Consider the following 115343-nt stretch of genomic DNA (forward strand, 5'->3'; position numbering starts at 1 on the left):
ATCAAGGATTGAGATTTGCAATTCGAGAAGGTGGTAGAACTGTAGGCTCAGGTATTATTACTGAAATTTTGGAGTAGGTATTTTATGGTCACGCAAAAAATATATATTGAGCTTAAAGCCTTTGATAGCTGTTTACTTGATAGATCTGCACGCAGTATTATTTTAACTGCTAAAAGAAGTGGTGCACGTGTTAATGGCCCAATTTTTTTTCCTCGTAAGATCATGAAGTTTATTGTTAACAGGTCTACTCATGTTGATAAGAAATCTAGGGAGCAATTTGAGATTAGAACACATAAGCGTTTGATTAGTTTACCGAGGGCTAATTCTACAATTATTCAAGCATTGATGAGTTTACAATTGCCTGCTGGAGTGGATGTAAAAGTTAAGGTAATTGGGGGCAACAATGGCTAAAAGAATAGGATTATTTCTAGAGAAAGTAGGTCATACTGCAATTTTTGATAATGAAGGAAGAAGAATACCAGTCACTTTGTTGCATTTGAGGGATTCTTTTATTGTATCTACAAAAACTAAAGACATCAATGGGTACAATGCAGTAGTATTAGGGGTAGAATCTTCTATTAATGTAAAAAAACCTCAATTAAAAATTTTGGAGAAAAGTAATGTTACTGCTAAGTGTAGAATATTTGAGTCCAGAGTTGATAGTTTAGATGGTGTAGTAAAAGGCGCTAAAGTTTCTATTACTCATTTTGTTGAGAATCAGTATGTTGATGTTACAGGATATTCTTTAGGAAAGGGTTTTGCTGGTGTTATGAAGCGACATAATTTTAAAGGATTGAAAGCATCTCATGGTGTTTCTATTGCGCATAGGTCTCAAGGTTCAACAGGTCAGTGTCAAGACCCTGGTAGGGTATACAAGGGTAAGAAAATGGCCGGTCATTTAGGAAACAGTAAAGTAACAGTACAAAATCTTAAGGTTATTTTAGTTGATCAAGAAAGATCTTTATTGGTTGTGAAAGGTAATAATATTCCTGGTGCTAAAGGTTCTTATGTTTTTGTGAAGGATGCTGTAAAAAAATCAGTTCCAAAAAATTCTTTTCCTGTGTGTACTGAAGATTTAAAGTTAGATAATATTGTATGAGATCAATATGGAAGTTAATATAATAAATGTAAATAGTGATAAAATTGGAACGATTGATTTGAATCCTTTGATATTTTCTGTAAATTATAGGCCAGACATATTGAAGATGGTGGTTAATTGGCAGTTATCAAAAAGACGTGCTGGAACACATAAAGCGAAAATTATAAGTGATATTTCTGGTACAACTGCTAAGCCTTATAGGCAAAAGCATACTGGTAAGGCAAGGCAAGGTAGTTTGCGTAGTCCACAGTTCAGGGGTGGTGCTGTTATTTTTGGTCCTGTAGTAAGAAATCATACTTATTCATTAAATAAAAAAGTCCGTAAGCTAGGCTTGAAAGTTGCTTTATCATTGAAGAATTCTTGTAATAAATTATTGATTTTAGATAGTATTGATGTTAATTTTGTGAAGACTACGCAAGTATTGCAGTTTATTAGAAATTTTGAGCATAAATCTTTTCTGATTATCGATAAGGATTATAATAAAAATGTAGTCTGCTCTTGTAGGAATTTGCATAATGTAACTTTATTAAAGCAGATTGGAACTAATGTTTTAGATATTTTAAGGCATGATTGCATAATTTTAACTGTTGGAGCTGTAAAGTATTTAGAAGAAAGGTTATTATGATTAATTATTTTAATGTTATACAGTCCTCTATTATTACAGAGAAAGCAGTATTATTGAATGAGAAGTTTAATAAGTATGCTATTTATGTGTCTGTTGATGCTAATAAACAAAAAATTAAAAAGGCTTTGAAATTGGTTTTTGATTTAGATGCCACTCATATTAATATCATAAATCAGAAAGGGAAAAAGAAGCATTTTAAAGGTATAGTTGGTCGTAGGAAAGATAGGAAAAAAGTTTATTTTTCTTTGCCAAAGGATCAAAATTTTAAATATATGGGAATGAAATAGAATAGAAATGGGTATTAAAAATTTAAATTCAGTAACAGCGTCTTTGCGTGGTACTGTATTGTTGGACAAATCAATGTTGTGGAAAGGTAAGCCAGAGAAGTCTTTAATTAGTTATAAAATTTCTTGTGGTGGTAGGAATTCTCGTGGTGTGATTACTGTACGCCATCGTGGTAGAGGTCATAAACGATTGTATAGAATTATTGATTTTAAAAGAAATAAGATTGGTGTTTCTGCTACTGTTGAAAGATTAGAATATGATCCAAATAGAACAGCATTTATTGCATTATTATCTTATGATGATGGCGAAAAGTCTTATATCATTGCGCCTAATGGGTTAAAAAAAGGGGATATTGTTATATCTGGTGAAGGGTCTGATATATTACCTGGAAATTGCCTTATGTTAAAATCTATTCCTGTTGGAACATTTGTGCATAATGTTGAGTTAAGACCCGGTAATGGTGGTGTGATAGCAAGATCTGCTGGAACTTATGCTCAGTTAATGAGTAAGGATGGTATGTACGTTTTATTGAGACTAAGTTCTGGTGAAATAAGGAAAGTATTGTCAGATTGTCGTGCTACTGTAGGTATAGTATCTAATTTGGATAATCAAAATGTAAAGTTAGGTAAGGCTGGTAGAAATAGATGGCTAGGTATTAGGCCTACTGTGCGTGGTGTGGCTATGAACCCTATAGATCATCCTCATGGTGGAGGTGAAGGTAAAACTTCTGGTGGTAGAAACCCTGTTACTCCGTGGGGTATATCAACAAAAGGTAAAAAGACTAGAAAGAGAAATAAGTCTAGTAATAAGTATATTAAACGTGTATCTGATAAAGGGTAGAATATGTCTAGATCTATTAAAAAGCCTCCTTTTTGTGCGCCACATGTTTTACGTCTAGTAAATAAAGCTGTAGCTCAGAATAAATTGAATTCTATTATCAATATTCACTCTAGATCTTCTGTTATCTTAAATAAGTTTATAGGTTTAACTTTTGGGGTTTATAATGGTAAAATTTATGTTCCTGTAAAAGTAAATGATAATATGGTTGGACGTAAGTTTGGTGAATTTTCTCCAACTCGTCGTTATACTGGGCATGTTGGTGATAAAAAGGTATCTAGGAAATAGGTTGGGTTAGGTTATGGGTAAAGTATTGGTAACAGCTAAAGGTATTGGATTAAGATCTACTCCTTCTAAATTAAATTTGGTTGCTGATTTGATTAGAGGGAAGGATGTATCTGTTGCTATGATGTATTTAAAATTTTGTAAAAAGAAATCTGCTAGCTATATCAGTAATGTTTTAAAATCGGCCATTGCTAATGCGCAAGCTAATTATAATGTTGATCTTGATAATCTTTATGTAAAAGAAGTTTTAGTTGGTAAATCTTTTTCTCTGCGTAGGGTTCATGCACGTGCACGAGGTAAAGCATGTAGAGTGCATAAGCATTATGGTAACGTTATCATAAAATTATTTGAGAGGATATAATTTATGGGTCAAAAGTGTAATCCTATTGGATTAAGGTTAAAAATAATTAATACTTGGGATTCTTTGTGGTATGCCAATAAGGATTATACTACAAAGCTACATGAAGATTTTTTATTACGTAAGTTTATAAAAAAGGCTTTCTATCATGCTGCAATTAGTAAAGTTGTCATAGCAAGGAAAGTAGATTTAATTATGGTTAATGTATATTCTGCTAAGCCTGGTGTAATTATAGGTAAAAAAGGTGCTGATATTGATAAGGTTAAGCAGCAAATTGTTAAAATGATAAATAATAATATTGAATTGAATATTATAGAAGTAAAGAAGCCTGAATTAAAAGCGGTTTTAATAGCGGAAAATATAGCACAACAATTAGAGAAAAGGATATCTTTTAGACGTGCAATGAAAAGAAGTGTACAAAACTGTTTAAAGATAGGTGCAAAGGGAATAAAAGTTAGTTGTGCTGGTAGATTAGGTGGAGCTGAAATTGCTAGAACTGAGTGGTATAAAGAAGGTAGTATCCCATTGCATACGTTTAGAGCTAATATAGATTATGGGTTTTCTGAGGCAAAGACAATTTATGGAATAATAGGTGTTAAAGTTTGGGTCTATCTTGGCGAAACAAAATCGAGTAATGAATAATTGGTGAGTGGAAATTATGTTTATACCTAAAAAAACTAAGTATAAAAAGTGTTTTAAAGGACGTATCAGTGGTAATGCAAAAGGTGGATATACTTTATCTTTTGGGTCTTATGGGTTGAAAGCTTTAGAGCCAGCTAGGTTAACTTCGAAACAAATCGAGTCTGCAAGAAGAAGTATTTCAAGAACTTTAAAACGTGTTGGTAAAGTGTGGATTAGAGCATTTTGTCATACTTCTGTTAGTAAGAAACCCATGGATGTTCGTATGGGGAAAGGTAAAGGAAGTGTTGAGATGTGGGTATGCAAGGTAAAACCTGGAAAGATCTTATTTGAGATAAGTGGTGTATCATTAAATTTAGCAAGGGAGGCATTAAATAAGGCTCAAGCTAAACTTCCAATGAAATGTAAGTTTATTAGTGATGAATTGTAAAGGTATTGAGCTATGGATATTGTTGATATAAGATCTAAGACTAGTGATGAATTGCGTGAATTGTTAGTGAGTTTAAGAAAAGAATTAGTTGATGCTGTATTAAATAAGAAAATAGATAAATCAGGTAACCATTTTTATTGTGTCAATATAAAAAAAGATATAGCTAGAGTATTAACAGTGTTGAATGAAAGGAAACAAGAGGAAAAGCATGTCTAATAAGAAAGTTTTAACAGGGGTTGTAGTTGCTGCAAAATGTGATAAAACTATTAAGGTAATGGTTTTTCGTATGGTAAGACATAAGATATATAACAAGATAGTAAAAAAGCGCAAGAGTTATGTGGTACATGATGAGTATAATAAGTATAAGTGTGGTGATGTTGTGAAGATACAGGAGCATATACCTATATCTGCTACTAAAAGGTGGATTGTAATTTAAAGGATGGGGTTTTATGATACAGAAAAATACTTTATTAGATGTTGCGGATAATTCTGGTGCGCGTAAGGTGTTGTGTATAGGGTTGTTAAATGGTAAGAAATCTGCTTCAGTTGGTGATGTTATTGTTGTTTCTACTAAAGTAATTACTCCACGAGGAAAAGTTAGCAAAGGAAAGGTTTATAAAGCAGTAGTTGTAAGAGTAAAAAAAGCAGTGCGTAGATTAGATGGAAGTATTATAAAATTTTCAAGTAATGCTGTTGTATTAATTAATGATCAAGGTGATCCATTAGGGACTCGTGTATTTGGTCCAATTAAAAAATTACCTTTTGGTCTTTTTTCTAAAGTTATGTCTTTAGCTGTAGAGGTATTGTAAAATGGGTATGAAGATTATTGTTGGTGATGATGTTATAGTAATCAGTGGCAAAGATAAAGGGAAGATGGGAAAAGTAATAAAGGTGTTGAGAAAAAAACACTGTGGTAAGGATGTTTCTTTTGCAGTAGTGTCAGGAGTAAATATATGCAAAAAGAGTGTTAAAGCAACTCAAAAAAATGATGGTGGTATTGTAAGTGTTGAAAAACCTATCAATCTTTCGAATATTGCATTATTTGACTCTACGCTCGGAATTCGAACAAGAGTGGGTTATAAATTTATTAATGAGAAGAAAGTACGTTTTATGAAGTCTTCTGGCAAAGTTATAGAGTAGGTTGTTTTTTATGTTAAAGGATTTATATAAAAGTCATATTGTGCCGTCTTTGAAAACTAAACTTGGATATAGTAATGTTATGCAAGTTCCTAAGATTGTAAAGGTTTGTTTAAATATGGGGCTTGGTGTAAGAGGGTCTGATAGTAAGGTTATGAATTCTTGTGTTCGTGATCTTGCATTGATAGCTGGTCAGAAGCCTGTAGCAACTTATGCAAAAAAGTCTATAGCTGGATTTAAAATACGTAAAGGATTCCCTATTGGATGTAAGGTGACTTTAAGAAATAATAAGATGTATGAATTTTTAGAGCGGCTTATTCATGTTGTTCTTCCTAGAGAACAGGATTTTAAAGGGTTGTCTGTTAGTCAATTTGATGGTTGTGGTAATTTATCGATTGGCATAAAAGAGCATATTTCATTCTTAGAAATAGATTATGATAAAATAGATAAAATATTGGGATTAGATATAAATATTGTAACAAATGCGATTAATAATAATGATGCTAAGTTATTATTGATGGAATTTGGTTTTCCGTTTATTAATTAAAGGGCGTGCATGTCAAGAAAATCTGTAATACAAAGGAATTTAAAACGTATATCTATTTGTAGTAGATTAAAAAGTAAAAGAGATGAACTAAAGGCTATAATTAAAGATCAATCTGTTTCTATGAATGATAGATTTTTAGCTCAAGTCAAGTTATCTAAGCTTCCTAGAGATTCATCTTATATTAGAATTAGAAATAGATGTTTAGTTACTGGAAGGCCTAGAGGCTGTTATAGGAAGTTTAAAGTTTCTCGTATTGTTTTACGTCAATTAGGTTCAATTGGTCAAATACCTGGATTGACTAAGTCTAGTTGGTAATATTGAAAGGAGGGTATTAGTAGTGTCTTTGTCAGATCCTATTGCTAATTTTTTAACAAGTATACGTAATGGACAATTAAGTATGAATAAGGTAATAGTAGTTTCTTATTCTTGTGTTATTCATGCTATACTACAAATTTTACTTTCAGAAGGATATATAGATGGATTTACTGAGCAATCAAAAAGCTCCAGTATAAAATTTTTTAAGGTAAAGCTTAAGTATTATAATGGTGCTCCTGTAATTAGTCAGATAGCTAGAATATCAAAGCCAGGTAAAAGATGTTATTGTTCAGCTAAAGATATGCCTAAATTTTATAATGGGTTAGGTTTATATATAATATCGACATCTAAAGGAATTATGTCAGATTATAATGCTCGTAAGGCTGGTGTTGGTGGAGAAATTTTATGTGGTGTTTTTTAGGAGATTAATTTAATGTCAAGAGTTGGCTCTATGCCTATAACGATTCCTAGTAATGTTCAGGTAGATTTGGTTGATAATCAACTTATCTTAAAGAATAGTGAGAATTCGTTAAAATTAGATTTGAATCATAATGTACTTTGTGATATTACTGATGGGAAGATAGTATTAAGTATTAATGATAAATCTATCAAGTCAAAGGTAATCTGGGGGACTTATAGAAGTATAATTAATAATTATGCTATAGGCTTATCTGAAGGTGTGGTAGTTGAACTTGAAGTTAACGGTGTTGGATATAAAGCTGAAGTTAATGGTGAGTATTTATCTCTATTTTTAGGCTTTAGTCATGGAATAAAATATAAAATACCTAAAGGTATTGTTATTCAATGTGTTAAGCCTACTCAAATATTAGTGAAAGGTTGTGATAAGCAAAAAGTATATATGGTAGCATCTGATATATGTTCAATTAGAAAGTATAATCCATATAAAGGTAAAGGTATCTCTATTAAAGGTAAGTATATTCATAGGAAAGAAGTTAACAAGAAAAAGTAAGTAGGGTGATTATTTATGGTATCTGATTGTATTACTAGATTTGAAAGACGTAAGAAGCGTGTTAGGTTAAAATTAAGAAGGAATTCGTCTTTATTGAGGTTGTCTATTTTTAAGTCAAACAGACATTTTTATGTACAATTAATAGATGATAAATGTGGGAGAACATTTGCTTCAGCATCTACTTTAGAGAGTGAGGTTATTGCGCTAACTAATAGAAAAGTTAATAGTAGTGCTGTAAAAATTATTGCAAAATTGATGTCTGATAGATTGAATAAGTTAGATAATTGCAAAAAATTTGTTTTCGATAGAGGGCCTTATAAGTATATGGGAATAGTTTCTGAATTTGCGGATGAGTTGCGGAATTATGGTTTTGAAATTTAATATGTAGGTTTGATAATATGGATGTTGTAAAGAAATCACGAAATGTTCATGGTGCTAATGATTTTTCTGAGTTAATAGTTTCTGTCAGAAGAGTTGCGAAAGTTGTAAAAGGTGGTAGAAGATTTTCTTTTTCAGTGTTAGTGGTTATAGGTGATGAAAAAGGTAAAGTTGGTTGTGGTATAGGGAAACATCTTGAAGTATCTGAAGCTAAGGTTAAAGCTGTTAATGCTGCTAAAAAAAATATGATAAGAGTACATTTACGTGAGTCAAGAACTTTACATCATGATGTGAAAGCTAAATTTTGTGCAAGTAAAGTGATGTTAAGATCAGCCAAAATGGGTACAGGTATTATAGCTGGTGGTTCTATACGTTTAATTTTTGAGGTTTTAGGAGTGCAAGATGTTGTAGCAAAATCTATAGGCTCTTCAAATCCACATAACGTTGTGTATGCTGTTTTTGCTGCTTTTAAGAAAATGCTGTCGCCAAAGCAGGTAGCTAATAAAAGAAGTAAGAAGATAGGTGATATTATTGAAAATAGGTAATTTATGGATGCTGTTGTAAAATTAAATAATATATTTAGCGGATTACCTAAAAAGAAAAAAACTAAGGTATTAGGTAGAGGTATAGGGTGCGGAAAGGGTAAAACTTCTGGTCGTGGTCATAAGGGGCAAAGAGCAAGATCTGGAGTTTCTATCAATGGTTTTGAAGGTGGACAACAACCTATATTTACTAGACTTCCTAAGAGGGGTTTTAACTCTCTATTTAAGAGTAAGTATTCTATAATCAATTTATCTACGATTCAAAGATTAATTGATAGTAAAAAGATTGAAAATGGTTCTGCTATTACAAAAGAAGTATTGTTTAATTTAGGTGTGATTTTTTCTATTAAAGAGAAAGTAAAAATTCTTGGTGATGGCAAATTGAATACTTCAGTAGCTATTGAATATGATTTTATTTCAAAGTCAGCAGGTTCACAAGTTACTTTATTAAGTAGTGTATCGGAAAATAAAGTGTAATGTTTAGTTTCATAGTTAAGTAATCTTATGTCACAAAAAATGGATTTGCTATCTTGGAATAAGGATAATTTATTGTGTAAGCTTTGGTTTACTTTATTATGTCTTATTGTGTATCGTTTGGGTACTTATATACCTATTCCTGGTGTAAATCCAGATATCATAGATGCAGTTGTTAGTAAGCATTCAGTAGGTGTACTAGGGATTTTTAATGTATTTTCTGGTGGTGCTTTAGGTAGAATGACAGTTTTTGCCTTAAATGTTATGCCATACATAGTATCTTCTATAATTATTCAGCTATTATCAGTTACTGTTCCAAGATTAAATGAACTTAGGCAGAATGGTGAATTAGGTAGAATTAAAATTAATAGTTATATAAGGTATATGACTATTTTTTTCTGTGTGGTGCAAGGTTCTGTTATTTTGCTTGGATTAGAAAAAATGAATACAGAAAATAGTATTGTAGTAATTGATCCTGGTTTGTTATTTCGTGTAGTAGGTATTAGTAGCTTGTTAGGTGGTACAATGTTTTTATTATGGTTAGGTGAAAGAATTAATAAAAACGGTATAGGTAATGGTGTATCTATGATTATATTTACAGGTATCATAGCTGAGTTGCCTGGATCTTTTTCTTCTATGTTTTTGTTAGGAAGAAATGGTAATGTCCCAATATTTGTAATCTTATTGATGGTTTTAATATTTTTTGCGTTATTGTTATTAATTATTTTTGTCGAGAAATCTTACAGAAAGATATTAGTACAGTATCCAAAAAGACAAATTAAGAATAAATTATATGGAAGCAGTTCTAGTTATATTCCATTGAAAATTAACATTTCTGGTGTAATACCACCTATTTTTGCGAATGCTTTATTATTATCTCCTATTACTGTGGCGAATTTTCATCAAGGTGGTTCTCCGTGGTCTGATTTTATATTAATGTACTTTTCTTCTGGTAAATTGCTATACATAGTGTGTTATGCATTGTTAATAGTCTTTTTTGCATTTTTTTATACGGCTTTTGTTTTTGATGCAAAGGAAACATCAGAAATATTAAAAAAAAATGGAGGTTTTGTTCCTGGAAAAAGGCCAGGGAATGGTACATGTGAGTACTTTAATTATGTAATTAAGAGATTAACCGTTTTAGGGTCAATTTATTTAACAATTATTTGTATAATTCCTGAATTAATAAGATATAATTATTCTGTTTCTTTTACTTTAGGTGGTACTAGCTTTTTAATAATAGTGAATGTAATAATTGATACATTTTCTCAGGTGCAAACACATTTATACTCTAGTAGATACAATACTTTAATTAGAAAATCTGAGCTATGGAAAATAAAATAAATATATTAATTTTTGGTCCTCCTGGCTCTGGAAAAGGTACACAGTGCCATATTTTATCAGAAACCTATAGTAATATTTCTATAATTTCAACAGGTGATTTATTAAGGAATGAGGCAAAACTGAATACTGATGATGGTAGAAGAATTAAGAAAATTATAGAATCTGGTGGTTTAGTAGATGATGACTTAGTATGTAAAATGTTTTCTAAATCTATTAGTAAAGTAAAGAATGGATTTTTATTAGATGGTTTTCCAAGAAATTTAAGTCAGGCAGAGTTTTTAACAAAAATTTTGGCAGAATACAGCAGTCAGGTTGATATAGTAATACAGTTGCAGCTAGATTTAGAAGTGATCAAGAGTAGATTATCTAGCCGTATTTTATGTAAGAGTTGTGGACAGGTTTCAAATTTAAGTTTTTTTGATAAAAAAATTGATGAAATTACTTGTAGTTTTTGTAACAGTAATAAATTGGATTATCGCTATGATGATAAACTGGAAGTTATTGTGAGAAGAGTAGATAAATATAATGAAGAAATTAAAAAGTTAGAAAATTATTATTGTGATAAGATTGTGTGCATTGATGCAGGAAAGTCAATAGAAGAAGTTGCTTGTGATATAAAAGAAAAAATAGCACCTTTAATTATTGGTTGACGTTAGTCTGCATATTTGCTATATTACAAAGCATTTATTATCTTGTGGAGGGAAGTTAGTGGCACGTATAGCTGGAGTAAATATTCCTACAAATAAGCGTGTAGTTATTGCTTTAACTTATATATATGGTATTGGTCTTTCTTTAGCTAATAGAATCTGTGAAGGTTGTAATATTGATCATAATGTTCGCGTTGTAAATTTAAGTGATGATGAAATTATTAGAATTAGGAATTTTATTAGAGAAAATTATATAGTAGAAGGTGATTTGAGAAAAGAAGTTAGCATGAATATCAAATTTTTGACTGATATAGGGTGTTATAGAGGGTTAAGGCATAGAAAGGGGTTACCTGTTCGTGGTCAAAGGACTCATACTAATGCTAAAACTCGTAAAGGTAGATCAAAATTACCAGTTGCTGCTAAGAAGAAATAACAAGGTATATTATGAGTATAGTGTATAAAAAGAAAAAGAGAAATGTGGTAGTTGGGGTAGTATACATTCATGCTACCTATAATAATATTATTGTAACAGTTACAGATCAGCAAGGCCATTCGTTAATATGTACTTCTGCTGGCGCATGTGGCTTTAAAGGATCTAAAAAAGCAACTCCTTATGCAGCACAGGAAACAGCGAGTTATGCTGTTAAGACAGTTGTTGAACAAAATGGGATGAAAACAGTGTCTATTAAGGTTTCTGGTCCTGGTGCAGGTAGAGAAGCAGCTATAAGAGCTGTTCAAGCTTGCAATTTAAATGTTACTTCTATTAAAGATACTACAAAGCTTCCGCACAATGGATGTAAACTTCCAGGAAGACGTAGAGTTTAAGTGTATTTATTAGTATGTGAGGTTCTGTTGTGATTTTCGATGAGGATTCTAATTCTGTTACTCAAGATTCGGGTTATATGACAGTAGGGAATGCGTATTCTAACGCAGTGGGTTATATATCGATGAGTGATCATTGGAGTAAGTTAACTAAACCTTCTTCTATTAGAGTAGAGTCTAATGGTGCTTCTCCAAATAAAGCGGATTTAATTATTGAACCTCTTGAAAGTGGTTTTGCTTTAACTTTAGGTAATGCTTTAAGAAGAGTAATGATGTCTTCTTTACGTGGTTTTGCTGTTTATGGTGTTGAAATAGAGAATGTTTTGCATGAATTTACTTCAATTTCTGGAGTGAGGGAAGATGTTACAGATATTCTGTTAAATATTAGTATGATGAGGGTAAAGCTTTCTGGTCTAAATAATAAGGTTTTGTCTCTTATGGTTAAAGGACCATGTGAAGTAAGATCTGGCATGATACCTGATACTGATGATTGTGTAATACTCAACAAAGATTTATTAATTTGTACGTTAGATCAGGATGTAGATTTCAATATAAAAATGTATGTTAATTCTGGGAAAGGTTATGTTTCTGCTGTAAAACGTAAGTCAGTTGGCAAGCTTAGTGATGTGCCAGTAAATTTTATTGCTACTAATGCTCTTTACAGTCCTATTAAAAAGGCATCTTTTAAAGTTGAAAGTAGCCGTATTGGTCAGTTTACAGACTATGATAGGTTAGTATTATCAGTGGAAACTGATGGATCTATTTTACCTGATGAAGCTGTAGCATTAGCTGCAAGGATTTTACAAGATCAATTTCAACCATTTATTAACTTTGATGAAACTGATGAGCCTCATAAGAAAATTGATACTAAAGATTCATTACCATATGATTCTAATTTATTACGTAAAGTTGATGAGTTAGAACTTTCAGTCAGGTCTTATAATTGTTTGAAGAATGATAATATTACTTATATAGGTGATTTAGTTCAAAAAACTGAATCTGATATGTTGAGAACTCCAAATTTTGGTAGAAAGTCGCTTAATGAGATTAATGAGCTGTTAGCAAGTATGAATCTGCATTTAGGTATGAAGATTGCAAATTGGCCTCCTGAATCCATTGAGAGTTTAAGTAAACAATATAGTGAAGAATGAGGTTATATTATGAGGCATCGTGTTGCTCATAGAAAGTTTTCTCGTACTAGTGCTCACAGAATGGCTATGCTTTTAAATTTGTGTATATCTTTAATTAAGCACGAGAGAATATCTACGACTCTACCTAAAGCTAAAGAGGTACGTCCTTATGTAGAGAAATTGATTACTATTGGTAAAGTATATCATAAGAAGAATTTAGTTTATGGGAAAAGATTACTAATTTCTAAAGTTAAGAATTCTGATGCTGCTGATAAATTAATTGATGTATTGTCAGTGCGTTATAAGAGTAGGAATGGTGGGTATACTAGAATTATAAAGAATGGTTTTCGTAAAGGTGATAGTGCACCTATGGCGATAATAGAGCTTGTTGATAGACAAGTAGTAACTGTTGAAAATAATGGTTCTTAGTTCTATATTTCATACTCATGTTTTTTATATAAAGTGATTTTATGAAATTTACATTTTCTTGGTTAAGGAGTTATCTTGATACAGATGTGTCTTTAGATATGATAATCAAGAAGCTTAGTAGTATTGGTATAGAAGTAAATAATGTAGATTATTGTGAACATTTAAAAACTTTTGTAATTGCTGAGGTATTAGAAGTAAGTCCTCATCATTCAGCTAACAAATTGAAGGTTTGTAAAGTATCTGATGGAAAGCAAATTCTCCAAATTGTGTGTGGTGCTTCTAATGTAAGAGCTGGTATGAGATCAGTCTTAGCGTGTGTTGGTAGTGTAATGCCAACAAATCAATCTGTCATTGAAGTAGTAAAATTACGTGGTGTTGAAAGTTATGGTATGTTATGCTCTAAGTATGAACTAGGGATAATCGATCATGATAGTTCTAGTAATGGAATAATTGAATTGCCTGACACTTATAATGTGGGAGATACTTTTTTTCCTTGTGATCCAGTGATAGAAGTTAGCATTACTCCAAATCGTGGTGATTGTTTGGGTGTATATGGTATAGCTCGTGATTTAGCTGCAGCAGGTGTAGGGAAATTAAAAGATGTAGATCAGTTTGTTAATCATTCTAATTGTTCTTCACCAATTGAAATTTCTTTACAAACTGATGGAATAGTTAAGGGTAGATATATTAAAGGTATAAGAAATTGTGCAAGCCCAAGATGGTTAAGAGATTGTCTTTTTGCATGTGGCATCAACTCAATTTCATTTGTTGTAGATATAACAAACTATATAATGTTGTCTTTTAATAGACCACTTCACGTGTATGATGCAAGTAAAATAACAAATAAGTTGACTTTTAAAAATGCTGATAATCAAACAGAATTTTATGCGCTTAATGATAAGAAGTATATTTTAGGTACAGAAAATATTGTTGCTGTTGATTTGGGAAATAATATTCACAGTGTTGCTGGAGTGATAGGCTCAAAGTTAAGCAGCTGCTTATTAGATACAGAAGATATTTTTTTAGAATCTGCATGGTTTGCTCCTATAGATATTGCATTATCTTCGAAAAAAATTAAGTTATCTACTGATTCTAGTTATCGTTTTGAAAGGTTTGTTGATCCTAGATTCTTGCAAACTGGTCTAGATTTGGCTACGAAAATGATATTAGAATATTGTGGTGGAACACCTTTTGATGTTGTGTCTGATGAAGTTCATGTAATTGATGATATTGAATTGTCTTTTTTGCCAGAATCTGTAAGAAGTATAGGGAATGTTGATATTTCAGAAAAAGAAATTTCTAATTTTTTAATTAAACTTGGCTTTGTTGTAGATAGCAGTAATGAATGTGTATGGAATATCACTGTGCCTTCGTGGAGATCTGATATTAAGCACTCTTCAGATATTGTAGAAGAAGTGCTTAGGTTATATGGGTATGATAAGATATGTGAAGAACCTATACCTATTTCTCATGTTGATATTTCTGATGATTATCATGATAGATTAAAGGCAGTGTTGTTATCTGAAGGATTAATGGAAGTGATTACTTGGTCATTTACGAATATGGTGTTTGCTGAAAAGTTAGGTTATAGTTCAGAGTTACTACTGATAGATAATCCTATTAGTGATAAATTGAATTCAATGCGTCCTAGTCTTTTATTAAATTTGATACAGGTTGTATATGAAAATCAGGCATACGGAAGTAGTGAAATAGCTATTTTTGAAATAGGTCAGATTTATGGTGTTGATAATATATGTGGTAGCAACAGTAATGTAGTTTGTGGTGTAAGGTATGGGAATAATTTACCACGTAATCTTTATAAATGTGATAGGCCTGTTGATGTTTTTGATGTTAAATCTGATGTTATTAGTATATTACAAGAATTAAATATTGAATCTCATTCTATAGAATTAAAGAAATCTGATAAGTCGTATCTTCATCCTGTGCGATCTGCAGATGTATACTTTAAAGATATTTGTCTAGGATATTTTGGTGAATTGCATCCTGATATTGTAAATTTATACGAAATAAAGCGTCCTATAGTTTGTTTTGAAGTATTTTTATACAAAATTCCTAAAATAGATGTAGCACATAAAAAATTTAAGGAATCATGTTATCAGTCTGTAAAGCGTGATTTTGCTTTTTTGATTGATAAAAATATAAGTATACAGCATTTGATAGATGTAACTAAGAACAGTAATATTGCGTTGATAGATAATGTTACAGTTTTTGATTTGTATCAAGGAAGTAGTATTGGTGATAATAAATTATCAGTTGGATTATCAGTGACTTTTAACCCTGTTGATCATACATTAAATGATCAAGAAATAAAGGATGCTTCTGATTTAATAATTAATGCTGTAGCTAAAGAACTTGGTGGGATTTTGAGGTCTTTTTAGTTATAGTAGTATTATTGTAGTATATAAGGTTATTATTGATCTTTAAAATTTACTGATAATATATTTACTTACTATAATTTTAAGATCCATAGAATCATGTTTTTAAAATTATTATGCTAAATTTATTAGTGTTTTAATAGATAGAAATCGTGATAGTTTTTGTTCTATAGTGATTGTTTTATTTGTCATATTATTATTGAATCCTGAATTATTGCTAAATCCAAGTTTTCAAGTTTCATTGTTACTGTGCTTGTTTTTATTGCTAGTTATAACGTTTGTTTTAAATTAGTAATGGTAAATAACGTACTGCGGTATTATTTGTTGATAGTTTTTGAAACTATTTTATAAAATGACCTAGTTTTATACAGTTTATGTGTTTTTAAATCACTATTGATTACACATCAAATATTAATAGATAAAATATTAATCTAATAAATTTTTATATGGAAACTTAGCTGGGAAACTTTTGAGTTCCTATATGTATTATTTTTTTAGTGTAGCATGTAATGTTATTGTTAATGTTTGAAATTTACTTATAATAGGTTTACTTATTATAATTTTAAAGCCCGTAACATACTATTTAAAAGATCATTATTGATCAATTAATTATTGTGATAGCAGATTATGGGATGCTAGTATATAGTAATCTTATATGTTATTGTAAAGTATTTTCTGAATATCTTTTTGTCAGTGAGTCAATACGTAGAAAGATTTTACTACAATAGAATTTGTTATGATGAACTATAAAGCTAATTTAAGTTAAAAAATTAATATTTATTTTTTAAAATACAATGTTTCTTGTGGGATATGTAATAAACCTTAGGTGATTTATAAAAAATATAATATTAATATCTTAAATATTATTAATTTATGTACCACTAGTGAGTATCATTATCAACAAGATAACGTCATTGTTATACAAAAGTTTCAATGATAATAAAAATGTTCTGATAATTTGGATACCAGTATTACAAGGAATTGGCATAATATTCTACTTTTCTTTAGATAATGAGCCACAAGGTGGAGTATTAATATGCATTGTTGTCTTATTGTTTGTTAGTTTAATTTTTATTTGTTTAAAAAGATGTAGTTTTTTATTTTTATCTATTTTTTTTATCTTATTAGGTTTTGTTAGTGTGCAAATAAAAGCTCATTATTTTGTTAGCGTGCCATTGCAGTATCAAGTGTATCTAAAGGATGTTGTTGCTACAATTAAGGAAATTAACGCTAAACAGTCGTATAGAAGGTTAATTGTTTGTGATGTAAAAAACAGTAAATATAATATAAAGTGCATTAGGTTGATAGTTCGTACTAAACTAGATAGTAATGTGACAATAGGTGATAGTGTAAAATTTTCTGCTGTGGTTTATCCTCCATCAATGGCTGTATCACAATTTTCTTATGATTTTTCTCTTGTATCATATTTTAAAAATGTAAGTGCAGTAGGTTTTGCAGTTAGTGATGTGTCTTTGTTTGAAAAGAAGAACAGTAGAAAAATTACAGAATATATAGAATTTGTCAGGTTTAATATATATAAGATATTTCTACGAAACTTAACAGAAGATAGTGCTAATATATTGAGTGCATTGTTAATCGGAAAAAAAGAAGGGATTAGTAATGATATAATGGAAGCAATTAGAAATACTGGAATAGCTCATCTTTTTGCTATTTCTGGATTGCATTTATCTTTTATTGCGGGTTTGTTTTTTGTTTTATCAAGAAATTTGTTAGTACTATGTGAAAGGCTTGCTGAAAGTTGTAATATAAAAAAAATTTCTGCTATAATAGCGATCGTAATAAGTCTTATTTACTTATTAATTGCTGGAGTTCCGGTTTCAGCTCAACGCGCTTTTATCATGGTAAGTTGCATATTTGTTGGTGTTTTAATAGATAGAAGTCATGATAGTTTTTGTTCTATAGCAATTGCTTCATTTATTATATTATTATTTAGTCCTGAATCATTACTGAGCCCAAGTTTTCAAATGTCATTTGCTGCTGTGCTTGCTCTTATTGCTAGTCGTAATATTTTTTTTAGATTAGTAGTGATAAATAATATACTACAGTATTTTTTATCAATTATTTTGAGTTCCTTGATTGCAGGTTTAGCTACACTTCCTTATGTGATATACCATTTTAACTATTTTTCTATTGCAGGAGTTTTTGCTAATTTGCTTGCAATACCAGTTACAACATTTTTGATAATGCCATTAGGGTTACTTTATATAATACTAGGTGTTGTTAATTTAGAGTACTGTGTTTCATGGATGGTGGAAAGTGCAGTTGGGTTACTTATGTATATAGTTCAGTACATCTCAGGAATGAAGAAGTTAGTACTGTTGTTTCATGCTTTTTCTTCAATATCCATATTAATTGTTACTTTTGGGTTTTTGTTTTTGTGCTTGTGGAAAGGAAATCTGAGATTTTGTGGATTAATGCTGATTGCGTGTGGGTTTTTTATTGGTCTTAACTATGTGACTCCTGATATTATGATAAATCAGCATAATATTGTGGTTAAGGAGTTGGATGGTAAATTATATGCAACTAATCAAAAGGCTCATTTGACAAATTTTATAAACTTAACATGGGCAAAACAAAATGGTCAAAATGAAATGTTAAGGCATCCTCTTAGAGATAATCAATACTTATCTTGTAAGAAAGATGAGGGATGTATATATAGCAAATTTGGTAAAAAGATTTTGATAGCTTATAATGCTAATTATATATTGCACAATTGTATTGGTGTGGACTTAATTATACAAGGGAAGAAGTTTGTATATCCAAATGAATGTATGATTCAACATATTAATTATAATGATATAAGAAGGTCATATGTTGTTTGGGTGACAAAAGATAATGTAAAAGTTAATGAAATATCTGGTAACAGAATATGGCATGTGTAGTATAAATTCTAGTTAATCTTACATTTGATCATATTAGTATTAGGAAAATTATACGTTATTTTTATATGCAAACAAGTGGTATAAAAATTGTCTGGTGCAGTATATAGAAATGTAGTTTGATGAACTTTAGTTACTTTTACGTTTTAATCATAATAGTATGAGGAAAGTTATATGTTATTTTGGATGCAGCAGTAATATAAAAACTGATAAGATATTTACTGACATGATATGAAATATGTTGTTCGGAAAATTTTTATGATTTTTGCAATATTTTATTAAGTAGTTTTGTTTTAGCTTAGGTGCTGTGTTAGTAAAATATAAATAAAGAGGCCTGTAAAGCCCCTTTTTAGATTGTATTTTAATTGGTACTACATTTAAATATGTTCTTATATTTTGGTAGCAATATTAATATGGCAATTGTGTTGCTGATTAGTATGAGTGATATTGAAATATCAGCTATGTCCCACAGAAATTGCACTTTTCCTAATGCACCTATTGGTATGATTATAGTGTATAAAATTTTCCAAATTTTAATACATAAACTGTCTTTTCCACCTGTGATGCAATATAGAGTGTTTTTAGCACAAATAAACCAAGTGAAGATAGTTGTAAATGAAAAACAAAACATAATAGCTATAATAATATAGTTTATGTATTTAGCATCAAAGGCAGATTTAAATGCAGCAATGCACATGTTTGTACTTTCAAGAGGTCCAAGCCATGTATTGGTAACTAGTATTACAAGAGTTGTAACTAATGTTACAATAACTACTATAAATGGTGAGATTAAAGAAATGAGACTTTGGTTTATATTGAAGTTTTTGCTATTGCTGTTTATAGAAGAATGAACCATGCCCTCTAGTCCTAATCCTATATCTGTTGCGAATATACCTCTAAAAGTTCCAACTTGAATTATATGAAATGTTTCTAATATGAATGCTCCTATCATTCCTGATTTGAAACTTTCAAAGGTTAGGAAATTAGAAAACATTAATTTTATAGAAGGTATAATATTTTCACTGAATTTATACAGTACAAAAGATGATAGTATGATATACGCTATAGCCATTGCTGGAACAAGCCTTGAAATTAATGCTGAAATAATATCTAGTCTTAATGTTGTAACAGCAAAAAACATAAGACACATGAATAACCCTGCTATTACTGGAGGTTTATTAATTAACTCCATTGGTATTGATAGAGAATTAACTTGTACAAAATTACCTATTGCAATTGAAGATATTAGCATGAGTATAGTAAAAACTATTACAGCTTTGTTTGTATTGAATGCATTTTTAAAATATACAGCCGGTCCTCCAATATACTGCTTGTTGACTTTGACACGTGTTGCTATGCTTAAATAACAAGTTGTATATTTTATAATTGCGCATAGTGTTACTATAATTATCAGCCATATAGCAAATCCTGGGCCTCCTGACTTTAATGCAACTGCTGTACCTGAAATATTTCCAACTCCTAAATTTCCTCCTATTATTGTACATAGTGCAGCGATAGAAAAAGACTTATCACGGTATTTCTTCATTGTGATAAGTGAAATTGCACTTGGAAGTTTTGTAATTTGTAAAAATCTGGATTTTATTGATAAATAGATTCCAGTAAATAACAGTAAAAATACTGCTGGGAAAGATAACACTAAATTTAAAAGGTCCATATAACCTCATACAAGTTAAACTGGAAAACTAACAAAAATTGGCAAGTACTTAATTTATAGCAAAGTTTTGTTAAGAGTATAAACGTGCAGTGCTTAGATAACGTACTAACCTCAATGACATTTCTTTAAAACTAACTTTTGGTGTGTACCTATTGCCAATTAATATATAATAATACTCTTTACTAGCATGCTTAGCGAGAACATCCCTTGCTAGGATACGAAAACGCCTTTTAACCTTATTACGTACAACAGCTTTACCAACTTTCTTACTTACTGTAAAACCAACTCTAATAGTACCATCTGCTGGAGCTCCATATGGTTCTTTAACTACTTGTAAAAATAAACCAAAACCTCCTATAAAAGTACCATTATTTCTTGCAAACAAAAAACATTTTCTCTTCTTTAACGTAGTTACACCTTTTAAGCGCATAAAACACGACGACCTTGAGCACGCCTGCGATTTAAAATCCTTCTTCCCATTTTTGTTGCCATCCTTGATCTGAAGCCGTGCCTACGTTTTCGTACAATCCTACTAGGCTGAAAAGTTCCTTTCATTTTAGAATTTCCATTATAGTATTAAATTTACTTCTAGGCTACATGGTGTTGTTTCATTTGTCAAGAAAGATATAGAGCATTTTTATTGTGTAGAAATTATATATTCTTATTGGCTAGTCTAATTCTGAAATATTATGGATTATTGGTATTATAGTTGATATATAAAGGTATGAAGTAAGTGGTTTTAAATGTTGGATGTTATAAACTTAATTTTATTTGTAGAGTAATAGTTGTGGTATATAATACTCGTGTTTTCTGAAAATTTTGTGTATCTGGTTGATGTTGTGGGGATATTATGTTGTGTAAATTGAAGAATATTGTACCTAATTTTGAGAAGTACATTGAGTTGTTAGGGCTACATATGGTAGAAACATTTTTTCTAGCGTTATTTCCTGGTTTAGCTAGCGTAGTTTTAGTATCTCATGATGCATTGAGTGCATGTTGGTACATGTTTTTATGTATTGTAGGAACAAATATTGTGAAACCTGCTGGTTGTATAATAAATTGTATTTGTGATAGAGAAATAGATGCAAAAGTAAAAAGAACAAAAAATAGACCATTAGCGGATAAGAGCTTAACTGTTGTTCAAGCATTAAAAGTACTAGTAGTTCTTTTATTGTGTTCATGTATGTTGCTTTTGTTTACTAATATGTATACTGTTAAACTGAGTATTATAACGATGGTATTGATTGTTTTATATCCATTGTCTAAAAGATTTTTTGCATGGCCACAATTCTTACTTGGGCTAGTCTTTAATTCTGGAGCATTGCTTGTGTGTAGTATGATTACTGGACGTCTAACATTAAGTTGTATATTGCTTTACATAGGGTGTATTTTTTGGACAGTGGGTTATGATACTATATACGCTGCACAAGATAGGGAATGTGATATCAAGTTGGGTTTGAATTCTACTGCATTAAGATTTGGTAATGATATTAGGCTATGGGTTGGCAGGGTGTATACTATTGCCATTATAATGTGGACATCTTCTGGTATAGTTGCTATGTTGCATCCTATTTTTTATATAGCAATTTTGATGATTGCTATTGTTTTTTATTATCAGTATAAAAAATCAGATTTTGATGACTCAGAAAAATGTATGTATATGTTTAACATTAATGCGTATGTAGGGTTGATTTTATTTGTAGGTACTCTGCTTGGTAGAGTAGTAAGGTAATTTAGACAATGCTTTAATTAATATGTAAAATAATTTAAGCTGATAATATTTTTAGTATAATTATATGCTTTAACTTATTAATATTATTTAAAGCTGAACCTTTGTTAAGTATATACATAATATTACAAACCTCATTTTTGAAACCTATATATAATTTGAGGAGTCATGAGTTAATATTATTACCTCTATATTATGCTATATGATGTTGTTTCATTTGTTAGAGTTGAGTGTTTTTTATTGTATAGAAATTTGTGTATTTAATTGTTGTCTAATGTAATTCTAAAATTACAAGAGATGAATATTCTATTTGATATCTGAAAAGTGAAGCAAGTGGTCATTGTATATTGTTATGTTGTAAACTTATTTTATTTATTATGTGTAATAGTGTGAATATAATGCTCCGTTTTCTAAAATTATGTATCTGATTGATGTTTGGGGGATATATGTTATATAAATTGAAAAATCTTATGTCTAATTTCGAGAAATATAGTTCATTATTGAGGTTACATAGTGTAGAAATAATTTTTTTAGCAATGTTTCCTGCTTTAGCTAGTGTAGCTTTAGTATCTAGTAGTGTATGGAGTGCTTGTGGTTACATGATTATATGTATTATAGGTGCATTTATTATGAGACCTGCTGGATGCATAATAAATGATATTTTTGATAGAGAAATAGATTCAAAAGTGAAGCGGACAAAGAATAGACCATTGGCATGTGGTAGTTTGAATGTTGTACAAGCATTAAAAGTATTAGGAGTTCTCTTGGCATGTGCATGCGTATTGCTTACTTTCACTAACATGTATACCGTTAAACTTAGTATTATATCAGTGATATTGATCGTTTTGTATCCATTGTCTAAAAGGTTTTTTACTTGGCCGCAATTGTTACTTGGGTTAGTTTTTAATGCTGGAGTATTACTTGGTTGTACTATGACTGTTGGACATTTAACATTAAGTGCTGTACTGCTTTATGTAGGATGTATTTTTTGGACGGTAGGTTATGATACTGTGTATGCTGCACAAGATAAAGAGGATGATATTAAATTGGGTATGCAATCTACTGCAATAAGGTTTGGTAATGATATTAGATTATGGGTTGGGAGATTATATATAATTGCTGTTACGATGTGGATGTCTGCTGGTATAATTTCTATGTTACATCCTATTTTTTATTTGGCAATTCTAGTAATTGGGGCTATTTTTTACTATCAGTATAGGAAATTAGATTTTGACAACCCAGAAAAATGTATGTATATGTTTAAAATGAATATATGTGTAGGCTTCGTTTTATTTGTAGGCACTGTCCTTGGTAAGGTAATTTAGCAGTTTAAAGTAGTGCTGTAATGTGTGGTAAGTAAATTTGAATAACGTGATGTGTGGTATTGCTAAGACTTATATAAAGTCTTGTTTAAGTGAATTTGTTACTGGTATAACAATTGTTACTACTGTAAGTGAAAGTGGTAGTATGCACGGTATTACAGTTAATTCATTTAATTCTGTTTCTTTAGTGCCACCTATGGTATTGTTTTCAATTGAAAAGTCTGCTTCTAGGTTTAAAATATTTCATTCGTGTTCAAGGTTTATTGTTAATGTATTGAGCGAGAAGCAAAAAGATGTGTCTAAAAGTTTTGCAGAACGTGATGTACAGAATTGGGGAGATTTTAGTAGTAGTATTATAGATGGTGTTCCAGTTATTGATGGTGTAATGTCATATATATATTGCACTAAAAAACATGTATATGATGGTGGAGATCATAAGATTATAGTTGGTGAAGTTATAGATTGTTCAAAGCTAAATAATGATGACGGACCATTGGTATACTATAAAGGTAAATATATGATAGTAGGAGGTATGCTATGACGAAAGTAAATATAGGAATAGTTGGTTGTTTAGGTAAGCAAGGGAAACGCTTGGTTACTGAGATATCAGCAAGTCCTAATGCTCAGGTGAGTGCAGGTCTTGTTCGTTCAGGTAATCCACACGTTGGGCAAGTTTTAGGGGAAATTGTAGGATGTAATTGTTCTGCTAAGGTTACTGATTCTTTAGAACATCTTTTTGAAGTTTCAGATATAGTTGTAGAATTTACTAACGCTGAAACATTGTTAGAATGTATTAAAATGGCTGAAGAGAAGAGAACGCCTTTGTTGAGTGGTACTACTAGTCCAGCTGCTACTGAGATGGTTTTTGAGGATTATATAAAAAATATACCATTTTTATGGACTTCGAATGTGAGTTTTGGTGTTAATGTACTAGTGAAGTTAGTAGAAGAAGCTGCGAGAAAACTATTTGATTATGATATTGAAGTATGTGAGATGCACCATAGGTATAAAAAGGATTCTCCATCTGGTACATCTTTAATTTTAGGAAGAGCTGCAGCTAAGGGAAGAAACGTTCAATTTAAAATGGCACAGTATATACGTGGAACTCCACAAGAAGCTAGACAAGATGTTAACACTATTGGTTACGCTGTATCTAGAGGAGGAGCTGATTTGAGTGAACATAGAATTATATTTGTGAGTGATGAAGAAATGATAGACTTTAATCATAGAACATTAAATAAAAATCTCTATGCAAAAGGAGCATTAAAAGCAGCATTGTGGTTAGTAAAACAACCTCCTGGAGTATATACAATGTCAGATATGATGGCTGCAGAATAATTAGGATGGGGATATATGTCACAACAAATTCATGCTTCAGCAAGGAACTTAAATTTATGGTATGATACTAACCAAATTTTACATGATATAAATTTAAATATATATAAAAGAGAAGTTACAGCTTTTATAGGTCCTTCAGGGTGTGGAAAATCTACTTTCTTAAGATGTTTCAATCGTATGAATGATTTTATATCTAATTGTAAAATCAAAGGTAGCTTAAATGTTGATGACATATGTATTTACTCTGTTAATACAAATGTGGTTCTTCTACGTGCAAAGGTTGGTATGGTTTTTCAAAAGCCTAATCCGTTCCCTAAATCTATATATGATAATGTTGCTTATGGGCCAAAACTACATGGGTTAGCTAAAAATAAAAAAAAGTTAGATGAAATTGTAAAAAGAAGCTTAACAAGTGTTGGTTTATGGGAAGAGTTATGTGATAGATTGAAAGATAATGCTTTTGAATTATCAGGTGGTCAACAACAGCGTTTATGTATAGCACGTGCTATTGCAGTAAGGCCAACAATGTTGCTGATGGATGAACCATGTTCTGCTCTTGATCCTGTTGCTACAAATGTAATTGAGAATTTAATACAAAATTTAAAAAAGCATTTTACTATTATTGTAGTTACTCATTCTATGAAACAGGCGAAAAAAATATCTGATAGGGTAGCAGTGTTTGATTCTGGAAGAGTAGTTGAATACAATACTACTCAAGAGATTTTTGAAAATCCACAATCAAGTAAAACACAGAGGTATATAGTAGATCAGTTGTAACTATTTTTATGTTGTGAATTATTATGACTTACTGGTACTGACTGTAAAAGATATTTGAATGTAGATTTCAGTAAAGTGAAATATTAAAAATATGTAGTAAATTATTGTAGTTGTTTTTCTATTGAGTGTTGATTTAAGCTTATTTGTATTTTATGAAAGCATTTGATAAGTTTATAATACTGTAAACAGTTTTACTTTAATGCCTTAAATAAGCTTTTGAAATTTTTAGTCACATAAAAAGTGTTAGAAAGTGAATCAGTTGTGTTGATAGAGCATTATTTATTAGTTATTTTCTGAGTTATGGAAAAACAAGAGGCATGTTCTATGAAGTGAATTTTGCAAAAATATTTATAACAAAAGTATATGTATGGTATATGGCATTTGTGGTAAATTTTGTAGTGAATTGACTATGTTGTGTATTATAATTTTTGGAAAAATAATTACTCGTCATGCTACTCAATGTATTATATAAAGTAAGCTTATAGATTCTTTATATTGATTTTATATTGAGATACTTTTGTATTCATTACTTTATGAGTTGCTAGGAACATATACTTAAATGAATTTTGCAAAATATTTATAACAGGAGTATAAATGTGGTATATGGTATTTGTAGTAAATTTTTTGGTAGATTAACTATCTTCTGTATATAATTTTTTGAAAAATGATAAGTCATGATGCTACTCAATAAACTGCACAAATCAAGCTTATAAATTCGTTACATTCTTCTATGTTGAAGTGCTTTTATATTCATTATTGCTGTAGAGCGATATAACTTCAGCAGGTATATAAACAACCATAAATGTGTGTGTGTCAGGTTTCTAAATTGTTACTTGTGGTATGCGTATACTATAATCTAAAATGTTGTTGTAGCATAATAATCTAAATATTATTGTTCCTGTATTGTATTAATTTATATTTTTGTGTGCTTTTGGTATTTGATTTTTAGTTTAATGTGTGATTGTCTAAATTTATAGTTTATATATTAAATTCTATAATCTTAATAAGTAATTGGATTATTATGTAGTTTTTTTGGTTCACATAATTTTATTGCAAGTATTCTATATGTAGTATTAGTATTATAGTTTTTATTGTATAACCCACTGATTTTGTTCTTCTTCTAATGTGTTATTAAGTATGGCTTTTCTGATAGATTGCATTAAATTATTCATAAAATATATGTTGTGTATGGTAATTAAACTATAAGCTAATAATTCTTGTGCTTTCAGAAGATGGTGTATGTACCCTCTTGAATGATTACAACATGTAAAACATGAACAATCTGATTCTATTGGATTTGTATCTATTTTGAATCTTTGGTTTCTAAGATTGATATATTCTTTGGTAGGTGCTTCTTCTTTTCTATACTTTGGTTTTACTAGTGCTCCACCATGTCTAGCTATTCTTGTCGGGTATACACAATCAAAAGTGTCAATTCCTGATTTTACTCCTTGAAATATGTCATCAATATTACCTATTCCTAGTAGATGTATAGGGCGGTTTCTATCTAATTTGCTTGTTGTTAATGAAACAATGTCATACATCTGTTGTTTACATGCTCCTAATGATCCACCGATTGCATGTCCAAAAAATGGTATGTCATTTATAAAATTACAGCTGTTAATTCTGAGATCTTCATAAACTCCACCTTGAATTATTCCATATAATGCTTGAGAGTTATCATTGTTTTTTTTAAATTGTTCTATGCACCTAACTGCCCATCTGTGACTCATATTCATTGAATCCTTAGTGTATTTATAACTAATATGAAATGGTGTACATTCATCTAATACAACAATGAGATCTGCTCCTAGTTTTTGTTGAATCTGTATAGATTTTTCTGGTGTTAAATGGTATAAATTACCATTGATATAGGATTTAAAAACAGCACCTTCTTCATTAATAGATACTAGAGTTCTTGATCCGTAACTTCTGCCTGCATTTTTAATTTCATGTGATACTGAACCATGTCCTAAACTAAATATTTGATATCCACCTGAATCTGTCAGCATTGGTTTGTTCCAGCCAGTGATTTTATGTAATCCACCTAATTTTTCAATAGTATCTGCACCAGGTTGTAACATTAAGTGATAAGTATTAGATAATATAATTTGTGTGCCTGATTCTTTGATTTTTGATATATCAACAGATTTAATAGCTCCTTTTGTAGCGCAGAATATAAAAGCTGGTGTATTAATTGTACCATGTGGAGTCAGTATTGTACCTACTCTTGCATTATTGTATTGGTGTGTAATTTTGAAATCGAAGTTTTTGTACATAGGTAATCAAGAAATTCAATATTTAATGGTAATATTTAAATTGTTTTCTAAATTTTTGCTAGGTATTAGTTGAAAAATATTGCTAATTTATATGTTTTCAATGATAATGTAAGCTGGTGTTTTTAATTTTGGAGTTATATTAATGGCTGTACCAAAGAGAAAGAAGTCAAAATCACGTCGTAATATGCACCGTTCTCATTGTAGATTAAAAATTCCTAATATTGGCATTGATAAGACAACAGGAGAATATAAGTTGTCTCACCACATATGTTTAGGTGGATATTACAATGAGAAACAGATATTAGAAGTGGATGCTAGTGGTGCATAATAATGGTATTGTTATTGGGAAGTATTGAGTGAGCATAATATCAATTGCAGTGGATGCTATGGGTGGTGATTTTGCACCTGAAGTAGTAATAAGTGGTTTAGATTTTGCATTAACAAATTTATTAGATAATAAAGATGTTTCTTTTAACATATATGGACAAGAACGCAAAGTGTTGCCTGTGTTAGATAAATATAAGAATGTTAAAGAACATAGTTTATTTATTGATACTCCAGATATAGTATTAGCGAATGATAAGCCATCTTTTGCTTTAAGGAAACGTAAGTCTTCTAGTATGTGGTGTGCAATTGAGAGTATAAAGAATGGTATAACATCTGGTGTTGTGTCTTCTGGTAATACAGGGGCATTAATGGCTATTTCATGTTTTGTATTAGGTACTCTACCTAATATAAAACGTCCTGCTATCTGTTGTGCACTTCCTTCTAAGTGTGACCGTTATTTTGTAATATTAGATTTGGGTGCTAATGTTGATTGTGGTGCCAATTCTTTATTTCAATTTGCAATTATGGGTAATGCTTTTGCAAAAGCTGTGTTAAATATTGCTAATCCTGAAGTAGCATTGTTAAATGTTGGAGAAGAGGAAGTTAAAGGCACAGATGTTATACGTGAAGCATTTTTGTTGTTAAAACAGGCTGAAAACAAGATAAATTTTTGTGGGTATATTGAACCTATTAATATGTTTGGTGGTGAAGTTGATGTTGTTGTTACAGATGGGTTTTGTGGAAATGTTGTATTGAAGGTAGCTGAATCTATTGCATATATTTTTAAGTCAGTCTTTGAAAAATCTGTTTATAGTTCTATAATAACTAAAATTGCAGGACTATTATTAAAGTCTAGTATGAAAAAAAATTTCATGAAATTTAATCCTAAAATTTATAATGGTGCTATGTTAGTAGGATTAAATGGTATTGTAGTAAAAAGTCATGGAAATGCTGATAAAATAGCTTTTGCTCATGCTGTAAAAGTAGCTGTAAATGCTGCACGTAATGATATCAATGCTAAAATTATACATGAATTAGGGTAATGTTGGTTATAGATGAAAGGATCTATCATATTAGGGATTGGCTCATATTTGCCTAAGAAAGTAGTAACAAATGATGAGCTTGCTCTAACTGTTGAAACTAGTGATGAATGGATAGTAAAGAGGACTGGTATAAAACAACGGCATATTGCTGAAGATAATGAAATGACATCTGATATGGCAGCAAGTGCAGCTAAGTTAGCTTTAGATGATGCTAGTATTGATAAAAATGAGATTGATTTAATTGTTGTTGCAACTACTACTCCAGATAGGACTTTCCCTAGTTGTGCTACTATAGTGCAGTCGAAATTAGGATGTAAAAATGCATTTGCTTTTGATATTCAAGCAGTTTGTTCTGGTTTTATATATGCTGTGTCTATTGCTGATAATTTTATTAAATCTGGCCAGGTAAGAACAGTTTTAGTGATAGGAGCTGAGATTATGTCTAGAATTTTAGATTGGCAAGATAGGTCTACTTGTGTATTGTTTGGTGATGGGGCAGGTGCAATAGTTTTAAGTAATAGTACTGAAGGTGATAGTGGTATTATATCAACTAATTTACATTCTGATGGAACTTTTCATGATTTGTTGTACACCAGTGGTGGTACGGCATATAATGGTATTGCTGGTACTATATGCATGAGTGGTACTGTTGTATTTGAACATGCAATTGAAAAATTGAGTGCTTCTATACTTGAAATTTTGAGCCAAAATAATTTAGAAATATGTAATGTTGATTGGTTCATTTTGCATCAGGCTAATATACGTATTATTGAGTTAGTAGCACGTAGATTGAAAATACCTTATGAGAAAATGATTGTGAGCATTGCTCAGCATGCTAATACTTCTGCGGCATCAATTCCTTTGGCGTTATCTTATGCGAGAAATTCTGGAAAATTAAAAAAACATGATGTTGCTGTATTAGCAGCGATAGGTGGTGGTTTGACTTGGGGTGCATGTTTAGTGCGTATTTAGGTTTATACATTGGCTGAATAATAAGTATGATGTTACATGTTGATTCCTTAGTACTGTATTGTAAAAAAAGTCATATAGAACAAAAAACTTGATATTACTGTATTAGCAAGTCGCAGATATTGTTTTATTTCATAGTTTTGATCCTATAGGTATTCTGATGTATATGAGTATAACTACTAAAGCTATACTCTTCAAAATATTGCTTGAGTAAGCGCGATGTTGCTGTATTAGCAGCAATGGGTGGTGGTTTGACTTTGGATGCATGTTTAGTGCATATTTTAGTGTATTCATTATATGACATGAGTATGTTGTTACATCTACAGTATTAGTTTCTTAGTGCTATTATGTGTTAAATAGGTAAATCATCTAAGTATGATGTGAAAAATTATGTTAGGTAAAACAATTTAATATTGCTGAGTAGTAATAAGTGAATATTGTGTCCTTAGGTTACATATTTGTATGTAGAGTTTAGCGTGTATTGTGTGAGTAAGTGTACTAACATGTTTGCAGTATTATTTATTAGTACTATAAGTGAAAAGATCATGTAAAATGTAAGCATAGCAATGTTTATTATTTGACTTGTGTGCATGTTTAAATGTATTTGACAGTTTTATGTGCGATATGTATTTTGATATGAATGATGTATCATCTATTTTAAATTATACAGTGCAAAAAGCTGTGTGAAGTTAGAAAGGTGTTATATTGCTTATCAACAAAATGGATTGTAGTTCTAGTTAATGTACTTTCAGTGTGTTAATTATTTAAATGCTAGTATGTAGTGTGGTGGGTTAGTGTCTTTTATCATGTTACTTCTATTTGGATTTTAGTATGATGTGAAGGATTTGTTAGATTGGTAGTAGGTTTTGTATCTTTATGTAAATTTGGCATTGTATCTTTATCTATGATAATACTGGGTTATGAAAATTATAACTTTTATTTAATATTGTGTAGAGGTTGCTATTTCCTTAGTTTTTTAAAAAAATCTGTTATCAGTTTTATGTTTTCATTTTCTAGTATTCCTCCATATGTTTCTGGTATGTGATGGCAAAACTGAAAGATTCTAGCTCCATTTTCAATAGCTCCGTATTTTTTATTGTAAGCTCCAAAGTATAATCTTCGTATCTTAGCAAATGATATTGCTTGTGCACACATTGCACATGGTTCTAAAGTTACATATATATCGCATTGATCTAATATTTGTGAGGATAGTGTTTTACATGCTTCTCTTATAGTTAAAATTTCTGCATGGGCTGTTGGATCTATATTTTGTATATTTGAGTTGTTGGAAGAAGATATTACTTTATCATTATGTACTATCACTGCTCCTACTGGTACTTCTGATAAATCTTCTTGTGCTTTTGAAATAGCTAATTTCATGTATGTATAGTTAAACACTATTTTATATTTTAGTAAAAATAATATTATATATTATACAAAATATTGTTTTAGTATAGTAAAGATGGAGTTACTATTTTAGTAAAATTGTGATATAATACAATGTGGGGTTTTTAATATATTTTTATGTATTTTGATGTTCTTATTTCTTTAGTCATAGCTTTGGGTGCTTTAGGTATTTGTATAGCACTGTTTAGTTTGTATAAGAATTATATACATGAGAATATTTTAAAGATATTTGTTGATAATGATTGCGAAGAACAGCTAACAGATGAAGAAAAATATAAAAGGTATATAGAGAAGAAGCAAAAAGAGATTATTAAACATCAGATGTTAGTTAGTGATATTACTAGAGATACTACAGAGTATAAAAGTAATATTAAAATTGTTGAGATTATGCAGCCAATAGGGCATTGGACCAGGTTTGTAATGTCAGAGAAGTTGCAGAGGTTTGCTGGGTTGAAATTTGATAAAGAAGAAACAGGGTTTTGGCAGATGTTTGTAAGTATGAGATCTTTATCTCAAGGAAGATATAAGGGAAGATCTAAATAGTTATTGTATTTTGAAATCTATAAATCCTCACATTATATATATAATAGTTGTGCACTGGTAGTCCATGTCTTGCGTAATTTTATTTCTACTACTTTTGAAATTATAAACTTATTTTTTTGAGTGGTATTCATACAGGGATAGTTAAATAAGTATAGTTAATGTAGTGTTTGTGTATAAGTGATTGGTATATAGAAAAACTTTGTTAAGCATCATCATCTAGTGATAGTCAAGAAAGTGTCATTTTTATACCTGTTGCTATGTGTATTTTATTTTGTCTATTGTAGATGGTGAGTGTAGACACATTGAGTGTAGGCACATTAATATAGAAGTTGCTTTTGGTTTTACGTAATGATGTGTAAAAAACTTTGTTGAGTGATACTATCTTTAATGGTAAGTCAAGAAAGTGTCATTTTTTATACCTGATAGATTGATATATAGATTTTAGTTTTGTCTATTAGAAATAGTATATATAACATTAATGTAATGTTTGTTTTTGTATGATCCTACAGTGTAGAAAAATTTTGTCAATGTGTTGCTATTTTTGATAGTAAATTAAAGAGGTAAGAAATTTGATTTTTGACAGTTGTAGATTTGTAATGTCAATTTTTGTATAGGAGATATAGGAGTAGATACTTTCTTTATATGTTTGGTATTGTGGTAGTACAAATATGTTACTGTGAATGTTTTGTTACATTTACTAATTCCAGTTACCAGTCAAATTTAGTTTTTGTTGTATTATGCTGTTCTATCTTCTGTCTATGCAAAACTTCAATCTGTATATAATATTTGTTATTATTTAGTGCAATAATGTGTGAACAATTTTTAGTACATCTTCTTAGCAACAAGCTTAATAGACAATAGTATTTAATTTTTATTATGAAATCTAAGGAGTAATCTCACATTTTTAATACGAGTATTATTGGTGTGTTGTGACTCTAATGATTATGATATCTATGAAGTGTTTGTTAGTAATTTTAGTAAATCTGTGTATGATATATTATAAAGTTGAATTATGTTGTAAAAATGTTAGGTTTCAATATAGTAAAAGTATTTTGTAAGAGAATACATTGTGAAATTATTATTCAATTTGTGGAATAGAGGCAAAATCATGTAAATTTTATTGGTATGAACTAACTGGTGTTTAATAGTGTAAGTATACTTGGTATTTATGACTGTTCTTAAAATAATAGTAATTGAATTTTTTGGTTTGTTAGTAGGTGTAAGATGTTATAAATAGTGTAAGTTTTTATCTAAATATAATGTTATTACTTTTGAGAGGGTATTTTGGAATTGAAATCGAACACTAGTAAGAACTTTGGCCAGCTAATATCTGAACTTCCTTGTAATATTGAAGCTGAACAGATATTATTAGGATCAATGTTGCGTGACAATAGAATTTGTGATGCAGTTGAAGATATAATAACAAGTGATGTATTTTTTGATACTCTACATCGTCGTATTTTTGAGCAAATAGTCAAAATTAACAAGCGTGGGTTGGTTGCTAATGAAGTTAGTTTGAAAATGTTTTTTGACAATGATGAAGATTTGATTGAATCTGGTGGAGTTGAGTATTTAGCAAAAATTGCAGCAAAAGCTAGTATAATTTTTGATATTAAAAATGTGGCGAATATAGTTGTTGATGCTTATTTGAGAAGATGTCTCATTTCATTTGGTCAGGATTTAATTAGTGGAGCATATAATTATGATGTTGATAATTCTGCAATTTATCAAATAGAAAATGCTGCACAAAAATTGTTTTTGCTTGGTAGTCAAGGAAAGTCTGATAAAACTTATCACCAATTTGCGCTTTTAGTTGCAAATATTAAGAAAAAAATAGAGTTTGCGAAAAATAATGAAGGAGTATTACAGGGTATATCTGTTGGATTTCGTGACCTAGATCAACTGTTAAATGGGTTACAGAAGTCTGATTTGCTGATTTTAGCTGCACGTCCTTCTATGGGGAAAACAGCTTTGGCATTGAATATGGCATTAAATGCATGTAAGATTTTAAGTAATAGTAGTCAATATAACGGTCAGCATATTGGATTTTTTTCATTAGAGATGTCAGCTGAGCAATTAGCTTCTAGAGTGATAGCTATTGAATCTGATGTAAGTTCTTATAAAGCACTGTCTGGAAAGATTAGTGGGGAAGAGCTTAAAAAGGTAATTGATGCCAGTACTAAAGTATGTAATTTACCATTAATCATTGATGATTCGTCTAGCATATCTATTAGTAGTTTAAGAACTAGAATTAGAAGAATGCATCAACTATATAATTTGGAAGCTGTGTTTATAGATTATTTACAATTAGTCAAAGGTACGACTAAACGTAGTGGAGAAAATAGAGTTCAGGAAGTATCAGAGGTGACACAAGGACTTAAGGCTATTGCGAAAGAACTCAATATACCAGTTGTTGCTTTATCTCAGTTGTCTAGGTTAGTTGAACAACGTGATGATAAGAAACCTCAATTGTCTGACTTAAGAGATTCTGGTAGCATAGAGCAAGATGCTGATGTTGTAATGTTTTTGTATAGAGAGGAATATTATGAACTTAGGAAGCAACCAGCTGAGGGTACTGCTAAGCATGTGGAATGGCAAGAAAAAATGAATTCAATAAGTAATGTTGCAGATATACTAATTTCAAAGCAGCGTAATGGTCCAATAGGAAATATTAAATTATTTTTTGAAGCGGAAAAGGGTAGATTTAAAGATTATACATCAAGATATAATCCTGCAGATTTTAATTTGTAAAAGTGTTCGAATGAATGTTTATCTATGTAGTTATGATATTAGTGATGCTTATAAAGTGAAAAATGAATGTCTTGTTAGTTATGTTTAAAAAACGTGGTTAAATATCTTGTTGTGAATTAATAATAGTAGTTACACATAATAATGAAAATAGATATATCTGTTTTATTTATGTAGTTATTATATTAGTAATGTTTACAAAATGAAGAATGAATGTCTATTAATTAATGTTTAAAGCAGTGTAATATTAAGGTTTTATATATGTTTAGGTGTTACATAAGTTATTTTTTGAAGCGGAAAAAGGTAGGTTTAAAAATTATACATCAAAGTATAATCCTGCGGATTTTAATTTGTGAAAATATTCGAAGTTTAAGTATATAAATGTGTAAGTTATCTTGATGTGGTGATAATATTAGCAATGCTTCTGAAAAAAAGATTAATTAAAAAATGAGTGTCTTATTAATTAGTATTGGAACAATATAGTGTCAGCTAGTTGTACTAGATGTATTGTATGCTGTGTAATATGAGTTACGTTAATATTAAGTGATGATGTAGATAAGACGAGTATTTGAGTTACAGGTAAATTTTTTGTCATATAATATATAGTTCGTGTAATATATTGTAGTCTAATATATTAATATTTTTTATTTAAATCAGTATAAGAAGACTTATGATTTAAAACAGTAAAAGCTGATGTATGTGATACTTGATAAAGTAATGTAGTTTTTTATGTAATGTTTTAATGTTTGAATAAGTAAGATTGTGAATGTTGAATTGTCATATTATTTTGCTATGAATATGATATTTGTGTTAAAAAATGTTTATTTAAGTAATTGTTTATCATGAATAAAAAAGCAGGAATTGTAGGTGCAGGGTTAGTAGGTAGGTTATTAGCATTAAGGTTGTTACGTGAAGGTTGGCAGGTTACTTTATTTGATAAATTTGGTAAGAATGACAGAAAAAGTTGTGGTGTTATTGCTGCAGGTATGCTTGCTTTATATTCGGAATCAGAAAAAATGGAGCAAACTATTTTTGACTTAGGTGTAAAGTCATTAAATTTATGGCCAGGAATTCTCAACAGTATATTAGGTGATACTTCTTTTAAGATGCTTGGTAGTCTAATAGTAGCTCATAGAAATGACATATCAGATCTTGAAAGAATGATGATGTTTATAAAAAGAAAGTGCAGTCTTAATGATTTACAAATAATAGATGAAAATAAGTTAAAAGTACTTGAACCTAATCTCTTGTTTCCTTATGGATTGTATTTGCCAGGAGAGGGACAAATTGATACTTCACAACTGTTTTATAATACAACTTGTACTTTAGAACATTACAGTGTTGTTTGGTATGAACATGCTGTTGTTAACGAGATTGTTAGTAGAGTTGTTGTTGTAGGAAATAAAAAATTTAAATTTGACTTTGTGTTTGATTGTAGAGGTATAGGTGCAAAAGATGATTTGCCTAATTTAAGAGGAGTTAGAGGTGAAGTATTGTTATTATATGCTCCACAAGTTAGTTTAAATAGACCAATTAGAATGGTACACCCTAGATACAGTATATATATAGTGCCTAGAAGAGATTCTCAGTTTGTTGTTGGAGCTACTGAAATAGAAAGTTCAGATATGTCTGAAGTTTCAGTGCAGTCCGTATTAGAATTATTGTCAGCAGCTTATTCAGTACATAAGGGTTTTGCTGAAGCAAGAATTATAAATATGTCGAGTAATTGCAGGGCGGCATTTGCTGATAATTTACCTAAAATATATGTTCAAGGTAATTTGATAAGAATTAATGGTTTGTATCGACATGGTTATTTGTTAACTCCATCTTTAATAGAAGAGGTGATATTATTGCTTAATGGAAACTTTAGTAATAGTTCTTCGATTGTTGAGATAATTAATTAGTACAAGATATATATGTAAATGTGTGAAATTTTTAGGAGTGTATATACCTTATATAAAAATTTATGTTATTAATTATAGTTTGAAAACTTGTAACAATGAAATTTCTAGGTACCTAAGTTTTATGCTTGTTGTTTCATATATTTAGCATTGTTGGATATAATAAATCTTGGATTAATTATCAGTATAGTTTTATTTAGATTTTACTAATCTATTATCTATAAAACTTCATAGTTTAAATAGTGGTTCATGTTTGGTAGCTATTATATGTATTCATTAAGATTAATAAGTATACTGTGCGGTGTTATTTTGTTGATACTGTGTCATGAAGAAAGTTATGAAGAAAGAAATGTAATATTACTGTGCTGTATGACAGATTAAAATTTATATATAAGCAACTTTCGATAGTAAGGTAAATTTACAACCTTAATCATATTTTCAGACGTGTTTTACATTAATGTATTTTAGAAAGTATCATTCAATAATACTTATATCAATTATTTTAATGTTATTTTCATCAAAATGTTCAGGTTTCTCAAAATTGGTAAAGAGCTTTGGTGAGGCTATGATGGATCGTGTCATATCTGATCTCATGTTGATAAGCCCTAATTCTATTGCAAGAGGAACTTTATTTTTGCCAATGTCTACTTTTAATTCTTGATTTTCTAATATTATTTTTCCATTTGATTCACGTATATTATATCTCACTTTTACACTATCTCCACAGCGTATTTTGTTAACTGTACCTTTGTAATCTTCAATGATATTATTAAAAATCAACATGTCATTGATTTCATCTGGATATGATGAATTAATGTATGTTAGTTTGACGTAGTATTGTTCTTTCAAGTTATTTTGTTCATCTGTTAATATAATAATACGTTGACCTTCTTCTTCCATCCCTTCTATTGTATAATTGAGTTCTTTTATAATACTTTCTCCTAAGTTGAATGTTACTTCTTGTGGAATGTTTGTTAGAGTTTGAGAAATGATATTTTTACTATCTGTGTTGTATGAGAATTTATATACTACTGCAGAAATGTTTTGCCCACAGAGTACTTTTTTACCATTTCCTTCTGCGATATCATGTACTTTGAATAAATCTGGCTTTATGATTTTATGTTTAATATTTTCTAAATAGTCAACCAATCCATTTTTTTTAATGTAATAGTCAATACGTGCTTCAATTATTGGTTTTAATAATTCATATCCTATAATATGTGTCAGAGAGTTATTAGTATTAACTTTATATGCTTTTGTAGGGTTATTAGTATCTTGTTTATTAAGCATTGCTTTTGTGTATAGAATTTGTAATACATTTCCTATAAATGCTAAAGATATTATAATGAGACAGAGATATAATAATCTATAAAGTATTTTTTTCATGTTTTTTATAAATTTCTTATAAGACCTGCTAAACTTTGTAGAATATCTGCCTTATGTGAAAAAATAGTTAAATGTTCAATTGATTTATCTATTAGATTACTAGCATAGTTTTTAGCATCTTTGTTGTTTGTTATGTTAAGGATATTGTTTTTGGATTTGTCTTGATCTGTATCAGCAATATCGTCCTTTATTTGAAAAGCATGTCCAATGTTTAACCCATAATTTGCAAGAGCATTTAATTGGGTATTTGATGCATTACCTAGTATTCCTCCTAATTCACATATTGCAGAAAAAAACTGCGCTGTCTTTAATATATGTATGTTTTGTATTTCATGCATGTCTTTTGCTATAGTTTCTGTATCAAGTATTTGCCCTTGTATCATGCCTTGGTATCCTATAGCACGAGCTAAAGTTTTTATTATGCGGCAGCGTATGAGTGATGATTCATCAATTGTTGATAATATTTCAAATGCTAGAGTTAATAATGCATCACCAGTTAATATTGCAACTGCTTCATTGAATTTTTTATGAGAACTTGCTTGTCCACGACGTATTTCTTCATTATCCATTCCTGGTAGGTCATCATGTATTAATGAGTAGACATGTATAATTTCTACAGCTGCACTAACAGGTAGAGTTCTGTCTACATTAACACCAAACATTTGAGCTGTGGCATTAACAAGAAAAGGACGTATGTGCTTGCCAGTGGAAAGTATAGAGTATCTCATAGATGTCATTAATATATCTTGATTATTTTCTGGTAGAATATCCTCTAGCTTTTTAATGAGTAAGCTACTGTGGTGTTTCATTAACTCTGATATATTACAGGACAAAATTTCCTCTAAGCGTTGTTTCATTCTGAAGATTATAGAGACTATAAAATAATGTGCAATGTAATTTATAGTTGTTAGAAAAAATTTATAAATTATTGTAGTTTAAGCCCTTTACTAGTTAATTTAATATAATCTATACTCTATTTTTTAATAGTTTTGATCATTTATTTTAATAAATACTTTATGTAATAATTATATTTTAATATTTTTATTTACATGATAAATTAAATTACAGAATAATGTTTGACTATGCTGGTGTTCAATTTTATAATCAGCTGATATGACTCCTTCGTCTAGTGGTCCAGGACACCACCCTTTCACGGTGGTAACGCGGGTTCGACTCCCGTGGGAGTCACGTTTATCTTTCATTTTTTTTACACTCTTAAATGAGGGTGTGCTTCCCGAATAAGTGTATTTCTTGTGTTAATCTTATAGTTGTAAATCCATATTATAGAGTTGCATGTAGTATAAAGTTTTTGCAAGATGTTTTGCATTTCTATATATTGTGTTTTATATAGTAAATACATACAATATGTATGTATTTTTATAGTATGTAGTTTTGAATGATGAAAAAATGGTAGAAATTATGAGAAAAATAATTGTTGATTATGAAAGAGATAATAATCTTACATCTTTTGGTAAGGCTGTATTATCTGATAGGTATTTACTTGAAAATGAAGATTATCAGCAGTTATTTGTCAGAATTTCTGAGTATTATTCAGACAATCCAGAGCATGCACAAAGGTTATACGATTATATGAGTCAGTTATGGTTTATGCCTGCTACTCCTATATTAAGTAATGGTGGTACAAATAGGGGATTGCCAGTTTCATGTTTTTTAAATGAGACAGAGGATAGTTTAAGAGGTATTGTTAATTTATGGAATGAAAATGTATGGTTGGCGTCTAAAGGTGGTGGAATAGGAAGTTATTGGGGAAATTTACGTTCTATAGGTGAAAAAGTACGTGGTAGTGGTAAGACTTCTGGTATCATACCATTTATTGTAGTCCAAAATGCTTTAACTTTAGCAATTAGTCAAGGCTCGTTACGTCGTGGTAGCTCTGCTGTATACTTACCTGTGTGGCATCCAGAAATTGAAGAATTTTTAGACTTAAGAAAACCGACAGGTGGTGATCCTAATAGAAAAGCATTAAATATACATCATGGTGTTGTATTGTCAGATAAATTCATGAGATGTGTGGAGAACGATGAACCGTGGGATTTAGTAAGTCCTAAGGATCAATCAGTAATTTTTACTGTGAAAGCACGTGATATATGGATAAAAATTTTGACTACAAGAGTTGAAACAGGAGAACCTTATATATTATTTATTGATCAAGTTGAGCAAAATAAACCTGAAATTTATAAAAAGCTTAATCTAAACATCAAAATGTCCAATTTATGTACTGAAATAACTCTGACTACTGGGTATGATCATTTAAATAAATCTCGTACTGCAATATGTTGTCTTGCGTCATTAAATCTTGAATACTATGAAAAATGGGAAGACAATTCATTGTTTATTGAAGATGTAATGAGATTTCTTGATAATGTATTGACTGATTTTATAAAGAAAGCACCTGATGACATGGAGAGAGCAAGGTATTCTGCAATGCGTGAGCGTAGCATAGGAGTTGGTGTTATGGGGTTTCATTCATTTTTACAGAGTAAAATGATACCGTTTGAATCTGTAACTGCTATGATATGGAATAAAAGGATATTTTCTCATATAAAACGGCATGCTGATATTGCATCTTATAATATTGCTATGGAAAAAGGCTCATGTCCTGATGCGCAAGATGCTGGTATTGTAGAGAGGTTTGTAAATAAATTGTCAATTGCTCCTACTGCATCAATTTCTATTATTGCTGGCAATACTTCTCCTGGAATTGAACCATATGCGGCAAATGTTTTTACACATAAAACTTTAACTGGTTCTTTTATTGTACGGAATAAATTCTTGCAGAAGTTACTTATGCTAAAAGGTAAAGATAATGAACAAGTGTGGTCTTCTATTTCAACTAATGAAGGTTCAGTGCAACATTTAGATTTTTTAACTGAAGAGGAGAAATTAGTATTTAAGACTGCATATGAGCTTGATCAAAGATGGATAATAGAGCACACTAGTGATAGGTCGAAATATATATGTCAGGCACAATCTGTAAATATTTTTCTTCCTCCTAATATTCATAAACGATATTTGCATAAAATACATTTTCTTGCTTGGAAAAAGGGATTGAAAAGTTTGTATTATTGCAGATCGAAGTCAATACAGCGTGCAGATAAAGTATCACATGGTGCATTAGAAAAATCAGTAGAACAATATAAGCAAATAACGAATTTCGATTATAATGAATGTTTATCTTGTCAGTAATCATAGAGAAATTTATAGAATGAGATGTATAGCCAATTTTTAATGAGTTAAGGTTTAGAAAATGTTATCTGATGTATGTAAAGTTTGATAAATAAACTGTGTTTTTGAGTGGTATACGTAAACAACCTAAAGTTAAGGTAAACATATCAAATGTATTTTATAATATGCTGTTGATAGCCAATGGTTGTGATGAATAGTTAAAGTATTGAAACTTGTAAAAGACAATATATGTGATAAAAAACTTCAGAGTGAGTATTTCTTCCTGGAAATGTTATGCTATATAAAGATATTGATGAGTTTGTTAAAGTAATAGATAAGACGAAAAGGATAATGGGTCTAGATTTTGGAGAGAAAAAGATAGGGATCACTTTAAGTGATAAAACAAATTTAGTAGCTATACCTTATGGTGTATATGTAAAGAGAAGTACTAGGAAAGATTTGGGTAGTTTATACAATATTTTTGCAGAAAACAATGTAGGAGCAATAGTTATGGGTTGGCCAATTGAGTTAAGTGGTCTAGAAAGTGAATTATGTCAAAAAGTGGTGCTACTTGCAAATCGGATTATAGCGAAGTATAAGGTTAATGTTTATTTACATGATGAAAGATACAGCACTGCTATGGCTACGAGAGTTACAAAATTGGCTAACATTAAGAGAAAAGAATCTCAAGCAATTGATGATAAGATTGCAGCTGTATTAATTTTACAACAAGTACTTGATATAATAAAAATTAATCAAATGTAGATAGCAAGATGTTAAGATTGTATAAGTAGTTTTAGAAGTAATGACATTAAATGTATGTTATGTTGGAATTATTCAAAGTTGATATTTGATGTATGTATATCTAATGTTCAGCATAAAAATACATGAAAAAGTGTTAAAGTAGTGTATTAAAAAAACATGAGAAGTGTATATACTGTGTTAGCATTGTTTGGAACAGAAAGAAGAAGATCTTGAAATTGTATAGGTATTCTTAAAATGTAAGGTAGTATATGAAATATATTCTGTGTTAGGTGAATTGGTATATAAACATCTAATTTAGAGAAGATATATGAGGTTAAGATTATATCTGTAATCTAAAAGCATTCAAATTTACAGAATATATGCTGTTTTAATAGCGATTTAAAATTAGTGTTTGAGTTGCATATCTAAATAGTAAAAAAAGAAAAATTCATGTGGAAGCGTTAAAAATTGTATCAGTAGATTAAAATATTAGAATAGGTAAAGTATATGTTGTATTAGAGATTTTCAAAATTAGTATTTAATGTACATATCTAAATTAAAGTGTAGATATGTAAATGCTACATAAATTATCTAAGATATTAAAATGTATAAAGTATATATTGTGTTAATAAGAGTAAAATGTATGGTAAATTTCTAATGGGCATTTGATTGTGATATTGTAAATTTTTATAAGTTCTGTTATTGCTTGTATTCAAAGCTGTATAAGATTTTTATTAATAATGAAATTTTCCTCTGGTATATATTCTGTTGTTATGTATATTTAAATTTTTCAGTTTAATGATACATAGAATTAGAATGAGATTTTTTGTAAACAGTTACCTTGTTGATTTATTGCTGTAATGCAGACTTCTATCTGTAGGGTTTATATTAAGTTGTAAATTATGGTTTAGAGTTAGGTAATTGTATTTATTGATATAAGAAATCATTGTTAATTGTAATCATGGAATGTCTTTCTGGACCTGTGGAAATTAAATGAATGGGAACTTTTAAAATTTCTTCTATCTTTTTTATGTATGATATCGCATTTTGTGGGAGGTCTTTGTGTGATACACTACCAAATGTACTAATTTGCCAGCCAGGTAGTGTCTCATATACTGGTTCTAGTTTACTTTGTATATAAGGTGAAGCAGGAAGGTAATCGTATATTTTATCCTCATACTTATATTTAACACATATTTTTATTTCACTAAATTGATCTAATACATCAAGTTTGGTCATGACTAGACCTGAAACACCAGACAGTATAACAGCTTGTCGTGCTAATACTGCATCAAACCATCCACACCTTCTTTGTCTATTGCTTACAGTACCTAATTCTTTGCCTGATTCAAACATGGTTTTACCTATGTTATTATTTTGTTCAGTAAAGAATGGTCCATTACCTACTCGTGTTGTATAAGCTTTTACTAACCCTAGTATATGAGTTTTATTAGATGGATTTATTCCACATCCAACAAATGCTTGTTGTGCTATAGTATTACTTGATGTTACAAAAGGATATGTTCCATGGTCAATATCTAGAAATGTACCTTGTGCTCCTTCAAAAATTATGGTCTTATTTTGTTCTATTAAGTTGTGTATTGCTTTCCATGCTGGTTGAACAAATGGTAAAATTTTTGGTGCAATACTTAATAATTCATTAACTATACTTTGTGTTTCTATTAATGGATTATTAAGATTTTTTCTTAATAAATTGTGGTAGCTTAAAAGATGGTTTACTTTATTATATAGTAAATCTTTTGGATCGAATAGATCACATACTCTAATAGCTCTTCTGCTAATTTTATCTGCATAACATGGACCAATTCCTTTGTTTGTAGTTCCTATAGTATCTTGCCTAAGTTGTTCAAATAACATATCTGCTTGTTTATGTACACTTAATACTAAAGGGCAAGAATCTGATATTATAAAATTTTGACTAGTGATGTTGATCCCATTGCTTTTTAAGTTCTCAATTTCAGAGATAAGAGCATAAGGATCTAAAACTACTCCGTTTCCAATTATTGATAGTTTATCGTTTTGTAAAACAGAAGATGGAAGTAGATTTAACTTATATACGTTGTCATTGACTACGATAGTATGACCTGCATTATTCCCTCCTTGAAACCTGACTACAGCATCTGCATTAGTAGACAGCCAATCTACTACTTTTCCCTTTCCTTCATCACCCCATTGTAAACCTATAACTATTATATTTACCATAGTTTTTCTGTATAAAATCCCAAGTCACACTAACAAAATAAAGAAATTGTGTCAAATTATTTAGTAGTCAAAGTGTATTAACATATATGATTTACAATTATTAAATATTATAGTATAAAATAAGTATACATGCTAATTATTTATTACTTATAGTCATAAAAATGGTATAATTTAAGTCATCATGTAAAACTTAGGGTGTTTTGCTACTATAAATGCACTACCTTACGTTACTTTCTACATGAGAAACACATGTAGAAAGTAATATATATAGTATTTAATTGAAATATATTTATTAATTATTTAAATATTTTTTTACTGAGTCATTTTATTACCGTTATCAGTGAGTGTGATAACGACTCTTCGGTTTTTAGCATGAGCGTGTTCAGCTTCTTCTGGGTTGTTGGAATATACTAAAACTGCTGGTTCAGATTTTCCTTTAGATTGTACAGTAATTCTATTTTCTAAAGATTTATCATGCTCTATAATAAAGTCTTTTACTGCATTTGCCCTTTGTTCCCCTAGTTCTAAATTGTATTCGTCTGTTCCTCTTGTATCAGTATGCCCGACAATAACAATATTAGTGTTAGTATCTTTTTGTGCTTTTTGTATCACTTTTTCAAGTATTGCTTTATCGGAATCTCCTATTGTTGCCTTTCCAAAATCAAAATATATTTTTTCAATGGTTTTCATATTAGAAAACACGTGATCAGTATTCACTAATGGAACGTGATCAGTAGTTTTGCAACTACTTAAGATTAAGCATAGTAGTATAAACTTAATAAATACCAACTTGTGTTTCATAGTGCCTCAATCGTTATTAGAACAAGATTATGATGATCATTGCTTAAAATTGTCTTAAGTCAAGAGAAAAATAAAAGTGCAATTACATTACAAAATTTATGGAATAATTTCCTTGTGTGTTATTTAAAGAATATAATTGCAGAATATATGTGGATTTTATTATATCATTTTAATGAATTGTTATTTTTGATTGTCTTCTTTTATATCATAAAAATAATTGATTTTATATATATAAACAAGATTTATCATTGATAAATTATGATAAATCTATAATTTATCGATAAATAAGAATATAGGCTGTATTGCGTGTAAGTTACTAATTATGAATATTAATTTCTAATTATTTATGTAAATATATTAAGTAATATTTAATATCTTGTTTGTGGAAGAATTCTTTATAATACTTTGTCTTATGGAATTATTTAAGTTTTTTTGGATAAGAAATATTGATATTTTGTATTATGTTGAGCTAATATATTGCATTGTCAACTATTTATTGGAAATGTGTGATAGTTTTAGATGTTGGTATTTTTATTATTAATATTTTGCCTGATATGGTGTATATATATCGTGCATTGTGTGCTTAGTACATGTTTTAGAAAAGTTCTTGCATATCCGTTGATATTATTTGAATTAATTTTTGATTGACTGACTAGATGAATTTAACCTAAGGAATATTATACATATGAAACATTATAAATTTTTAGAGCAAATTTTTGGTAAGATTAGGAGTATTAATTCTACCATTAATGTTTTAGAATCTAGTAAAAATGATTTAGGTGATAAAATAGAGCATGTTTGCACACTTAAAGAAATTGAACATGAGATCATCAGTAATGAAATGGTCAATGATATGATACAACATTGTTTAGCTGATAAATCGAAGTTAAATGAGTTGGAAATTGCTAACTTAAATCGTATTGAACTAATACATAAGGATAGTATTACTATTCCTTTAGAATTAAAGTTGGATCTTTATAAAGCACAGGTAAAAAGCAGGAACTCTTGGTTATTATTTCGTAATGATAATGCTTCTCTACAAGATGTTATTGCTTTGCTGTCTGATGTTGTAAGGTTGGTAAGTGATATTGCTTCTATTAAAGCTGAGAATTTAAAAGTTTCTAAGTATGATATTATTTTGGGATTTCAAGATAGTAGATTAAATACTAGGAAAGTAGATTCTATATTTACTGAAGTAGGAGCTTTTTTTCGTCAGTTTATTGTTGGAATAAGTGATAAGCAAAAACATAGTAAGGTGTATTATCCAAAAGATGTTGGTGAAGATAAGCAAATACTTTTTGGGTATGATATTTTGTCATGTTTTGGTATTACAGGTGACAATGTTAGTATTACTAATCAGGATTATGTCAACAATAGGTGTTCATTGACAGAATGTCTGTCTTTTTTGGTTGATTACGATAGAAGTGATTATAGAATTGGAGTAAGAACTTTATTTAAGAAAATAGGTTATGCTTTATATAATTTAAATCTGCCTGAGAAATGGCTTAAGCAGCCTGTAGTGTGGAATGTAAGTGTTATTTTTTTTGAAATTTTAGGTTTATTAACATCAAATCACTTGATGATGAGTAAGGAATGTGTAAAGTATATGTCTGCTAATTTAAAGAAAAGGTTTTCTTTCAGAGGTAAAGTTGGACATTATGAGAATATGCAGTTGTATTTTAATGAGGTGCAACCTAATTTGTTTATGCATAAGTCTGATGAAGTGACTTTATTAGGTCATATTATGTTGAGATATACTTTAGAAAAGGAGATGATAAATGATTCTTTACAGGTACAAGATTTACCTGATGCTTGGTTTCAGGGAATGAAGCACTATTTTGATATTGTACCGAAAAATGATTTAGAAGGGTTCTTACAAGATGATTATTGGGTAAGTGGAATTTTTGGATATTTTCCTTGTTGTATGATTTCTGCTATTATTGCTTCTCAAATTTTTTATTTTATGAAGAATAATAACTCTCAAATTTTATCACAAGTAGAAAAAGGGGATTTTTCATCTTTCATTTCTTGGATGAATAAAAATGTATATGATTATGGTACAAGGTACAGTAGTCTAGAATTATTGAAGAAAATCACAGGCCAGAAATTAAATGTTAGTTTCTATAAAAATTATCTAACAGATAAATATCTAAATGTTTAGATTTCATATGTATTAGCTAAATATGTGTTTTTAGTTTGATTAGTGAGAAGGGATATGGGCAACAGATATAATGATATGGCGAATATGGCTAATGCTATTAGAGTATTATCAATAGATGCTATACAAAATGCTGCTTCTGGACATCCTGGTATGCCTTTAGGTATGGCAGATGTTGCTACAGTATTGTTTGCAAAATTTTTAAAGTTTAATCCTAAATGTCCAGATTGGTTTAATAGGGATAGGTTTGTGTTGTCAAATGGTCATGGATCTATGTTGTTGTATTCTATATTATATTTCTTAGGGTGTTTAGATATAGAAGAGATAAAAAGGTTTAGGCAAATTCATTCTTTAACTCCTGGGCATCCAGAATATGGCTGTACTCCTGGTATTGATGCTACGACTGGTCCATTGGGGCAAGGTTTAGCATGTGCTGTAGGTATGGCTATAGCAGAAAAAGTATTGTCTAAAAGATTTGGTAGTGAACTTGTAGATCATGTTACATATGTTATGGTTGGAGATGGTTGTCTTATGGAGGGGATTAGTCATGAAGCAGCATCTTTAGCAGGGCATTTGCAAATTAGTAAATTGGTAGTGTTGTTTGATGATAATGGTATTTCAATAGATGGTGCTACATCTTTAGCTGTTTCAGATAATATTAAAACTAGATTCTTATCTTACGGTTGGGATGTTTTTGAGATAAATGGGCATGATTTTGATGAGATTGAATCTTCAATTGAAAATGCTCGTGGGTCTAGTAAACCTGCTTTAATTTGTTGTAAGACAATTATTGGGAAAGGACTTGCTTCAAAAGAAAATACATCTGCTGCACATAGTTGGCCATTTTCAGAAGAAGAAGTAATTTTGATGAAAGAGAAGTTAGGCTGGTGTAATAAGCCATTTGATGTGCCGGAAGAGATTTTACAATTATGGAAAAGTGTTACCAGTAAGTCGGAGAATGAATATAACACGTGGCTTGGTAAATGTTATGATAAAACTTCTCAAGGTTTTATGGATGTAATAAAAGAAGGTGTATCTGATTCAGTGTTTTTAAGTTTAAAGAAATTAAAAAGAGAGCTATGTAATTTGAATTTAAATGAAGCAACACGTAAGTCTTCTGGTAGAGTATTGGAAGTTGTAATGGAGAATACAAGTAAGTTAATAGGTGGTTCTGCTGATCTTACTGGGTCTAATAATACTAAACCACAATTTACATCAGTTATTAATAAGGATAACTTTGATGGCTCTTATTTATATTATGGAATAAGAGAGCATGCTATGGCGGCATGTATGAATGGTATGGCATTGCATGGTGGAGTAATTCCTTATGGTGGGACATTTTTGGTTTTTACTGATTATTGTAGGCCAGCTATTAGGTTGTCTGCATTAATGAAAAGACATGTTATTTATGTTATGACGCATGACTCTATTGGAGTAGGGGAAGATGGACCAACTCATCAACCTGTAGAACATGTATCATCTTTAAGAGCTATACCTAATTTATATGTTTTCAGACCAGCTGATGCTGTTGAAGTATTAGAATGTTGGGAAATTGCATTGAAATTAACTGGTTCTCCATCTATATTTATATTATCTAGGCAAAATGTAGGGAGTGTTCGTAGTATATATGTTGAGGAAAATTTGTCTAGCAAAGGTGCATATATTATACGTGAATGTGAAAAAGATTTAGATGTTACGATCTTTGCAACAGGATCTGAGGTAGAAGTAGCATTAAAAGCTGCTGATATTTTGAAAAGTAAAGGATTAGATGCAAGGGTAGTATCTGTTCCTTGTTGGGAATTATTTGCTCAACAAGATAAAAAATATATATTCAGTTTGTTAAATAATAAAAGTATAAAAGCTGCTATAGAGGCTGCAAGTTCGTTTGGATGGCATAAATATATAGGAGAAGATGGAGTTTTTGTAGGTTTAGATGATTTTGGATTATCTGCTCCATATAAGGATTTATATAAGCATTTTGGAATCACTGCAGAGAATTTAGTAAATAAGGTACTTGATAAATTAAAAATTAATATTGATTAAATAAATTGTGTTGTGGATTAAGTGTTTAGAATTTATGATGCTTTGAGTACAGTAAGTATTTAATGAAGTATTTAATGAAAGTATAAAATGTTTTAAGTTTTTTAGTTGGTCATTTTCTTTTTTTAAATTACATTTTTATTTGAATAACAAGACAGCATATTCTCTCTACTTTAGAGTTTATGTAAGAAAATGTTGGTAGTTAATTTAATAGTTTTAGTTCAGTTTATATTAACATTGAGAAAATTTTTTAAAAACTTAGTATTAAATTTATAAAGTGCATTATTACTAATTGTTTAGATTTAAAGTATTTGAATATTTGTATGTGTTGTTTATTAGTATCTTGTGTTTAATATGTGAGTTTTTTCATGTTGAAGGAGTGAGTATATTACATAATCCTGAAGTTAAGTGATGTTCATATACTAAAGTTTAATGTTTTATAGTAGCATCGATAATGTATTTGTAATCTCAATTTGTTATGAATTAGTTATTGAGAAAATGAGCTAGTGATTTGAATTTTATAATTTAAATGTTTGTGTATTGCTAATATTTGTATATATTGATTTTATCACTATTATTGTTAATTCGATGTTAGTATTTACAAGTTGTGTGTTATTATTTTGCATGGGGGCAATGCTGGTATGTGTAGTTACTGGTAATTCTATATATGATAAAATACTTGCTGCAAATTTGTTTGGTACGTATTCTGTTGTTTTGATTGTTGTTATTGGAGTTATAAATAATACATTTTCGTTTTTAATAGATGTATCTTTAGTATATGCATGTATTAACTTTATTTCTACTATTGCATTTATGAGATTTTTTTTACATGGTTCTTTTAGAAAGATGAAGAAATGATAGAATATTTAAGTATGATAATTTTAGTATTAGGAATGTTTTTAGTAATTACTTCTGTAATAGGTGTAATAAGATTCCCTAATTTTTACACAAAATTACATCCTGCAGGTATAACGGATTCTTTAGGAGCTACATTGATTTTAATTGGATTAGCCATGCAATTAGAATTTTCAATTATTACAATTAAAATCTTATTATTAATCTGTTTTTTATGGGTTACTTGTACTACTGCATCTTATGCATTGGCAAGTTCTGCTTATCATAAAGATAAAAAAAGGAAAAATAATGCTGAGTGATGTTAATTTTATTATGAATATTGTTTTATCTTTATTTTTGGTGTTTGTGTCATCCTCTTTAGTGTTTTTTAGAAATCTTACTGTTAATGTAGTATTGATGTGTTTGTTTAGTTTTTTAATGGCATTATTATATTTAATTATGGATGCTCCAGATGTTGCAATTACAGAAGCTGCAGTAGGAGGAGGGATAAGTACTGTACTAATGTTGATGGCGTTGTCGTTAATTGGTAAAAATGAAGGGGAAGTGCATTTTAGTCTAAAAATATTTCCTCTAATTATTGCTTTAGCAATGTTTATAAGTTTGATGTATGTAATACCTGATTTACCTGTTTTTGGAGATGCTGACTCTTTTGCAAAGAATCATGTTGCATCTTATTATTTAAAAAATACCTATTATAACATTGGGATTCCTAATGTAGTAACAGCAATTCTAGCAAGTTTTCGTGGGTATGATACCTTTGGAGAAACTGTTGTAATATTTACTGCTTCTTTAGGAATTTCTTTATTACTTGCTAAGGATAATGATCATGTTTAAAAATCCAGTTTTGAGAACAATATATATTTTAATGGTGCCAATTATAATTTTATATGGATTGTATGTACAATTTCATGGTGATTATAGCCCCGGAGGTGGTTTTCAAGCTGGTGTTATTGTTGCATCAGCAATGATTTTGCATGGTATATTGTTTGGGGTAGATGTAACTTCTAAAGCAATATCACCATACATTGTGAAGCTAATTTGTGGTGTTGGTATTTTAATATATGGAGGTACTGGTATTGTATCTATGTTACTTGGCGGTGAATTTTTGTCTTATTCTGTTTTAATGAGTGATCCAGTATTAGGCCAGAAATTGGGAATATTTATTGTAGAACTTGGTGTAGGTATGACTGTATGTAGTTCTATGTTGATTATTTTTTTTAACTTTGTATCTTCTTATAAAGAATAGATTTGCTAGTAGTTTTATTTTGAGTTTTTAACTTCGGTATATGATTTTTGGTTATTTTAATTACTTTGTGTCCATAACATTAATGGTTGTAGGATTATATGTTACTGCTGCTGATAAAAATCTTGTAAAAAAATTAATAGGGTTGAATGTATTTCAAACTTCTGTATTATTATTCTATATTTCTATGGGTTATGTTAGTAATGGAACTGTTCCAATTTTAACTGATAGTGCAATATTGTATACTAATCCTTTGCCTAGTGTTTTGATGTTGACAGCTATTGTTGTAGGAGTTGCGATTTTAGCAGTTGGTTTATCAATTGTTGTAAAAATAAAAAAAGCATTTTCTTCAGTAGATGATGAAAAAATACGTAGATAAGCAAGTACTTAATACTTTATTTATTAATGTTTCTTTGTTGTAAAAATAATAAGGTGTTTTTATCTTTTAAATCTTGTCTATATTGTTATAATTAAAGGCTATAGTTAAGTGAGTTTTAGGTGTAAGTATAGTGTCAAGTCATAATAAAAGGATATTAATTGATGCAGTATATCAGGATGGAATTAGGGTAGCAGTATTACGTGACGGGCAAGTTGTAGAATTTGATCAAGAATCAAAAGATAAGAAATGTTTGAAAGGTAATGTATATTGTGCTGTAGTGAAGCGTATAGAACCATCGTTACAAGCAGTTTTTATTGAATATGGGGCAAATAAACACGGGTTTTTGCCTTTTTCTGAGATATCATTAGATTATTATAATATTTCTGAAGAGGAAAAAGAAAAGTTATATCAGATCCTATATGAAGATTCTGATATAAAAAATGATGATGATGTAAAATCTGTAGATGATTCTGTTGTATGTGATAGTAAAGATCAGGATGATGTTAATGATTATAATGAAAAATTGACATTATTGAAAAAAGATAATTCAAAAGGTAGTCATAACAAATCTAAATTGCCTTTTTATAAATTGTATAAGGTACAAGATGTAATAAAACTTGAGCAAAAATTGATGGCTCAAATCATCAAGGAAGAGCGTGGAAATAAGGGTGCTACATTTTCAACTTTTGTTACTTTAGTTGGTAGATATTGTATATTTATGCCAAATTCTGGTAGTAAAAACAGTGGAATATCACGTCGTATTGAAGATGCTGATGATAGGAAAACTTTAAAAAATTTTCTGAATGTAATAAAGCTACCAAAAGAATCTGGGATGATTATTAGAACTGCTGGATCTAATAAAAGCCAGAAAGAAATAGAACAAGATCTATCTTACTTGCAGTCAACTTGGCGAAGTATACAGAATAGTTATGTGAGTATTACTGTGCCATCATTGTTGTATGTTGAAGGTGATATAATAAAGAGGACATTAAGAGATTATTGTGATGAAAATACACAAGATATAATTGTATCTGGTAGCTATGCATATGAATTAGCAAAAGAATGTGTTAAATTCATGTTTAGAAACAGAGTGCGTCTTAGGATTTATAAAGGCAGTGTGCCTATTTTTTCTTATTATAAAATTGAATCGCAAATTTGTGAATTATATGGGAATGTAGTTAATTTACCTTCTGGTGGCTATATGGTTATTACTCCTACAGAAGCACTTGTGTCAATAGATGTTAATTCTGGCAAAATGACAGGTGAAGACAGTATTGAAGAAACAGCTTATAAAACGAATATGGAGGCTGTTAAGGAAATTGCTAGGCAAGTTAATTTGCGTGGGTTGTCCGGGTTAATAGTAATAGATTTTATTGATATGTTGAAATACAGATATTGTAGGTCAGTAGAATCTGAAATTAAAGAAGCTTTTAGATATGATAAAGCAAAAGTGCAATTTGGTTATATCAGCACATTTGGATTGATGGAGATATCAAGACAAAGGGTTAAGCAGAGTATATTAGAAGCAAATACAGTGCAATGTTCACATTGTAACGGAGTAGGTAGAGTGAGGTCATTAGAATCTTCTTCTGGTGATATATTACGTGATATTAGATACTGTGCTAATAAGAATCGTAATAAGCTAATAAATATTTCTGTTGCTGGACAAATGGTAGAATATTTTTTTAACAATAAACGTCAACATATTGCTGAGATTGAAGAAGAATTTAGTGTATCAGTCAGATTAACTGTTAATCAGAATACTAGTAATATATCAGATTTTAATATTAATGTTGAGAATGATGATATATCGAATCAAAATAAAGATGTAGTTAATATATTTACTGTTGACTATAAAATTTCTGAATGTAATAAATTAAAAGAAGAACTGCAAAAGACTTCTACTGGAAGTATGTGGATAAAGAAGTGGTTAACACGTATATTTTCAAGTATTTAACTCATAAATTTATGAACTTGTATTAAATGGGGTTGTAATCTTGTGATTTGGTTATTATATCTGTGATTATAATTTTGATTTTTATGTAAGGGGGCTATTTATGGCTGTTATAGGTATAGATTTAGGTACGACAAATTCTTGTGTTGCAGTGATGGAAGGTGGTGATGCGAAAGCCATTGAAAATAGTGAAGGTGCTAGAACTACACCTTCAATAGTTGCATTTACTGATTCAGAAAGGTTAGTTGGTGATCCAGCGAAACGTCAAGCTACTACGAATGCTAAGAATACTATATATGCTAGTAAAAGGCTTATAGGACGTAGATATCAAGATGTAAAAGATATAAAATCATCTTATGAGGTAGTATCTGCTAAAAATGGTGATGCTTGGATAAAAGTGCTTGGCAAAGAATATTCACCTAGTCAGATTGGTGCATTTGTTTTAGAAAAAATGAAGGAAACAGCAGAAAGACATCTTGGACATAAAGTTGAGAAGGCTGTAATCACAGTGCCAGCATATTTTAATGATGCACAACGTCAAGCAACAAAAGATGCTGGGAAAATAGCAGGGCTAGATGTTATTAGAATAATTAATGAACCTACAGCTGCTGCGTTAGCATATGGGTTAAACAAAAGTGATAAACAAAAAGTAATAGCAGTATATGATTTAGGTGGTGGTACTTTTGATGTATCAATATTAGAGATTGCTGACGGTGTTTTTGAAGTAAAAGCAACAAATGGTGACACAATGCTTGGTGGTGAAGATTTTGACCATGCAATAATGGACTATTTGATGGATGATTTTAAAAAGACTACAGGTATAGATTTGCATAATGATGCTATGGCAGTGCAAAGAATTAAAGAAGCATCAGAGAAAGCAAAGATAGAGTTATCTAATCGTATGGAAACTGATATAAACTTACCGTTTATTTCTAGTGATAGTACCGGACCTAAGCACTTAAGCTTAAAGTTGACTAGGGCTAAGTTTGAAAATTTAGTTGATGACTTAATTCAAAGAACTATTGACCCATGTAAGAAAGCCCTTAAAGATGCTGGTATATCTGCAGATAAAATAGATGAAGTTGTATTAGTTGGTGGTATGACTAGAGTTCCTAAAGTAATACAAAAAGTAAAAGAATTTTTTGGTAGGGAACCTCACAAGGGTGTTAACCCAGATGAAGTTGTAGCGATAGGTGCTGCTATACAGGGAAGTATTCTTGCTGGTGATGTAAGAGATGTATTATTATTAGATGTTACACCATTATCTTTAGGTATAGAAACTTTAGGTGGTGTATTTACTCCATTAATTGAAAGAAACACTACAATTCCTACAAAAAAATCTCAGGTGTTTTCAACTGCGGAAGATGGTCAAACTGCTGTAACTATTAAGGTTTATCAAGGTGAGAGGAAAATGGCAGCTGACAATAAATTGCTAGGTCAATTTAGCTTAGAAGGTATACCTTCAGCTCCTCGTGGTATGCCTCAAATTGAAGTTACTTTTGACATAGATGCTAATGGTATAGTACATGTTTCAGCAAAAGATAAAGCTTCAGGTAAAGAACAGGCTATTAAGATTCAATCTTCTGGAGGATTGAGTGATGATGAGATTCAAAGGATGATAAAAGAGGCTGAGCAGAAAGCTGGAGAAGATGAAAAGCGCAAAAAATTTATTGAGCTGAAAAATAATGGTGAAAATTTAGTACACTCTACAGAGAAATCTTTAAATGAATATGGTGATAAAATTCCAAATTCTGATAGGTTAGAAATTGAGAATGCTATTAGAGATGTAAAAGATGCTCTTGTTAATAGTGATGCTGAGAGTGTAGACATTTTACAGCAAAAAGTTGATCATTTAATGAAAGTCTCAATGAAATTAGGTGAAGCTTTATACGGTAATGCTAATAATACTTCATCTACTGAAAGCACTGCAACAAATAATAATAATGAAGAGGATTCTAAAGTTGTTGATTCTGATTATCAAGAAATTGATAAGAAAGACGGAAAATAGATCTGTTGCTATTGTGGTAAAGGATAATACGGTTGATAGGTATACTATATTATGCTAGGATTCAAGTAGGGGGTTTCTGTATTGTACGTTGAAGTTAAGTTAATTCCTCGAGCTCGATTGATTGTTTTAGGGAGCTGTCACTGTTAGTTAATAGATACTAATAAATGGTGCCCACCTTAGCTTAAGTCTCAGGATATTCAGAGCATAGACGGCAATGACGGTTTCTCCCTGTGATTTCTTGTTTTTCTAATAAAATTCTGCTATGTCTAATAATGAATATAACTTAAATGATAGTGAAATAGTAAACTTTTCTGCTATTGATTTATTTAACATAGTATTAGATGTTGAAAGGTATCCGGATTTTCTTCCGTGGTGTAAAGCAGTTTATGTGAAAGCTAGAAAAGAAAATGTTATAGTAGCAGATTTGTTGGCTGGTTTTAAAGGGCTAAGTGGTAAATATACTTCTCATATTGTATTTAAGGAACCTACTTTAAATGAGGAAGGATGGATAAAAGTAGAAGCAATAGAAGGATTATTTAAGTTTTTGCATAATCAGTGGACTTTTGTTCCGATAGATGGAAATAAATCATTGGTGAAATTTTACATAAATTGTGCTTTTAAAGTTCCTATGTTACAATCTGCATTTAATCTGGTTTGTGATCATGCATATAAGAAAATAATTACTGCATTTAGAAATAGAGCAAATAATTTATTGTTACCTAAATAATAGTTAATACTATTTATATAATGTTGTTTTTTTTAACCAATAATTTGGGAATATAATTATAATTTTCTGATGTTTAATAATTTAGTGATTTAAATGATTTGAATTTGTAAATAATGCTATTAGGTATTGTTGTGAAATGTGATTTATTTACATTTATTGTGGTAAATGATAACTTTATTGTTAAAAAAGTGGGTTGTACTATAGAGTAGTTTGTATGATTAATTAGCTTTTATTATAGTTTAAACCAATCAATTACTTATTTAATTTTTCATAAATGATAATTACTACGTTAAAAAATATACCAGGTTATTTAATGATTTGTGAGTAGGATTATTAATTTGTGAAGTCATGGTTTAAAGTGGTTAGCGAATTTCAAGTAAGATCCTGATTTTCTCATCATTAAATAATTTTAAATTTAAAGCATTTATATGATTTTGAAATTATATATTAATGCTTTTTAGAATTTGGTTGAATATAATATTTTTATTAAACTAATAGTCAATTAAAAAACAAAGCATTTCATCAGTAAAATTACTTCATTAGAAGAATCAAATTTGAAGTTATATAGATGACATGAGCAGTATTCAATATTGTTAAATCTAATCAATAATTAATATATTAGGTCGCTTTAATTAATACTTGTCAATAGAAGTGATATTGATTTGTAGATGTTAAACTGTGTTTTTTATGATTATTTCTGAACTGTATAATAATAAGGATTAAATTGTTATTTCTTTTGTATTCTGAAATTAATGTTTTAATATAAAAATGTATTTTATCATTCTAATATTTAGTAGCATTTTTAATACTACTTAGTATTAATTATAATATAACTTGAAATAAATAATAAACTATATAACTTGAGTTATTATGACTAAATATTTTACTACTCGCTGTTCTAATATAGCATTGATAATTTCTTTTGTATTTGTTGTATTAGAGTTGTATTTATATGATGCAGGGATTGGTAAATATAACTATAGTCTAGTATTATTTTATGTGTTTTCTTTTGTTATTGCTCAAATTTTTTTATATATTTGGAATATAAAGAAGCATGAAACAATTCTATATCTTTTATATTATTTAAGTAGCATAGCCACAATTTCTTCAAAAAGCTTATTATCTTTAGTAATATCATTTGAATTTATGTCATTAAGTGCATTAATGATAATTGCTGCTGGCTCTATTGGAAGTAATAAAAAAGCAGTGATACATTACTCATGTGTTCACTTTTTAGCTGGAGTTTTATTACTTATTGGATCGTTTGGCGGAGTTTTAAGTGTAGTTCATCACAGCTATGATGATTACTGTAGATTGTGTTTTCTAATAGGGTTATTGATCAATTGTGCATGTTTTCCTTTATCTTCTTGGGTGACAGATAGTTATTCTTTAGCGTTGAATAATAATATTATAGTTTTATCTGTGTTTACTACTAAAGTTTCAGCATTTGTTTTGTTGTTCTTTTTTCAAGGGGAAAAGATATTGTTGTTTTTGGGCATAGCAACATCTATTTATGGAATTGTTTTTTCAGTGTTGGAAAATAATATTAAACGTTTACTTTGTTATAATCTAGTTGGACAAATGGGGTTAGTTATTACTGCTATAGGATTTTCTTATAGTGGTGATGTCGATGTGCATGGTGTAATTATTTTGCAGATAGTTTTGTCTATTGTTTATCAGACTTTGCTATTTATGGTTGCTATGTCTGTAATAAATAGTACTCAGAAATTTAATATTAATGAAATTGGTGGATTATTTAAAAAAATGCCAATGGAGGCAATATGTTCTGCAGTTGCTATATTTACTATGGGAGCTTTACCTGGTACTGGTGGTTTTGCTTCTAAATTGCTGATTACACATAATATAGATAATGTTGATCCTACAAATGTGTTGGTAAGCAAGTTATTTTTAGGATGTAGTATATTACTCTTCATTAGTGTTGGTATGAAATTTTTTTGGTATGTATTCGTATCTAAATCTAAAGAAAATACTGTTATTCAAAAAGTTTGTATAGCATCTAAGTTATCGATGTTGATATTAACGTTAGTTTGTATATTTTTTGGAATATTTGGTAGTTATTATGTATTTCATGATCTAGATTCTGACATTTTAGGCAGTGTTATATTACAATGTGAATTAATATTTGGAAGTATATTGTTTTTTATTGTTTTTCGTTCAGCTTTTAATGGAAGAGTGAACTTTAATATGGATATAGATTGGGTATATAGAGTATTATTCATGCGTATAATACACATTATAGGTGATTTTTTATTGTGCATTTTCAGTATTCTTGTTACGATGTTTAGCTATGTTTTGAGTAATAGAATGTTATTATGCTCTAAAAGCAGCAAGGAAATTTTAGATATTGCAGGCGTAAATCCTTTAGGGTTTATGATAGTTCTAAGTATGTTATTTGTTATTGTTATGGTCGTTGTGTACTTATGTTTGAATCTTTAACTAGTAGTTTTACTAATATAATCCAAAGGATGCAAAGTAAACATGTTATTTCTTCTGAAGATTTTGATTCAACAATGGAAGAAATAAAAATTGCTTTGCTTGAAGCTGATGTTGCTTTGTCTGTTGTTAAAGATTTTATAAGTAATGTTAAAGAAAAAATAGTTGGCGAGACTACTGTGAAAGGTGTATTGCCAACTCAAATGATAATAAAAAAGATACAAGATTGTTTAATTGAAATATTGGGATCTGAAAAACAGGATTTAAATATTTCTGCTAAACCTTTTTCTGTTATTATGATGGTGGGGCTTCAAGGTGTTGGTAAAACTACAACTGCAGCTAAATTAGCATTAAAACTTAAAAATAAGAAGAAGGAAGTAATAATGGCATCATTGGATTTATATCGTCCTGCAGCACAAAAGCAGTTAGAGATATTAGGGAAACAAATAGATGTGCAAACCTTGCCCATTATTGAAAATCAAGCTCCTATTGATATAGTAAAAAGGGCTATGGAAGCGGCTCAACATGGTAATCATAGTGTTCTAATTTTAGATACAGCTGGGAGGCTCCATGTTGACCAAATAATGATGGAAGAATTGAAGGCTATTAAAGATTTTTCGTGTCCTAGTGAAATAATTTTAGTTGCTGATTCTATGATAGGTCAAGATGCTGTAAATGTAGCTAAATCTTTTAATGATAGTGTAGGTATTACAGGTGTTATTTTAACACGTGTAGATGGCGATTCTAGAGGTGGTGCAGCATTATCTATGAAAATGTCAATTGGTAGTCCAATTAAATTTATTGCTACTGGAGAAAAATTAAGTGATTTGGATGATTTTTACCCAGATAGAATCGCTAAAAGGATACTAAATATGGGTGATGTTGTATCTTTAGTAGAGAAAGCTACAGAAGCTGTAGGTAAACATGCTATAGATGAAATGCAAAAGAAAGCTCAAAAAGGAAAATTTGATTTAAATGATTTAGTACAGCAGTTAAAAGCTTTGAATAAGTTAGGTGGCATTGCTAATATTTTAAAATTTATGCCTAATTTTGGATCTGATGTTAAGCGTCAAGTTTCTGGAATTGCAGATGATAGTAGAGTGAAACAGTATATAGCAATTGTTAATTCTATGACGAAAAATGAAAGAGCAAATCCTAAAATATTGAATGGTGCACGTAAAGCTAGGATTGCAAAAGGTGCTGGTGTACAGGTTAACACAATTAATATGCTGCTAAAGCAGTTTAATCAAATGAGTAGTTTAATGGATAAGTTTAGTAAAGTTGATTATAATAAACTAAAAAATGTAGATTTAATGAATCTATTTAAGGAAAAGTGATTTTTTTATAAAACATTTTGATTATTTTATAATATCTGTACTTTGTAAATTCTAGTTTTTGTGTGTTATAAGTTTTATATAAATTTGTCGCAGTAATACTGTTAGCAATGATTGTATATCATAGATAAATATAGCATCTGTAATACTAAGTAGTTTTACATTGTAAATAATAAAAACATTTTATTGCGATGTTAGGGTTGTTATTAAATTATAATATATTTTATAGATTATTTTAATTGCCGTGAGTATTTGTTAATTTTATTGTGATGATTGATTTTAGATAGTAGAAGGACTTGATTGCATAGTAAATGTTTTTAATATGTAGATTAGTTGATAAAGTTTGTTTACAGATTAATATTGTATTTCCTATGGATTTACACAGTAGTTTTACGTTGTCAAATGTATATGTATAGTTTTTTTATATCTTCTTGTAAATATAGGAAGATGCTGTATATTTGAATTACTTGGTATTAGCAAAAATGTATGGATCATATAGATAAAAAGTGTTCTATGAATGCTATCGTAGGAACAACTAATGCAGGAAAGTCAACTTTAATTAATATGTTAGTTGGGCAAAAGGTTGCAGCGGTGACACCAAAGGTGCAAACTACTAGAGTTAGAATGCATGCTGTATTAAATAATGAGAATGTGCAATTAATATTTATAGATACTCCTGGTATCTTTTCTCCAAAGACAAAGTTAGAGAGATTTATTGTAAAGCATGCTTGGATGTCTCTTAAAGGTATTGAAAATGTAATATTGTTACTTGATGTAAAAAACTACTTAAATAAGCATATTGAAAAAATTATCAGTAGAATAAAACAATCTAATATTAATGCTATTTTAGTAGTGAATAAAATTGATCTAGTCTCTCAGTCATTAGTTGACAAAGCAATAGAACATATGTATTCACTACATAGTTTCAGTAAAGCTTTTACTATATCAGCATTACATGATATTGGTTTAAATAGATTAATTAATTATCTATGTGAAATTTCACCTAATGGTCCTTGGTTATATCCTGAAGGTCAAATTAGTGATGCGCCTTTAAAGTTTTTTATTGCTGAAATTACACGTGAGAAATTATTTTTGTCTCTGCATCATGAATTGCCTTATTCTTTGTCTGTGGTAACTGAAGCTTTAGAAGAGAAAGGAGATGGTAGTTTGATTGTTAAGCAGGTAGTATATGTAACTAAGGATAACCATAAAACTATTGTTTTAGGCAAAAAAGGTGAAATGATAAAAAAAGTTAGTATAGAATCTAGATCTGAGCTTGAAAAAATACTTGATTTAAAGATACATCTTTTCTTATTTGTAAAAGTTAGAGAACTTTGGCAAGATCATTTAAATGAATGTGTAGGATATGTTGAATAGTTTATTAGTTTTTGATATAGAAACAGTTCCAGATGTGGATGTTTGTCGTAATCTTTTTAGTGATTTTGATGATACAGTTGAGTTGAACGAAAAAAGAGAAGCACTTACGAGTTATCATTTAGAAATTACTGATGGTAAGAATCCATTTTTAAGGCAACCTTTTCATAAGATAGTTGCAATTAGTTTTCTCAAAGCAGATATTAAGAGGATAGGGGAATATGAGTCTTTTCATTTACAAGAGATACGTTCTGGTGGGAAAATAGACTCTTCGGAAAAAGATTTACTAAAAGGATTTTTTCAATATGTTTCATCGTTAAGGCCAAGGTTTGTATCTTTTAATGGCCGTACTTTTGATTTTCCAGTACTAAAGTATAGAGCTATGGTACATGGTATACAAGCAGGGTCTCTATATAAAATTGGTGATAAATGGAATAATTATTTCCAACGCTATAGTGTTGATTGGCATTGTGACTTACTAGATTATCTTTCTGATTTTGGTACTTCTGCGAGAGTCAAAATGAATGAAGTGTGTTCAGTATTAAATTTTCCTGGTAAGTTTGGTATTGATGGCTCAAAAGTTGCTGAATTATATGATAGTGATGAAATATCTGCAATTAGAGATTACTGTGAAACAGATGTAATTAATACTTATTTAGTGTATTTGAGGGTAATGCATTATCAAGATAGGATTACGACATTAAGCTATAACGATAGTATAAATGATTTATTATCTTATTTGGATAGTAGTGGAAGAGAACATTTCAAACAATTTAAAGTTGAATGGAATAAAGCTTGTTGCGGAAATTTTTATCTTTAATGTATATTCCATATATCTAGTTAATTAATTTATATATTTGCTAATATATCATTGTAATATTGGTGAGTTTTTTGGATCCATTATGAGAAACGTAAAATATGTGTTGTTTTGGGTAGGTTTGATAGTATCGATGACGTTTTTTAGTGGTGCTAAAAATGATATTAGCAGTAAATACTTTGATAAATTTTTTCCTAATAATGTGATTCATAATAAAAAAGTCACTTATGTTGATGGCGGAGGAGTTGAGTTTCGCAGGGCAAAGGATGGACATTTTTATATAGAAGCTACTGTTCATGGAATACCAGTTAATTTTTTAGTTGATACTGGAGCTACTGATGTGGTTTTATCAGTAGAGGATGCAAAGAGATTGAAAAAGCATCTGAAGTATTTAAATAAGAAGAAAACTTATCATACTGCTAATGGTACAATAAAAGCTTTATATGTAGAAATATCTGAAATGCAAATAGGAGGTTTTGTTGTTAATAATGTAAAAGCTAGTGTGAATGTTTCTCCAATGCGTACGTCTCTTTTAGGAATGAGTTTTTTGCAGTATTTTAATTTTAATATGAGTGGTGATAAGCTAACGTTAAACTCTTATTAGTTAATGAATTTTAGATAATTGAATATACATTTCTGGTAACCATTAATACATATGTAAAAAATTTGCTTCAAATGATATTATAACTGTAATTTTCTACTACTTAATGACTTAAGATTGTAGCGTGATTTGCATAAAGGTTATGATGAATGTTTCTAATCTGTAGAGTATAATTAACATCACTTTGCTGTTATTGATCATGGTTTTGCTGAGAGATTATTATTCTTGAGCTAATTTGTATAATTACTTAGCTTTGTAGATGACACTATTGTGTAATGCTGTTTTTTAATAATAGGGAATAGTAGGATTGTAATTTTGTTACTTTAATAATTTGGAATAAAAATATGGTTTGTGTAAGTTTAATTTAGTACTTTTGTAGCTGTTATTTAATAGCGTTTGCTTGTAATGGTATATGGCGTTAATATTAGGAAAATAGGTTGTTCTGTAAGCTAATTTCTATAATTTTTTATTATAAGTTGAAAAAATCAATTATTGATGCAATTTTGTGTGAATTATATGGATATATAATCTGCTTTAGATATCTTTGTGATTATAAAAATATGATTACTGCATTTAGAAGTAGTATAGGTTTGTGTTGCAACTTTTTTGTTGAATATTCTTTATGGTAAAATGTTTGAGTGTACGTGTGGTTTATTATTGTAAATTATTGTGTAGTGTTATTATAAGAAATTTTTTATTGTAAAATTATTATATTTCAGTTGATCAGATATTAGAGACAGCTGTTATGTGTTGTATTATATAGTAATATACATGTTTTATATAAAATATAAAGTTTATGAAGAGTAGATTGAATAAATTAATTGATTTAATGAGTGAGTATGCAATTGATTTATTGTTATTGCATAATACAGATGAATATCAGTCTGAATATGTACCTGTTAATAAGCAGAGAATAAAATGGTTGTGTGGATTTTCTGGATCGAATGCTACTTTAATAATATCAAAGGAAGGTAAGCAACACTTTTTTACTGATGGTAGATACATATTACAAGCAACAATGGAATTAGATCTTGATGATTATCAAATACATAATGTTTCTGATTTAACACCTTGGCAATGGTGTGTAAGAAATCTTGCATCTAATGCTGTTATAGCGTATGAAGCTTCATTATTTACTTTAAGTCAGATAAAAAAATATGAGGATGGTAGCATTATTTTAAGGCCAATAGATCAAATTTTAATTGATAAGTTGTGGATTCGTGATTTTAATGTAGAGTGTAATATAGTAGAGCATCCTTTAAAATATTCTGGTGTTGAAAGTTATAAAAAATCTTGTGAAGCAATAAAATATTTGTCTGGTAAAGATGCTGCTTTGATTACAGATACTGATGTGGTTTCATGGTTATTAAATATACGTAATAACAAGTTTGTTTATAATCCATCGGTATTATCTAGAGCGATTTTGTATTCAAATGGAAGAGTTGATTTATTTGTTGATGATACATGTTCAGTAAATGTTAAATATGAGCATCTTAAAGTGTATTCTTTAAGTGATTTATTTAATGTTTTAGAGTCTATTGAGTCGATAGTGATAGATGCATCTACTATACCAATGGATATTTTTCAATGTTTGAATCAACAAGATATATTAATTAAGGATTCAGATCATTGTCTTTTAATGAAGTCTGAAAAAAATGATGTTGAAATACAAGGTGCAATCAATGCCCATATTAGAGATGGGGTTGCCGTAGTTAATTTATTGTATTGGTTAAATGTTCAATTAGGTAGTAGTAATGAAATTACAGAATTAGATGTTGAATCAAAGTTGTTGAATTTCAGGCAAGAACAAGATTTGTTTTGTGGTGAAAGTTTTGCTACAATTTCTGGTTTTGGAGAAAATGGTGCAATAGTACATTATAAAGCAAATGACAACACAAATAAGTTAATATGTAAAAATGGGTTATATTTATTAGATTCTGGAGGGCAGTATCTTGATGGTACTACAGATATTACACGTACTATTGTTGTAGGGGAGCCAACACCTGAACAGATTACTAATTTTACATTAGTCTTAAAAGGTCATATTGCTTTAGCAATGGCAGTGTTCCCTTTAGGAACCACAGGTGGAATGTTGGAGGTATTAGCAAGGCAATATTTATGGAAATCAGGTCTTGATTATCAACATGGTACAGGTCATGGAGTAGGAAGTTTTTTATCAGTTCATGAAGGTCCTTGTGCTATTTCCTACAGAAATAATATTATATTAAAGCCAAATATGATCTTATCAAATGAGCCAGGGTATTATAAAAATGGAGAATATGGGATAAGGATTGAAAATCTAATGTATATTGAAAAATATATGGATAATTTTTTAAGGTTTAAGCAACTAACATGTGTACCTATAGATTTAAAATTGATAGATATCAGTATGTTAAACAATGAAGAAATTGATTATATGGATCAGTATCATAGTTTTGTCTACAATACAATCGCACCATATTTAGATCAAAAAGTTAAATGTTGGTTACATAGTGCATGTAGAAGTTTAAAAGATAAGTAGTTTTTATATATTAAAAAGTATCTTTTAGTATACTTAAGTATTAATATTTAACATAAGCTAATAGATATATGATGTTCAATATCTATATTTTTCTATTACATTAGTGTATTAAATATAGAAGATTACATTGAATAATAGCTATTATGTTGTGGATGTAATATTATTCATGATGTTATGTGTAACTTTTGTGATAACTATGTTATATAATTAACTGGTTGATTATATACATTTTTATTATGGATTTGTCTTTATATAAGAATTATTTTATCAAGTTGAAAGAAAATACTTTAATTGATTTTTTCTAGTGTACATGTTTGTGTGTATAGTCTTCATTTTTAGTAGTAATATGTTGTATATTATATGAATATGTTAAATTAATTATGTCATATAATAGTTTGATTATATGTATTTTTTATGAATTTTAAAATATGTTTTATAATGTTAGGTTAGCGTATATATTTTATCAAATTGTAAGAAAAATACCTTTTGATTTTTTTCTATAGTGTATGTTTGTATGTATATTTCATTTAGTAGTAATATATTATATAGATATATTGAATTAATGGTGCCATATAGTCATTTGGTTTAATATGTACCTTTCGTAAATTTTAGCTGTTGTGTGAATTTTTGAAATGTATTTTATATATTGTGTAAGAGTATATTTTTTTAAATGTTTCTAATGTTCTCTGAAATTAATGATAGTAGTGATTCATTAGTAGGTTGGTCAGATATTTTTATCGTTTTCCAATGAACATTCTTTGCAGTGTTTGCAATTTTATTACTCATTGTGTAAGCTGTAATATTGCTTATTTTATCTTGTATATTGTATTTTTTTATTAATTCTATTAGTATTTCTGCAGTTCTTGAAGAGTAAAGTAGAACACCTGAGATTTTGTTTCCTAAAAAAGCATTATAGCAGCATTTGCTAAAATGTGTTCTATCTGTTGTACTGTATAATATAACTTCTTGAAAATTTTTGTAATGGTTAAAGGTTTTTTTGAGATTGTATGTTACTTCTTTCCCTCTTATGTATAAAATATTAAATTTACTGTAATTTTGCAGATAAGAGACAACATCATTGATATTTCCATTAAGTGACTTTACAGATGTAAATCCTAATTCTTGTGCGATGTTCATAGTATTATTACCAACTGTAATGATAGTGATATCTCGGTTTTTAGTGATTTTACTTAAAGCAATGATGCTATGCTGACTTGTACATATTATCAAATCAAAATCTTTTAGTATTATTTTAGTTGTTAAATATTTTATTGAAAACATTGGTTCGATATATACGTTGAATCCTAATTTATTAAGATATTCTTTGATTTTAATAGAATCTTTTTCTGGACGAGTAACTAATAAATATTTCATATAATAAATTACATTGTTGTTAAGAAAATATCTTAGTATATACAGATAATCAACTGAATATTTGAATTTAATCGTAGAATAAGTATAAATTTATGTATTTCTGATAATAACACTTAGCCATCTGTAATAACTAAATAATATGATTTTTATTGATTTTATATGCTAATAATGTCATAATATTTAATTCTAGTACATCAATAATTATTAATGTAATTATATAATTTTAGAGACAATTGTATGAAGTTCACATGTAGAATAAACTATACTATACTATTAACCTTGTTTTTTCTTACGTTCGTTACCCCTTATATTACTGTATTAGCAGAATGTGTAAAATATAATAAGAAAGATATTGTAGTTGGATTATTGTCTACTAAATTTGTCAGCTATCCTAATGAATATAACACTGCTTTGGAAATTACAAAGTTACTTGAAGGTTATGGTGTTCATGTGGTTTTGATGGACTACAATGTAATTATGCAGTTAGTGGAAGATGAAATAATCAGTATTAATAAAACTTATGAGAAGAGTTATGAGATATCAAGGTGTGATATTGTAAAAAATGTTGTTATGAGATTTATTAAAGAGAATAATGTTAGTAGAATACTAATACCTGGTAACCATTATAATATTAGTTCTCTACCAATTGCTCCATCTTTAAACAGGCAATTAATTACTAATGCTGTTGTTAGTATAATTCATAACGATAATTATTGTATACATCTTTTTGGTGTTTGTGGTGGTTTGCAAGGCATAATGTATGCAAATGGTGTTAGAATTACAAGGGTGGAGAACATAGTTAAGTCTCAAATTGCTGTAAAGTCGCATACTGTTTCAAGCCCTAATCCTAGAAATATAGATGCGAATTTACATCAAATCAAGATTTTGCCTAATAATAGGTTATCAAATATTGCTTCTAGCTTAAATTTGTTAACTAAAAATCAAGTGATATATTTTCCAGATTCACATTCAGAGGCAATTGATACTGATATAGAAAATATAAAGAAAATATATAATTTAGGATATAAGATTATTGCTATGTCAGAAGATGGTATTATAGAGGGAATTGAAGATAGTTATGGTAATATGTATTTTCAATTTCATCCAGAGTATCTTATGATTAATTCTGAAAAGAAAAGAGGAGACAGCAATAGAGAAGCATCAATTGCACTTGCGGATGCAATAATTAAAGACTTTCTTTTCCGTGATTAAGTAAGTGTATGAAATGTGTATGATATGTATATTTTCAATAGTAATTTACTTGTTACAGCTTTAGTAAGTTAATACTTATTATATAAGAATGAAGAATATTTTTTTGTGGTTGTTAGTATAAAGTACTTTTGAAGGTATATTCTGTTTGAGTTTATAATAGTATTGGATTTAGTGAGCGTTGACTATACTATTGGATAAGTGTAGAGTTTAGAGTATAGGATATTGAATTTATTTATATAGTACAAGCTTACACACTAATTTGCTAGTAGTAGGTAAGTTTATAAATTTATTAGTAAAGTGTTGAACTTTTATTAATAGTTCTATTATTTGAAAATTTAGCATGATAGTCAAGTGTTGTTTATAGTGCATAGTACTATGATATTTTATACTTTTATTGATGTGGTATTTAAATGAAGTTTTAAAATTTGCTATTATTAGTTAGTTTGTATGTTTGTAATGGGTATAAAATTAAACTTTATAGGTGATATGTAAGTTGTGTTTCTTTTGTTATAATGAAATAGCTTTGTTGTTTAAATGTTTAGCATGATAGCTGAAGTGTTACTTCCAGTACCGATTAATAAAACATTTTATTACAGTGTTCCGGAAAATGAGTCATTGCTTATTGGTGAGTATGTTCTTGTACCTTTTGGTCTGAGAACATTAGTTGGTGTTGTATTAAAATTGAGTAATTCAATGCCTTTGGATTGTGGTATAGAAAGGTTAAGATTAAAAATTATAATTTCTAAGAGTTCTTTGCCAAGGATTAATCCTACATTGCTTAATTTTATTAAATGGGTGAGTGAATATAATGTTGTTCCAGCAGGTTTAGTGTTAAAAATGGTATTCAGTAATGTAGTCAGTGCTAAGTCTTTTAATAAGCTAGAGTTTTCTGTAAAGAAAAGTGACAAATGTAATGATGTAGCAATTAGTTTATCGGATGAGCAGAGAGTTGCATATGATGATATTATTAATAAGATGTCAGGTTATTCTGTTGTAGTATTAGATGGTGAAACTGGTTCTGGGAAGACGGAAGTTTATTGTGAGGTTATACGCGAATTGATTAAAAAAGACAATACAGCTCAGACATTAATTTTACTGCCAGAAATAGTATTAACATTGCAATTGATAAAACGTATAAAGAATTATTTTGATAGTTATTATCCAGTAGAATGGCATTCAAATTTAACATTAAAAAATCGTAGAGAATATTGGTTATCTGTAGCATATGGACAATCTTTAATTGTAATAGGTGCAAGATCTGCTTTATTTTTGCCATACAATAATCTTAAGGTAATAATTGTAGATGAGGAGCATGATTCATCATTTAAGCAAGAGTCTGGTGTGCTTTATAATGCACGTGATATGTCTATTGTATTAGCAAAAAGCTTAAACATACCAGTAATTTTATCTTCAGCAACACCTTCTTTAGAGACAATCAATAATGTTCTTAGATCTCAATATTATCATGTGAAACTAACGAAAAGGTTTGGGAATGCTAAACTTCCGTCAGTAAAAATTGTTGATTTGTGTAAAAGTAAGATGGTAAACACTTGGTTATCATACGAACTGTATAATAATATTTTGAAAGTTTTAAAAAGGCAAGATCAGGTTATGCTTTTTTTAAACAGTCGTGGTTATGCAAAATTAAGGTTATGCAAAGCTTGTGGTTTTAAAATACAGTGCAAAAACTGTTCTACTTGGTTAATAGAGCATAAGAGAAAGAATGTGTTACTATGTCATTATTGTGGATATTCTTGTGCAATGCAAAATCAATGCACTTATTGTTTGAGTGAATCTTCGCTTATATCATATGGGGTAGGTGTGGAAAAAGTAGCAGAAGAGATAGTTGCACTAATACCAGATGCTAAAATTGCAGTAATTAGCAGTGATGTTAGTAATAAAGATGTAGGTGTTATGTTTGACCTCATTATGCGTAATGAAGTTAATGTTATTATTGGAACTCAGGTGATAGCTAAAGGTCATAATTTTCCCAGATTAACCTTTGTTGGTGTAGTAGATGCTGATCTGGGTTTGAATAATAGTGATTTACGTGCTACTGAGAGGACATATCAGCTATTACATCAAGTATCAGGGCGTTCTGGTAGATTTGTAGATAATGGTGAGGTAATGTTGCAGACTTATGATGTCAATAGTGCACTGGTAAAATCATTATCATCTTATAATCGTGAACTATTTTATAATTTAGAACTAGAATCTAGATTGTTAACTAAAATGCCACCATATACAAGGTTAATAGGCATAATAGTTAGTGGTGAAAATGAAACTAATGTTATAAATATATCAAAACAAATAGTAAAAAGTCTTATGAATACATTGACTGTCTTAGGTCCAGCTCCTGCACCTATAAGTTTTTTAAATAGGCGGTATAGATATAGGATTTTAATTAAGGTACAGAATAATATTCTGGTACAAAAGTTACTTGCTAAATATAAGGAGTATTACTCGAAGGTAAATAATAAGGTAAAGATTACAATAGATGTTGATCCAGTAAATTTTATGTAGTTTTTGTATATCATCAGAGTATTTCTGAGTTTTTAGCATTTGCGGTTGTTCAAATTCTAAATTTTATTATGTATTAGCGGATAATATATCTATTTATGTTACAATTTTATGATTTGATTATCATTTCAATTTTGTAATGTATACTATAACTCAATAAATGAAATGCATTCTAATCTGTTGTGTTGCTAATCATTGTTTTGAACTGTTCTCTCGCATCAAGTGCATCACTTAAATTGTCTTTATTGATGGATTTACACTTTCATCTAATAACCTATTGTCACCATTGCCATGTAACATTTCTTTAGCAACATGTGGTTTTTCTTTAGCAAAGGGATTCCTATCATCATCTTCTTCATCTGCATTAGAAAGATAAGGACTTGCTTTATATTACTGAGGTACCAATGTATGTGCTTTCAAACTATCTAAAAGCAACTTCACGATCTTTCAAGTATATTATGAATTAATCCATCTCCTCTACTACCTAACACATTTCCAATAACATAACTACCTAAATATTTCATGCATTAATAGAGAAATTACTAAGTGAGCTCCTATGAAAACACTAGCATGATTTAATGTCTTATTGTTCTTGTAGTAATTAGTTACTGTGGAGCTCAATAATCTTAAGAATTTGTATTTGACTAATGTTACTGTGTTGTTATAATAAATGCCTATTAGTTAAGAGTTTAGGTTTGTAAAATGAGTAGGGTTTGTGATATTACAGGTCAGGGAAAGTCTTTTGGAAATAAAGTATCACACTCTAATCGTAAGACTAAAAGAAGCTACTTAGTCAACTTACATAATGTTACTTTATTAAGTGATATTTTGAATAGGAAATTTAAATTTAAGGTATCCAGTCGTACTTTAAGAACAATAGATTATAAGGGTGGTTTTGATTTATACTTACTTAATACATCATCTAGAAAGTTGACTGATAAAGCTCAAAAGATTAAAAGGCTTGTGAAAAATGCTGTAGCAAAAGGTGTAAAAGTGTCCTTATAATTTTTAAGTGAAGTTTCTATATTTCTGTAGTGGTTTCTGTTCATAATTTGTTGTAGCTTTTGCTATAATAGCTAACTTAGTATTTGTTCAATATGTTTTAGTATGGGTGTATTGTTTTTTACTAATAGTTTTTGATCGTATTCTATGATGTACTGATAAAAGTACTTTGTAGTTTTGTTTGTGGTAAATGTAAATTACTACATAGGTTATTTTGATTGTGGTACACTTTTTATTCAGATTGTGGATGTATATACAATGGTTAAACGAATAAACTGCTTATGTAGTGTATTATGTATTTTGTTAGTATCAAAAAAGTATTTTTACCATTTGGATGAAATGTTTGCTGTGTTCATGTAGTAAATAGTGTTTATATAGTTTTGTTGTTGTATTTGTATAGATAAAGTTTATTACAAATTTTTTATATGATCCTATGATATATAATTGTCATTGAAAAATACTTGTTCATGTAATTGTTAGTGATAATTGATAATGATATCTTTAATATACAGTATTAAAGAAGTGTTGTCTTATGAGTTTTTTAGTAATATTGTACAATTTATTAGTGATTACTATAAGTACTTTGTGTATATTATTTAGTGTAAAAATAGTTTATCTGTACATCTAATATGTTGTTAATAGTTTAGATATATTACTCATACATATATGAAATTAGCTATTTCAAAAGCACAAAAAGGGTTATTAGAAGTACAATTAGGAAGAATTATAATCATTAGTATCTTACACTCAGATATGCAAACCTACTATGTAGTCAGTAATATAAGATAAACAAGTTGTCTATACACATATTAAATCAAATTTATATATAATGTAGCTAATGTAAATTATAGTAAGGCGTTGAAATTTGCCTTTCTTGGTGTAAGTTTTTTTATTATATGATGTATATTGGTAATATTGTTTGATGTAAAAAATGTAAGTTAGTTTAATTCATATGTTTAATAGGTTATTGATAATCTTGATATTTTTATATAATTATGTGTAATGTGACTAAGATAAATTTATTATTGTTATAATTTACTTTTCTGACGCAAGTTCTTTGCTGCGTTATAGATGTTGATATCATATTAGTGTACTTTTGTGTATATCATGTAAATATAAGTTTACTACTTATAAACTTTACTTGTTTTTGATTATGCTGATGTATTAAATAAGTATATTGTTACACAAAAACATGTCTGATTATTTGTTGAAATCTAGTATAACTTCATCTTTTAACATGTCTTCATAAGTTTGACGGTGACGTATAATATTATAATTACTGTTATTAACCATTACCTCAGGTACTAATGGTCTAGAATTGTAGTTGCTTGACATTGAGGAACCATATGCTCCAGTTGTACATATCGCTACTATTTCTCCATTTTGTAAGTTATTGATATGATAATTGTATGCAAAAGTATCGTCAGATTCACATATAGGCCCTACTATGTCATATAATTGCAATGGTGTAGATGTTGAAATTGCTGATATTATTGTATGCTCTGCGTTGTATAATGCTGGACGTATTAAATCATTCATACCAGCATCTAATATGATATGACTTTTTTCTTGGTTGTGTTTATGATATAGTACTTTAGTAAGTAATACTCCTGTATTGCCTACTAATGCTCTACCAGGTTCGCATATGATTTGATAATTCTCATTTTCAAAATTTTGCTTTAGCAAATTTGCATATTCTGGGATTGTAGGAAAAGTATCAGCACTTTTATATGGTATGCCAAGTCCACCACCAAGATCAACCCTGATAATTTGTATGTTGTGTTGCTCAAAAGTTTTTACTATTTTTTTGATTTTATTAATTGTGTTTTGGAAGATGTTTAAATTTGATATTTGTGACCCTATATGTACAGATATTCCTATAATCCTAGTGCCTATGAAATTATTATTAAGGATTTGATCAAGTAATTCTTCTGGTATTCCAAATTTATTGACTTTTAATCCAGTTGTAATTTTATCGTTTGTGTCTGCACTAATATTTGGATTGATTCTAATAGATACTGGTGCCATTATATTTTTTTTACATGCAATTGTGTTTATAAGAGATAGCTCTTCAATGGATTCTACATTAAATTGTAATATTCTATTATCTAGTGCAAAACTTATTTCTTGCTCAGTTTTTCCTACACCGGAAAATACTATTTTGTTTGGCGAAATACCAGCTGCAATAGCACGACGTATTTCCCCTTCAGATACAACATCTGCTCCTGCTCCAAGTGAATTTAATAAACTTAAAATAGATAAGTTAGAATTTGATTTTACTGCGTAACATATGATTGAGTTATTAGGTAGATTTTCTTGAAATTGCTTGTAGTTATTTTTTATAGCATTTAAAGAGTAACAGTAAACAGGGGTTCCAATATCTTTTGTGATATCTAATACATTTACATTTTCTATATTCAGTATGTTATTTTTATAATGAAAAAATGGATTAGCAAGAAAAATCATAAAGTACCCCAAGTTTTATCTCATTATATGATGTACACAACTATCTATATCATAAATATATAATAATCAATAATTATCATCTGTTAATGTCAGTAAAAGTTTAAGTGAGTTATTAACTTAGTTGTTCTAATTCTTTGATTAGTGTCTGCATATCGTGAGGAATGTCAGCGCGAAACTCTATATGAGTATTTTTTGTAGGGTGAATAAATCCTAATTTATATGCGTGCAGTGCTTGTCGTTTTAATGTGTTGATAATAGTATTTTGTTTAGCATATTTTGTAACTTTACTGTTGTTTTTTCCGTATTTTTGATCTCCTATTATAGAATTTCCTATATGGCTCATATGTACACGTATCTGATGTGTTCTTCCTGTATGTATTCTACATTTTATTAAACTTGCTATATTACTGAAGTTCTTTTTAGTTTGATATTCAGTAATAGCTAATTTTCCTTTATGTGATAGCTGTGTAACAGCCATCATTTGTTTATTATTTGGTTTAACACAGATATAGTTTTGTATAGTATTATTTTTAGGATTAGGTGATCCCCATACTACTGCTAAATATTCTTTTTTTATTTGTTTTTTTAATAATAGTTCTGATAGAAAATAATATGATTTTTCATTTTTTGCAATTACCATTAACCCACTAGTGTCCTTATCTAATCTGTGAATTATTCCTGGTCGTGTTGCTTTTCCTACAGTACTTAAAGCATTACCATAATGTGCAACTAGTGCATTAACTAATGTGTTATTGTTTGTTCCTGCTCCTGGATGTACAGTTATTCCAGGAGCTTTATTGATAATGATAATATCATGATCTTCATATAGAACTGAAATTGGTATTGAGTGATTTGGAATAATTGTGTTACTAATTTCTTTTATTGGTATATTTATTCTATAAATATCATTTACTTTTGTTGTGTGATTATTGTCTTTTATTATGTTGTTAAACAAGGAAACTTTACTATCTTTTATTAGTTGTTGTACCTGATTACGAGGTATATTTAATTTGTTTGCTATGAGCTTGTCTAATCTATTATTTTCTTCTTCAATTTTAATAAAAATTTTTTTTTCTAACATTTTTATTTATAATTTATCCTTAGTAATATATTTTAATCACTAATTATAATCAAAGTAGTGAAATATTGCTTGTAGTATGGTTGTATATAGGTAAAATCTTGAACTATCTTTATATATAAATAAAGAGTTACCTTCTAATTGAGAGTATTTAAGATAATGATAAAGAAAATATTGATAGCGAATAGAGGTGAAATTGCGTGCAGAGTGATGAAAACTGCTCATAAAATGGGAATATCTTGTGTTTCTATATATTCAAGTGCAGATGTATATTCATTACACGTTTTGTCTGCTGAAGAAGCAGTGAATGTTGGTACTGCTCCAGTAAATCAAAGTTATTTAAATATGGAGCGAATTTGTGAGGTAGCACATAATGCAGGTGTAGATGCTGTGCACCCTGGGTATGGGTTTTTGTCTGAAAATGCTGAATTTCCTGAAAAGCTTCAAGAATATAATATTCAGTTTATTGGTCCAAGTTCTTCTTCAATAAGAATGATGGCTGACAAAATTACTTCTAAAAAGATAGCTGAATCTGCACGAGTAAACATTATTCCGGGATATATGGGGATAGTTGATTCTGTTGATGAAGCGAAAAGTATAGCTAGGTCTATAGGGTTTCCTGTCATGATTAAAGCTACTGCTGGTGGTGGTGGTAAGGGGATGAGAATTGTGAAATCATGTGAGGAAATGGATCAAGCTTTTACTTCCGCGACGAATGAAGCTGCAAAAAATTTTAAGGATGGAAGGATTTTTATTGAAAAATATATTGAATTACCTAGACACATTGAAATCCAAATCATAGCTGATAAATATGGTAATATTGTTTGTTTAGGTGAAAGAGAATGTTCTATACAACGACATAATCAAAAAGTTATAGAAGAAACTCCCAGTCCGTTTCTTGATGAAGAAACAAGACAAAAGATGTATAAGCAGTGTGTAAGTTTGGCAAAAAAAGTAGGATATTATTCTGCTGGTACTATAGAATTTATAGTTGATCAAAATAGGCAATTTTATTTTTTGGAAATGAATACTAGATTACAAGTTGAACATCCTGTAACAGAGCTTGTTACTGGTATTGATATTGTAGAAGAAATGATTAGAATTGCTGATGGTGAAAAATTAAGATTTACTCAACAAGATGTGAAATTTGTTGGTTCAGCAATAGAGTCTAGAATTTATGCGGAAGATCCTATGAAGAATTTTTTGCCTTCTAGTGGGAGAATTGTTTATTATTCTGCACCTATGCCTAATGATAATTTAAGGATTGATAGTGGAGTTTTTGAAGGTGCGGAAGTTAGTATGTTCTACGATCCTATGATTGCTAAAGTTTGTACTTATGGTAAAAATAGAGATGAAGCAGTAAGCTTTATGCAAAAATATTTAAATGAATTTTATATAGGAGGTATTGCTAATAATATAGATTTTTTGTTATCTGTATTTCATCATCCTGTATTTATATCTGGAAATATTAATACAAGATTTGTTGAACAGTTTTATTCTGGTGGTTTTGAATATGATTCTTTGACAGAAGAATGCATAGAACTTTTTGTATTAACTTCATTATGTATATTTTTTCAAAGTGAATGCTATAACTTAGATCATTCATCTAATAATAGGGAGTTATCTGTTTATGTTAATGATCAGGAGCATTTGGTTAATGCTAAGTATGAAAATGATAAAGTTTTAGCAATTTATAAACAAAATGGGTATTTGATTTCTGGTACATGGAATACAAATTTTAAAATATTTAAGATACAAATCAATGAAGAATTGTTTCATGTAAAAGTTGATAGTAGATTAAATAAATATAAGTTGAGGTATTCTACCATGAGTGCATTGTGCGTAGTATATAGGCCTTGTGTATCTAGTTTACTCCCTATAATGCCTCAAGTCAGTGTAGAAGAATTATGTTGTAATAATGTTTGCTCTCCTATTTCTGGCATGATAGTTAAAATTTATGTTAAGGAAGGAGAAGAAGTTCAACCAGGGCAATCTTTATTAGTAATTGAAGCTATGAAAATGGAAAATGTAATATATTCAGATGTAAAATCAGTTGTTAAATCTGTGTTTTTTTCAGAAGGAAGTAGCGTAACTGTTGGTGACGTTATTATAGAATTTGGTTAATGATTTATTTAATAATTGTATAAAATCTACTTGTGTGTATTAAGTAATATGTGTTTGAAGTGTAAGTCATTATTATTTACAAAGTATAGTTATAGAATATGTTTTTTTTCAAAGTTATTTGTATTTTGATGATTTCATTGTTTGTGATTTTCTAGTGTATTTCTGTCGTTTAAATAATTTATATAAAAGTATTGATTCTATATTTTTAAAGTGATGTATAAGTGATCTATAGACTAGTCAAGATATTGTATACTGTTTATTTTACTTAGTGTCCAAAGATTGTTAAAAAGTTAGCTGTATTGGTTCTTATAAATAGTTGTTTATAGGTGTGTTTATAACAGGTTGTTAATTGTTTTAGAAAGAAAATAATGTATAATATTGAATCTGTATTTATTCAAATATTGATTTGGTATGTGTTGGATTTAAAATTAAATTAAAAGTAGTATTATAGTGTTTTTTGTAGAACAGGCCATATGTTGAAACTAGATAAAAGTTTTGAATGTGTTAGCTATTAATTTGTGTTGTATTGTTCTTGAAGATATGAGTGTTTTATGGCAGGAAATAAGAAAGTAAAATCTAGTAATTTGAGTGGTCTGGAGAAGTGTAGTGAAGAAAATAGTGAGAGAGTTAATAATGTGTTCCATGATATGGAAGTGTTGGAACTTAATGATAATGAAGATGAAGATTTTAGAGCTCTTGCTAGAATTAAGCTAGAAGATTTAGAAGTTCAAGAATCTCTTTTAGAACTTGAAGTAGAATTTAATAAGTTTATTATAGAGCACACTGGGGAATATGGCATTGTAGAAGATCAAGAATGTGATGATCATGTAGTTGCGCTTGAAGACGAAGATTTTGAGGTAGAAGAGTCTTTATTACAGAAGATATTAGATTTCTTTAGTCAACTGTATCAAGAAGCTGAAGATTATGTAGATCTTGATTTTGATTATGAACTTGATCCTTTAAAACGTAGAAAGAGGAAAAAAAGATTTATCTTAGAAGCCATTATAGAGTTTTTGAAAAGATTCTTACGTAGTGGTAAATCTCTTAACTTAAAAGAATTATTAGATTTGCAAATTTTAGAGTTGCAAGAAAAATTAGCAAAAGAAGAAGATCCTGAACTAAGAAGGTTATTACAAGAAAGATTAATACTACTTACAGAATTAAGAGCTCAGATGATGCAATCTGGCATTGGTACTAACTTACTGCGCTTTTTTTTACTTGCAAGTTTTATAAGTTCTCTTCTTGGCTTACAACGGGATGCTTATGTCACTAGGGAGAGTGCTAGACCGCATGATGCACTTGGATTGTCTTTACAAAAGCAAGAAGAGAAAACTCTAGATGAAAGAAGTGTTTCTACTGATGTTCATCAAGGTAGTATTGTTGTTACTTTTTCAAGTTTTATTGCCTCTGGTTATGTACAAGATGTCTTCCTAGGAAAAGTGAATAGCGTATCTTATAAATTGCATGATCAATATTTTATGCCCTTGCATGATATTTCACCTAATGTTGGTGCACAACATGGCATGCAAGGAATTTTGTTAACTGTCATTACAATAATGAATGCAATAAATGCTGCATTAAAGAATATAGCAGATTTTTTTAAAAAAGCTATTGATAAGTTAGGTGCAGTTGAGCATTCTACTGCACCTACTAATGATCGTGCTGCACGTAGTGTTAAACAATCTTCTGATGCTAATACTGTGAGATGTTCTTATAAGGATATGAGTTTTGTTCAGAGTAATAATTCACATTATGAACATTATGATAGTGGTGTTTGGTCTTCTTTAAATTATCATAGTGAGTTAAGAGTTTCATGTGCTGGTATTTATAATAGTAGTTATCTAGAAGATATACGAATAATGCAGTACCAGGTACAAAATAATGCATTATCTCGATAGTCGTTAATTAAGTTGAAAATCACGTATTACAAAGTATTTGTTTATAGTTTAATGTTGAGTTACTAATAATCTGTAATGTTTTTAATTTAATATACTTTGTCTATATTTATGTGATTGTTTATTGTGTAAAAGTTTTATGTATTGACAAGTGATTATATAAATTTGATATGAGATTAAATGTTGAAATATTTTTAGATGGGACACTTTCTTGACATCAGTATTAATGTTAGTTATGCTCAAATGATAACAGTTTCTGAATTTTGTCATATGAGAAGTAAGCCTGATTGGTTAAAAGTAAAAATGCCTACAGGTGATGCTTTTTATCAGATGCGTAATTTAATGAAGTTGTATAAGCTAAATACTGTGTGTGAGGAAGCTGCTTGTCCAAATGTTGGTGAATGTTGGAATAAAAAACATGCAACAGTAATGATTTTAGGGTCTACCTGTACTAGAGCATGTGCCTTTTGTAATGTTGCTACTGGCATTCCAGATAAGTTGGATCCTCATGAACCTCAAAATTTAGCTAAAGCTGTCAGTGCACTTAAACTTCATCATGTTGTTATTACATCTGTTGATAGAGATGATTTGCCAGATGGTGGTGCAGGACATTTTGTAGGGTGTATAGAAGAAATACGAAAAAGAGATGATAGCATTACTATTGAAGTATTAACTCCGGATTTTTTAAATAAGCATGGTGCAATTGATAAGATTGCTGCAATAGCTCCTGATGTTTATAATCATAATATAGAAACTGTACCAAGGTTATATGCGAAGATTAGGCCAAAGGCACGTTATTTTCATTCTCTATACTTACTTAAAACAATAAAAGATAAGAATCCTAAAATATTTACTAAATCTGGAATAATGGTAGGGTTAGGTGAAACAAAAGAAGAAATATATCAAGTGATGGATGATTTAAGATCAGCAGATGTTGATTTTATAACAATTGGTCAATATTTGCAGCCTACTCCTAAACATGCTACAGTTGACAGATATGTAACTCCTGAGGAATTTGATCATTACAAATATGTTGCATATTCTAAAGGGTTTTTAATGGTTGCTTCAGGTCCTTTAGTTAGGTCTTCATATCATGCTGAAGAGGATTTTCAGAAATTAAAACGAAATCGTACTGCTATGTTAATGCATGCTGAAGGTAATTCGAATTAAATATATAAATATAGATTTATAGCTTGTTTTTCTTATTTTAAATCTCGTGAAAAATTTTTTAGTCTGATCTGAAATATTAATAATGAGGTACTTCATCCTTAATGAGAATTAGTTAATAACAGTATTTGTTGGAATCTTAAGTAAAAAATTAATATAAAGTAGTTTTTTTGGTCACTAATTAGGTAAAAAAAGAGTAAAAAATTATGTTCGCATTTGTAAAGTATTGTATAAAGTACCTTAATATTATAAGGATTTATTTATTTTAATATATATAGTCATTAGGATGTTGTTTTATTTAAACTCTTGTAAGATTTACTAATGCGTCTTATAAGTTATTTTATTGCACTTATAGCTTAGTGGATAGAGCGTTACCCTCCGGAGGTAAAGGTCGCAGGTTCAAATCCTGCTAAGTGCACTGATTTTATCTTATGAAGTGTTGTTGTGGTCTTTTATATAAATAATGATTTTATTAATACTATTCTATAATTAATAGATATTTTCAATCTATTAAATTAAAATATTTTAACAAATACTGTAAGGAGAGTATTATAGTACATTTAGTTATACATGTATACATTTTTAGCAGGTTGAAGTGTATAATACCAAATAGATAACTTAGTTAATATTACATTAAATAATCAGTAGAGATGGCTTATTTATTAATATTGTTGTATTTGTATTGTATCAATATATGAGTTTAAATAGCATTATAAAAATATTGAATTGTAAAATTGCATGTGATTATAGTTGTTTATTTTTTGTATGGTTACTGGATTTATGGGTGACAACTATGTTGATGTGTGGAAATATTAAAAAATAAAGTGATCGAATTTTTTTCTTATGAAAGTTACTGTAAGATTTAAAATTAATAGCATTAAAAGTAACGCAACTATTGCAATTGCAGCTAATTGAATAAATTCTATATGTGGATTACTTGCCCACATATATATTTGTACTGGTAATACAGTTGTTGGGTCGAGAAAATTTTTTGGGATGTCAACTATAAATGCTACCATTCCAATCATTATTAATGGTGAAGATTCTCCTAAGATTCTTGCAATACTTAGAATAGCGCCTTGCATGATACCAGGTAATGCAATTGGAAATGAGTGATGTAGGATTACTTGCATATTTGATGCACCAAGTGAGAACGCTGCATCTTTTACAGATGATGGTACTGCTGTGAATGCTTGTTTTGTTGCTATGACCAGATTTGGTAGCATCATTAAAGATAATGTCATTCCTCCTATGAGTGCTGATGACCGTGGTATATTGAAAATTTTGATGTATATTGCTAATCCTAAAATGCCGAATATTATCGATGGTACGGATGCAAGATTTGTTATGCTAATTTCAATAATAGAGGATATCTTATTTCTTGGTATCAACTCACTTAAGCATATACCTGATGTAATACCTATTGGTAATGCAAATGCTAAGCATATAATTATTGTAAACATAGATCCTATTAATGATCCAATAATACCAGTATTTTCAGGAGATATTGAATTATATTTTTTGAATAGTGTATCATTGAATGATTTTTTTATTTTGTGTGCATTTTGTAATTTTGTAATGATTTTCTTGTATATTATATTATCTATATTTTGTTTTTGTATGATTTTATTAAATGTCGTGGAAGATTTAAACCACATATTAAATTTGTTTACTTTTGGATTTTTAAGTACAAAATCTGCTAACTTGTGATGTGCAGTATCGTTTATTATACTGTAAATGATTTTTTTGTTATCAGGATTTGAAGTATCTATAACATCTGAGAATAGTTCTTCTAAGGATTGATGTATGTAGTTTATTAAGTTACTTCTCAATACTAGTTTGTCTTGTTGTTCTATATTGTCGTTAATCCTTATTGATAATAAAATGGTGGTTGTTGTAAGTGCATTATACCCATTGTTGACTATGCTGCCTAAAATTATAAAGAGTATACCTAATGAGCTAACAAGTGCAGACATTGATAATATTGATAAAATGCGGTCTTTCCTATTTTTTAGTGATATCCGAGAGGCGATGTGACGATACTTTAGTAATTTGCCTAATTTTTTTCTTATATACATGTTATTATAAATGTTAACCTTTACTATTAATAGCTTTTAATTCTATCTGTGATTCTTCCTTATTAAAAGTATTTTTATATAAAATGAAAATATATTAATTTAGCATAAGCTTGAATTTTAGTGTACTCAGATAAATATAATATATATATGTATTGTACATTTTAACATTATTTAGACTGATTTAATGTTAAGGTTATTTATAGTTATATTTATTTAATAGAGGTTATATGTTTACTTTACCTGAACTTCCATATCAACAAAGTGATTTACTACCATATTTAAGTGCCGAGATATTAGGATATCATTATAATAAACATCATCAAGGTTATGTTAATGCTTTAAATAGTCTTGTTGTAGGTACAGATTTTAGTGAGTGTACCAATGAGGATTTACCTAAAATTATTGAGGCAACATCTGGTAACTTAGGATCAAGATCAATATTTAATAATGCTGGTCAAGTGTGGAATCATAATTTCTATTGGGAGTCCATGAAGAAAAATGGTGGAGGAACTCCTACAGGAAAATTATTAGATAAGATAAATGAAGATTTTGGAAGCATGGATGATTTTAATAATGCTTTTATTAATGCTGGCAAAAACCATTTTGGTAGTGGATGGGTATGGTTAGTTTTTGATATGAATGAACAAAAGCTCAAGATTTTATGTACTTCTAATGGTGACACTCCTATTACTCAGTATCCTGAAACACGTCCTTTATTAACTATGGATGTGTGGGAACATGCTTATTACTTAGATTACTTTAATGTACGTCAAAATTATATAGAAACTTTTCTAAAACATTTGGTTAATTGGGATTTTGCAGCTCAGAGATTTTTAGAAGTTTAGTTTATTTGTAAAAGTAATAAATTTAAGTTACCTGTAAAGTTTTAATTTTGTAAAATTTTAATCTACTTTAAGCATTATTTTATTGATTATTTAAATTATAAATATTAATTTATTTAGTGCTGATTAATTGTATTCTTTGATTTTGAAATTTTCAAAATCAAAGGAACATTTTTATAACTTGTGTGAGGTGAGTTAAAGTTTATCTTTATATGAAATAAATGTTGATAATTAATTGTTTATTAAATTGTTGTTGCTATTTTTAAGAATTAGTACGTATCTACCTTCGTTGTAGTGGTGGTTTAATGAGATTAAGCATTGCTTTATATGACTGCAGTTAGTGTTTAGATTTATAAATTTATAAATATGTTTTTTTGGTATTAATTATGGCAGGTAGTGTTAAGGCTGATCAATTATTCAAAGGCTTGACTAGGCCTACTATGCTATTTGGTGTGAGTTATATATTTGCAATGTTAAATTTTATGATTTGTATCATGATATTTATGTACACTAATGATTTCAGGGCATTGTTTATTTTAGGTCCAGGGATACATGGTATAGGTTTTTTAGCTTCGTCAAAAGAACCGTTATTTTTGGAATTGTTTATGTTAAGGATGAAGAAGTGTAGTAAATGTTTAAATAGGTTTTATCATAATTCTAACTCTTATGATGTAATGTGATGTTAAAATTTCAGCAGCTGCAAACAAAAAGAAGGAAAGTGATCAATAGAGAATATCATGAGTCCAATTTTATTCCCTATAGTGAACATTGGAATTCTTCTACATTAATGACCAAAGATGGGTCAATGCTTAAGGTTATTAAGCTATCTGGTTATGCTTTTGAAACTGCTGATGATGAGGATTTATCTATACAGAATTCTATTCGTAATCAGATGTTAAGAAGTATATCTTCTGCGTCTTTTGGTTTGTATTTTCATATAATTAGACGTAGGAGAAATGCTTTTTCAGAGGGATTTGCTAGTGATAAAGTAGCTAGTTCGTTTGCAAATTATGTAAATGTGAAATGGAGAGAAAAACATGAGACAAAGCAATCTTTCACTAATGATTTGTATATTACAATAGTTAGAGAAAGTGGAAAACAAGGGGTAGAGTTTTTATCTAGTATTTTTGATAAATTTGGAAAAGTTACGTCACAAGAGTCATGGATAAAGGATTTGCAAGCTATTTATGAAGATTTAGATGAAGTAACAAATCGTGTTTTTACAAGTTTGCGTAATTACATGCCTAGAGTTTTGGGCGTTAGGGAAACACCAAAGGGTGTATTTTCTGAAATTATGGAATTTTTATTGCAGATAGTAAATTGTGGATCTTTTCAACGTGTATTATTCTCTATAGGTGATGTATCAAAATATTTACCAATGCATAGGTTATATTTTGGACATAAGACAATACAGATAGTAGCACATAATGAATGTAAATATGCTGGATTAATTAGTTTAAAAGAATATGGGCAAAGTACATCTGCTGGTATGCTAGATGCCTTTCTGCAATTGCCTTATGAGTTTATCATTACACAATCTTTTAGTTTTACTAATAGGCAAAGTGCAATTACTAAGATGCAGATTCAACAAAACCGTATGATACAATCTGCAGATAAAGCGGTATCACAAGTAGTAGAAATAAGCCAAGCTTTAGATGATGCAATGAGTGGTAGGATTGCTTTTGGACAACATCATCTTACTATTTTATGTACAGAAAGGAGTTTAAAAACTCTTGATAATGCATTGTCTTTAATAGAATCTGAATTATCTAACTGTGGCGTATATCCAGTTAGAGAAAGGATTAATCTAGAGCCAGCATTTTGGGCTCAATTGCCAGGTAATTTTGAGTATATAGTTCGTAAGGCCATAATAAGTACGTTAAATATGGCTGGTTTTGCATCTCAGCATAATTATCCAATTGGTAAAAAGTTTAATAATCATTGGGGTGAAGCAGTAACAGTGTTTGATACTACTTCTGGAACTCCTTTCTTTTTTAATTTTCATATTCGTGATGTTGGTCATACTGCAATTATAGGACCTACTGGTGGTGGAAAAACTGTATTGATGAATTTCTTGTGTGCTCAAGCTATGAAATTTTCACCTAGGATTTTCTTTTTCGATAAAGATTATGGTGCTGAAATTTTTATTAGAGCATTGAGTGGTGTTTATATGATTGTAGAACCAAGAAATCCTACAGGTTTTAATCCTTTACAGCTTGATGATACACCAGATAATCGTACATTCTTAATGGAGTGGATGAAGTCTTTAATATCAGTATTCAATGATAAATTTACTTCTGAGGATATAACTCGCATTAATGATGCTATAGAAGGTAATTTTAAATTAAAAAAGGAGCATAGGGTATTATGTAATTTAGTACCGTTTTTAGGATTAGATGGTCCGAATACTCTAGCTGGTTCAATATCTATGTGGCATAGTGAAGGATCTCATGCAGCCATATTTGATAATGCGGAAGATTTATTAGATTTTAATAAATCTAGGGTTTTTGGTTTTGAAATGGGTCATTTGCTTAAAGATCCAGTGTCTCTTGCTCCTGTATTGTTATATTTATTTCATAGAATTAGTATTTCTTTGGATGGTACCCCTTCTATTATTGTGTTAGATGAAGCATGGGCATTAATAGATAATCCAGTATTTGCTCCAAAGATAAAAGATTGGTTAAAAGTTTTAAGAAAATTAAATACATTTGTAATTTTTGCTACTCAAAGTGTTGAAGATGCTAGTAAAAGTGCAATTAGTGATACTTTAGTGCAACAAACCGCTACTCAAATATTTTTGCCTAATTTAAAAGCTACTAGTGCTTATAGAAATGTATTTATGTTAACGGAGAGGGAATATACTTTAATAAAACATACAGATCCTAGTACAAGGTTCTTTTTAGTAAAGCAGGGTGTAAGTGCAGTAGTTGCTAGGATTAATTTAAGTGGCCTTGAAGATGTGATAAGTGTTTTGTCTGGTAGAGCAGAAACAGTCTTAATGTTACGTGATTTAATAAAGGAAGTAGGGGATGATCCAAATACTTGGTTACCTATATTTTATGAACGAGTAAAGCGTGTATAAATTTAATAATTAAATATTCTTTATAAAAGAGTTGATTATGCTAAAAATTAGTAGAGGTATAGTATATATATTAATGTTATTTTTAATTAATGTTAATTTTATATATGCTAAATCAGCCTTAGCAACAGAAGTTGAAAGTGAAAAAGTTGCTACATATAGGACTGCATTAGCTACTAATCCTTTATGCTCTAGAGTTAATGAGCATGCTAAGTATATAGGAATTTCTGCATTTACTGTTGGTTTTGGGTTAATTATAACTGCTGTTGTAATGGCTTTAACTGGTGTAGGGACGATAGGTGCACTTATTGTATTTGCATTGGGTGCAGCTGCGATTGCTGTTGCAGTTTCTAAAGCTGCTGCATTTTTTGCTTGTAATTGGTCTTTTGTACGTCATCCTGTTATGCGTTTTGAAGATTCGAAAGGTGGTGCTAGTCCAGGTGATTATAAGGAATGTAATGACCCTACTACTGCATATAAATCATGTGCAAGCCATGATTTTGGTTCAGAGGAAGAATATTTTAGATGTCTTGCAACTAATGATGCAAAGAGTACTAAACCTTTTAGTTTAGCAGAAGCTAAGCAAAATGAACCTGTATGCGCGTCTAAAAATTTTAAGAAGGTAGATAAATATTACTGGCCTAAAAATAGAGTGTCTAGTTCTCGTTATATAGAAGTTTGTTACCGTAACCCAATAGGTGGTATGAATATCGCTGCTATGATTAGCAGAGCATCTGAAGCTAATTCAGGTGATGTTGTTAAGTTGTTGAAAGAAAAAGGTGGTTATCCAAGAGAAGGTGATTATTCTACTCGGGATATACAGGTTGCTAAGTATGCTATGAACGGAAAAGTAGAGTGCGCAGTATTAGAAGCTGGGCAAGAAAAAGTTATACATTCGATTACTTTTCAAGCTGTCGAAAAGATGGATAAGATTTGTGTAAATGCTATTAAGGCATTTGGATCAGCTTTATGGCCTCAAGTTGAAATTGGTTGTCATATGCGACCTAGTGGACCACCAGTTCCAATGTGTGAGAAGTCTGAACCAGTGATGTCGGAAGATAATAAAAGAATTGTAAGTTACGATAATACTAAATGTTATAGTTGTTATATAGACCCTGCATGTAGAGGTGAAGTTGGAGCATATGTAAAGTCTGTATTTCCAATGACTTCTATGATAGTTTCTTGTGTCAAAGGGTCATTAAATAATGTATTGACTGGCAAATGTAGCGATGGTGCTAATACTGAAAAGGTTGGTTTTTTGAAGGTTGCTCAAGATAAACTAAAAAGAGCAGTTATGGCAGTCTTGGTGTTGTCCTTGATATTATTTGCAATAAAAGCAGCATTGGGTGGAATACAAAGTCCAGCTGAACTATATATGCTAATTATTAAGTTTGCATTAGTAGTGTATTTTACTCAAGGGCCTGCTATGTCACATTATTATGATCAAATAGTAAGGTTATCTATCGGGTTGTCAGATATAGTATTACAAGCAGGTGGTGCACAAACTGTGTGTAATTACAGTGATCAGGAGTATAACGATCCATATAAATATGTAGCTCCGTGGGATAGATTAGACTGTAGGGTAATGTTTTATTTGGGGCAACAATTGAATGGTGCAGCAACAACTATTGTTCTTGGGTTGTTTTTAACAGCAGGACTTTTCTTTGCTAGTATGCTATTTAATATGAAGTTAATGTTATGTCTTGTTGCACTTTTTGCGATATTAATGATTATACTTATTGTGATATGGTTAGTTTATATCTTTTTATTATCACTTATTGCGCTTACTATTTTGATATTAATTTCTCCATTAATGATTCCTATGGTGCTCTTTCAAGCTACAAAAGCATTTTTTGATGGCTGGATAAGACAGTTAATGGTTTATACATTGTATCCTGTAATACTTTTTGCTTTTCTAGCGTTATTATTTACTGTTTTTGATAATTTATATTTTGAAGATCTTAAGTTTGTGAGAAAAGAAGTTAAAATTTTAGATGCTACAAGAATTTCATTTACATTGGAAAATCCAAAACAATGTGATGATCCGAAATATGATTATAATTTAGCTTGTATGTTTGGCGATATAAGATTTTTAACAAAACCTGCATTTTTTGGATTTAATGCTTATGCTCCTGATTTTAAACATGAAGCTGAAACTTTATGGATGAAATTGCTAATGATGGTATTTATAGGTTTCCTATTTTATCATTTCTTATCATCTATTACTTACATAGCAGCTGAGCTTGCAGGTGATCCAAGGGCTGGTCATGTTGGTTCATCGTTTAATCCAAAATCAATGATGAGTTCTATCACTGGTGCTTTCGGTAGGATTCAAGGTAATATGGGGCAAAAGATAAAAGATGCTGTGAATGATAGAATAGATAATACAAAAGATTCTAAAGATGTAGGAGATAAAGATGAAATGTCTGGAGGAAATTCTGGAGGTGGTGGAGATATTGGAGGTGGTGCTGGCGGTGGTGCTGGAGGCGGTGCTGCAGGTGGTGCAAGTGCTGCAGGTGCTGCAGGTGGTGCTGCAGGTGGTGCTGCAAGTGGTGCTGCAGGTGCTATTGCAAGTGCTGCTGGATAGTAGGCTTATTCTTTATGGAATGCTTATTGATATTAATATTAGTTAATTGTGGAGAAAATATTTTATTAGAAATGGATTTTTAATAGTTCATAAGTAATTTATCAAGATATTTGATGTTATTGATGGTTTTATATTATTTGTTTAAGGTAGAAAGCTGATTTTATGTTTAGGATAGTTTTAATAATCAGTGTTTTTCTTCTTTCAAGTTGTGGGTATCATGGTTGTATCAAACCACAGAATGTAATGTTTGATGAGTATTCAAGTGCTGTAGAGACAGGATTACAAGATGGAAAAAAAGAGCATATTACTTGGGTTAAATCAGATTTAGTATTGGCTGGTAAAAAGGATCTTGTTATAAGAGTTGATACAGTTAACATTAATTATTGTCATAACACAAAATATACGGTTAATATCTCTGCTAATAAAGATGGTGGTACTTTATCTGGCAAAGAATTATCTGGCAAAAAATTTTCTTTAGAGATTCCAAATATAATGGCAGGCGAAAAATTGAATTTTAGGTTATATCCTGCTTTCAATTTTACTGTAGATAAAGATATATGTAGCAATAAAAATCCTAAAATTTATGCTCAAAATACTGATAAATGCATAAAAGATTATTTGGATACAGAATATTATGTAACGATTGATAATTATGCATCTCAAATGCATAATCTGATGTATTTGAAAGATAGTAGTTCGCATGATAAAGCTAGAGATTGGATAAATTTTCCAACTAAAATTTTATATAGTCCAGGCGGAAGTGACAGTATCTATCAATATTTAAAAAATCAAGGTTCTATTGATTCAGCTGATAAAGCTAGTACTCAAAATAATAATGATGAAATGTTTTACCTCTGTGCTACAAATAAGGAAATAGATGAACTTACAAATAAGGCTGTTGAGGAAGAGATAAAGAAGCAGCAGCAACAAAAAAAGTCAAATACTCAAAAAATTTCTGAAGATGAAAAAAAACAGTTAGTAAAAAAATATAAAGAAGCTATTTTAAAAAAACAAGATGAAATTAGAAAGAAATATCAAAAACAATATGATGCATATTCTGTAAATATGATATGTGGAAATTTATGTAATATTCCTAGTTATGAAAATAAAAAAGTAGAAAAGGACTGTTTTGTTGTAGAGATGAATAATGTATTCAATGCTTGCACTGTTACAGCAGATGGGAATCTATCAGGATGTAATTTTGAAAATGTAAAGCAATATAATACTGCTTTGCCTTTTTTATATTTGAAACATAATTCTGGTATAACAAATTTTATTACTGTTGATGACACAATTAAACAATGGCAATCAGATAATAATAGTTCTTCAGACATTGGTCTTTTAACAAATTATGGTTATTTAATAAGTAAGGATATTTTAGATAAAGGCCTTTATTTGGAGTTGAATGTAGATAGTAATCTTGAATTAATGGGTAACTATAATATTGAAGTTGCTAAAGATTGTACTAATCATGTTAAAGATAGTTTGTATTACGTAATATCTAAAGGGCCACCTAAAGTAAAACCAGGAGAATCAGGTACTACAAAGATCGATTTTATAAGTAATGAGGATACAAAAGTTACACTATCAGATAAAGATGCATCTGGTGATTTGTATTTTGGTGTAAAAGATAATGGTGATGGGTATGAAAATAATACTGGATATTTTAATATTACAGTCATATCAAAAAAGAAAATACCTAATGTCATTTCATATATAGTTGAGCAGTTAAAAGGTTCATTAGAGAGAGGATTATACGGCACATCATCTACTAATTCTGGGGGTGTTAATCTGATATATAATAATATTGTAAAGAATATGCATTTTATTCAGATAGTGAATTCATTGTTAGTATTATATGTATTAATTAATGCGTTATTTTATTTTGTTGGGTTTTCTAAGGCTTCTATTTTTGAATTATTGATTATAACGCTAAAAATAGGTGTAATAATTTATGTAATTGGCCCTAGTAGTTGGGAGTTTTTTAATGATCATTTGTTTAAATTATTTACAGGAGCGCCAGTTCAACTAATTGCTATAATGACAGGTCAAGATCCTGCTGAAGCAACTAGTTTTGAATTTCTGGATTTAGTTTTATATAGGTTTTCTTTATCTGAAACTTGGATACAAATTTTAGCACTATTATTTACTGGCCCGGTTGGATGGGTAAGTGTAGCTTTAATTTTTTGGGGATTAATAGTTTTGTTTTTGACTATAGCAACTGCAATTATTACTTATTTAATATCTATTATACTAATAGGATTGTTACTTAGTATTGCACCATTTTTTATAATTTGTATTTTATTTAAACGTACTAAAGCAATTTTTGATGCATGGATAAAATCTTTAGTACAGACGGCTATGCAACCAGTAATCATATTTGCTTCTTTTGCACTTTTGACTGAAGTGATAGATAATATAATATATTCTATGTTTGCTTTTGAATCATGTGATACGTGTGTACTTTATCCTGAATTTGATCTAGGGATAATGAAAATAGGTTTTTGTATACTTGAATTTTTACTGCCTGTAGGAATTTCTCCTTTGTCTACTTTTAATGATAATATGAAAGATTCAGTAAATGGTGGTGGTAGCGTAATGTTTTTAGGGTTACCAGTGCCATTTATGAAGGTATTAGTATTTGTAATAATGGTAAATGCAACAAAACATTTTATTGGTTCTACAGGGGAAATGTGTACATCGATTTTCGGATCATTTGCTAATTTGTCAGCAGTAGCTGAAAATGCAAAAGAAAGTGCTTTAGGAATTATTGGTATGGATCAAAACAGCCGTATGCAAAGAGAAAGATACGAAGAAATGAATAAAACTAGTGATAGAGATAATGACGGTGAACGTAAACGTGATCCTCTTGGTCTACAAGCACCTGTTGCAGAAGATGATGAACAGCCTATTAGTAGAAGACAATCATCACGTCAATCACGTGGTGGTGTTGAAATACCTGAAGGCCCTCCATCTAGTTTTGGTGGGTAGATTATGAAAAAGTTAGTTATATTATTACTGTTCTTCATAACAGGATGTGGTATTGGTTGTATAGAAGGTAGCAAGGGTGTTAGCGGTACTTCAACTGCTGTAGAAGTTAAGCCAGTAGTAGAAAAGGTATCAGATGTATTACAACCTAACTGGATTGATACTGGATTAACAGTTAGTGAAAATCAGCCTCCAGTAAAGTTAACAATTCTTGGTGCTGTAAATATGTGTCCTAAAGATTCTATGAATCCGAAAAATATTATTGTGCCAGCTGTTACTTGTGCTCATGGTACTTATGATGCTAAAGATGAGTCTATTTATAAAAATATGGAAAGTGCTTGTAGCAATTATGGAAAAGTGGCAACTACTATGTTACCTGTTAAAACTTTTAAATTAGGAAAAGGAGATACATTTAAGGTTAGTTTAATTCCCAAGAAAATAACAATAACTGACTGCAATACTGATAAGTTAAAAGAGTTGGGTGTTATATATTATTCTGATGATGAAGTTTTTGAAGATAGTGGTTGTAGCACTCCTGTTAAAGCTGAGGATATATGTAGAACTGGTATTACTAAATTTTATGTGAAAATAGAAGGCAAGTGTAGTCTATTTGAAGGATCAGCTGCTAGCATACCTCGTTTGCAAGGTACTGAAGTTTCAGCATTAGTAGATAATACTGATATTCCACATGGAAATAAGGTTTTTTATAGTGAAGATGTGAAAAAACAATGGATCAAAGCTCCTTTTATTTATGATGCTAAAGTTATTAAAGGTAAAAATGTTGATGTTAAGGCATTACAAAAACATTGTGATGTTATTAAACAGCTTAGTGCAAGTGGTATTATAAATGATAGTGTAAGTTCAACTATATCTAAACTTGAGTTTTATAAAAATCAGAAGAAAGAAAAAAAGAGTAAAGGTGACAAACAAAAAGATAAAAATAATAAACAAGATGAACCTGAGATTCTAAAGAATAAACAAGAAGAAGACATTCAGGAGATTATAAATATTATTAGTAATTTTACTACATATGATATAAATTGTGCTTGTGGTACTATATGTAATTCTAAATCAGCACTTATTCAAGGTAAAGGTATTGCTACAATATCACGGCATGATGAAAGTGGAAATTGTATTATTAATGGGAGTAGTTCTTTTGATCAAAATACTAAATTGGAAAATATTACTGACATAGAATTAGAAAAAATGGCTAAAAGTAATTCAGATGAAGTAATACAAGGATTAACTGCTGTTTTTATTACGAAATCTAGTGACAAAAATGATGTTAAGTATCGTTGTATGCCGAGTAAGAAAGAAAGTAATTTTTGTTATGCTGATATTTCTTCTGAAAATGTTGAGTCGACCAGCTTGAAATCTGATTTTAACTATAAATATGAGAATAATGATCCTGCAGAGTTAGGGTTTGCAATAATAGGTCAACAACAGCATTATAATTCATATTCTGGTGGGTATAATATTCAGGTAGAGCGTATATGTAATTTTATGTACGGCAAAAAACTGTATATGTATATAGGAAGCAAAGCTCCAACTTTTTTCCCAGGTGAAGGAGATGCTATTGAATTATTTGTTCCTGAGAAAGATACAGATTCTGGAACTGGTGAGAAAGATACAGATTCTGGAACTGGAATGTATACAATTAATGCAGATGGGTCTGAGAAGAAATCTGGAAAAGTTTTCTTGGGTATAGATACTAGAGGGTATGAAGATCAATTTGATTACAGTAGTTTACCGTCACTAGAGTCAGAAAATAAATACACTGTTAATTTCTTTATTAAAAAATGGAACCCAAATTTTTCTAAAGTATTTATTATGATAAGGGATTCACTATTGGGAATTTTGTATGGATTACCAAAAGATTCAAATGCTAGCAGTATTTCTCAGGCTGTAGAAATAGTACGTACAAGTAAATCTAAGGGTGCAGTGCAAAGTATATATACTAATCAGACTGGTGCTGGTTCTTTATGGAGGGCATTACAAGCATTATGTACTTTGTATATCATTTTTACAGTATTAGGATATGTATTAGGTGTTGTGAAATGTACTAAGTATGACTTGGGAGTTCGTATTGCTAAAATAGCAATGGTTGTTGGTTTGATAAGTCAAGGTAGTTGGGAATTTTTTAGTGATCATTTCTTTTCTATCTTTGTTCAAGGTGTAAGTGATCTTATAGCAGCATTTAATGGTGAGTTGGATGGAGATAATTCATTTGCATTTTTAGACACTACTATAGGAGTATTATTAGCAGGAGAGACATGGATTAGGCTAGCAACATTGATACTTACAGGGCCTATAGGTTGGATAGTTTTTATTGCAATTGTATGGTCTTTTTTTATATTTTTTGTCAGTGTTATAGAAGCAGTTATAGCATATTTATTTACTGTTGTTGCAATAGCGTTTTTGGCAACATTAGCACCTATTTTTATAACTTTTATTTTCTTCCAACTTACAAAGACGCTCTTTGATGCATGGATCAAAATGTTAGTTAATTTTTCTTTACAGCCTATAATACTTTTTGCTGCGCTTGCATTTTTAAATCAAGTGATGTTAACTGTGTTACATGTAGTTACAGGTTTTACTGTCTGTAATCAGTGTTTTCTTGGCTTTGATCTTCCTATGGGTGTTACTGAAAAAGGTGCACCTCCTGATATTTGTATAGTATCTGTATTATTGCCTATAGGATACTCAAGTGAGTTATCTATGAATGATTCAATTAGGGAAGGATATGCTAATGACAATGAAGGTTCATTTTTAGGATTACCTTTTGGGATTACTGCAGTTTTGATGTTATTGCTTATCTCAAATGCTATGAAGGGATTTAAAGGAATGTCCGAGACGATGGCTCACTCTATATCGGGGAGTGTTGCTGGGCTTAGTGCGAGTATACATGCTGCTACGCAGTCTTTAGCTTCTATGGTTGGTCTTGATCAGGAAACTCAAAGTATTATTAAGGAGGCATTGCGTAATCGTAGATCTACTGGTAAATCGGATGTTAATATTGTTGGTAGAACTGATACTAATCCAGAGAGTAAGGGTGAAATTGTAGGAAAAGATGGTGATGATGATGGTCCTTTATCTTCAGATACAAAAAGTCGCAGTGATGGTGTGCATGGTGATGGTGATGTTAATACTGATAAGGAAGGTGCTAATGCTGATACAAAATCTAGATCAGGTAATGATGTATTAGATGGTAGTAAAGGTGATGTAAGTGGAAATCATGGTCGGTTAGATAGTCATCTTTCATCTTCTGGTAATGATGTACTTGATACTGCACCTTCAAATTATGATGGCACACAAAGTGCTAATAGTAGTGGTAATATGGATAGCAATACTGTGGAGAGGGTATGTGATAGTAGTGATGATGCTTTAAGTATTAGTTCTGAAGGTAGTAGTTATTACACTGCATCAGAAGGAGCATATAGTAGTGATAGTGATACTTCAAGTGTGAGTTCTGAAAGTAGTGGTGGTGATACTTCAAGTGTGAGTTCTGAAAGTAGTGGTGATGATGCTTCAAGTGTCAGCTCTGAGAGTGGTGATTACTATACAGGTGAAGTTGGAGGATATGGTAGTGGTGATGATACTTCAAGTGTGAGTTCTGAAGGTAGTGGTGATGATGCTTCAAGTGTCAGCTCTGAAAGTGGTGATTACTATACAGGTGAAGTTGGGGGATATGGTAGTGGTGATGATACTTCAAGTGTGAGTTCTGAAGGTGGTGGTGATGATGCTTCAAGTGTGAGTTCTGAAGATAGTGGTTATAACTATACAACTGACGGTGCAGAATATAATGGAAGTGATACCAGTGAAACTCAACTTTCTGCTGTTAGTGATGTTGCAGAGGCACCTGATGTTGGGAATACAAGTAATAGTGATCTGAATGATGCTACTAATAATAACGAAAGTAATGGTGGAAGCAATAATAGCGATACACAAGAAGATGGAGGAAAAGCTTCTAGTGCTGTTGAACCTTTGAATGTTAGTGACAGTGATCACAATAGAGGGAAACGAGATATTAACTTTTTAGAAGGTCCTCAGAAAGAAAGACTTTATATGGATGAATATTCTAGTGTTGCACAAAAGATTGCAGGTCATGAATCAGCAATAGAAGTGGAAAAAGAATCTCATGAGAGAAGTATTGTAAAAAGGCGTGGTAAGCAAGATCAGTAGGAATAGGGTTTGAAAGGTAATTGGTAAAGATGAAGAGCAAATATGTGAATTTTATTAAAAAGCATTTTGTAAAATTATTGTTATTATTAGTAATAACTGCATGTGAATCTAATCAGCATCCAGTGCCTAGATGTATACCAGCTGATGCGTTATCTGAAGCAAAAACAGCTTCTGTTTCAGCGTATTTTAATGAATCTTCGGAAGATTTTATTGCAGACGATAAATCATTAGGAAATGTTTTAAAGAATGATCAAGTAGTAAGATGGAAATATACTGGATATGTGACAGATGGTAATCCAATAGTGTTAAGGGTTGACGGCATGTGGACTGCATGGGCAGACAATGCTTCCGAATCTGATAGAAGCGTAGTTGATTACGAAAAATATGATAGTATATTATCTAGTGAAAGAATTTGTGGTCCTTATAATAAGATACAGAAAACTTTTGTTCCTTATGGTCAAAATGAATGTAAGGTGTCATGTGAGTTAATTGTTGGTGTTCAAGATGAATTAGAAAGAGGAGCTTATGGTCCTCCTTGTTGGTTTAAGAATGGGTATGGTGCATATTTATTATTTAAAAGACCAGATGATCCTGAACCAAATGAAACGTTAAATCATATGAGATATCCAGTTTCTCCAGTGATGCATATAGGATATAAACCATTAGAGTTAGCTGGTAGTGATGCTTTATCTACTAGAGATAGAAAAATTATGGATTCTTTATGTCAAGAAGTGAAGTTGGAACCAGGATGGAAGATATATCTTAAAATATTAGATAAACATTATTATGATAATGTTGGTGGTTATTCGGTGACATTTGTTGAAGGTATAAGACAAGAAGAACAATTTTCTGTTTTTGAATGGGTTCGTAAAAATATAAGAAATGAATTGGATAAAGCAGGTGAACATGTTTTTAAACACGTTGTTGGAAATCCAGTATTTAAAAATTTTGTTTTTGCTTTATTAACTTTATTTCTAATATTTGGTGCCTTAAGTTATATATTCGGCATGGTACAAAGTCCATTTTCTGATGTTATTATTAGAATATTAAAAATGGCATTAATGATATTATTGATTTCTCCAAGTAGTTGGGAGTTCTTTTATAATCATTTGCTGAATTTATTTATCAATGGTATAGATCAGATTATTGCAATGATTAATAGTCATTCTGCTTCTTATAATCCAACACGGCCTTTTGCTTTTCTGGATGAAATGATAGTGGATAAAATATTCTCTCCGGTTATTTGGAAAGTTAAGATAAGAGCATTAATCCTTGCTGATTTTTCTTCAATATTTGCTGTGCTTATAATTATTATTGCTGTATTAATATATGTTGCTTTATGCCTGTATGGATGTGTTATATATCTTACAGCATTTGTTGGTATTACATTTTTAATTGGATTGTTCCCTCTATTATTATTAGGTATTCTTTTTTCTCAATTTAAGAGTTTATTTGATGGTTGGTTAACACAGTGTCTAAGCTTTTCAATGCAAGCAATATTAATGTTTACACTGATTTCGCTCTTTGGTGCGCTTATTATGAATTATTATTACCGTATCTTTGGGTTTACTACATGTTATAATGAGTGGCTAAAGGTAAAAGTTTGTATATTAGGTAGTACTGGTTGTGTAATTGATCGAAGTGTTTTTGGATGGACTCCGGGACAAATTTATGACCCAAAAGTTATTGGTTTAACAACAGATTTTAACCTGAATGATAGGAAAACTTCTGGTAATGCGAGATATAAGTTTACTGGTGGTGGTGCATATATTAGTGTTCCTCCTGAACGTATACATAAAGATTTTAGGTATGTAGATTACCCTTTCCTTGATCCAGATAGTCAGACTGATGGTGATCCATTTGGTATTACTGTGTCTAAGGATAGTCCATTTAGGCAATTATCTTATTATATTAATGCATTACTTGCTTCTAATGAAAAATATGTTGCTGCGAGATTAATAAAGGATATAGAAGATGAATTGGAAAAATTAAAGAAAAATGGTACTATAACCTCTGATAGTGAAAATAAAGTTTTAACAATTATCAAAAACAGAAGAAATGCAGATCAATCTCAGCAAAAGAATGCATTGGATAAATATCAGGATGAAGATTTTAAGTCTGAAATAATTAATAGTCTTATTAATGATGTTATAGGAGAGGCTGCTCAAACTCCTACTCCTCAAGATGAGTTGATTAAGCAACATGATTATAATTTGATTTTAGGAATTAAAGCTGGACATTTGATATTGTGGTCAGAGGTTGGTTCTTTATTTTTGGCTGCATTGTTAATATGGCAAATGCGTGCTTTCATTCAAAGTGTAGCAGTAGCACTAGCTGGTGGTAGTATGATGTCTCAAACTATTGCTAACATGTATGAAGGTGGATTCCTTAAGATTTTCTCAGGAATTCCGGTTTTAGGTGTTGTATTTAAGAAGATTGATCAAGGTATAGATAGCTTGAAATTTGTAACAGGTAACTACATAACTAAAACAGCTCGTAGGCCTTTGGAAGCATTAAAGAGAGTACCTTATTTAGGTAATGTTGTTAAGTTTACTAGTGCTGCTACTGCTCCTTTGACTTCTTCATATAATGAATATGATAGAGATTTTAGGAATAACTTTAAGACATTAAATTATGCTCGTGCTTTCATAGGAGCTCATTTAGGAGTTTCTCCATTAGATGCAATGAAATATTTAGGTGGTCATGTTGCTGGAAGTATGTTCGGTACTAGAGAAGGTGGGTTAATTCATAATATACTTGAAGACCGTAAAGCTGCTTTAGATAGTTTGAAAGCGCATATATTGGGACCTGAGCAATATAAACCAAGTCCTTATATTCCTAATGCAAGTGAAGAAGATGATGATAGAAATCCTTTTGCTAAAGAAAAACCGCATTCTGATAAAGAAACATCACCTGGTAATGGTGATAACAGGTTGTTAGATGAGAATGGAAATATATCTATAAATAAGGACAATTTAAGTGATGCACTGGATGCAAGAGAACAGCTCAAAACTATGATTGAAAACACAACAGATGAGGGTGCATTACAAAAAATAAGATATGATCTTGATAGACTTGATGATGCTTTGCATAAAAATTTAGGTAGTGATTTTGATAAAGTTACAACGGCTTATGCTAACTCTCATACTCCAGTAGAGCATCCTAAAGATTTACTTGGTGAAGGTATGTCTGGATTTAATGTTTCTTCAGAAAATTTGCAAGGTTTAGGTGTTCCAAAAGTAGATGAGGTAGTGCAAGCAGATAGTAATTTAAGTGTTCCTTTAAATAGTGATATTATCTCTTCTAGTACACATTTAGATGTTACTCCTACAGTGAGTGATGCAGATTCATTGTTATCACAACAAGTTGGAGTTGAAGGTGTACATGATAGTGTATTACGTGATAATGCTGGATTAACTACACCTTTAGATGTGACATCTCCGATGGATAGTGTGGATTCAGAAGTATCACGAGATTCAGCAGCTGCAGCATTTAATGAGTTTACAAATACTACAGAGCATGATGCTGGATTTGAAACAGTAGAATTGCAAACTTTAAGTCCACCGTCAGATGGCAGTTCAGTTATTGAAGATACACAGAGTGGTATAATACAACAGCATAGTGTGGTAGACGATGCTTTAGGTTCTACATCTTCTATGGAAGGTGTTGGTACAGAGGGTGATACTGCTGCTAGGGCTCCAGTTGAAGTATTTGAAGATTCTGCAGGAAGTGCAATTGAATCACAAGATTTTGGTTCTGCACCTGATGATACTTTAGGTGTTGAACATAGTGATATTATGCAGCAAAGTGGTGATGTAGATAGTACTTTAAGTTCTGCGTCTTCTATGGAAGATGTTGGTACAGAAAGTGATAGTTCTAGTACTACAGCTGGAATATTTGGTGAGTCTACAGGTAGTACAGAAGGTGATGATGGATTTGAAAAAATAGAATTAGAGGATTTGAGTCCGAAGTTAGATGATGTTCAGATATTAAACGATGATATTGTACAGCCAAGTGGTGGTGTAGATGACACTTTAAGTTCTGCATCTGCTATGGAAGATGTTGGTACAGAAAGTGATAGTTCTAGTACTACAGCTGGAATGTTTGATGAGTCTACAGTTGCTTTAGAAGAAGGTAATACAATGTTTTCACAGGCTGAACATTCTGGACAAAATATTGAAGGTTTAGGAGAAGAGACTGGACTACATGCTGGAATTGTGAAGCAAAATGAGGTGGATGAATCAGAATCTGCAGTAAAAGCAGATACTACTTTTCCTGAGGATAATATTGTACAAGAGACTGATAGTAGTGTTGAGTCAGGTGTAGGTGTCAATGTTTTTGAACAAGCTGATGTTTTTGATATAGGCTCTTTAGAGAGTGATGTAAGTGCAGTAGGTGATGAAGGTATATTCAAGCAACAAGCTGCTGAATCTTTATTAGATGATGTTCCAAATCCTGAAACATCTGATGATACTGTTTCGGAAAAAGTTGCTGAAATGGAATCTGTATTTGAAAAAGCTGATATTCAAGAAACTGACCCTCATAGTATTACTATGGAACAAGCTGCTGATGAAAATATACAAGTAGAGTATAATGTTGCTGGTGATACAGATGCTGAAAAATTATTAACAGAAGATCTTACTAAATATGCAAAAGTTGATGCATCTGTTAGTGAAGAAACGCGTGGTGATTTGTTTGTTAGTGAGGATGAAGGTAAGTTAAGTGAAGTGCCAAAAGATGGTTTGGTAACACAACAAGAAGATAAATTTGAAGATGTGGTGCCTGATGATAGTATGAGTGATGCGGCCGATAGTACTGCTGCTGATGGTGAAAAAATGTCACCTGAAGGTTTTGTAACGTCAGAAGAGATTGATACAAGTGATGTTCAGGGTGAAGGTAAACAGGATCAAGATGTAGTGGATAAGGATAGTGTAGTTGAAAAAACTGGTGATATATCTGATCAGTCTGATGCTAAAGGAGAGTCTGAAGTTGGTGTACCTGAATCAGAATCTTTGGCAGAAGGGTTGATTAATTTAGTTAGTACTGGTGAAGAGTTACATCAGGGTCAGAGTATACAAGTTGTACAACCTGTTGCTGGTTTGTCAAGTAAGGATAGAGGTGCTGTAGCTCAGGATAAAGTCAGTGACAAAAAAGGTGCTATTGGTGGTCAGGGTGTTTCCAGTGCTCAGTCAGATGTTAAAGTGGAAAATAAAGAGAAGAAAAAAGAGTCTAGTAAAAGTAAAGCTAAAAGCCCTAGTAAAACAAAATCACCTTTTGTTACTCCAAAATCTTTGAAAAATACTTTTTCATTTGTATTGCATGAATGTGCAAAAGATTTTTCATCAAAAGTCTTAGAATCTGTGGATAAGATATTTGGGGAATCTCAAGGTGGTAAACAAAAACGTAGATTATCAAAAGAAGAAATTTCATTAGCAATAGAACAACTTAAATCAGTGATAGAATCATTAAAAGCTAAAAAAGCAAATCTTACTGATCATAGGGAAATAGAGTCTATAGAACTAAGAATTAAAGAAGCGGAAACTGCAATTCGTGGATTATTAGATCAAGAATAGCTTTTGTCTACTGAAGTTCATGGTATGTTTTTGATTGTATATTTTTCTATATGTTTGTAATACTATTCTTGCAGTTAAAGATAATTAGATATTATGTGAATATAGATTGTATTTTATTTAATAATCAGCTATTGCTACAAAATTGTATGTTGTTTAACATAGCATGCTGAAATATGTATTTAGTAATCTTATATATCTAAGTTTTTATTTCTATAAGTGCAATATTATTGCAATTGTGCTCATTGTAATTATCTATAGAATATGGTAGATAATCTGAATCGAATCTTACAGGGACATCAAATTCATAGTCTGCGTATATTATTACTCCATTATGTGGTGGAGTATTAAATTCTATTTGGCCGTTGGAAAAGTTTACAGAAAATCCATCAACTTTTTCAATATTATCATAATATATTTTTACTGTATTAATGACTGGTTTTGTAATTTTACGTATATATGAATGTTGATCAATACTGTATGTTTTTGTGATTTGAAAATTTTTTTGTTTGTCGTTTCCTATTCCTATTTGTTCTTTTTTTGCTTTGTAATCTGACCAATCTTTAAAACGAAATCCAATAGCTTTACCTCTATGCACATAGAAGAATTTAATTAGTTTTAGTAGTTGATCTTCTGATTTTACATTGTACATTATATTGTATTTATTGCGTGAATATGATAAATTTACTTTTCGATATTCACTACCGTTGTTTGTTTGTACAATACTTGTTGAAAATTCTGGTCCTCCAGTTGATCCATAAGAAATATCTTCTGGAAATCTTATTTCATGGAATGTCATTGTTTATTACTCGTTATATAAAATGTGTTTTATGGTGTTAACAGCTAATTAGATATTTAAAGTCAGTTTACTATGGAATTAAAAATATACTTTTTATACTAATATGAATATTATGCTAGAAATAATTATATACTTATATTGGCATTTATGTAACCATATTGTGTTGAATATATTGATGGTATGTAGATATAATGTTAGTACACTTTTTCAATGGTGTAGTTTAAGGCCTTTTGTTAGATATGAGATTTGAAGTCGTTAGATTTATAAATATTAATGTAGGATGATAATTACTTTTGTACCAAGTATTGTTATTACGAGTTGAATATTGTACACGTAATATTAGAGAGTTTGATCAGTGATTTAAAATCTAACTTTGAATGTTATGTTAAACTCTCTAGTGATAGTGTGTAAAGTTTTATGTGGTTTGTAATGTTAGGATGATAATTACTTTTATACCAAGTTACAAATTAAAATGTTGTGCACGTAATGTTGTGTAGGATGTAAAAAACTATATTCATGATAGTAGATTTATACTGAATGTTATTGTTGTGTAATGTGTATTTTAGATGTTATGAATATAATATTAATGTACTTTTAGTCAGTAACTTGAAATCTGGTTTTTAAGTATAAAATTTTTAGAGATAGAATATAGAATCAGTAGAGTCAGAAATCATTATGTGAAGGTAATATATGTTTTTGCAAAGTATTGGTATAGCTTTAGTGTCTTTTAATCAATGTCTGAGAGTCTAGTTTTTGGAGTATTAGAATTAGATTTGTGATGTAACGTTAAGAGAATAGTTATTTTTACACCAAACTTTATTATTGTGCTAGACATTATTAATAATAGTGAAGAATTAAAATCAAGTAAATACAATTTACCAGCAATTTATATGTGCAAAATTTATATGCCTGTTGATCCAAACCCTTGATCACCACGTTTTGTGATATCATCGTCTAAATCCTTAACAAGATTCCATGAAGCATGTATTACTGGTGCTATTACCATTTGTGCTATTCTGTCACCGTATTTGATAGTATATGTCTCATGTCCAAGGTTAATTAAAATAACTTTAATTTCTCCACGGTAATCAGCATCTATAGTTCCTGGAGTGTTGAGTACAGTAATGCCAAATTTAAGTGCTAATCCAGATCTCGGCCTTACCTGAGCTTCATATCCATTAGGGACAGAAATTGCAATACCAGTATTAATACAAGCTCTGCAACCTGGTTCAAGTGTGACGTCTGGTGTCATTGCGGAATATAGATCCATACCAGAACTATCCTCTGTTGAGTAAGATGGAAGTGGAAGGTTATTATTATTTAACTTGATAACCTTGATCAGAATATCTGTATTGTTCTTCATGGATTTTTCCTTTATATCTTAATGTTATTAAATAATCATAACTTTATCATGAATTGTATATATAATAAATATTGTAATTTTTCTCATATTAAATTTTTAATACATTAAAATATTGATTTTACTCTATAGTAGTATGAAATATAGTTCTATTGTTTATATTTTCTTAGTTGTTTTGGTATATTGAAAGCAATATTTTCTTTGGCGATTTCTAAGTTTGATAACTTGATGTTTAGGTGTTGTTTGAGTGAGTTTATAACTTCTGTTATTAATATTTCTGGAGCTGATGCTCCTGCAGTTATCCCAATTTTTTCTACATCTTGTAGAAGATTGAAATCAATTTCTTTGTGGGAATCTATTAAAAAAGCAGAGGTTTTTAATTTAGCTAGTTCTTTGAGACGATTTGAATTTGAACTGTTTTTACTCCCTAATATAAACATAATATCTACTAGTTCTGATAATTGTTTTACAGCATTTTGCCTATTTTGAGTAGCATAACATATATCTTTTAAATCTGGTCCTTTAATATTAGGAAATTTTTGTTTTAACTTATTAATTATTTCTTTTGTATCATCTACACTCAAAGTAGTTTGTGTTGCGTATGCAAGTTTATTTGGGTTTATAACTTTTATATTATCAATATCTGATACGGTTTGTACTAACAGTACAGGTGTTGTTATTTGTCCGATAGTTCCTTCTATTTCGCGATGCCCTTTATGACCAATCAATATTATTTGGTATCCTTCTTTATCGTAAGCCTGTACTTCCTTATGTACTTTGGTGACTAGTGGACATGTTGCATTTATTATCTCTAGATTACGTAGTTGTGCAAAGTGTTCTATTTCTTTTGAAACCCCATGTGCACTATATATGAGTATTGATCCATCTTCAGCTTGATCTAATGTATCTATAAAAAGTACACCACTTTCTTTTAAAGAATTAATGATGTACTGATTGTGTACAATTTCATGTAATACATAAACTTTTCTGTTATTGCTATGATATTTTACAGCTAATTCTACAGTTTCTATTGCTCTAGATACTCCTGCACAGAACCCTCTTGGATTTGCAAGAATGACTTCTACATTTTTTTTTGGATTTTGATGCATTACATACCTGTCATTTACCCTGTACATTAGTGACAAATATTACAACATATGGAGTATTGTAAGTAAAGTATGGAATACATATAAATGTTGTTATGATTTGATATTTATCCATATAAAGTGATGCATTGCTAAATTAGTAAAATGTGTTGTTATATTTTAAAACAATTAGATTTATTAATCTTTATAAAAAAGTAAGCTGATATTCAGATGTTAAAGTATAAAACTTGAATACGTTTATGAAATTTAACAATATTTAATTATTTAGATTCTATGTGAGTTTATAGAATTTTTAAAAGAGCTTTTAATTATTTTCTTTTATTAAATTGATAAAGTTATCAAATATATAACTTGAATCATTCGGTCCAGGATTTCCTTCTGGATGATATTGTACTGAAATTATTGGATAGCCATCTACTTGAATACCTTCTATTGTATTATCGAATAATGACCTATGTGTTATCTGAGCATTTGTAGGAAGTGAATCTTCATTGACAACAAACCCGTGATTTTGGCTTGTGATTTCTATATTATTGTTAATTTTATTATAAACAGGATGGTTACTGCCTCTATGTCCAAATAGCATTTTAGTAATTTTTGCTCCTATTGCTAATGAAATGAGTTGGTGTCCTAAGCATATAGCAAGTACTGGTATTTTAGACTCTATTAATGTTTTAATTTGTTTAATAATGCTTTCAGAAAATGCAGATGGATCACCTGGCCCGTTTGATAGTACTATGCCTTGTGGTTTTAATGATAATACTTTTTGTGATAAGTTGTCTTCATTTCCTGAAATTATGTGAATTTTACACCCTAGTTTAGATAAAGCATATAATATACCTGATTTTACTCCGAAATTAACTACAACTATATTATAGAGTTGGGAGTTGTAATCTATTCTTTTGTAATTATTTTTAAATTTTATAGTTAAACAATGTTCTGTGTAATTGTATTTAGAAGCTTGTTTTTGTAATTCTGGTAAATTTATTAAATTGATATCATCAAAGTGGTGTATTACTCCATTTTGTGATCCGTTATTACGCAAATGACATGTCAATGCCCTGGTATCAATTTCAGAGATTCCAGTTAAGTTATTTTGTATCATCCAGTGTTCTAAGTTTGAATAAGATCTTGAATGAGAATCTTCTGATATTGTTTTTACTATAATTCCATGGGTTAATATATTGTGATTTTCAAAATCTTTATTATTTATTCCAACATTACCAATGTGGGGGAAAGTAAAAGTAATAATTTGTCCTGCAAATGATGGATCAGTAATAGTATGTTGGTATCCTGTCATTGATGTGGTAAAGCATACTTCTCCAACTGTTGGTATTCTATTTCCTATTGATTTTCCAAAAAAATGCTTTCCATCTGATAATACGAGAACAGCATTGTAGTAACTTGTTAATTGAGACATTTTTTCTTAATAAAGCCAACAAACCCTGGAAATTATATAGCAAATTCTTTGAAAGTTAACTATATAATTTACTTTCATGAGATTTATTGAATTGACATTTTTATTAATTATCTAATAAATGTTGATTTTTATATATTTGGTAATATGTCAGACGTAATCTATTCAATACTTGTATTTGATGTACATCTGTGCAATATTTATAAAAAATATAGAATTTTTGTATGTTAAAAGTAGCTATAGTTGGGTTACCTAATGTTGGGAAATCTACTATTTTTAATAGGTTAACTAATCAAAAATCTGCAATTGTTAGCAATACTCCTAATTTGACAAGAGATAGAAGAGAAGGGAACGCTGATTTATGTGGCTTGAAGTTTAAGGTTGTTGATACTGGTGGAGTAGATAGTACAATAAAGTTATCTGCACTAGTATTAGGTCAGGTAAAATTGGCTATAGAAGGATGCGATATTGTATTTTTTGTTGTTGATGCTAAGGTTGAGCAAGATAATAAGAATCTGGAATTTGCAAAATATTTAAGAAAGAATACACAGAAACCTGTGATATTAGTTGCAAATAAATGTGAAAGTCAAAAAAAATGTTACACTGTAGATTATTTAGGACATTTTGATTTTATAGGTCCAGTTTATATTTCTGCGGAACACAATTTAGGTTTGATTGATTTATATGAGATTTTACTACCATTTGTTGAAGTGTATGATTTAGAGATTGTAAAATCAAATAACATTAGGCTTTCTATTGTTGGTAGACCAAATGCTGGTAAATCAACTTTTGTTAATAGTTTGCTTGGTGAAAGTAGAATGATTGTAAGTCCTGAAGCTGGCACAACTAGAGATCCTATAGATATAGAGTATCAATATAAAGATCAAATGTTTACATTGATTGATACTGCAGGTATGCGTAAGAAAGCAAAGGTAATTGAAGAAATAGAGGTAACGTCTGTTCACAAGGCTATTGAATCAATTAATCGATCAGATGTTGTAGTTTTAATTATAGATTCTGTTTATGGTATAGAACAGCAGGATTTATCGATTGCTGATCTTGCAATACAAAAAGGTAAAGCTCTTATTGTTGCTTTAAATAAGTGGGATATGGTTGCTAGGAAAGATAGGTCTGAGTTATTGAAAGATATTTGTGATTATAATAAGTTAAACTTTGAAGTTCCAATTGTGGAAATTTCTGCACTAAAAAATATTAACTGTAATAAAATTATTGATAAGAGCATAGAGCTTTATAAATATCTAACAATGCGTATTAGTACTCCCATGCTTAATAAATGGTTGAAGTTGGCTGTGGATTATCATAAACCTCCATTATTTCATGGTAAAGTAGTGAAACTAAAGTATATTACTCAGGTCAGAGTGATGCCTCCAACTTTTGTTATAGTTGTTAACAATTTAAATGCCATTGACCTAACTTATCAACAATATTTAATGAAAAGTTTAAGGAGACACTTTTCTATCAGTGAAATTCCAATAAAATTAAACTTGAAAAAAAATAAAAATCCATATGACAGTAAAAGTTAGCATTTTTGTTTATTGTATTTGGTGATATTTATATGAGCTTGGTACAAAATGTTGGTAGGTAATTTGGTAAAATACTTTTTTATGTTAGTAAAGTTAAATGTGAAAAAAAATCTACAAATTGGAATTTTTGTTTGTTGTATTGAACTCTATTTAATTGGTAGAAATGTTTAGTATGTAATTCGATAGAATACTTTGTAACCTTATGATTATTGCATCATGTCACATGACATATAAGAAAAAAAATTCATAACAGATTTCTGATTAAGGTTATCAAGTTAAGCAGTAATAATCTTCTATCTTATTCTACAAATAATGGTTTTTGTTTACTAATATGATTGTAAAAAAATTGAATTTTAGAAAGAACAAAAACTAATGATTCTTATTTTTTAAGATATAAACTTATGTTAAGTCATTGATATATAAGAAAACACTTTTTTGTAGTTTTTTGTCTTATTTTTTTATAGAAGATTGACTTGTATTATATCTGTTCAATCAGTGAAACACCTGTCATTTCTTTTGGTTTTGCTAAGTTCAGTATTTCTAGAATTGTTGGTGCTACATCGCATAATCTTCCATTTTTTAATCTGATTTTTTTATTGTAGTTACATATTATAAATGGAACAGGATTTAATGTATGTGCTGTATATGGCATATTATTTTTTACGTCGAACATTTCTTCTGCATTTCCATGGTCAGAAGTAATTACTAATACATAGTTAGTGCTTTGTATACAGTTTAATATTTTACTTAAGCATTGATCAATTGTTGTTATAGCTTGTTTTGTTGCGTCTATGTTTCCAGTATGTCCTACCATGTCAGCATTTGCATAATTTACAATAATTAGGGAATATTTTTGTAATTTTATTTTTTCAATTATTATGTCAGTAACTTTTTTTGCAGACATCTCTGGTGTTAGATTGTAAGTAGCTACAGTGGGTGATGGAATTATGATTCTATCTTCATTTTCAAACATATCTTCTTTTCCACCATTAAAAAAAAAGGTTACATGTGCGTACTTTTCTGTTTCTGCAATCCTTAGTTGATGTAATTGATTATTTGCTATAACTTCTCCTAGTGTATTTGTAATGTTATTGTTTGGAAATAAGCATGGTATGTTGATTTTATCTGAATATTTGACCATGCCTATTGTGTTCTCTAATGTTATATGGTTGTCAGTTTTAATATCTCCTATAATCATTTTAATAATTTGTATTACTCGATCACTTCTAAAATTTGTCATAATGAAGCCATCTTGTGGTTTCATACCTTGATAATTTCCAATGATGCATGGTAATATGAATTCATCTGTGATACCAATATTATAACTGTCTTGTACAGCTGTTAATGGATCTTCGTAACGTTTGGCATTTGCAAATGCTATAGTATTATATGCTTTTGTTGTGCGATCTAACCTATTATCACGATCCATTGCGTAGTAGCGACCGCTTAGTGTTGAGATATTGACGTTATTTAAATGTTTGATGTGTTCACATAAAATACTGATATATTTGATAGCTGATATTGGTGGAGTGTCACGCCCATCTAGAAATATGTGAACTGCTACTTGTATTTGAAAGTCAGATAATATGTTAATTATATCTAACATATGTGTATAAGATGAGTGTACTCCCCCATCAGATAATAGGCCAGCTATATGACATATGCCATTGTTTTTCTTTATTTTATTGATGAATTCTAATAGATAAATGTTATCTTTAATGTGTTTTATCTCATTGTTTATTTTACATAAGTCTTGTAAGACAATTCTACCACTTCCTAAGTTAATGTGTCCAACTTCTGAATTTCCTATTTGTCCATCTGGAAGACCTACAGCTGATCCATGAGTAGTTAAGTGACTTTTTGGGTACTGTAGTATTATATTATCCCAACATGGTTTGTAGGCTTGAGCGATAGCATTAAACTGGTTATTTTCACTATTACCCCATCCATCTAATATACATAAAATTACAGAATGATTGGTCATAAATTTAATGAACTGTTTCACTATCATGTTTATATCATATTTGTTAATATATAGTAGATATATTTTAAAAATTGATGGATATTTATACTTGATATGTTTTTGTATTGCATTTACAAAACTTTTGTAAATTAATATTGTTGATACAAAGTTATTGGGTTTTTATCGATGAAATCATGATAATATGTGGTGCTTGAATAATCTGAGTTTAATACCTGAAAATCTATAGTATTTTTAATTTGTTGTATGATTGATAATTCTAAATGTTATTGAAGAATTTAAAATAGTATGAAATGTAGTGTTAAATTTAATATTTATATAGAATTTTGATTTTTTAGATGGATAGTTAATATAACACACTTTAATTTTCTGAGATAGTCATTATTTTAACCGCATTTGATTGAAAATTATTTTTTAGATATGCAATATTTAATATATTTATATATTAGAAATATAAAACTGATTTTAATATCAAGGTATAGAATTTATAAATAATAATATTATTTGCAGTACGTGTGTAATGGATACACAAAGTAGTTGATTTCTTTGTATAAGTAATATAGTTAGTTTAGTAATGTAATAATTTTTGATATATAAATGATAAAATCCGGTATTGTAACTTTAATTGTTCTTGTCTTGCTATATCCTATGTTGATATTGGCAGGTGGAGTAGTGCAAGAACATAGTCTTTATGATGTTGAAATGTCTGATAATTCTGGTAATAGTCATGGTGAAGATGTTGCTGTTCTTGCTAGTAAATTAAGTAACAGAGATGTAATTTCTTTAAAGATGCATCAAGGTGTAATGCCTGTATTCGTTAATGATAGGATTATATTTTTAACCAGGAGTGGTATTCTGCATTCTATAGATAGTAAAAATTTTGAAAAGTGTTACTGGAAGTTAGAATTTTCAAAATACAGTAAAATGTATAGAGCTAATATATTATATTCTGAAAATATGATATTTTATGTTGTAGATGATAGTATATATGGTATAGATTTTGAAACTGGAGAAATAAAATGGCAAAAAGGATTAAGTAGCGTAATTGCTGGATCTCCTATAATTGTTGATGGTAATTTGATAGTTGTTACTGTAGATAATAACTTGTCGTCTTTTAATATATTTAACGGCTCTTTACTGTGGAGCAGCCAGGAATCACTTCCTGAAGTAAAAAGCTATAGTTCTGCTTCTTCAGCATTGTATGGTAATACTGTAATATTCTCTTTTTCAAATGGGAAGGTTATTGCATTTAATTATTTAAGTGGTTTGAAAATTTGGGAAAGTAATATATCTGCAGCTAATATTGCTTTTTCTAATGGTGCTGCTTTGCAAGCAACAAATAGTACTGTGATTGCTGTTGATAAATTGCATAGTATATCAAATATTGATATTGAGTCTGGTAAAACCAGATGGTCAAAAGATTTAAAGGTTGAATATGTTTCTCAAATTGATAGAGGAAATATAGCAGCTATTATTGATAATAAACTTGTATTGTTGGATGTCAGTACAGGAGATTTTTTGTGGCAGTATGATTTATTGCAGCATGGCAAACTAAAAAACAAGTGGAGTACTCCTATTATAATAGGTGATGAAATTTTGGTTATATCCAATGATGGATGTATAGTGTATTTGGATTATAAATCCGGTACTTTAAAGATGGTAAATTATATATTATCGTCAGCTTATTATGTTCCAGTATTTCTTAACTCTTCAGTTTATATTGTAACAGATAAAGGTAAGGTAGTTATTTTTCATTAAAAGTAAATATTATGGTATGAATTATGCAAAATTATGATATTGTGGTTATTGGTGGTGGACCTGGAGGTTATAAATGTGCAATTAGAGCGTCTCAACTTGGATTAAAAGTTGCATGTGTAGATAAAAATAAGATTTTAGGTGGTACTTGTTTAAGAGTGGGTTGTATTCCTTCTAAGGCTTTGTTACATTTTTCCCATGAGTATTATCATTTGAAAAATGATTTATCTGAAGTTGGTATAACATTTGATAATTTAAATTTTGACTTGAGTAATATCATGTCTTTTAAAGATAAAAATATTGCTGAGTTAGGAAGTGGAATTGGTCAGTTGTTTTCTAGTTATAAAATTGATTATTTATGTGGTGTTGGAAAAATACAAGCTGTAAATTCTAATAATTTTGTTGTTGCTATAAATGGGGATAATGGTGAGCAACAGGTAACGAGCAAAAATATAGTCATTGCTACTGGATCTGATGTATCTAGTTTTCCTGGTATTACTATTGATGAAGAAAAAATAGTATCTTCTACTGCAGCTTTGTCTTTTAAAGAGCCACCGAAGAGATTAGTTGTTATAGGGGCTGGAGCTATAGGATTAGAAATGTCATCTGTGTGGAGTAGATTTGGTTCTGAGGTTACTGTTGTTGAATTTTTAGATAAAATTGCTCCTAGTATGGATGGTGATATTAGTAAAGCTCTGCTTACAAGCTTAAAAAAGCAATGTATTAATTTTAAGTTATCTACTAAAGTTGTTTCTATAGATAGGAAAGGAAGCAACTTGACTATACATCTTGAATCTGTAAAAGATGGTAAGTCTGAAGTAATAGAGGCAGATAAAGTTCTAGTATCCATTGGACGTGTTCCATATACTAAGGGGTTGATTGATAACGATTTAATAGAATGTGATTCTAAGGGTTTTATTAAGGTAAATAGTAGATATGAGACAAATATACCAGGTATATTTGCTATTGGTGATGTTATTGGTGGAGCAATGCTTGCACATAAGGCAGAAGAGGAAGGTATTGCTGTTGCAGAGTTGATTTCTGGTTATATTCCACATGTAGATTATGAAATTATTCCATCTGTTATATATACACATCCTGCTGTTGCATCTATTGGGAAAACAGAAGAGAATTTAAGGAATGCTAATTATAGCTATAGTGTTGGTAAATCTAATTTTTCTGCAAATGGTAGATCAAGAATTACAAATAATGCAGTTGGGTTTGTAAAGGTATTAACTTCTAAAGAAAATAATGCTATCTTAGGTGTTCATATCATTGGTGCTTATGCTGATACTATGATTAATGAAGCTGCTATTGCTATGGCTTATAGAGCATCCTCAGAAGATATATTTCGTATTTGTCATTCACATCCAGATGTTAATGAAGCATTTAGAGATGCATGTGAAGCAGCATTTTTAAAATAATTATCACATTGAAATATAGGGTTTAAATATTGTGTTACGTAAGCTATTAAAGTTGAAGTTACAATATAAGATAGCGTTGTGTATTTTGTTGTTGGCTGTTTTCTGGATTGGTAGTGGAGTATTTAAGAAGAGTGTTCATGTAGAACAGGATGTGTTGCATAATAACACTCCTAATGTTCGGGTAATAGAGTCTAATGCCCAGGAAAAGTTAGTATATTTATCTTTGATAGGTGAAGTAGAAGCTTTCCATCATGTAAATATTATATCAGAAGTTGCTGGTAAAGTATCAGATATTTTAGTAAAAGATGGTGATTATATTACAAAGGGTAATCTTTTAGTTAAGGTAGAAAAATATGAAAAAGAAGTGCAATTAAAGCAAGCTCAAGCTTTGTTAAGACAGAGGGAACTTGAATATAAAGCTTCGCAATCTTTAAATGAATATGGTTATAGATCTGAAATAAATGATGCATTGTCTTTTGCTGCTTTAGAATCAGCTAAAGCCGATGTTAAAAAAGCACAAATTAATTTAGATAGTACTGAAATAAGTGCTCCTTTTTCTGGATTTATAGATAAAATTAATGTTCAAGTTGGTGAGTTGCTATCTATTGGAATGTCAGTTGTACACTTAGTTGATTTTGATAAAATCAGAGTGGTTACTTATGTTCCAGAAAAGTATTTAAGTAAGTTGAAATTAGGTAGTATTTGTAAGATTTTAATTGCACAAGGTAAAGAAGTAGATGCTCCTATTACTTTTATTAGTAAAGTAATAAATAGTAGTACAAGAACTTATAGAGTTGAAATGATATTGGATAATGATGATTTGAAGATTTTTGCGCATGGAGCTGTTTATTCTGTGAAAATTCCATTAGGAAATTATAAAGCTCATAGAATCTCGTCTTCTGCTTTGGATTTGCAAGATAATGGAGATTTAGGTATTAAAGTAATTGTTGATGAGAAAGTAAAATTTATACCTATTGAAATTATTGATAGTGAATACAATGGAGATGTTTGGATTATAAACTCTCCTGATGATATTAAACTGATTACTTTAGGGCATGAGTATGTAAAAGAAAATACACATATTGAGTATGAGTAGTCATAGATTAAACTTGTACATTGTTTTATATTATAAAAATTATGTTGCAGGTTAGTGTTGTGTATTCTACAATGTAAAGAGTTTATTATTTGATAAAATGTAGTGGTAACAAAAGAAGGTATAATTGAAGCTGAAGGTATTGTAGTTAAGTTATTACGTGATGCAACTTTTATGGTAAAGCTCAATGATAATTACGAGATTATAGCACACGCTTCAGGGAAAATAAGAAAAAGTAAAATACGTATTTTAATGCATGATAGAGTATTAGTGGAAATTAGTACTTATGGTATTAATAAAGGTGAAGTAGGAAAAGGTAGGATTATTAGAAGATTAAAAATTACAGATGCTTAGATTTGATAGTTTGATATTAGCTTCTTCTTCAAAGCAGAGATTATCTTTACTAGAGCAAATTGGTGTGGTTCCTGGAGAAATAATATCTCCTGATATAGATGAAGTGATTTTAAAGAAGGAATTACCTAAGGCTTATTCACTACGTGTAGCTCAAGCAAAATGTGAAAAGGTGAAGTTATTACATCCTGATAAGTTTGTATTAAGTGCTGATACTGTTGTATGTTGTGGTAGGAGAATATTACCGAAAGCAGAAACAGAAGAACAAGCTCTTGAATGTATAAAATTAATATCAGGGCGTAGGCATAGGGTATATACTACTGTTTGTTTATATACTCCTCATGGGAAATTACATTGTAGGAATGTGGTGACAATAGTGAAATTTAAGAATTTATCTGTACAAGAGATAGATGCTTATATAGATTCTAGGCAATGGCAAGGAAAATCAGGGGCATGTAGTATACAAACTAATGCTGGTAAGTTTGTATTATCAATCAATGGTTCATATTCTTCAGTTATAGGTTTACCATTATATGAAACTTATTCAATTTTGAATCAATATTTTGCTATATAAGTACCTTAATTATAAATATTAAATTTTGGTAATTGAGTTATATAGTTATACGTGGTCTATTAGGTTACTTTTTTCTATATTGTATTTGCGGATCAAAGGTTTTTATAATTGGGAAAAAACCTTTGGATCAATATTTATTCTATGTAAGTAGCTTAACGTAAGCATTAAATTTTTTTGTTTGCATTGCTTTTTCTAGAGCATGCATGTATATCAAAGATTTTTTATAACTAAGTAAGCTGTTTTATCATTAATTTTGTATTTTAAAATATATTCATATTAAAAACAGTATTAAATATCCTTTAGATTTGTTTGCTAATTTATAT

At 29.7% G+C, this 115343-nt stretch carries 97 protein-coding genes and 2 tRNA genes; 81 read left to right on the plus strand and 18 right to left on the minus strand.

Features of this window, described 5'->3' with window-relative positions; all coding sequences use genetic code 11:
- From DRF75_RS00005 to DRF75_RS00150, 30 genes are all read left to right on the plus strand, one after another.
- Positions 1-77 (plus strand): EF-Tu C-terminal domain-related protein (locus DRF75_RS00005; protein ID WP_129992489.1); only part of this gene is annotated, 77 nt, incomplete at its 5' end.
- 7 nt (positions 78-84) lie between these two features.
- Positions 85-411 (plus strand): 30S ribosomal protein S10, encoded by a 327-nt coding sequence (gene rpsJ, locus DRF75_RS00010; protein WP_045171335.1) that lies wholly within the window; start codon positions 85-87, stop codon positions 409-411.
- Positions 404-1099, plus strand: a complete 696-nt coding sequence (rplC, locus tag DRF75_RS00015; protein ID WP_045171334.1) for a 50S ribosomal protein L3 — start codon at positions 404-406, stop codon at positions 1097-1099. The genes rpsJ and rplC overlap by 8 nt, the downstream gene beginning before the upstream one ends.
- A gap of 7 nt (positions 1100-1106) precedes the next feature.
- On the plus strand, positions 1107-1724 hold the full coding sequence (gene rplD / locus DRF75_RS00020) for a 50S ribosomal protein L4 (RefSeq protein WP_045171333.1): 618 nt from the start codon (positions 1107-1109) through the stop codon (positions 1722-1724).
- Positions 1721-2011 carry a 50S ribosomal protein L23 gene (locus DRF75_RS00025; RefSeq protein WP_045171332.1) on the plus strand — a complete coding sequence of 97 codons (291 nt, stop codon included), beginning with the start codon at positions 1721-1723 and terminating at the stop codon, positions 2009-2011. Before rplD ends, DRF75_RS00025 begins: the two co-directional genes overlap by 4 nt.
- 7 nt (positions 2012-2018) lie before the next feature.
- Entirely contained in the window at positions 2019-2849 is an 831-nt protein-coding gene (rplB, locus tag DRF75_RS00030; protein ID WP_045171331.1) for a 50S ribosomal protein L2, read from the plus strand.
- A gap of 3 nt (positions 2850-2852) precedes the next feature.
- Positions 2853-3134 (plus strand): 30S ribosomal protein S19, encoded by a 282-nt coding sequence (gene rpsS, locus DRF75_RS00035; RefSeq protein WP_045171330.1) that lies wholly within the window; start codon positions 2853-2855, stop codon positions 3132-3134.
- A 13-nt stretch (positions 3135-3147) separates the two neighbouring features.
- Positions 3148-3492 carry a 50S ribosomal protein L22 gene (rplV, locus tag DRF75_RS00040; protein WP_045171329.1) on the plus strand — a complete coding sequence of 115 codons (345 nt, stop codon included), beginning with the start codon at positions 3148-3150 and terminating at the stop codon, positions 3490-3492.
- Positions 3493-3495: 3 nt separating this feature from the next.
- Positions 3496-4131, plus strand: a complete 636-nt coding sequence (rpsC, locus tag DRF75_RS00045) for a 30S ribosomal protein S3 (RefSeq protein WP_045171328.1) — start codon at positions 3496-3498, stop codon at positions 4129-4131.
- 16 nt (positions 4132-4147) lie between these two features.
- The gene (gene rplP, locus DRF75_RS00050) at positions 4148-4558 is read left to right on the plus strand and encodes a 50S ribosomal protein L16 (protein WP_045171327.1); all 411 of its coding nucleotides are present in this window, start codon (positions 4148-4150) and stop codon (positions 4556-4558) included.
- A gap of 12 nt (positions 4559-4570) precedes the next feature.
- A complete protein-coding gene (gene rpmC / locus DRF75_RS00055; RefSeq protein ID WP_045171326.1) occupies positions 4571-4774 on the plus strand; it encodes a 50S ribosomal protein L29 in 204 nt (67 codons plus the stop codon).
- Positions 4743-4994, plus strand: coding sequence for a 30S ribosomal protein S17 (rpsQ, locus tag DRF75_RS00060; protein ID WP_045171325.1), 252 nt, complete (start codon positions 4743-4745; stop codon positions 4992-4994). Before rpmC ends, rpsQ begins: the two co-directional genes overlap by 32 nt.
- A 13-nt stretch (positions 4995-5007) precedes the next feature.
- Complete coding sequence (gene rplN / locus DRF75_RS00065) at positions 5008-5367, plus strand: 50S ribosomal protein L14 (protein WP_045171324.1); 360 nt, start codon at positions 5008-5010, stop codon at positions 5365-5367.
- Between the two features lies 1 nt (position 5368).
- On the plus strand, positions 5369-5698 hold the full coding sequence (gene rplX, locus DRF75_RS00070) for a 50S ribosomal protein L24 (protein WP_045171323.1): 330 nt from the start codon (positions 5369-5371) through the stop codon (positions 5696-5698).
- A 10-nt stretch (positions 5699-5708) separates the two neighbouring features.
- Positions 5709-6242 carry a 50S ribosomal protein L5 gene (rplE, locus tag DRF75_RS00075; RefSeq protein WP_045171322.1) on the plus strand — a complete coding sequence of 178 codons (534 nt, stop codon included), beginning with the start codon at positions 5709-5711 and terminating at the stop codon, positions 6240-6242.
- A gap of 9 nt (positions 6243-6251) precedes the next feature.
- The gene (gene rpsN / locus DRF75_RS00080; RefSeq protein ID WP_045171321.1) at positions 6252-6557 is read left to right on the plus strand and encodes a 30S ribosomal protein S14; all 306 of its coding nucleotides are present in this window, start codon (positions 6252-6254) and stop codon (positions 6555-6557) included.
- A gap of 22 nt (positions 6558-6579) precedes the next feature.
- Positions 6580-6978 (plus strand): 30S ribosomal protein S8, encoded by a 399-nt coding sequence (gene rpsH, locus DRF75_RS00085; RefSeq protein WP_129992459.1) that lies wholly within the window; start codon positions 6580-6582, stop codon positions 6976-6978.
- Positions 6979-6990: 12 nt separating this feature from the next.
- The gene (rplF, locus tag DRF75_RS00090; protein ID WP_129992460.1) at positions 6991-7527 is read left to right on the plus strand and encodes a 50S ribosomal protein L6; all 537 of its coding nucleotides are present in this window, start codon (positions 6991-6993) and stop codon (positions 7525-7527) included.
- A gap of 15 nt (positions 7528-7542) precedes the next feature.
- Positions 7543-7908, plus strand: coding sequence for a 50S ribosomal protein L18 (locus tag DRF75_RS00095; protein WP_045171318.1), 366 nt, complete (start codon positions 7543-7545; stop codon positions 7906-7908).
- A 17-nt stretch (positions 7909-7925) separates the two neighbouring features.
- Entirely contained in the window at positions 7926-8450 is a 525-nt protein-coding gene (gene rpsE / locus DRF75_RS00100) for a 30S ribosomal protein S5 (RefSeq protein ID WP_045171317.1), read from the plus strand.
- A gap of 3 nt (positions 8451-8453) precedes the next feature.
- Positions 8454-8924, plus strand: a complete 471-nt coding sequence (rplO, locus tag DRF75_RS00105) for a 50S ribosomal protein L15 (RefSeq protein ID WP_045171316.1) — start codon at positions 8454-8456, stop codon at positions 8922-8924.
- A 39-nt stretch (positions 8925-8963) separates the two neighbouring features.
- A complete protein-coding gene (gene secY, locus DRF75_RS00110; protein WP_129992490.1) occupies positions 8964-10265 on the plus strand; it encodes a preprotein translocase subunit SecY in 1302 nt (433 codons plus the stop codon).
- On the plus strand, positions 10250-10915 hold the full coding sequence (locus tag DRF75_RS00115; RefSeq protein WP_129992461.1) for an adenylate kinase family protein: 666 nt from the start codon (positions 10250-10252) through the stop codon (positions 10913-10915). Before secY ends, DRF75_RS00115 begins: the two co-directional genes overlap by 16 nt.
- Positions 10916-10973: 58 nt before the next feature.
- Positions 10974-11345 (plus strand): 30S ribosomal protein S13, encoded by a 372-nt coding sequence (gene rpsM / locus DRF75_RS00120; RefSeq protein ID WP_045171342.1) that lies wholly within the window; start codon positions 10974-10976, stop codon positions 11343-11345.
- An 11-nt stretch (positions 11346-11356) separates the two neighbouring features.
- Positions 11357-11737: a 30S ribosomal protein S11 gene (rpsK, locus tag DRF75_RS00125; RefSeq protein WP_045171313.1), complete on the plus strand. Its 381-nt coding sequence runs from the start codon at positions 11357-11359 to the stop codon at positions 11735-11737.
- Positions 11738-11814: 77 nt separating this feature from the next.
- Positions 11815-12885, plus strand: coding sequence for a DNA-directed RNA polymerase subunit alpha (locus tag DRF75_RS00130; protein WP_410521727.1), 1071 nt, complete (start codon positions 11815-11817; stop codon positions 12883-12885).
- 9 nt (positions 12886-12894) lie between these two features.
- Positions 12895-13293, plus strand: a complete 399-nt coding sequence (gene rplQ, locus DRF75_RS00135; protein ID WP_045171312.1) for a 50S ribosomal protein L17 — start codon at positions 12895-12897, stop codon at positions 13291-13293.
- Between the two features lie 41 nt (positions 13294-13334).
- Entirely contained in the window at positions 13335-15692 is a 2358-nt protein-coding gene (pheT, locus tag DRF75_RS00140; RefSeq protein ID WP_129992462.1) for a phenylalanine--tRNA ligase subunit beta, read from the plus strand.
- Positions 15693-15828: 136 nt separating this feature from the next.
- Positions 15829-15981, plus strand: a complete 153-nt coding sequence (locus DRF75_RS05240) for a ComEC/Rec2 family competence protein (protein ID WP_410521728.1) — start codon at positions 15829-15831, stop codon at positions 15979-15981.
- A 592-nt stretch (positions 15982-16573) separates the two neighbouring features.
- A complete protein-coding gene (locus tag DRF75_RS00150) occupies positions 16574-18592 on the plus strand; it encodes a ComEC/Rec2 family competence protein (RefSeq protein WP_129992463.1) in 2019 nt (672 codons plus the stop codon).
- Between the two features lie 358 nt (positions 18593-18950).
- Here DRF75_RS00150 and DRF75_RS00155 read toward each other — a convergent pair whose 3' ends face one another.
- The 3 genes from DRF75_RS00155 to rpmH all read right to left on the minus strand — a co-directional run bounded on the left by DRF75_RS00155 (position 18951) and on the right by rpmH (position 20819).
- Positions 18951-20264: an alanine/glycine:cation symporter family protein gene (locus DRF75_RS00155; RefSeq protein WP_129992464.1), complete on the minus strand. Its 1314-nt coding sequence runs from the start codon at positions 20262-20264 to the stop codon at positions 18951-18953.
- Positions 20265-20334: 70 nt separating this feature from the next.
- A complete protein-coding gene (gene rnpA / locus DRF75_RS00160) occupies positions 20335-20694 on the minus strand; it encodes a ribonuclease P protein component (protein WP_045171308.1) in 360 nt (119 codons plus the stop codon).
- Complete coding sequence (gene rpmH, locus DRF75_RS00165) at positions 20685-20819, minus strand: 50S ribosomal protein L34 (protein ID WP_082020014.1); 135 nt, start codon at positions 20817-20819, stop codon at positions 20685-20687. Before rpmH ends, rnpA begins: the two co-directional genes overlap by 10 nt.
- Positions 20820-21114: 295 nt before the next feature.
- Here rpmH and DRF75_RS00170 point away from each other — a divergent pair, with 295 nt between their 5' ends.
- From DRF75_RS00170 to pstB, 5 genes are all read left to right on the plus strand, one after another.
- Positions 21115-21996, plus strand: a complete 882-nt coding sequence (locus DRF75_RS00170) for a 4-hydroxybenzoate octaprenyltransferase (RefSeq protein WP_129992465.1) — start codon at positions 21115-21117, stop codon at positions 21994-21996.
- Positions 21997-22463: 467 nt separating this feature from the next.
- A complete protein-coding gene (ubiA, locus tag DRF75_RS00175) occupies positions 22464-23318 on the plus strand; it encodes a 4-hydroxybenzoate octaprenyltransferase (RefSeq protein WP_235424731.1) in 855 nt (284 codons plus the stop codon).
- 49 nt (positions 23319-23367) lie between these two features.
- Positions 23368-23856, plus strand: coding sequence for a flavin reductase family protein (locus DRF75_RS00180; protein WP_045171305.1), 489 nt, complete (start codon positions 23368-23370; stop codon positions 23854-23856).
- On the plus strand, positions 23853-24653 hold the full coding sequence (gene dapB / locus DRF75_RS00185; protein WP_045171304.1) for a 4-hydroxy-tetrahydrodipicolinate reductase: 801 nt from the start codon (positions 23853-23855) through the stop codon (positions 24651-24653). Before DRF75_RS00180 ends, dapB begins: the two co-directional genes overlap by 4 nt.
- A 15-nt stretch (positions 24654-24668) precedes the next feature.
- Positions 24669-25430 carry a phosphate ABC transporter ATP-binding protein PstB gene (pstB, locus tag DRF75_RS00190; protein ID WP_045171303.1) on the plus strand — a complete coding sequence of 254 codons (762 nt, stop codon included), beginning with the start codon at positions 24669-24671 and terminating at the stop codon, positions 25428-25430.
- Between the two features lie 1088 nt (positions 25431-26518).
- On the opposite strand, the gene tgt is transcribed toward pstB, so the two are convergent.
- Positions 26519-27709: a tRNA guanosine(34) transglycosylase Tgt gene (gene tgt, locus DRF75_RS00195; RefSeq protein WP_045171302.1), complete on the minus strand. Its 1191-nt coding sequence runs from the start codon at positions 27707-27709 to the stop codon at positions 26519-26521.
- Positions 27710-27851: 142 nt separating this feature from the next.
- On the opposite strand from tgt, the gene rpmF reads away from it, so the two are divergent.
- From rpmF to DRF75_RS05170, 4 genes are all read left to right on the plus strand, one after another.
- Positions 27852-28037, plus strand: coding sequence for a 50S ribosomal protein L32 (gene rpmF / locus DRF75_RS00200; protein ID WP_045171301.1), 186 nt, complete (start codon positions 27852-27854; stop codon positions 28035-28037).
- A 28-nt stretch (positions 28038-28065) separates the two neighbouring features.
- Positions 28066-29079: a phosphate acyltransferase PlsX gene (gene plsX / locus DRF75_RS00205; RefSeq protein WP_082020013.1), complete on the plus strand. Its 1014-nt coding sequence runs from the start codon at positions 28066-28068 to the stop codon at positions 29077-29079.
- A gap of 12 nt (positions 29080-29091) precedes the next feature.
- Complete coding sequence (locus tag DRF75_RS00210) at positions 29092-30051, plus strand: beta-ketoacyl-ACP synthase III (RefSeq protein WP_045171300.1); 960 nt, start codon at positions 29092-29094, stop codon at positions 30049-30051.
- Positions 30052-30254: 203 nt separating this feature from the next.
- Positions 30255-30380, plus strand: coding sequence for a hypothetical protein (locus DRF75_RS05170; RefSeq protein ID WP_276318941.1), 126 nt, complete (start codon positions 30255-30257; stop codon positions 30378-30380).
- Positions 30381-31008: 628 nt separating this feature from the next.
- Here the strand turns inward: DRF75_RS05170 and DRF75_RS00215 are convergent.
- A complete protein-coding gene (locus DRF75_RS00215) occupies positions 31009-31428 on the minus strand; it encodes a nucleoside deaminase (protein WP_045171299.1) in 420 nt (139 codons plus the stop codon).
- A 144-nt stretch (positions 31429-31572) separates the two neighbouring features.
- On the opposite strand from DRF75_RS00215, the gene DRF75_RS00220 reads away from it, so the two are divergent.
- The 3 genes from DRF75_RS00220 to DRF75_RS00230 all read left to right on the plus strand — a co-directional run bounded on the left by DRF75_RS00220 (position 31573) and on the right by DRF75_RS00230 (position 36650).
- Entirely contained in the window at positions 31573-31998 is a 426-nt protein-coding gene (locus tag DRF75_RS00220; RefSeq protein WP_045171298.1) for a hypothetical protein, read from the plus strand.
- Positions 31999-33288: 1290 nt separating this feature from the next.
- The gene (locus tag DRF75_RS00225; RefSeq protein WP_045171339.1) at positions 33289-34749 is read left to right on the plus strand and encodes a replicative DNA helicase; all 1461 of its coding nucleotides are present in this window, start codon (positions 33289-33291) and stop codon (positions 34747-34749) included.
- An 839-nt stretch (positions 34750-35588) separates the two neighbouring features.
- On the plus strand, positions 35589-36650 hold the full coding sequence (locus DRF75_RS00230; protein WP_045171297.1) for an FAD-dependent oxidoreductase: 1062 nt from the start codon (positions 35589-35591) through the stop codon (positions 36648-36650).
- Between the two features lie 471 nt (positions 36651-37121).
- On the opposite strand, the gene DRF75_RS00235 is transcribed toward DRF75_RS00230, so the two are convergent.
- Both DRF75_RS00235 and DRF75_RS00240 read right to left on the minus strand, forming a co-directional pair.
- Complete coding sequence (locus DRF75_RS00235) at positions 37122-38033, minus strand: FKBP-type peptidyl-prolyl cis-trans isomerase (protein WP_045171296.1); 912 nt, start codon at positions 38031-38033, stop codon at positions 37122-37124.
- Positions 38034-38038: 5 nt separating this feature from the next.
- On the minus strand, positions 38039-38890 hold the full coding sequence (locus tag DRF75_RS00240) for a polyprenyl synthetase family protein (RefSeq protein ID WP_235424730.1): 852 nt from the start codon (positions 38888-38890) through the stop codon (positions 38039-38041).
- Between the two features lie 258 nt (positions 38891-39148).
- Between DRF75_RS00240 and DRF75_RS00245 the strand changes: the two genes are divergently transcribed.
- From DRF75_RS00245 to ruvX, 3 genes are all read left to right on the plus strand, one after another.
- Positions 39149-39221, plus strand: a tRNA-Glu gene (locus tag DRF75_RS00245).
- A 219-nt stretch (positions 39222-39440) separates the two neighbouring features.
- Positions 39441-41240 carry a ribonucleoside-diphosphate reductase subunit alpha gene (locus tag DRF75_RS00250; RefSeq protein ID WP_082020012.1) on the plus strand — a complete coding sequence of 600 codons (1800 nt, stop codon included), beginning with the start codon at positions 39441-39443 and terminating at the stop codon, positions 41238-41240.
- A gap of 273 nt (positions 41241-41513) precedes the next feature.
- The gene (gene ruvX, locus DRF75_RS00255; RefSeq protein ID WP_045171294.1) at positions 41514-41984 is read left to right on the plus strand and encodes a Holliday junction resolvase RuvX; all 471 of its coding nucleotides are present in this window, start codon (positions 41514-41516) and stop codon (positions 41982-41984) included.
- Between the two features lie 906 nt (positions 41985-42890).
- On the opposite strand, the gene DRF75_RS00260 is transcribed toward ruvX, so the two are convergent.
- Complete coding sequence (locus DRF75_RS00260; RefSeq protein ID WP_045171293.1) at positions 42891-44186, minus strand: adenylosuccinate synthase; 1296 nt, start codon at positions 44184-44186, stop codon at positions 42891-42893.
- Between the two features lie 312 nt (positions 44187-44498).
- Positions 44499-44876: an OmpA family protein gene (locus tag DRF75_RS00265; protein ID WP_240729873.1), complete on the minus strand. Its 378-nt coding sequence runs from the start codon at positions 44874-44876 to the stop codon at positions 44499-44501.
- A gap of 796 nt (positions 44877-45672) precedes the next feature.
- On the opposite strand from DRF75_RS00265, the gene DRF75_RS00270 reads away from it, so the two are divergent.
- The 16 genes from DRF75_RS00270 (at position 45673) to DRF75_RS00345 (ending at position 65452) form a co-directional block, all read left to right on the plus strand.
- A complete protein-coding gene (locus tag DRF75_RS00270; protein WP_045171291.1) occupies positions 45673-47148 on the plus strand; it encodes a gluzincin family metallopeptidase in 1476 nt (491 codons plus the stop codon).
- A gap of 54 nt (positions 47149-47202) precedes the next feature.
- Complete coding sequence (gene tkt / locus DRF75_RS00275; protein WP_045171290.1) at positions 47203-49188, plus strand: transketolase; 1986 nt, start codon at positions 47203-47205, stop codon at positions 49186-49188.
- A 621-nt stretch (positions 49189-49809) separates the two neighbouring features.
- The gene (locus DRF75_RS00280) at positions 49810-50043 is read left to right on the plus strand and encodes a monovalent cation/H+ antiporter complex subunit F (RefSeq protein ID WP_235424729.1); all 234 of its coding nucleotides are present in this window, start codon (positions 49810-49812) and stop codon (positions 50041-50043) included.
- Positions 50040-50339, plus strand: coding sequence for a monovalent cation/H(+) antiporter subunit G (gene mnhG, locus DRF75_RS00285; protein ID WP_045171288.1), 300 nt, complete (start codon positions 50040-50042; stop codon positions 50337-50339). The genes DRF75_RS00280 and mnhG overlap by 4 nt, the downstream gene beginning before the upstream one ends.
- On the plus strand, positions 50329-50874 hold the full coding sequence (locus DRF75_RS00290; protein WP_045171287.1) for a DUF4040 domain-containing protein: 546 nt from the start codon (positions 50329-50331) through the stop codon (positions 50872-50874). Before mnhG ends, DRF75_RS00290 begins: the two co-directional genes overlap by 11 nt.
- A complete protein-coding gene (locus DRF75_RS00295; protein WP_045171286.1) occupies positions 50867-51286 on the plus strand; it encodes a Na(+)/H(+) antiporter subunit B in 420 nt (139 codons plus the stop codon). Before DRF75_RS00290 ends, DRF75_RS00295 begins: the two co-directional genes overlap by 8 nt.
- A gap of 40 nt (positions 51287-51326) precedes the next feature.
- Positions 51327-51662, plus strand: coding sequence for a cation:proton antiporter subunit C (locus DRF75_RS00300; RefSeq protein WP_045171285.1), 336 nt, complete (start codon positions 51327-51329; stop codon positions 51660-51662).
- Between the two features lie 127 nt (positions 51663-51789).
- Complete coding sequence (locus DRF75_RS00305; RefSeq protein ID WP_045171284.1) at positions 51790-53619, plus strand: Rne/Rng family ribonuclease; 1830 nt, start codon at positions 51790-51792, stop codon at positions 53617-53619.
- A gap of 100 nt (positions 53620-53719) precedes the next feature.
- Positions 53720-55624 carry a molecular chaperone DnaK gene (gene dnaK, locus DRF75_RS00310; RefSeq protein ID WP_045171283.1) on the plus strand — a complete coding sequence of 635 codons (1905 nt, stop codon included), beginning with the start codon at positions 53720-53722 and terminating at the stop codon, positions 55622-55624.
- 262 nt (positions 55625-55886) lie between these two features.
- Positions 55887-56351, plus strand: coding sequence for a type II toxin-antitoxin system RatA family toxin (locus DRF75_RS00315; protein WP_045171282.1), 465 nt, complete (start codon positions 55887-55889; stop codon positions 56349-56351).
- Between the two features lie 870 nt (positions 56352-57221).
- The gene (locus DRF75_RS00320; RefSeq protein WP_052453681.1) at positions 57222-58808 is read left to right on the plus strand and encodes a proton-conducting transporter transmembrane domain-containing protein; all 1587 of its coding nucleotides are present in this window, start codon (positions 57222-57224) and stop codon (positions 58806-58808) included.
- A complete protein-coding gene (ffh, locus tag DRF75_RS00325) occupies positions 58793-60142 on the plus strand; it encodes a signal recognition particle protein (RefSeq protein WP_129992466.1) in 1350 nt (449 codons plus the stop codon). Before DRF75_RS00320 ends, ffh begins: the two co-directional genes overlap by 16 nt.
- 483 nt (positions 60143-60625) lie before the next feature.
- Entirely contained in the window at positions 60626-61516 is an 891-nt protein-coding gene (gene era, locus DRF75_RS00330) for a GTPase Era (RefSeq protein WP_129992467.1), read from the plus strand.
- Positions 61506-62333, plus strand: a complete 828-nt coding sequence (locus tag DRF75_RS00335) for a 3'-5' exonuclease (protein ID WP_045171277.1) — start codon at positions 61506-61508, stop codon at positions 62331-62333. Before era ends, DRF75_RS00335 begins: the two co-directional genes overlap by 11 nt.
- An 82-nt stretch (positions 62334-62415) precedes the next feature.
- Positions 62416-62934 (plus strand): retropepsin-like aspartic protease family protein, encoded by a 519-nt coding sequence (locus DRF75_RS00340; protein WP_045171276.1) that lies wholly within the window; start codon positions 62416-62418, stop codon positions 62932-62934.
- A gap of 793 nt (positions 62935-63727) precedes the next feature.
- Positions 63728-65452: an aminopeptidase P family protein gene (locus DRF75_RS00345; RefSeq protein WP_129992468.1), complete on the plus strand. Its 1725-nt coding sequence runs from the start codon at positions 63728-63730 to the stop codon at positions 65450-65452.
- Between the two features lie 666 nt (positions 65453-66118).
- On the opposite strand, the gene DRF75_RS00350 is transcribed toward DRF75_RS00345, so the two are convergent.
- Positions 66119-66826, minus strand: coding sequence for a uroporphyrinogen-III synthase (locus tag DRF75_RS00350; protein WP_045171356.1), 708 nt, complete (start codon positions 66824-66826; stop codon positions 66119-66121).
- Between the two features lie 237 nt (positions 66827-67063).
- Here DRF75_RS00350 and DRF75_RS00355 point away from each other — a divergent pair, with 237 nt between their 5' ends.
- From DRF75_RS00355 to rpmB, 3 genes are all read left to right on the plus strand, one after another.
- A complete protein-coding gene (locus tag DRF75_RS00355; protein ID WP_129992469.1) occupies positions 67064-68038 on the plus strand; it encodes a glutamine amidotransferase-related protein in 975 nt (324 codons plus the stop codon).
- A gap of 543 nt (positions 68039-68581) precedes the next feature.
- Positions 68582-70561: a replication restart helicase PriA gene (gene priA, locus DRF75_RS00360; protein WP_129992470.1), complete on the plus strand. Its 1980-nt coding sequence runs from the start codon at positions 68582-68584 to the stop codon at positions 70559-70561.
- Between the two features lie 699 nt (positions 70562-71260).
- Entirely contained in the window at positions 71261-71563 is a 303-nt protein-coding gene (rpmB, locus tag DRF75_RS00365; protein ID WP_045171353.1) for a 50S ribosomal protein L28, read from the plus strand.
- A 1197-nt stretch (positions 71564-72760) separates the two neighbouring features.
- On the opposite strand, the gene lysA is transcribed toward rpmB, so the two are convergent.
- Entirely contained in the window at positions 72761-74026 is a 1266-nt protein-coding gene (gene lysA, locus DRF75_RS00370; protein ID WP_129992471.1) for a diaminopimelate decarboxylase, read from the minus strand.
- A 112-nt stretch (positions 74027-74138) separates the two neighbouring features.
- Positions 74139-75107: an RluA family pseudouridine synthase gene (locus DRF75_RS00375; protein ID WP_045171351.1), complete on the minus strand. Its 969-nt coding sequence runs from the start codon at positions 75105-75107 to the stop codon at positions 74139-74141.
- Positions 75108-75263: 156 nt separating this feature from the next.
- Here DRF75_RS00375 and DRF75_RS00380 point away from each other — a divergent pair, with 156 nt between their 5' ends.
- The 4 genes from DRF75_RS00380 (at position 75264) to DRF75_RS00395 (ending at position 80708) form a co-directional block, all read left to right on the plus strand.
- Positions 75264-77228 (plus strand): acetyl-CoA carboxylase biotin carboxylase subunit, encoded by a 1965-nt coding sequence (locus tag DRF75_RS00380; protein WP_045171350.1) that lies wholly within the window; start codon positions 75264-75266, stop codon positions 77226-77228.
- A gap of 551 nt (positions 77229-77779) precedes the next feature.
- Positions 77780-79126: a hypothetical protein gene (locus DRF75_RS00385; protein WP_129992472.1), complete on the plus strand. Its 1347-nt coding sequence runs from the start codon at positions 77780-77782 to the stop codon at positions 79124-79126.
- A 240-nt stretch (positions 79127-79366) separates the two neighbouring features.
- Positions 79367-80293, plus strand: coding sequence for a lipoyl synthase (lipA, locus tag DRF75_RS00390; RefSeq protein WP_082020018.1), 927 nt, complete (start codon positions 79367-79369; stop codon positions 80291-80293).
- A 342-nt stretch (positions 80294-80635) separates the two neighbouring features.
- Positions 80636-80708: transfer RNA gene (locus tag DRF75_RS00395), tRNA-Arg, on the plus strand.
- A gap of 394 nt (positions 80709-81102) precedes the next feature.
- Here the strand turns inward: DRF75_RS00395 and DRF75_RS00400 are convergent.
- Positions 81103-82368, minus strand: coding sequence for a PstA family ABC transporter permease (locus tag DRF75_RS00400; RefSeq protein WP_045171348.1), 1266 nt, complete (start codon positions 82366-82368; stop codon positions 81103-81105).
- Positions 82369-82595: 227 nt separating this feature from the next.
- Between DRF75_RS00400 and DRF75_RS00405 the strand changes: the two genes are divergently transcribed.
- From DRF75_RS00405 to DRF75_RS00435, 7 genes are all read left to right on the plus strand, one after another.
- Positions 82596-83213, plus strand: coding sequence for a superoxide dismutase (locus DRF75_RS00405; protein ID WP_045171347.1), 618 nt, complete (start codon positions 82596-82598; stop codon positions 83211-83213).
- A 383-nt stretch (positions 83214-83596) separates the two neighbouring features.
- Positions 83597-83890 carry a type IV secretion system protein VirB3 gene (locus tag DRF75_RS00410; RefSeq protein WP_044261987.1) on the plus strand — a complete coding sequence of 98 codons (294 nt, stop codon included), beginning with the start codon at positions 83597-83599 and terminating at the stop codon, positions 83888-83890.
- On the plus strand, positions 83890-86292 hold the full coding sequence (locus tag DRF75_RS00415; protein ID WP_045171345.1) for a VirB4 family type IV secretion/conjugal transfer ATPase: 2403 nt from the start codon (positions 83890-83892) through the stop codon (positions 86290-86292). Before DRF75_RS00410 ends, DRF75_RS00415 begins: the two co-directional genes overlap by 1 nt.
- A gap of 37 nt (positions 86293-86329) precedes the next feature.
- A complete protein-coding gene (locus DRF75_RS00420; protein WP_129992473.1) occupies positions 86330-88876 on the plus strand; it encodes a TrbL/VirB6 family protein in 2547 nt (848 codons plus the stop codon).
- 162 nt (positions 88877-89038) lie between these two features.
- Positions 89039-91867, plus strand: coding sequence for a TrbL/VirB6 family protein (locus DRF75_RS00425; protein WP_129992474.1), 2829 nt, complete (start codon positions 89039-89041; stop codon positions 91865-91867).
- 3 nt (positions 91868-91870) lie between these two features.
- Positions 91871-96046: a type IV secretion system protein gene (locus DRF75_RS00430; protein ID WP_129992475.1), complete on the plus strand. Its 4176-nt coding sequence runs from the start codon at positions 91871-91873 to the stop codon at positions 96044-96046.
- Positions 96047-96075: 29 nt separating this feature from the next.
- A complete protein-coding gene (locus DRF75_RS00435; protein ID WP_129992476.1) occupies positions 96076-101619 on the plus strand; it encodes a type IV secretion system protein in 5544 nt (1847 codons plus the stop codon).
- A gap of 196 nt (positions 101620-101815) precedes the next feature.
- Here the strand turns inward: DRF75_RS00435 and DRF75_RS00440 are convergent, their stop codons facing one another.
- The 4 genes from DRF75_RS00440 to carA form a co-directional block, all read right to left on the minus strand.
- Entirely contained in the window at positions 101816-102415 is a 600-nt protein-coding gene (locus tag DRF75_RS00440; protein ID WP_045171427.1) for a DUF2460 domain-containing protein, read from the minus strand.
- Positions 102416-103316: 901 nt separating this feature from the next.
- Positions 103317-103778 carry a dUTP diphosphatase gene (gene dut / locus DRF75_RS00445; protein WP_082020020.1) on the minus strand — a complete coding sequence of 154 codons (462 nt, stop codon included), beginning with the start codon at positions 103776-103778 and terminating at the stop codon, positions 103317-103319.
- 146 nt (positions 103779-103924) lie between these two features.
- A complete protein-coding gene (gene ispH, locus DRF75_RS00450) occupies positions 103925-104884 on the minus strand; it encodes a 4-hydroxy-3-methylbut-2-enyl diphosphate reductase (protein ID WP_045171432.1) in 960 nt (319 codons plus the stop codon).
- Between the two features lie 301 nt (positions 104885-105185).
- A complete protein-coding gene (gene carA, locus DRF75_RS00455; RefSeq protein WP_045171425.1) occupies positions 105186-106301 on the minus strand; it encodes a glutamine-hydrolyzing carbamoyl-phosphate synthase small subunit in 1116 nt (371 codons plus the stop codon).
- Positions 106302-106522: 221 nt separating this feature from the next.
- On the opposite strand from carA, the gene der reads away from it, so the two are divergent.
- Positions 106523-107842 (plus strand): ribosome biogenesis GTPase Der, encoded by a 1320-nt coding sequence (gene der, locus DRF75_RS00460; protein WP_129992477.1) that lies wholly within the window; start codon positions 106523-106525, stop codon positions 107840-107842.
- Between the two features lie 478 nt (positions 107843-108320).
- Here the strand turns inward: der and gpmI are convergent, their stop codons facing one another.
- Positions 108321-109826 carry a 2,3-bisphosphoglycerate-independent phosphoglycerate mutase gene (gene gpmI, locus DRF75_RS00465; protein ID WP_045171423.1) on the minus strand — a complete coding sequence of 502 codons (1506 nt, stop codon included), beginning with the start codon at positions 109824-109826 and terminating at the stop codon, positions 108321-108323.
- A 645-nt stretch (positions 109827-110471) separates the two neighbouring features.
- On the opposite strand from gpmI, the gene DRF75_RS00470 reads away from it, so the two are divergent.
- The 5 genes from DRF75_RS00470 to DRF75_RS00490 all read left to right on the plus strand — a co-directional run bounded on the left by DRF75_RS00470 (position 110472) and on the right by DRF75_RS00490 (position 115020).
- Positions 110472-111581, plus strand: a complete 1110-nt coding sequence (locus DRF75_RS00470; RefSeq protein ID WP_235424736.1) for a PQQ-binding-like beta-propeller repeat protein — start codon at positions 110472-110474, stop codon at positions 111579-111581.
- A 23-nt stretch (positions 111582-111604) separates the two neighbouring features.
- A complete protein-coding gene (gene lpdA / locus DRF75_RS00475) occupies positions 111605-113002 on the plus strand; it encodes a dihydrolipoyl dehydrogenase (protein ID WP_045171421.1) in 1398 nt (465 codons plus the stop codon).
- Between the two features lie 31 nt (positions 113003-113033).
- Positions 113034-114098, plus strand: a complete 1065-nt coding sequence (locus DRF75_RS00480; protein WP_045171420.1) for an efflux RND transporter periplasmic adaptor subunit — start codon at positions 113034-113036, stop codon at positions 114096-114098.
- A 102-nt stretch (positions 114099-114200) separates the two neighbouring features.
- The gene (gene infA / locus DRF75_RS00485; RefSeq protein ID WP_011304633.1) at positions 114201-114449 is read left to right on the plus strand and encodes a translation initiation factor IF-1; all 249 of its coding nucleotides are present in this window, start codon (positions 114201-114203) and stop codon (positions 114447-114449) included.
- Positions 114442-115020 carry a Maf family nucleotide pyrophosphatase gene (locus tag DRF75_RS00490; RefSeq protein WP_045171419.1) on the plus strand — a complete coding sequence of 193 codons (579 nt, stop codon included), beginning with the start codon at positions 114442-114444 and terminating at the stop codon, positions 115018-115020. The genes infA and DRF75_RS00490 overlap by 8 nt, the downstream gene beginning before the upstream one ends.
- Positions 115021-115343: the final 323 nt, after the last annotated feature.

This window comes from Ehrlichia minasensis, from assembly GCF_004181775.1.
GTDB classification, from domain to species: domain Bacteria; phylum Pseudomonadota; class Alphaproteobacteria; order Rickettsiales; family Anaplasmataceae; genus Ehrlichia; species Ehrlichia minasensis.

What these genes read in the sequence shown, in the direction of transcription:
- rpsJ (WP_045171335.1), top strand. Translation starts at nt 85, where the DNA reads ATGGTCACGCAAAAAATATATATTGAGCTTAAAGCCTTTGATAGCTGT.
- rplC (WP_045171334.1), top strand. Translation starts at nt 404, where the DNA reads ATGGCTAAAAGAATAGGATTATTTCTAGAGAAAGTAGGTCATACTGCA.
- rplD (WP_045171333.1), top strand. Translation starts at nt 1,107, where the DNA reads ATGGAAGTTAATATAATAAATGTAAATAGTGATAAAATTGGAACGATT.
- DRF75_RS00025 (WP_045171332.1), top strand. Translation starts at nt 1,721, where the DNA reads ATGATTAATTATTTTAATGTTATACAGTCCTCTATTATTACAGAGAAA.
- rplB (WP_045171331.1), top strand. Translation starts at nt 2,019, where the DNA reads ATGGGTATTAAAAATTTAAATTCAGTAACAGCGTCTTTGCGTGGTACT.
- rpsS (WP_045171330.1), top strand. Translation starts at nt 2,853, where the DNA reads ATGTCTAGATCTATTAAAAAGCCTCCTTTTTGTGCGCCACATGTTTTA.
- rplV (WP_045171329.1), top strand. Translation starts at nt 3,148, where the DNA reads ATGGGTAAAGTATTGGTAACAGCTAAAGGTATTGGATTAAGATCTACT.
- rpsC (WP_045171328.1), top strand. Translation starts at nt 3,496, where the DNA reads ATGGGTCAAAAGTGTAATCCTATTGGATTAAGGTTAAAAATAATTAAT.
- rplP (WP_045171327.1), top strand. Translation starts at nt 4,148, where the DNA reads ATGTTTATACCTAAAAAAACTAAGTATAAAAAGTGTTTTAAAGGACGT.
- rpmC (WP_045171326.1), top strand. Translation starts at nt 4,571, where the DNA reads ATGGATATTGTTGATATAAGATCTAAGACTAGTGATGAATTGCGTGAA.
- rpsQ (WP_045171325.1), top strand. Translation starts at nt 4,743, where the DNA reads ATGAAAGGAAACAAGAGGAAAAGCATGTCTAATAAGAAAGTTTTAACA.
- rplN (WP_045171324.1), top strand. Translation starts at nt 5,008, where the DNA reads ATGATACAGAAAAATACTTTATTAGATGTTGCGGATAATTCTGGTGCG.
- rplX (WP_045171323.1), top strand. Translation starts at nt 5,369, where the DNA reads ATGGGTATGAAGATTATTGTTGGTGATGATGTTATAGTAATCAGTGGC.
- rplE (WP_045171322.1), top strand. Translation starts at nt 5,709, where the DNA reads ATGTTAAAGGATTTATATAAAAGTCATATTGTGCCGTCTTTGAAAACT.
- rpsN (WP_045171321.1), top strand. Translation starts at nt 6,252, where the DNA reads ATGTCAAGAAAATCTGTAATACAAAGGAATTTAAAACGTATATCTATT.
- rplF (WP_129992460.1), top strand. Translation starts at nt 6,991, where the DNA reads ATGTCAAGAGTTGGCTCTATGCCTATAACGATTCCTAGTAATGTTCAG.
- DRF75_RS00095 (WP_045171318.1), top strand. Translation starts at nt 7,543, where the DNA reads ATGGTATCTGATTGTATTACTAGATTTGAAAGACGTAAGAAGCGTGTT.
- rpsE (WP_045171317.1), top strand. Translation starts at nt 7,926, where the DNA reads ATGGATGTTGTAAAGAAATCACGAAATGTTCATGGTGCTAATGATTTT.
- rplO (WP_045171316.1), top strand. Translation starts at nt 8,454, where the DNA reads ATGGATGCTGTTGTAAAATTAAATAATATATTTAGCGGATTACCTAAA.
- secY (WP_129992490.1), top strand. Translation starts at nt 8,964, where the DNA reads ATGGATTTGCTATCTTGGAATAAGGATAATTTATTGTGTAAGCTTTGG.
- DRF75_RS00115 (WP_129992461.1), top strand. Translation starts at nt 10,250, where the DNA reads ATGGAAAATAAAATAAATATATTAATTTTTGGTCCTCCTGGCTCTGGA.
- rpsK (WP_045171313.1), top strand. Translation starts at nt 11,357, where the DNA reads ATGAGTATAGTGTATAAAAAGAAAAAGAGAAATGTGGTAGTTGGGGTA.
- DRF75_RS00130 (WP_410521727.1), top strand. Translation starts at nt 11,815, where the DNA reads ATGACAGTAGGGAATGCGTATTCTAACGCAGTGGGTTATATATCGATG.
- rplQ (WP_045171312.1), top strand. Translation starts at nt 12,895, where the DNA reads ATGAGGCATCGTGTTGCTCATAGAAAGTTTTCTCGTACTAGTGCTCAC.
- pheT (WP_129992462.1), top strand. Translation starts at nt 13,335, where the DNA reads ATGAAATTTACATTTTCTTGGTTAAGGAGTTATCTTGATACAGATGTG.
- DRF75_RS00155 (WP_129992464.1), bottom strand. Translation starts at nt 20,264, where the DNA reads ATGGACCTTTTAAATTTAGTGTTATCTTTCCCAGCAGTATTTTTACTG.
- rnpA (WP_045171308.1), bottom strand. Translation starts at nt 20,694, where the DNA reads ATGCGCTTAAAAGGTGTAACTACGTTAAAGAAGAGAAAATGTTTTTTG.
- rpmH (WP_082020014.1), bottom strand. Translation starts at nt 20,819, where the DNA reads ATGAAAGGAACTTTTCAGCCTAGTAGGATTGTACGAAAACGTAGGCAC.
- DRF75_RS00170 (WP_129992465.1), top strand. Translation starts at nt 21,115, where the DNA reads ATGTTGTGTAAATTGAAGAATATTGTACCTAATTTTGAGAAGTACATT.
- ubiA (WP_235424731.1), top strand. Translation starts at nt 22,464, where the DNA reads ATGTCTAATTTCGAGAAATATAGTTCATTATTGAGGTTACATAGTGTA.
- DRF75_RS00180 (WP_045171305.1), top strand. Translation starts at nt 23,368, where the DNA reads ATGTGTGGTATTGCTAAGACTTATATAAAGTCTTGTTTAAGTGAATTT.
- dapB (WP_045171304.1), top strand. Translation starts at nt 23,853, where the DNA reads ATGACGAAAGTAAATATAGGAATAGTTGGTTGTTTAGGTAAGCAAGGG.
- pstB (WP_045171303.1), top strand. Translation starts at nt 24,669, where the DNA reads ATGTCACAACAAATTCATGCTTCAGCAAGGAACTTAAATTTATGGTAT.
- tgt (WP_045171302.1), bottom strand. Translation starts at nt 27,709, where the DNA reads ATGTACAAAAACTTCGATTTCAAAATTACACACCAATACAATAATGCA.
- rpmF (WP_045171301.1), top strand. Translation starts at nt 27,852, where the DNA reads ATGGCTGTACCAAAGAGAAAGAAGTCAAAATCACGTCGTAATATGCAC.
- DRF75_RS00210 (WP_045171300.1), top strand. Translation starts at nt 29,092, where the DNA reads ATGAAAGGATCTATCATATTAGGGATTGGCTCATATTTGCCTAAGAAA.
- DRF75_RS00215 (WP_045171299.1), bottom strand. Translation starts at nt 31,428, where the DNA reads ATGAAATTAGCTATTTCAAAAGCACAAGAAGATTTATCAGAAGTACCA.
- DRF75_RS00220 (WP_045171298.1), top strand. Translation starts at nt 31,573, where the DNA reads ATGTATTTTGATGTTCTTATTTCTTTAGTCATAGCTTTGGGTGCTTTA.
- DRF75_RS00230 (WP_045171297.1), top strand. Translation starts at nt 35,589, where the DNA reads ATGAATAAAAAAGCAGGAATTGTAGGTGCAGGGTTAGTAGGTAGGTTA.
- DRF75_RS00235 (WP_045171296.1), bottom strand. Translation starts at nt 38,033, where the DNA reads ATGAAAAAAATACTTTATAGATTATTATATCTCTGTCTCATTATAATA.
- DRF75_RS00240 (WP_235424730.1), bottom strand. Translation starts at nt 38,890, where the DNA reads ATGAAACAACGCTTAGAGGAAATTTTGTCCTGTAATATATCAGAGTTA.
- DRF75_RS00250 (WP_082020012.1), top strand. Translation starts at nt 39,441, where the DNA reads ATGGTAGAAATTATGAGAAAAATAATTGTTGATTATGAAAGAGATAAT.
- ruvX (WP_045171294.1), top strand. Translation starts at nt 41,514, where the DNA reads ATGCTATATAAAGATATTGATGAGTTTGTTAAAGTAATAGATAAGACG.
- DRF75_RS00260 (WP_045171293.1), bottom strand. Translation starts at nt 44,186, where the DNA reads ATGGTAAATATAATAGTTATAGGTTTACAATGGGGTGATGAAGGAAAG.
- DRF75_RS00265 (WP_240729873.1), bottom strand. Translation starts at nt 44,876, where the DNA reads ATGAAAACCATTGAAAAAATATATTTTGATTTTGGAAAGGCAACAATA.
- DRF75_RS00270 (WP_045171291.1), top strand. Translation starts at nt 45,673, where the DNA reads ATGAAACATTATAAATTTTTAGAGCAAATTTTTGGTAAGATTAGGAGT.
- tkt (WP_045171290.1), top strand. Translation starts at nt 47,203, where the DNA reads ATGGGCAACAGATATAATGATATGGCGAATATGGCTAATGCTATTAGA.
- DRF75_RS00280 (WP_235424729.1), top strand. Translation starts at nt 49,810, where the DNA reads ATGGGGGCAATGCTGGTATGTGTAGTTACTGGTAATTCTATATATGAT.
- mnhG (WP_045171288.1), top strand. Translation starts at nt 50,040, where the DNA reads ATGATAGAATATTTAAGTATGATAATTTTAGTATTAGGAATGTTTTTA.
- DRF75_RS00290 (WP_045171287.1), top strand. Translation starts at nt 50,329, where the DNA reads ATGCTGAGTGATGTTAATTTTATTATGAATATTGTTTTATCTTTATTT.
- DRF75_RS00295 (WP_045171286.1), top strand. Translation starts at nt 50,867, where the DNA reads ATGTTTAAAAATCCAGTTTTGAGAACAATATATATTTTAATGGTGCCA.
- DRF75_RS00300 (WP_045171285.1), top strand. Translation starts at nt 51,327, where the DNA reads ATGATTTTTGGTTATTTTAATTACTTTGTGTCCATAACATTAATGGTT.
- dnaK (WP_045171283.1), top strand. Translation starts at nt 53,720, where the DNA reads ATGGCTGTTATAGGTATAGATTTAGGTACGACAAATTCTTGTGTTGCA.
- DRF75_RS00315 (WP_045171282.1), top strand. Translation starts at nt 55,887, where the DNA reads ATGTCTAATAATGAATATAACTTAAATGATAGTGAAATAGTAAACTTT.
- DRF75_RS00320 (WP_052453681.1), top strand. Translation starts at nt 57,222, where the DNA reads ATGACTAAATATTTTACTACTCGCTGTTCTAATATAGCATTGATAATT.
- ffh (WP_129992466.1), top strand. Translation starts at nt 58,793, where the DNA reads ATGTTTGAATCTTTAACTAGTAGTTTTACTAATATAATCCAAAGGATG.
- era (WP_129992467.1), top strand. Translation starts at nt 60,626, where the DNA reads ATGGATCATATAGATAAAAAGTGTTCTATGAATGCTATCGTAGGAACA.
- DRF75_RS00335 (WP_045171277.1), top strand. Translation starts at nt 61,506, where the DNA reads ATGTTGAATAGTTTATTAGTTTTTGATATAGAAACAGTTCCAGATGTG.
- DRF75_RS00340 (WP_045171276.1), top strand. Translation starts at nt 62,416, where the DNA reads ATGAGAAACGTAAAATATGTGTTGTTTTGGGTAGGTTTGATAGTATCG.
- DRF75_RS00345 (WP_129992468.1), top strand. Translation starts at nt 63,728, where the DNA reads ATGAAGAGTAGATTGAATAAATTAATTGATTTAATGAGTGAGTATGCA.
- DRF75_RS00350 (WP_045171356.1), bottom strand. Translation starts at nt 66,826, where the DNA reads ATGAAATATTTATTAGTTACTCGTCCAGAAAAAGATTCTATTAAAATC.
- DRF75_RS00355 (WP_129992469.1), top strand. Translation starts at nt 67,064, where the DNA reads ATGAAGTTCACATGTAGAATAAACTATACTATACTATTAACCTTGTTT.
- priA (WP_129992470.1), top strand. Translation starts at nt 68,582, where the DNA reads ATGATAGCTGAAGTGTTACTTCCAGTACCGATTAATAAAACATTTTAT.
- rpmB (WP_045171353.1), top strand. Translation starts at nt 71,261, where the DNA reads ATGAGTAGGGTTTGTGATATTACAGGTCAGGGAAAGTCTTTTGGAAAT.
- lysA (WP_129992471.1), bottom strand. Translation starts at nt 74,026, where the DNA reads ATGATTTTTCTTGCTAATCCATTTTTTCATTATAAAAATAACATACTG.
- DRF75_RS00375 (WP_045171351.1), bottom strand. Translation starts at nt 75,107, where the DNA reads ATGTTAGAAAAAAAAATTTTTATTAAAATTGAAGAAGAAAATAATAGA.
- DRF75_RS00380 (WP_045171350.1), top strand. Translation starts at nt 75,264, where the DNA reads ATGATAAAGAAAATATTGATAGCGAATAGAGGTGAAATTGCGTGCAGA.
- DRF75_RS00385 (WP_129992472.1), top strand. Translation starts at nt 77,780, where the DNA reads ATGGCAGGAAATAAGAAAGTAAAATCTAGTAATTTGAGTGGTCTGGAG.
- lipA (WP_082020018.1), top strand. Translation starts at nt 79,367, where the DNA reads ATGATAACAGTTTCTGAATTTTGTCATATGAGAAGTAAGCCTGATTGG.
- DRF75_RS00400 (WP_045171348.1), bottom strand. Translation starts at nt 82,368, where the DNA reads ATGTATATAAGAAAAAAATTAGGCAAATTACTAAAGTATCGTCACATC.
- DRF75_RS00405 (WP_045171347.1), top strand. Translation starts at nt 82,596, where the DNA reads ATGTTTACTTTACCTGAACTTCCATATCAACAAAGTGATTTACTACCA.
- DRF75_RS00410 (WP_044261987.1), top strand. Translation starts at nt 83,597, where the DNA reads ATGGCAGGTAGTGTTAAGGCTGATCAATTATTCAAAGGCTTGACTAGG.
- DRF75_RS00415 (WP_045171345.1), top strand. Translation starts at nt 83,890, where the DNA reads ATGTTAAAATTTCAGCAGCTGCAAACAAAAAGAAGGAAAGTGATCAAT.
- DRF75_RS00420 (WP_129992473.1), top strand. Translation starts at nt 86,330, where the DNA reads ATGCTAAAAATTAGTAGAGGTATAGTATATATATTAATGTTATTTTTA.
- DRF75_RS00425 (WP_129992474.1), top strand. Translation starts at nt 89,039, where the DNA reads ATGTTTAGGATAGTTTTAATAATCAGTGTTTTTCTTCTTTCAAGTTGT.
- DRF75_RS00430 (WP_129992475.1), top strand. Translation starts at nt 91,871, where the DNA reads ATGAAAAAGTTAGTTATATTATTACTGTTCTTCATAACAGGATGTGGT.
- DRF75_RS00435 (WP_129992476.1), top strand. Translation starts at nt 96,076, where the DNA reads ATGAAGAGCAAATATGTGAATTTTATTAAAAAGCATTTTGTAAAATTA.
- DRF75_RS00440 (WP_045171427.1), bottom strand. Translation starts at nt 102,415, where the DNA reads ATGACATTCCATGAAATAAGATTTCCAGAAGATATTTCTTATGGATCA.
- dut (WP_082020020.1), bottom strand. Translation starts at nt 103,778, where the DNA reads ATGAAGAACAATACAGATATTCTGATCAAGGTTATCAAGTTAAATAAT.
- ispH (WP_045171432.1), bottom strand. Translation starts at nt 104,884, where the DNA reads ATGCATCAAAATCCAAAAAAAAATGTAGAAGTCATTCTTGCAAATCCA.
- carA (WP_045171425.1), bottom strand. Translation starts at nt 106,301, where the DNA reads ATGTCTCAATTAACAAGTTACTACAATGCTGTTCTCGTATTATCAGAT.
- der (WP_129992477.1), top strand. Translation starts at nt 106,523, where the DNA reads ATGTTAAAAGTAGCTATAGTTGGGTTACCTAATGTTGGGAAATCTACT.
- gpmI (WP_045171423.1), bottom strand. Translation starts at nt 109,826, where the DNA reads ATGACCAATCATTCTGTAATTTTATGTATATTAGATGGATGGGGTAAT.
- DRF75_RS00470 (WP_235424736.1), top strand. Translation starts at nt 110,472, where the DNA reads ATGTTGATATTGGCAGGTGGAGTAGTGCAAGAACATAGTCTTTATGAT.
- lpdA (WP_045171421.1), top strand. Translation starts at nt 111,605, where the DNA reads ATGCAAAATTATGATATTGTGGTTATTGGTGGTGGACCTGGAGGTTAT.
- DRF75_RS00490 (WP_045171419.1), top strand. Translation starts at nt 114,442, where the DNA reads ATGCTTAGATTTGATAGTTTGATATTAGCTTCTTCTTCAAAGCAGAGA.